We start from the raw sequence: 107,598 nt of genomic DNA, 5'->3' as shown, positions 1-107,598 counted from the left end.
ACCTCGGTTACCGGCTTCTTTCCGTACGCCGTGTCTTTGTAGGCTCGCAGAGCGACCGCCCGCATCGGGGGCGTCTCGACGACCGTGACGGGAACCGACTCCTCCATCCCCTCGCGTGCGGAGTTGGATTCGTCGTTCACCATCACGACGTGGGTCATACCGGCCTTGTAACCGGCGAAGCCCTGCAACGCAGGCGAGCCCTCGTCGTCCGGCCAAGACCGGATGCGAGGGACTTCACTCGCCGCGCGCTTGCGCGGGCCGAAGCCCATCGAGCCTTTTCGTGGTCTGCTTGGTTGTGGCATTGTTTCACTCCGTGAGTGTCAGGCAGGCGAGTGAGGCGAACATCGCTTCCTCCGTCCGCACCACCTCGCTGCCCTGTCGCGGAATCGTATTCAGCCAGAGGTCGAACCCGCTGTCGGGTCCGACGCTCGCCCCGCCGGTACTGGCGGGGAGTTCCTCGACGTCGACGTCGACGTCGAGGATGTCTGGAAGCCCTCGTCCGGGGGATCCGAAGACGACGGTCGTTCCGTCGTCGAGACGGCCGACGAGCGACGACAGCCGCGAGACGGAGAGTTCCTCTCCGTGCCGCGACGTCGCGATGCGGACGCCGGCGTCATCCCGGGCGAGCGCTTCCTCGAGGTCCATGCGTTCGACGACGTAGCCCGGTGGGGCGGCGTCGACGATCCGCGCACGGACCGGCTCTCGCGAAGAGATCCTGACGGTGACGCGCTCTCCCTCGCCCACCGACATTCCGTCGGGGGTGATGAGGGAGATCGGGTGTTGCATTCCGCAATTGACCCGGACGCGGCCTTCAGGTCCGACCTCGGTCACGATTCCCTGTGTTAACGACCCCGAATCGTTCGATCCGGAGCCGGTCTGTGGGGAGACGCGCAGGGGCGGGAGCACACCGACGTACTCGAGTTCGTCGCGGACGTCCCAGACCTCCTGACGGAGGTAGGGGGGCGTCACGGCGTATTCGAGCACGGTGGTGACGAACTCACCACCCCAGCGTTCTTCGCCTTCCCGGTCGGGGAAGACGACGAGTCTGTCCGCCCGGAACACCGTCGCCGCACGGGCGACGTAGCCGAGCTTGCGAGTTGCCTCGCGTTTGTCCTCGGCCTCCCGGACGAGCGAGGACGGCACGCAGACGGTCTGTGTCATGGCCGTCCTTTGGCGTCTCGCCACTAGACTGTAGCGATTGTACCGGAGCCTCCCCTAAAAGGGTAGCGAATGTAATTCGGAGTTGCGAGGCCGTCACATACGCTTTCGTGGGGGTTTCGTGTGGGAGTGTCTCGTGCGAAAAACACTCACGGCAACTGGCCGTTCTAGGGGATTCCGGAACCCTTAATAAGTAATCTCGAGTTAGATGTAACTGTAGCACGACGCGGTACGGACGTGCACTGATAGTGTAGTGGTATCACGTGACCTTGCCATGGTCACAACCTGGGTTCAAATCCCAGTCAGTGCACTCCAACACCGCCTGCCTGCACTGATAGTGTAGTGGTATCACGTGACCTTGCCATGGTCACAACCTGGGTTCAAATCCCAGTCAGTGCACTTCTCTCGTTTACTACGTTCCGAGCGCCGAGTCTCGGCGCGACGAACCGTAATGCGGTAAATGCGGAACGCTAGGTTGTGAATCAGGGAGGTCGCAGTCTCGCGAACGGCAGTGAACGAGGAGGCGTCCGACCGTGGTTCACATCTCGGTCAGTGCGGTGTTCTCGGCCCCGGATCGCCGGAACGGGGTCCCTCTCTCGTTTTCTTACTTGTTTCCCACGCGCGCAACGCACGCGGACGGGTGAGAACCGAGTCAAGTTGGCAAACGGATCGAGAGAACGCCGGACGACGACCCCCGTCGCCCACGGTTCACTCGTCGCCGTCGACGGCCGTCGCGTCGGGGTCGACACCGAACGAGATAGTGTCGGCCGTCTCGATGCGTTCGATCCCGTCGAGATCACAGAGCTCGTCGACCGCTGTCTCGGGGAGCGTCACGAGGTACGCGGAGAAGTCAAGGTCGCGGTCGACCGACCCGTCGAGTTCCTCGACCGTCGAGTCGAGCCCGTCGTCGCGGTCGTCGTCTCGGAGTTCGACCACGAGCGACACCGATTCGTCCGCCACGGGGTCCTCGCGAATGCGACGGACGGGGTGTGAGAGGTACATAGCGGAGAGAGACGGGCGGGCGAGAAAAAGCCGCGGTCTCGGCGTTGTGAACGACTCACTCGACCGGATCGCTGGCGGCGGCCCGGTCGACGTCGGCGGTGTCGCGCGTCGACCAGCGGAGTTCGAGCCTCACCGTCCCGTCGACCAGCCCCAGTCGCGACGACTCGGTGTCCGTCTCGTAGCGCTGCGGCGGTGGGAGCGTCACCGACTGGTCGCCGACGCTGACGACGACGTCTTCGTCGGTGTCGAACAGGCGTTTCAGTTCGGTGAGCGAGTCGGCGACCTCGTGTCGCGTCGGTCGCTCGCGGTCGTGTGCCGGTCTGACGCCGCCGACGACCGGCTCGATGCTGACGTCGGCGCTCCGGTTCGAGAGGACGGCGTTGACGACCGCGCCGAGGAGGACGACGAGGCCGCTGAAGTAGAGCCAGGTGAGGAGGACGAGGATACCGCCGACGACGCTCTTGTCGCCGCTCTGTGCGTAGAGGGTGAACAGCGTCTCGAAGGTGACGAGTCCGACCGCCGCGAACAGCGTGCCGGGGAACACTTCGACGACGCCGACGTTGGTGTCCGGAAAGATGTAGTACATCGGAAAGAACGTGACGGCGAGTCCAGCGACGAGGACGGCCCGCGACAGCGTCCACGCGAGGAGTCCGTCGTCGCCGAGGGGGACGACCGACCGGACGACGACGGCGGTGACGATGGCGACGGCGAACGTGACGAGGACGATGAGGCCGTCCGAGAGCTGGTCGCCGAACGTATTGGCCGTCTCCGTCTCGTAGATGTCCGAGAAGGCCGTATCGAGCCCGCGGAAGATGCGCAGCGTCCCCCAGACGAGCACGAGTCCGCCGACGATGGTCACTCCCGTCGACCCGCCTGCCGTCTGCAGTTCTGTGACGAGCAACTGCTGTGCGCCCGGCGTGAGCACGGCTTCGATGAGCGTGATGAACCCCTCCTCCAGCGAGCGGCTGCCCGTCGCGGAGATGGCCGCCAACAGCAGGAACAAGAGCGGCAACAGCGAGACGAACGCGTGGTAGGCGATGCTCCCGGCGAGGAACGTTATCTTCTCGGCGCGAATCTCCGTGACGATGGCTCTCCCCACCGTCAGGCCGCGTTCGATACGTGGGTTCATCGACCCGCGTCTAACACGGCTGACGAGAAAAGTGCGTGGGGGAGCGGCGTCGTCGCTGGGAACCGGCCGTGGTCCGTCGCTCGTGGACGGCCCCGACAGTTAGGCGGTCGGGGGTCGTACGGGAACGTATGACAGTCATCGCACTCCTGAGTGTCGCTCCCGTCGTCGAAGGCAGCATGTCCGAAGAGGTGGCCAAGGCGGTCGCCGCCCTCGACGAGTTCGACGTCGCCTACGAGACGAACCCGATGGGGACGGTCGTCGAAGCCGACGACGTCGACACCTTGCTGGCGGCCGTCGGAGCCGCACACAAGGCCGTCGACGGCGACCGCGTGAGCACGTTCCTGAAGATCGACGACAAGCGAACCAGCGACGGGACCGCCCGCGAGAAGGTTGACGCCGTCGAGTCGCATCTGGGCCGGACGGCGAAGCGCGAGCGCGAGTAGACGGAAGAGTCGATCCGAGCGTCGAACTCGACCCCTCGAGTACGGCCGGCTGTGGGTGGCATTCGACGGGCCGACCTCGGTCGCGTCGTCGAGCGGGCGGGGTACGAGATCAACTAGGCACGCCTCCCCGACGCTTCGCCGACTGACAAACCCTAAGGGCGAAACCGCCGAATCCGTCCGTATGGACAGTATCAACCGGATGGCCATCGAACTCGTCGACGAGGCGCTGGACTTCGCCGACGAACTCAACATCGCGGCCTACGAGCTCGACTCGGGGGCGACGGTGCTCGACTTCGGCGTCGAGACCGACGGCGGGATGGAGGCGGGACTGTTGCTCGCGGAGATCCAGACCGCCGGACTGGCGACCGTCCAGACGCGGATGGACGAACTCGACGGCGCACCGCTGCCGTACGTCGAACTGTCGAGCGACCACCCCGGCATCGCGCTGCTCGGGTCACAGAAGGCCGGCTGGGAGTTGGAGTTCGACGACTTCGACGGGCTCGGCAGCGGTCCGGCCCGCGCGCTCGTCGGTCAGGAGACCGACTTCGAGCGGCTCGGCTACTACGATGAGTTCGACCTGACGGTCCTCGCCGTCGAGAGCGTCGAACTGCCCGGCGACGAGGTCGCGGAGCACGTCGCCGACCTCGCCGGGATCAACCCCGAGGCGGTGTTCCTCCCGACGTTCCCGGCCGGGAGTCTGGTCGGGAGCGTCACCACGGCCGCCCGCGCGGCGGAACTCGCCGTCTTCCGCCTGATGGAGCTCGGCTACGACCCGCTGGACGTCATCTCCGCCTCCGGCACGGCACCCGTCGCCCCCGTCAGCTACGATGAGGGCGTCGCCATGGGCCGGACGAACGACGCGCTCGCCTACGGCGGGCAGGTCTACCTGCACGTCCGCGAGGACTTCGACCGCTTCGACGAGATCGTCTCGACCGCCGCCGACGACTACGGGACGTCGTTCTACGAGATCTTCGAGGACGCCGACTGGGACTTCTACGAGGTGCCGGAGACGGTGTTCGCCCCCGCACAGGTCACCGTCGACGTCGCGAACGGGCCGACCTACGTCCACGGCGAGACCGACGAGACGCTCGTCGCGGACTCGTTCGGTCTGTGAAGTTCAAACTGGTCCCGCCCGCCCCTGACGACCTCGATGTCGTCGCCGACGCCCAGCGCGCCGTCCCACTGGTGCCGGGGTCGGAGGACGACTGCTGTGCCCGCCTCATGCGTCGGCTCGACCTCCCGAGTCGGGACGTCGCCCGGACGTGGCTCACGTTCCTCCGGGCGCTCGAGCTCGCCGAGGAGACGTCGTCCGGGTTCAGACGCATCCGGGTCGACCCCACCGAGACGCAGCTCCGCGAGACGTTCCGGCGACGAGTGTTCGGTGCCGAGGAGGTGGTAACGACGCTCGAGACGGCCGAGAACCCGCTGACGGTGGACGACGTCTTCGAGACGTTCGCGGAACACGTGCCGGTCTGGGAACACTACAAGAACCCCAACGAGTGGGAGGTCGTCTGGCGCGACCGCGTCGGCGAGATTCTCGAGTGGCTCGTCCTCCTGGGGTCCGCAGAGCGGACGGACGCCGGCTACGTCCCAGCGGCCGAGTGACGCGCGGCGTCTCGGCGACCACACACATCAGAAACCGCTCAAATCGGCACACTTAGGTGCGGCAACTGGCGTACTCGTGGTACGAACCCGAAGACGTGTGTATCCGAGTCGAGGAGTGTGGCTACTTCCCAACGACGACGCGGTTCCGCTCGCGACCGACGCGGGGAAACCGGTGGTCGTCGACGCACCCGAGAGCGAGGCAGCAGCGGCGTTCCGCGACGTCGCCGGCGCGTTCGTGGCGACCGCTCGACGGAACTGAGAGACACACGGAACGGAGAGTGTGAATCGACGGCGAGACGGCTCGACTGTCCGCTCAGTCGCGGTCGACCTTCGTCACCGTCCCGACGCCCTTACTCTGCCCCTCGCGGAAGACGAACCGCTGACCCTCCTCGACGCAGTAGGGACGGAACTTGAACTCGACGCGAGCGTGGCCGGTGTCGCCCGGCAGGAGCTGCCCGTCCTCGGGGTAGAAGACGGCCGCCTCGCTGATGGTCTCGAGGTGGATGACCGGTTCGTAGCCCGCCCCGATGCGCGTCGGGTGGTTGAGCACCATCACGTCGGCCTCGAACGACCGGGTCGCGACGGGGTCGGCCTCGGGGTCGACCAGCACCATCCCGCGGTCGATCTCTCGCTCCTTGACGCCTTTGAGCGCGATACCGACGATTCGACCCGCCTTCGCACGGTCGACGCGGTGGTAGTGCATCTCGATGGAGCGGACCTCCACCTCGCGGAACTCGCCGTCCTGCATCGGACCCAGGAGGAGCGTGTCGCCGGCCTCGACGCTCCCGGAGGTGACCGTCCCGGAGGCGACGGCGCCGACGCCCGTCACGCTGTAGGTCCGGTCGATGTACAGTCGGAACTGCCCGCCCTCGTCGCTGGTCTTCGGCAGTTGCTCGAACAGTTGGTCGAGCGTGTCGAGCCCCTGCATCGTGACGGCGCTGGTCTGAACGATGGGGACCACAGCGGAGCTGATCTCGTCGACCGCCGCGTCGACGCCGTGGCGTTCGACGAGCAGCGGCGTCTTCCCCACGTCGCGCAGGAGGCGTTCGACCTCGCGTTCGACCTCCGACACTCGCTCCTCGCTGACGGCGTCGACCTTCGTCAGCGCGACGACCGTGGGCAGTTCGGTCGCCAGGAGGATACCGAGATGTTCGCGGGTCGTCCGGGTCGGTCCGTCGTCGGCGGCGACGACGAGCAGGCCGTAGTCGAGCTTCTGTCCGACGAGGCCGCGGATCGTCGTCCGAAGCCACGGTTCGTGGCCGACGGTGTCGACGAAGGAGACCAGCCGGTCGGCCGTCTCGACGACCTGCGCCCGGTCGGTCCGGCGGTGCGGGTTGTCCATGTGAACCGGTCCGTCGCCGTCGAAGCCGTAGACGGCGTAGGAGAGATCCGCCGAGAGGCCGCGTTCGATCTCGTGCGGTTGGACGTCGAGGAACCCCCGAGTGCCGCCGTTACCGTCGTCGGACTGGCCCGTGACGAGCGATCCGACGAGCGTGCTCTTGCCGTGGTCGACGTGGCCGGCGGTGCCGACGATGATGTGGTTGTCGTCGGATTCGAGGTAAGCACCCTCCCGGATGGTGGCGATGCCGACGATGCCACGTTCGGCGTCGTCGCCGACGCCCCACGTCTCGACGTCGTCGATGTGCGCACCGGCCTCCTCGGCCAGCAGCGACAGGACGTCCATCGTCTCGGAGAAGGCGTCGGGCGAGATGCCGGCGATGCCGCCGTCGTCGGTGACGCCGACCACGTACGTGGCTTCGCCGTCGCCGGACAGGACACGGTGTCGCAGTTGGGCGGCGAGACTCTCCATTCTGCCGTCGGCGAGGTGGAGGTCGCGAGAGAGGCGTTCTTTGAACTCGATGTTTCCGCCTTCCTCTTCGCCGCGCTCGAGGGCCTCGTGTAGGGCGGCCCGGTCCGCGCTCATGAACGGGGTTAGGTAACCGCTTCATATAGCCCTTTTCGTGTTGTGAATACTCATACCACAACAGGGCTCGGGTGTGTACGCGTCGCTCCGGAGTTGCGGACGTCGAGTGCCACGAGAAGGAGTGGCGTCTCGGTCGGTCAGTCGGTCAGCGTCTCGTACGCTCGGTTGACTCGCTTGAACGCCTCCTCGCTCCCGTCTTCGGTGTCCGGATGGACCTCCTTCACCTTCGAGCGGTAGGCGCGTTTGATCTCTTCGGCGGTGGCGCTGGCGTCGAGTCCGAGCGCCCGATACGCCTCCGCTCGGGAGGGGCCGGCGGTCGTTCTCGGCGCGCGACCCGTCTGCCGCCGCTCGCGTGCACCGTCGGCGGTCGCCCGCCGGTAGTTCTCCCGGACGTTCTCGCGACGTGCACCCGCCCCGAAGCCGGCGAAGCGCTCGCGCTCGTTCGACTGCCCCTGTCGAACCCGGCGGCGGGTGCGGTCGTCGAGCCGACCGCTGGCCTGAACCCACATGAAGTAGGCGGTCGCTCCGAACGCGAGGGCCAACACGAGGAGGAACGGCTGGTAGACGAGCCCGAGCACCGCCACGAGGACGGCGAGCCCTGCGAACACCGAGGCGAGCGCCATCACGAGCTGGTCGCGGTCCACGTCTCTGGATATGGAGTCCACCGTTGTAAGACTCTCGTCGTCGGCCCCCCGGCCTCAGCGCTCAAGGGGCTGTGTCGCGAACGCCTGTGTATGAGTCTCAGTGGTCTCTGTCAGGTGTGTGAGTCGACGACCGCCGAGCACGCGTGCGACCAGTGCGGGACACAGGTGTGTGAGGAGCATTTCGACCGGACGCAGGGCGTCTGCGTCCGGTGTGCGTCCGTCCGCGACGAGGGCGGCGTCGGCGAGCGCGAGAAACCCTCGGGGACGGGTCACGACGACACCGGGCCCGGGACGGGGATGCGCTGACGAGCGGCCACGGCCGACGTCGGCGTCACGACCGACACGTAACGCTATGCCTCCGGCACGCGTCTCTAGACACATGAACACCGTCCCGGAGACGACGAGCGACCTGCGAGACGACGGCTACCGGTGTGACGCCTGTGGGAGAGAGTTCCGAACGGAGGAGGCACTCGTCGACCACATCAACTCGGTCGGGTTGGTCTACTGACGTCGACGCCGACGACCCGCCTCACCGGAACTGGTTCAGCCGTCGCTTCAGCCGACGGGCCGCTTGACCCGCCGCTCTGTCGAACGTCTCGCCCTCGCCCGCGAAGATGATCCCCCGCGAGGAGTTGACGAGCCCGACACCCTCGGCGAGGCCGAACTCGACGGCCGCCTCGGCGTCGCCACCCTGTGCACCGACGCCGGGGACGAGAAACGGCAGCTCCGGCACCTGCTCGCGGATCGCCTCCAGTTCCTCGGGTGCAGTCGCACCGACGACCAGACCGACGTTGCCGTGCTGGTTCCAGAGCTCCGCGAGCGCGGCGACCCGCTCGTAGACCGCCTCGCCGGAGGCGAGTTCGAGGTCCTGCAGGTCGGCACCGCCGGGGTTGGAAGTCCGACAGAGAACGAACACCCCCTTGTCTTCGCGGTCGAGGAACGGCTGCAGCGAGTCGCGACCCATGTATGGGTTGACGGTGACGGCGTCGACGTGGTCGAGCAGTTTGGCGTACTGCCGCGTCGTGTTGCCGATGTCGGCGCGCTTGGCGTCGAGGAGGACGGGGACGTCCTTGCCGTGGGCGTAGGCGATCGTCTCCCGGAGCGACCGCCAGCCGTCGGCGTGCTCGTAGAACGCCGCGTTCGGTTTGTAGCAGGCGGCGTGCTCGTGAGTGGCGTCGATGATGCGACGGTTGAACGCCCACTGCGGCAGCTCCTCCTCCTGGAGATGCTCGGGAATGCGACTCGGGTCGGCGTCCAGACCGACCGAGACGACGCTGTCGACGCGCTCGATGCGGTCGCCGAGGCGGTCGAAGAAGTTCGAAGTCATTTACCGGGTCTCTCGGTCGGGGGGACTAAACGTTCTCCCTTCGGCCGAGTCGCGGCGTCACGCGAACCGGAGTCGGTGCTCCGGTCGATGGAACCGACCGTCGCGCCGCCGCGACGGGGTCGGGAGACGCTCGTTGCGAAATATTAATCAATATAGTCTGTCTTTTTATTCAGATACTGTGACGATCGAATCGACGGACGGAGTTGTGCTCGTAGTCGAGCAACCGAGCGACGAGGTCGCCTCGGCGCTGGGTCGCTCGCTCGACGGTCTCCGTATCGAGTCGGTGACGGACTACTCGACACTCGGGAGTCGGACCGGGACGGTCGACTGTGTCGTCGTCGGACCCGGCGAAACGTCCGTCTCTACCGTCGTCGAAGCGGTCCGACCCCTCGACGAGGTTCCGGTGGTCGTCTTCCGGCCGTCGACCGCCGAACGTCCGACCGCTGCACTCGACGCCGGCGCGAGCGACGTTGTTCCGGCGGACGGCGCCGACGCGGTACGGTTGCTCGCTCACCGCGTCGAGGCGACCGTCGACCGTCGTCACTGTGAGCGGGAACGCGCGGAGGCGACGAACCTGCTCGATGCTCTCTTCGAGCGAGTTCCGCTCCACCTGTACGTCAAAGACGGAGAGGGTCGACATCTCCGGGTCAGCCACGCGTACACCAGCGACCCCAGTAAGTACATCGGGAAGACCGACTTCGACCTCCACGAGAGCGAGGAGAGCGCACGGACGTACGCCGACGACAGATACGTCGTCCAGGAGAACGAACCGATCCTCTACAAGCGCGAACCCGTCGTACAGAACGACAGAGCACGCTTCTCGGTCGACGACCTCCAGCGTCACTACGCCAACGCGATGTCAGACGACGCACCGACGGTCGACCGCGACCTGTTCGAGGACGGGTACGACGGGTGGGTGCTCACGTCGAAGGTGCCGTGGTACGACAGCGACGGCGAAGTCGCCGGTCTCATCGGCGTCACCGTCGACGTGAGCCGGCAGGAGGCGTATCGAAGCCGCCTCGAGCGACAGAACCGACGGCTCGAGGAGTTCGCGAGCGTCGTCTCACACGACCTCCGGAACCCGCTGAACGTCGCGACGGGTTATCTCGAACTGGTACGGGAGACGGGGAGCCTCGACTACCTCGATCGCGTCGCCGACGCACACGAACGGATCGACGAGCTCATCGACGACATCCTCTCGCTCGCTCGCGGAGGAAACGATATCGACGACCCCGCCGACGTCCCGCTCGACGCACTGGTGCGAGATGCCTGGAAGACCGTCCGGACCCGGTCGGCGACACTCAAGGTCGTCGGACCGTTAGGGTCGGTTCGCGCCGACGAAACCCGTCTCCGAGAACTGCTGGAGAACCTGTTTCGGAACAGCGTGGAGCATGGCTCCACGAACAACCGGACGGAGTCCGGTGACTCGGTCGAGCACGGGGCTCGACCCGCCGACGGTCACTCTGCTCCCGACGACGCACAGGACGGTCCCGAGAGCGATCGACCGTCGACCGAAGACGGAGAGCACGTCGTCGTCCGCGTGGGGCGACTCGACGACAGGGAGGGGTTCTACGTCGCCGACGACGGCCCCGGAATCCCCGAGGCGGAGCGCGAACGCGTCTTCGAGCAGGGGGTGACGACCAGCCCGTACGGGACGGGGTTCGGGCTCGCCATCGTCCGTCGCATCGCCGAGGCGCACGGGTGGAGCGTCCGCATCGTCGACGCCGACACCGACGCCGGGGGCGCCCGATTCGAGTTCTGCGGTGTGCGAGACGTCTCCGCGTCGACCGACCGAACGACTTAGTAGTTCGATAGGAAACTACACGGGTATGAGTCAACCGGCCGAGAGCGACATACAGGAGGCAGCCACCGAGCAGTCGAGCATCGCTCCGGCGGAGGCGTTCGCCCTCCTCGGCAACGACACCCGTATCGAGATCCTCCAGGCGCTGCTCGACGCCGGCGGCGACGACGCGCCCGTCGCCTTCTCGGATCTCTACGCCCGCGTCGACATCGACGACAGCGCCCACTTCAACTACCACCTGAAGAAGCTCACCGACCACTTCGTCCGGAAGACGGAGGAGGGGTATCGCTTCCAGTACCCCGGTCGGAAAGTCGTCCGGGCAGTGTTCGCCGGCACGTTCACCGACCACGCCGAGCTCGATCCGTTCCCCGCACCGGGATCGTGTTACGACTGCGAGGGCGACCTCCAGGCGTGGTACGCCGCCGAACATCTCACCATCGAGTGCGTCGACTGCGGCCGGAGCCACCTCAGCTACTCGTTCCCGCCGGGCGGCCTCGAAGACCGGACGCCGGAGGAACTGCTCGACGCCTTCCACCACCACGTCCGACACCACTACTGTCTCGCCGCCGACGGCGTCTGTCCGGAGTGCATGGGGAAGATGGAGACGACGCTCGGACGCGACTGCGAACTGCCCGGGCTGGAACTCCGCGTCGATCACGTCTGCACCCGGTGTCGGAACCACCTCTACTCCGCGGTCGGGGTGAACCTGCTGGACAACGCCGACGTGTTGACGTTCCACGCCAACCGCGGCGTCGACCTCAGCACACGCCCGTTCTGGACGTTCGACTGGTGTGTCAGCGACGAGCGGACGACGGTGCTCGCCGAGGACCCGATCCGGGTCCGACTCGACATCCCCTGTGCGGGCGACACCCTGTCGGTGACGCTCGACGAGACGCTGACCGTCCTCGACGTCGAACGACCCTGACGGCGAAAACACCTACCTTTCTGGCTCGAGAATTCGGTCGTATGGAACGTCGGTTCGCGACGATATCGGCGCGACACGTATCGAACGTCAGGAGGTGGGCGTGTGGCCACTGAGACCGAAGAGAACCCCGCTACACAGTCGCAGGCTCACTCACACGACATCCTCGACACGCAGATCAAGGAGGGGATGAACGAACTCGACCGCGAGTCGATCGGGCTCTTTCTCTCCTCGCTCTCGGCGGGACTGGACATCGGGTTCGGGCCGCTGCTCATCGCGGTCGTGGTGACGGTCTCGACGGGCCAACTCTCACCGCCGCTGATCGAGATACTGATGGCGAGCGCGTACTCACTGGGGTTCTTGTTCGTCATCCTGGGACAGACCGAACTGTTCACCGAACACACGACGCTGGCGGTGTTACCGGTGCTCGACCGACAGGCGTCGATCCTCGACCTCGGACGACTGTGGGGACTGGTTTACGGTGGCAACATCGTCGGCGGCACCCTCTTTGCGATCTTCGTGGTCCCCATCGGCATCTCGCTCGGCGTCGCAGAGCCGAGTGCGTTCGCGGAGGTCGCCACGAAGTTGACGGACCACAGTGCGTTCACCCTGTTCGGGGCGGGAATCCTCGCCGGCTGGCTGATGGGGCTGCTCTCGTGGCTCGTCACCGCGTCGAGCGACACCATCGGCACCGTGGCGGTCATCTTCATCGTCACCGGCGCCATCGGCTTCATGCATCTCCCTCACAGCATCGCCGGCAACGTCGAGGTGCTCGCCGGCCTCGTCGCCACGAACGAGGTAACGTTCGCCGACTACGGACGGTTCCTGGTCACCTCGACGGCCGGGAACGCCGTCGGCGGGACGGTGTTCGTCGCCCTCCTGAAGTACGGTCACGTCGTCCGCGGCGGGAGCTGATCCGTTCGGTTCCCCGCTCCGGTCGCTATCCGGTCCGAAACGAGTAGTCGACCGACGGAGCACTGTGCGTCAACGCGCCCATCGAGACGACGTCGACGCCCGTCTCGGCGTACGCGGGGACGTCGGCGAGCGTGATGCTGCCGCTGGCCTCCGCGAGCACGTCGGCCGGGAGCGCGTCGACGCCGTCGGCGACCTGTTCCGGGGCCATGTTGTCGAAGAGGACGATATCCGCGCCGGCCTCGGCGGCCCGGACGCCGTCTTCGGGACGCTCGACCTCCACCTCGAGCTTCGTGACGAACGACTTGCGCGCACGGAGCTGTGCGACCGCCTCCTCCAGTCCCAGCTCCGCGACGTGGTTGTCCTTCACCATCACGAGACCCGAGAGATCGAGTCGGTGGGTGTCGCCCCCGCCCGCGGCGACGGCCCGTTTCTCGACGCCGCGCAGTCCGGGCGTCGTCTTCCGCGTCGCCGCGATCCGCACCCCGTCTGTCACCTCGGCGGCGGCGTCGACGGCGCGACGCGTCGCCGTCGCGACGCCGGAGGCGTGCCCGACGAGGTTCACCGCGACGCGCTCGCCACGGAGGACGTCCCGTGCGGGGCCGGCCACCCGGAGGACGACGTCGCCGGGGGCGACTCGACTGCCGACGTCGACCGTCCGTTCCGCGTCGATATCGAGGTAGTCGAAGACGGCGAGCGCCTCCTCCAGCCCCGCGACTACGCCGTATCCCTTCGCGACGAGTCGCCCGTCGGTGTCGCCGGGGACGTGGTTCGTCACGTCTCGGTGACCGAGATCCTCCCGGAGCCACCGCTCGACGGTCGAGTCAGCGACGAACACGGGCCTCCTCGGCGTCGTCTCGACCGCCCGACGGCGGTCCCTCGCCCTCGTCATCGGCGACGACACGGTGACAGCCCGCCGAGGGGTGCTCCGCGGCCGCCCGTGCGACGAGGAGTCCGGTGACGCAGGCGTTCCGGAGCTCGTACAGCTCCCGCGACGTCCGCGTCCGGGTGTAGGCGTCGACCTCGCCTTTGAGTCGCCGGAGTGCGGCGGTCGCCCGTCGGAGACCGTCCGGTGTCCGTTCGAGACCGACGTGTTCGTCCATCAGCGTCTGTAACCGTCGGAGCTTCGTCTCGGCGAACGACGGCGGGAGCGACGGGTCGCCGTCACGGGGGCGCGGGGCTTCGACCGTCTCGACCTCGTTGCCGGCAGCCGCCTCGCCCGCGCGCAGTCCCCAGACGAGGCCTTCGAGGAGGCTGGTCGAGGCGAGGCGGTTGGCGCCGTGGACGCCGGTCCGGGCACACTCGCCGACGGCGAACAGGCGGTCGAGCGTCGTCCGTCCCCGGTCGTCGACGGCGACCCCCCCGCAGAGGAAATGTTCGCTCGGCGCGACGGGGATCCCGTCGGCCGGGTCGACGCCGCGCGCTTCACACAGCGCCGCCAAGTCCGGAAACTCGTCGGCGAAGTCCAACGCGGAGACGTCGAGACGAACCTCGCCGGTCCGCGCGCGTTCGCAGGCGACGGCGCGAGCGACCACGTCGCGCGGGGCGAGTTCGGCGTCGGGGTGGACGTCGAGCATGAACCGCTCGCCCGTCGCGTTCCGGAGGACGCCACCCTCGCCGCGGACCGCCTCGCTGACGAGGAACGGGCCGTCCTCGTCGCCGTCGTCCCGGCTACCGCCGTCCCTGTCGTCCTCGCCGACGTACGCGGTCGGATGGAACTGCACGTACTGCACGTCCTCGATCGCGGCACCGGCGAGCGCGGCCATCGCGACGCCGTCGCCCGTCGCCCCGTCGGGGTTCGTCGATCGGCCGTAGCAGGCCCCGACGCCGCCCGTCGCGAGCACCGTGGCCCCGGCGAACACGGGTTCGGCCGACCGCTCGGTGTCGCTTGACTCGAGGTGCGCGCCGTAGACCCTGCCCTCGTGGGTGAGGAGGTCCAACACGGCCGTGTCGTCGCGTACCGTCACGCGGTCGTGTGCCTGCAGGTGACGGAGGAACGGTCGGAGGACGTGTCGGCCGGTGCTGGCGTCGACGTGGAGGATGCGGCGAGAGGAGTGGGCGGCCTCGCGCCCGAAGTCGTAGCCGTCGCCGTCGGTGTCGAACGCGACGTCGAGGGTGTCCAGGAGGACGTCGTCGACGACGTTCCGAGCGTTCGAGACGAGCACGTCGACCGCTTCCGGGTCGGCCTCACCGTCGCTAGCGGTGAGGACGTCGTCGCGGAACGACTCGGGGTCGTCTCGGGTGACGGCGATGCCGCCCTGCGCCCAGTCGGAGGCGGCGTCCTCTGGCTCACTGGCCTTCGTGACGACGAGCACCTCCGCGCCGGCACGCGCCGCGCCGAGTGCGGCGGCGCAACCGGCGATCCCGCTGCCGACGACGAGAACGTCCGCATTCTCGACCGTCATAACTCCAACATCCGCTCCATCGCCACGGCGGCGAGTTCCTTCTCCCGCGGTGCGACCTCGACGACGTTCCGGGGGCGGCCGGCGGCGAGTTCCTCCAGGATCCACGTCAGATAGTTCGGGTCGATCTGCCGCATCGCGTTGCAGTCCATGCAGGCGTCGCCGCAGAGCGGGACGACGTCCACCTCGGGATGCCACCGCTGGAGGTGGTTCACGAGGTGGATCTCGGTGCCGACGGCCCACGTCTCGCCAGGGTCGGCGTCCGCGATAGTGGCACAGATCTCGCTGGTCGACCCCGACCGGTCGGCCGCCTCGACGACCTCACGGCGACACTCGGGGTGGACGACGACCCGGGCGTCGTGTTCCCGTCGGGCCTGCTCGACGTGGTCGACGCGGAACCGCTCGTGGACCTGACAGTAGCCGTCCCAGAGGATCACGTCGGCGTCGGCGACGTCCGTGGCCGTCCGCTCGTCGGCGTCCCACGGGTCCCACTCGACCACGCCGTCTTCGAGGCCGAGTCGGTGGGCGGTGTTCTCGCCGAGATGTTTGTCGGGCAGAAAGAGCACGGCGTCGCCGCGCTCGAACGCCCACTCGAAGGCGCGGTGGGCGTTCGAGGAGGTGCAGACCAATCCTCCTTGCTCGGCGCAGAACGCCTTCAGGTCGGCGTAGGAGTTCATGTACGTCACCGGAACGACGTCGCGGTCGCCCGCCGCCTCCGTGAGTTCGGCCCACGCGGCGTCGACCTGGAGGGCTTCGGCCATCCCCGCCATCGGGCAGGAAGCCTCCATCGACGGCAGCAGCACCGTCTGGTCGTCGTCGGTGATGATGTCGGCGCTCTCGGCCATGAACGTCACCCCGGCGAAGATGACGTACTCCGCGCTCGACTCGGCGGCGCGTTTCGAGAGTTCGTAGGAGTCGCCGACGAAGTCGGCACACTCGACGAGTTCCCGTCGCTGGTAGTTGTGCGCGAGGACGACCACGTCGTCGCCGAGTTCGGCGCGGGCGGCGCTCACGCGCTCCGTTCGTTCTCGCTCGGTCAGTTCACGATACGGATCCGGCAGCTGCGCGAGGTTCCCGTACTTGAATAGGCTGAGGTCGGTGTCGAGGTCGACTGTCTCTAACTTTGGCACTGTTTCTCACCTGTGTAGCTAGATAACCCGTATGATTCACCCATTGAAAAAATTTTGTCTTCAATAGGTCCATTGTCTCCAACTACTACTGAGTAGTAACCGGCGAAAGTCAGTACGTGCTAACGAAAGGCCGAATCGGAGAAAACGAGTACCGCGGTCGTCGCCGTCCGTCTCGGCGACGCTACCGTCCGTCGTAGACGACGTCGCCGTCGACGACGGTCAGTGCGACGTCGATGTCTGCGATCGACTCCGCGTGTTCCCACGGTGACCGATCGAGCGCGACGAGGTCGCCTCGCTTTCCGACCTCGACGGTTCCGAGTCTGTCCTCGTCGAACCCGGCGTAGGCGGCGCCGAGCGTGTAGGCCCGGAGCGCCTCGGTCACGCCGAGCCGCTGGCTCTCGGCGGGGGCGTCGACGGCGTGGTGAACGCCCAACAGCGGGTCCAGCGGCATGCAGTCGCTCCCGAACGCGAGCGGAGCGTCCGCGTCGAGCAGTGCGGGGTAGCGGTTCGTCTCTGTCCGCCGGTCGCCGAGTCGGGAGGCGTAGAGTCCGCTCTCGCCGGCCCACTTCAGGAAGTTCGGCTGGACGGAGGCGACGACGCCCAGTTCACCGAACCGGTCGATCGCCTCGTCGCTGGCGAGTTCGACGTGTTCGACCCGGTGGCGCGACTCGCCGGGATGCTCGCAGTCCGCGTAGGCGTCGAGGACGGCGTCGATGGCCTCGTCGCCGATGGCGTGAGCGGTCACCTGAAAGCCCGCCTCGTCGGCGCGGGTGACGAGGTCGGCCAACTCGTCGGGGTCGACGACCCACTGACCCGTCGCCTCGGCGTCGTCGGCGTAGGGTTCCGAGAGTTTCGCCGTCCGGCCGCCGAAGCTGCCGTCGGTGTAGGTCTTGATCGCACCGGTCCGCACGAACTCGCTGCCGTGGTTCGTCCGTTCGCCCGTCTCGACGAGCGCGTCGAGGTGGTCCGCCCAGTAGTTGATGCGGACGCGAAGCGAGAGCTCGTCGGCGAGATCGAGCGTCCGGTAGACCTCCGGCGCGCGGGACTTCCGCACCATGTCGTGGACCCCGGTGACGCCGCGTTCGTTGGCGTACTCCTGGGCTGCGCGGATCAGTCGCTCGGTCCCCTCGGCGTCGGGTTCGATCGTCTCGTAGACCGGGTCGACGGCCTCCTCGACGACGACGCCGGTGGGGTCACCGCCCTCGCGGTGGACGTCCGCGGCGGGCATCTCGTCGACGAGACGCTCCAGAGCGACGCCGTTGAGCGACGCGACGTGCATATCCTCGCGGAAGGCGGCGACGGGGCGAGTGTCGCTGACTGCGTCGAGGTCCTCACGGGTGAGATAGCGCGACTCGGCCCACGTGCTCTCGTCGTAGCCGAACCCGAGCACCCACTCGTCCGTCTCCGACTCCCCTCCCGACCCGTCCGCCGTCTCGTCCGCTCGCGCCCGCAGTCGGTCGACGGCCTCCTCGGGGCCGGACGCCCCCGAGAGGTCGGCGTGGACGAGGGAGCGCCCCGTCGCGGTCAGGTGGGTGTGAGCGTCGACGAACCCCGGGAGGAGCACTCTGCCGTCCAGATCGACGACCTCGGTGTCGACGCCTTCGAGGAAGCGAACGTCGTACTCGGGGCCGACGCGGACAATGCGCCCGTCGCGGACGGCGACGGCTTCGTGGGTCTCGTCGGGGTCGGTCAGCGTGTGAACCTCCGCGTTCGTGAGGAGGAGATCGGCTGCCTGCGTCATACGGTCGCAGGGTGCGGAGAGGCCAAAGAGGTTCGGGAATGGGCCACACGCCGAACCGACAGTCCTTAGCGACCGCCGCGACGACCAAGCGGTATGAGCGACCCGGCAGACCTCGCAGCGAAGGTCGAGAGCGGCGACCTCCGCTTCCACGAACTCGAAGAGCACGCCGACGCCGACACGGCGGCGGCGGCCCGACGCCTCCTCGTCGAGGAGCAGTCCGGCGCCAGCCTCGACACCGTCGGCGACTACAGCTTTCCCGCCGAAGACGCCGACCACGCCATCGAGAACATGGTCGGCGCGGCGCAGATTCCGATGGGCGTCGTCGGCCCGGTCACCGTCGACGGCGCGGCGACGTCGGGCGAGACGTACCTCCCGCTGGCGACGACCGAGGGTGCGCTGCTGGCGAGCGTCAACCGCGGCTGTTCGGTCATCGACGCCGCAGGTGGGGCGACCGCCCGCGTCACCAAGTCCGGGATGACCCGTGCACCGGTGTTCCGCGTCGCCGACGTCGCCGAGGCCGAGGCGCTGGTCTCGTGGGTTCGTGACAACGAAGCGCAGTTGAGAGAGGCGGCCGAGGAGACGACCAACCACGGCGAACTGCTCGACGTGACGCCGTACGTCGTCGGCGACAACGTCTACCTGCGGTTCCGCTACGACACGAAGGACGCGATGGGGATGAACATGGCGACCATCGCCACCCGCGCGGCCGCCGACGTCGTCGAGGCGGAGACGGCCGCCTCGCTCGTCGCACTCTCGGGGAACCTCTGTTCGGACAAGAAACCCGCCGCGGTCAACGCCGTCGAGGGCCGCGGCCGCAGCGTGACCGCCGACGTGCTGATCCCGCGCGAGGTCGTCGAGGACCGACTCCACACGACGCCCGAGGCGATCGCCGAGATCAACACCCGAAAGAACCTCGTCGGTAGCGCGAAGGCAGGAAGTTTAGGGTTCAACGCCCACGTCGCCAACGTGGTCGCCGCGATGTTCCTCGCGACCGGACAGGACGCCGCACAGGTCGTCGAGGGGTCGAACGCCATCACCACCGGTGACGTGAAGGACGGCGATCTCTACGTCTCCGTCTCGCTTGCCAGCCTCGAAGTCGGCACCGTCGGCGGCGGAACGAAACTGCCGACGCAGGCCGAAGGGCTGGATATCGTCGGCGTCCGCGGCGGCGGCGACCCCGCCGGGGCGAACGCAGACGCACTCGCCGAGTGCGTCGCCGTCGGCGCGCTCGCCGGCGAACTGTCGCTGCTCGCCGCCCTCGGGTCGCGGCATCTCTCCAGCGCCCACGAGAGTCTAGGTCGGTAGCGACGCTCGAATCGGGTTCACTTTCACCCCCGGCCGGAGACGGCTCTGTGGGAGATACTCCCAGTATCGACATTTTCGACGGATCTACCGCACGATTCCCGCTCGTGTGCTACAGTTTCACTTTCACCGAACACGCGAGGCTCGATTTTAATTCCCGACACGCAGAACCGTAAAATGCGCTCGTCGGCGAGTACCGGCGGGCGTACCCACACCCATGTCCTGTGACTGCCCAGAGGCGTCCGACGACCCGGCCGACTCGCTCGCCTACCGGTGGCTGCGGGTGCTGAAGGTCGCACTCGGGACGCTCGTGTCGCTGCTGACGGCGTTGAGACTGCTCGGCGTGCTCTGAACCGACCCGCTCAGAGCAGTCGGTAGCGGCCGCGACTCTCGCTGACCTCCCCCCGTCGCCGCAGTTTTTCGAGGAGTTCCCGACTCGCCTCGGCCGGGACGCCGTGTTCGGCCGCGTACTCGACGACGTCCTCCTCGGTCGGTCGGTCCCGTTCGCGAACTGCGTCCGTGACGACGTCGCGTCGACTCCGCGAGGCGGACCCCGAGACGTCGCCGGCGGCCGAAATCTCGTCTATCTCGTCGGCGTCGAACCCCGAGCGTTCGAGATACTCCCGGTCGTCGATACCGGCGTCCTCCAACTGTCGTTCCATCTCGGCGACGGAGTCGATCTTCTGAAACGCCTCGTTGTCGCCCCGTTTCCCGGCCAGAATGGCGGCGCGCGCCTGCCGCGCTTCGGCGTGGTTCTCGGACTCGAAGAACCGCCGCAGTTTGCGCGTCTGGTGGGTCTTCCCGCAGCGAGAGCAGTTCGCCGTCTCCGCCGCGTCCGCGTCGGAGAGGAGCCAGAGGTTGCTACAGTCGTTGCAACCGACGACCGCGTACATGGGTCGAGGTTCGTCCCCGTCGTGCTTGAATCCCCGGAGGGGAACGACGGAGAATCCTCGGATTCTCGGCAACAACGCTCTTCCCGGTGATGGACGAACGCCTACGGAGTGAGACAGTGTGAGTGCGACTGAGACTGTTCGGTCGGTGGTTCGAGTCGTACGAGAACGCGACGTGACGTTCATGGCCGCGGGCGTGGCGCACTACGCGTTGGCGTCGTTCGTCCCGCTTCTCATCCTCACGCTCGCCCTGAGCACCTTCTTCGGTGGCGAGGCCGTCGTCGACGCCCTGCTCCAGCGAATCCAGTCGGTGCTCTCACAGAGCGGTCAAGAGGTTCTTCGACGGGCGCTCTCCAGCAGCACGGGCCGAGCGGGGGCGAGTGCCGCCAGTCTGCTCGTCACGCTCTGGAGCGGCCTCAAGGTGTTCCGGGGGCTCTCGATCGCCTTCTCGGAGATCTACAGCGAGCACACCTCGCCGTCGCTGCTCGAACAGATCCGCGACGGACTGGTCGTCATGGGACTGGTCGTCCTCGCGGTCGCGCTGATCGTCGCGATGGGCGTCGCGATGACATACGTCCAACTGCCGTTCGGCTACCAGCGACTCGTCGGGACGCTGGTGCTCCTCGCGACGCTCGCTCTGGTGTTTCTTCCCTTCTACTACGTGTTACCGCCGGTTCCGGTGTCGGTTCGGGAGGTGCTTCCCGGAACCGTCTTCACCGCCGTCGGCTTGATTGTGCTACAGGTGACGTTCCTCTTCTACACCCAACAGGCAGGGAAGTACCAGGCTTACGGCCTCCTCGGTGCGATCCTCTTGTTCATCACCTGGCTCTACTTCGGTGCCATCGTCATGCTCCTCGGTGGCGTCCTCAACGCGGTGCTCGGCCGTCGACCCGTCGTCTGAACGGACGGACGTCGACGGTGAGCCCGGGTCAGCCGTCGAGTTCGGCAGCCGTCGTCTCCACGCCGTCGTGAACGAGCACGAGGTCGTCTGCGCTCCCGTCGGTGACCTCGAAGGAGTTGATCCGCCCGGTGTACTCGTAGACGTCGTCCAGCGTCGAGACCTGTCCGGAGACCGAGTGGAGACGGACGGTGTCGGTGTCTTCGAGGTCGGACCCCCAGACGGAGCCGCTGACCGCGAGGTCGAAGCGCGTCACCGGACCGGTGCCGCAGACTTCCAGCACGTGCGTCTCTAACTCCTCGATGACGACTTCGTCGTCCGCGACGGTCGCTCCGTCACCCGCCGTCGGGAGTTCCGCGCCGTCGAGCGTCACCCGCACGTCGTCGGCACTCCCCATCGTGATGGTGAACGATTCGAGGTCGCCGGTGAACCGGTAGACGTCGTTCAGCGTCGAGACCTGTCCCTCGACCGCGTAACCGTAGATAGTGTCGGTCGACTCGAGGTCGCTCCCGTACACCTCGCTCGTCGCCTCGAACTCGAAGCGAACGACCGAGCCAGACCCCTCGACGACGAGTTCGTGTTCGTCACCGTCGTCGGAGGCCGCACCGACGACGCCGGCGGAGCCGCCGACCGCGGCGGCCGCCGAGAGCGTCTTCAGCATCGTTCGTCGCGAGACTTGCTGCGTCGAAGACCGTTCGTGCATACTCCTACCACGACCGGGGGACTTGTTTTATTATGCAGAAGATAAAGACGATGAAACAGTCGTTTTGTACAACATAAGATAGCCCGGATCGGAGAGGGAAGCGACGGGGGGTACGCTGATTACCCCGTGGGACGGAACAGCGTGGTATGGAACGAGTTCCACTCGACTCGGTCGAACCGACGGAGGCCGTCCCGGGCGTCCACCTCGCCCAACTCGCCGTCGGCGACGAGATGAGCGTCCAGCACTTCGAGATCGACCCCGACGAGGAGGTTCCGGTACACAACCACCACCACGAGCAGACGGGGTACATCGTCGAGGGGGAACTCACCTTCCTCGTCGGTGACGACGGCGAGGAGGTCGTCGTCGCCCCCGGCGACTCCTACGTCATCCCGAGCGACGAACCCCACGGCGCCGAGAACCGTGGCGACGTCCCGGTGAGAGGTATCGACGTCTTCAGCCCTCCGCGGACGAACCCCGACTGGCAGGAGTAGCTACGAGTCGACGCCCACGCGACTCGAGACATTACCCCACGACCGGCGATCGGTTTTGCCGCAGCGTGTCATAGAATCGATCTCAGATCACGAAAGCCACTCGGTTACTGAATGGTCTGCAGACGCGATACCCACGGTCAGGACAAACATTCCTGCTAACATGAGATACACCGTTGCAATATATTGCGTGGAGTGTTCGCCGATCTGCGTAGCGAAGCCGATTCCAGTGAGTGGAATCACTAAGAGAGCGATCGCGTATCGTGCTTTTCGAAACCAATGCATCAGTCTGTTGTCAGAGGGTCTGTAATATCATACTTCGGCCTCCGGCTGTTCATAAAAGCATGACCGTCTTTCTACGACACGCTCTTTGCCGAGTTCTGAACGGGAGCGGGCGTCGTCTGCGAGACGAAAGAGAGAAGCAACAGAGACGTTCTATCCGCGCGGCTACGCCGTGCGAGGAGGAGAAGCTCTCTACGAGAGTTTCTCGATGCGCTCGGAAATCGAAGATTTCCGGTGCTCGAAAAGCTCGCCTAAGCGAGCTTTTCGATGTCTTCGCTGCTGCGCCGCGAAGGGAGAAAAACTGGCTTACGCCAGTTTCTCGATGTTCGCGCGGTTACACCGCGCGAGTTAGAGAAGCTCTCTACGAGAGCTTCTCAATGTTCTCGACGACCTTGTCGGCGAACTCGCTGGTGGCGAGTTTGTTACCGCCCTCGATCTGACGGTGGAGGTCGTAGGTGACGTCACCCGAGGAGATCGTCTCCTCGACGGCGTCTTTCACGAGTTGACCGGCGTCCTTCCAGCCCATGTACTCGAGCATCAGACGGCCGGAGAGGATCATCGCGGTCGGGTTGACCTTGTCCTGACCGGCGTACTTCGGCGCGCTGCCGTGGACCGGCTCTGCGAGACAGCGTGCGGTCCCGAAGTTGGCACCGGGGGCGATGCCGAGCCCACCGATCTGTGCGCCGGCGGCGTCGGACATGTAGTCGCCGTTGAGGTTCATCGTCGCGATGACGTCGTACTCGTCGGTCCGCGTCAGGAGCTGCTGGAGCATGTTGTCCGCGATGCGGTCCTGGACGACGATCTTGTCCTCGGGACGCTCGCCGTCGTACTCCTCCCAGAGTTCGTCCTCGGTGATCGTGACGTCGTACTCCTCCTCTGCGACCTCGTAGCCCCAGTCACGGAAGGCAGCCTCGGTGAACTTCATGATGTTGCCCTTGTGGACGAGCGTGACGGAGGGGCGGTCGTTCTCGATGGCGTAGTCGATTGCCTCGCGGACGAGACGCTTCGAGCCGAACTCGGTGATAGGCTTGATGCCGATGCCGATGGGGCCGTCGTGCATGATGTCGTCCTGACCCATCTCGTCTTCGACGAACTCCTTGACCTGCTGGACCTCGTCGGTGCCGGCTTCCCACTCGATGCCGGCGTAGACGTCTTCGGTGTTCTCACGGAACGTGACCATGTCCATCTTCTCGGGGTTCTTGACGGGCGAAGGGACGCCGTCCATGTGGTAGGTCGGGCGGACGTTCGCGTACAGGTCGAGTTTCTGACGGAGCGCGACGTTCAGCGAGCGGAAGCCGGCGCCGACCGGCGTCGTCAGCGGCCCTTTGATCGCGACGTTGAACTCCTTGATCGCCTCGACCGTGTCGTCCGGGAGGTTCTCGTCGTACTTGTCGCGGGCGGACTCGCCGGCGTAGACGCGCATCCAGGAGATGGAGCGACCGGTCGCGTCGGCGGCGGCTTCGAGGACCTTCTGAGCGGCGGGACCGACGTCGGTTCCGATCCCGTCGCCGTGGATGATCGGGATGATCGGGTTCTCGGGGACGTGGAGTTCGTTCGTCTCCTCGTCGACGGTGATCTGCTGGCCCTCTTCGGGGACCTCGACCTTGTCGTAGCTCATGAACGTTGAATGATTTTCGACGCGGTGTAAAAGGCCTGCCGTTCTCCCCCGCGACGGGCAATAATTGTCCGAAACGGCGTGTATTCACACGACCCTCGCCGGTCGACGACCGAGACGGTGCTCAACAGCCGTCGTCGACGTCTGAGCCGTCCGACTCGTCCGATTCACCGGTTTCGTCACCATCGTCGTTCCCGTCCTCGCTCTCTCCGTCGTCACCGTCGCTCCCGTCCTCACTCGACCCGCGGAGCGCGAGCAATCGGTCGTCCCGCGTCGTGACGTACAACGCGTCCGCCGTCGGGATCACCTCGCCGCTGACGCCTTCGACGCCGTGTTCGGCGACGACGTCGCCGTCGAGCGAACGGACGACGAGCGTCTCCGTCTCGTCGACGCCGTTGTAGGCCGTGGAGTACATGACGTCGCCAGCGACGGTCGGCCCCGACGTACTCGGCGACGACTCGACGGTCCACTGCGCTTCGCCCGTCTCGGCGTCGTACGCGCCGAACTCCTCGTCGACGGTCGCGTAGACGACGCCTGCGCCGACCGCATGGAGCGCGACGTTCTCGACCTCGCCGTAGTCGAGGGTTCCCCCCTCTTTCGTCCACAGCGTCTCCCCGGTGTCGGCGTCGAGTGTGTAGAACTCGTTGGCCCGCCAGTAGTACACCTGGTCGTCGGTCGCGGCGACGAACCCGTGGTCGGACTCGAACGAACCGCTCCAGAGCTCCGACCCGTCGTCGACTCGGAGGGCGACGACCAGCGACTCGTCGGAACCGTCGGTCGAGACGTAGACCACCCCGTCGACGACCGCAAACTGGAGCGTGACGTCGAGGTCGCGACGCCACCGGACGTTCGCGTCCTCGCGAGACAGGACGGTGAGTTCGCCGTTAGTGTTGCCGACGACGACCGAGTCGGCAGTCACCCCGACCGACATCCCACCGGTGTCGGCCGACCAGAGCTCGGAGCCGTCCTCGGCGTCGAGCGCGACTGTCCGACCGTAGGTACAGAAGAACACCCTCCCGTCGACGACCGCGCCGGCGTGGCGGCCGAGCGCCCGCGACCCCGCGTACGCTTCGCTCCCGACCTCGGTCGTCCACAGGTCGGACCCGTCCGCCGCGTCGACGGCGTGGACCGTCGTTGCCTCGTCGCCGTCGACGCTGTAGTAGAGGCGGCCGCCGGCGACGAGGAACGGCCGGTCAGAGTCGTCTCGCTCCCACGCGACCGAGAGCTCCGTCGTCGGTGCCGACGCCCCGCTGTACGCGGTACGTCCGTTGTCGTAACCCGGCTGTGGCCATCCGGTTTCGTCCCGCGTCAGCCCGCCGTCGTCGACGGATGCGGTGGATCCAGCGTCCACCGAGGACTGCAACCGTGCGACGGCAGTCGAACTACCGAGAGCACTCAGAGCGGTGGCGGCGAGTACCGAACGTCGAGTCAGCTTCGCATTCGTCTCGGGCATATACCAGGTTTTGATTTTCTGTTTGTCGAGAAATTATTTCTGTCCGATTGCTTTCGCCGGTATCGACACACGTGGGCCCAGACCGCCAGGTGAGTACAGGAACCGACACGTGAATCACCACAGGAACATACGAACCGATACGTCCATGTCGTGGACCCGCCACGCCGGAGACATGCACGTTATCGTCCACGGCGGCGCGGGCGGCGTCCCCGACGACCCCGCCCCCCGACAGGCAGTGCTTGACGAAGCGGCCGAGACAGGAGCGGCCGAGTCGACACCGCTCGACGCGGTCGAAGCCGCGGTACAGATGCTCGAATCGGACGTCCGGTTCAACGCCGGTGTCGGCGGTGCAGTCCAGTCCGACGGTATCGTCCGCACCGACGCGGGCGTGATGACTTCCGACCGCGAGGCCGGGGCCGTCGCCGGGATGGCCGGCGTCGAACACGCCGTCTCCGTTGCCCGCGTCGTCGCCGAGGAGACCCCGCACGTCTTCGTCGCCGGCGAGCACGCCGTCGACCTCGCCGCCGACTTCGGCGTCGACACCGACGTCGATCTCTTCACCGACGATACCCGGAATCGGTGGAGCGACGCCAACCCGCCGCAGGGCAGTCCCCGAGAACACCTCCAGTGGCTCGACTCACGGTTCGGCGGGTCGACGAGCGACCCGACGGCAGATGTAAGCGGGGACGATTCCGGAACGATCACCGACTCTGCCGACTTCTCAGACCACGATACGGTCGGCGCAGTCGCCTTCGACAGAGAACAGTTCGCTGCGGCCACCTCCACCGGCGGCCGCTGGTTCGCACTGGCCGGGCGCGTCGGCGACGTCCCCCAGATCGGCTCCGGCTTCTACGCCGCACCCGCCGGGGCCGCGTCGGCGACGGGCGCGGGCGAGGATATCGCGAAGGTGACGCTCTCGCGGCGGGCGGTTCGCCACCTCGAAGACGGGATGAGCGCACAGAAGGCAGCCGAGACCGCCATCGACGAGTTCGGCGAGTTGACGGGGTCGTCGGCCGGCGTCATCGTCCTCGACGGCGAAGGCGGTGCGGGGAGCGCGTTTAACAGCGACGAGATGCAGACGAGCGTCGCGCGGCGGTGAAAGTCACAGCCGTCGCTCGACCGCTCGCGACACGATCTCCGCCTCCGCCTTCCTGAGATGCTCCGCTGCCGTCGCCGTCGAGCAGTCGAGCGCCTCGGCGACGTCCGCCACGGAACCGTCTCGCGTCGCCCCGTAGTAGCCGACGTCGACGGCGGCCGTGACCGCCTCTCGTTGCCGCGGCGTGATCTGGAGCATTGGATCGACGGCCCCGGCGTCGTAGTCGGCGACCCGGAGGACGTCGACCCCGACCTCGTCGGGCGTCTCTCCGACCGCCGACTGCACCGCCTCCGTCGTCCCCACGAGACTGAACACCATCGAGCGGTCGCTCCGATACTCGACGGGTGGGACGACGACGAGGTTGCCACCGCTGAACACGCTCATCAACCGCGCGTCCGCCGCCGCCTGTTCCTCGCGGACGTAGACGTAGAACGAGCCACCGTCCCGAACTGAGAGCCGGTACTCCTCGACCGCCGCGACGTCGTCGAGTGCGGCGTCGTATGCCTCCGAGTCGTCGCCCTCGACGTGGAAGATCATCGACGTCGTCCGCTCGACGTCGGGGTTCCAGTGGAGCAGTCGGGTCCGGGTGAAGTCGTCGCGTCGACAGACGAACTCGTGCATCGGGTGGGTCGTGGCCGCGCCGAGTTCGAGACGGAGGCGCAGAGATTTCATTGGTCCGACGTATCGCCCGGAGCTTAAAAATAGTCTCACTCGTGCGGCAGAACGCCCACCGGGGTCTGCTGCGAATCGCCACGTGGCGCGACACCGAGCGCCCGAAGTATTATGGCTCGTTCACAGCATCCAGTCGAGACAGACGCAGCCTCCGCAGACGACCTCTCGGCCCTCCTCGAGGACCGTGCGCTCGCCCGCGACGACCATCTGCACGCTCCCGGATACGTGGTTCGACCGGACGAGGTGCAGGACGTGCTTTTCGCGCTCCGCGACGAGGCGGGGTTCGACCACCTCTCCTGTGTGACGGCCCAGGAGTACGAGGACCGATACGAGACCGTCTACCATCTGAAGAAGTACGACGACCCCACACAGGAGGTGAGCGTCGTCGTCCCGACGAGCACGGACGACCCCGTGAGTCAGTCCGCAGTGCCGGTGTTCCGGACGGCAGACTGGCACGAGCGGGAGGCGTACGACCTCGTCGGCATCGAGTACGCCGACCATCCGGACCTCCGGCGCATCCTCCTTCCGGAGACGTGGCAGGGCCACCCGCTCTCGATGGACTACGAACAGGATCGCCCGCAGATCGTCCCGTACCGAGAGAACGCCAACCCCATCGAACCGGATCAGGAGGGCGACGGCGGCGAGACGATGTTTCTCAACATCGGTCCCCACCATCCGGCGACGCACGGTGTGCTCCACGTCGAGGTGACGCTCGACGGCGAGCAGGTCGTCGACCTCGACCCGGACATCGGCTACATCCACCGCTGCGAGGAGCAGATGTGCCAGCAGGGGACCTACCGCCACCAGATCATGCCGTACCCCGACCGGTGGGACTGGAGCGGTGCGGGCCTGCTCAACGAGTGGGCCTACGCACGGACGGCAGAGACTCTCGCGGACGTCGACGTGCCCGAGTACGCACAGATCATCCGGACGATGAGCGCCGAGTTGAGCCGTATCCTCGCACACTTCCTCGCGGTCGGTGCCTACGCGCTCGACATCGTCGGCGACTTCACCGCGACGTTCATGTACGCCATCACCGACCGCGAGCGAGTGCAGGACATTCTCGAGGACCTCACCGGCCAGCGGCTGATGTTCAACTACTTCCGCCTCGGCGGCGTCGTCTGGGACCTCCCCGAACCCCGCGGGGAGTTCCTCGACAAGGTTCGGACGTTCACCGACGAACTCCCTCGCCGGCTCGAGGAGTATCACGACCTGCTGTCGAACAACGAGATACTGCAGGTCCGCACGGTCGACACGGGCGTCTTACCGCCGGAGGTCGCAAAGAGCTACGGCTGTACCGGCCCCGTGGCCCGTGGTTCCGGCATCGACTACGACCTCCGCCGCGACGACCCCTACGGCTACTACGACCAACTCGACTGGGACGTCGCCGTCGAAGACGGCTATGACAACTACAGTCGCCTGCTCGTCCGACTCCGAGAGATCGAGGAGTCCGCGAAGATCGTCGAGCAGTGCGTCGACCTGCTGGAAGACTGGCCCGAGGCGGACCGGACGATCCAGGCGAACGTTCCCCGGACGCTCAAACCCGACGACGACACGGAGGTCTACCGCGCCGTCGAGGCCGCCAAGGGGGAACTCGGTATCTACATCCGTGCCGACGGCACCGACACGCCCGCCCGGTTCAAGATCCGCGGCCCGTCGTTCTCGAACCTCCAGGCGCTTCCCGAGATGGCCGAAGGCGGGTACGTCCCCGACCTCATCGCCTCGCTCGGTAGTCTCGACACCATCATGGGCGAAGTCGACCGCTGAGAAGGATTGTCGTCGCCAGCCGGAGCACGGCGAGTCCCGGTTGGTTCTCTCCGAGAGCGCCCTCACAGCGATCGTCTCCGGGACGGCGTCGCCGGAAACGTATCGGGAGCGTGGCGGACAGAAACCCCGGGACTCGACGGCTTCGATGCCGGAACCTCTTTGCCGGCTTCGACGGTAACAGGAGCCATGAGCATCGGACCCCTCGACGACGAGACGGTCGAAAAGCATCGCCAGGCGGGCGACGTCCTTCGAACGGTGATGGACGAGGCCGCCGAGATGGTCGAACCCGGCGTCACGCACCTCGAAGTGGCCGAACACGCCGAGTCGCGTATCGAGGAGCTCGCCGACGGCTGTGCGTTCCCCGCCAACATCAGCATCGACGAGGAGGCCTCCCACGCGACCCCCGGACGCGACGACGACCTCGCGTTCGGCGAGGACGACATGGTCTGTCTCGACCTCGGCGTCCACGTCGACGGCTACATCGCCGACGCGGCGACGACTATCGACTTCTCGGGCAACGACGAACTCGTCGAGGCCGCAGAGCAGGCGCTGGAGGCCGCACTCGACGTCGTCGCCGCCGGCGTCGACACCGGCACCGTCGGCGCCGAGATCGAGGACGTCATCCGCGGCTACGGCTACACGCCCGTGCTCAACCTCTCGGGACACGGCGTCCAGCAGTACGACGCCCACACCGGCCCGAGCATCCCGAACCGCGGCGTCGACCGCGGCACCGAACTGGAGGTCGGCGACGTCGTCGCAATCGAGCCGTTCGCGACCGACGGCCGCGGGAAGGTGACCGAGGGGTCGAAGGAGGAGATCTTCGAGCTTCAGCAGGAGCGGTCGGTTCGTAACCGCGGGGCGCGACAGGTGCTCGATCAGATCACCAGCGAGTTCGACGGTCTCCCGTTCGCCTCGCGATGGGTCGACTCACCGCGCGCAGAGATGGCACTCCGACGACTCAAGCAGGCGGGCGTCGTCCGCGGCTATCCGGTACTCAAAGAAGAGGCTGGTCGACTCATCAGTCAGGCGGAACACACCGTCATCGTCACTGAGGACGGGTGTGAGATCACGACGGAGTGAGTCTTCGTCACGGCTGACGCGTCGACCGCGTTACTGCGGTCGTCGCTGAAGAAGTACGATGCGGTGAACGCTCAGGCGTTGTTCATCCGCTGAATCGTTTCGGTCTGACATTCCATACAGGTCGCCACTCGATACGGCTCCCGAGAGAACTCCGCGTTCTCCGGCTTTGAGCTCTCTGTTCGGAGCTCCACCCTGACCTCGTGGAGCGTCTCACGTGCGCATTCCGAGCATGATTCTGTAACTCCGTCAAGGTCGGATGGTTGCGTTGCCATAGCATTCTGTGGGACTCGCGGAGACCGAATAAAGGGAAACCTCCGTCCCGGATTATTTCAACTGTTCATCGCAAGACGGCGACGATGTGGGACACAGAAACGGACTCAGAGACGACGAGAGTCTTTACGAACGTCCCTGAGTGACTCTGTCCACGGAATCGGTGGCTTAGCAGGGGCATAAGCCGGATATTCCGCCGTTTTGGACAGGTTGAAACGGCCGCTGTGAGTGGTGACCCCATGGATCAGATCTTCGCCCCGTGGCGGATCGAGTGGGTCGAACGCGACGACGACGACGCCCCCGACGGCTGTCCGTTCTGTGTGCTCCCCGACCGCACCGACGACCGTGAGTCGCGCATCGTCGCCCGCAGCGAGCACAGTTTCGTCCTCCTGAACAACTACCCCTACAACCCGGGTCACGCGATGGTGATCCCGCGGCGACACACCGGGGAGTTCGGCGACCTCACCGACGAGGAACTGCTCGACCACGCCCGCCTGAAGGAGCGAACCCTCGACGCGCTGAGCGAGGCGATGGACCCAGCGGGGTTCAACGCGGGCGAGAACCTCGGCGGTGACGCGGCCGGCGGCTCAATCGACGACCACCTCCACACGCACGTCGTCCCCCGGTTCGACGGCGACACCAACTTCATGCCCGTCGTCGGCGACACGAAGGTCATCGTCGAGGCGCTGGAGGACAGCTACGACCGACTCCACGACGCCTTCGCCGACCTGCCGGGAGCGACGGTGGTCGACGGGACGGACGCCGTCCGCTTCGACTGACCGGGGCGATTCGACTCCCTGACGGCGAGTCACCCAGCGACGGCGAGTCGACCCCGAAGCGTCTTTTGCTCCCCCCGTCCAACGCAAGACCAGATGGACCGGAAGACGGCGGTGAGACGCGTCGGATTAGTCGTCCTCGTGGTCAACGCGCTGCTCGTCGCGGTGAAAGGCGCGACGTGGCTCGCGACCGGGAGTCTCGCCGTCCAGTCGGAGGCGATCAACAGCCTCACCGACACGGTCTACAGTCTCGTCGTCCTCGCCGGACTCTACATCACCACCCAGCCGCCGGACTTCGAGCACCCCCACGGCCACGAACGCATCGAACCGTTCGTGTCGCTGTTCATCGCGGTCGGCGTGTTCGTGGTGGGTGGTGCGGTGCTCTGGCAGTCGGTGACGACGGTGCTCGCCGGGAGCTACACCGGCGGCGGAAGTCTCCTCGCGGTCGGGGTGCTCGTCTTCGGCGCTCTCGCGAAGTACCTGCTGTATCGGTACTGTCTCGCGGTCGGCCAGGAGCGACACTCGCCGGCCGTCGTCGCAACCGCACTCGACAACCGCAACGACATCCTGACCGCGGCCGCCGCGCTGGTGGGTGTCGTCGGCGCTGGACTGGGCTACCCGGTCCTCGACCCGCTTGCGGCCGGCGTCGTCTCTTTCGGCATCCTCTACACCGGCGTCGAGATCGTCCGCGACAACGTCAGCTACCTCGTTGGGGCCGCCCCGCCGGAGGAGCTCCGCGCCGAGATCGTCCAGCGGGCGCTGTCGCATCCGGACGTCAGAGGCGCACACGACGTCATCGCTCACTACGTCGGCCCGGAGATCGACGTCAGCCTCCACATCGAGGTCGAGGGCGAACTGACGCTGCTGGAGGCCCACCGCATCGAGACGGACGTCATCGAGTCGATTCGAGAACTGGACGCCGTCGACGACGTGTTCGTCCACGTCGACCCGAAGGAGCTGGGCGAGTGGAAGGAGGACGAAGAGACCGACCGACTCGCGAACTTCGGCGTCGACGAGTCACCCGTCGAGCGACCGACCGGCGAGAACCGCTGACCGGTCGCTCTCGACCGGACGACGAGTGCCGCCTCCGGTCGAAGAAATTGACAATTTTCGGAGATCGTTCGGACAACGGGACCGTTACGGCCCTGTCGACGGGTGCTCGTAGGGGTTGTCGTCGCCGGCCGGAAGACCAGAGATCCCCGACGAGCCACAGGGTTCGATTCTCACGGAGAAACCCGATGAGTTTCTACGACGACCCCTACTGGACGTCGTTGTCGAGGTTCGTCTCCGAGAGGTAGGCCGTGAAGTCGGTCGTAGTGATGATGCCGACGACGCCCTCCGTCTCGTCGACGACCGGGACGTGGTGGAAACCGCGGTCGAGCATCGTCTCCGCGACGTCAGTGATGAGGTCGTTCGCCGTGGCCGTGATCACGTCGGTCGACATGTACTCGTGGACCTCCGTCTCCTCGGCCGGTTGGCCGTCCGCGGCGAGGGTGACGAAGTCCGTCGCCGTCAGGATGCCGTCAAGGTGGCCGACGTTGTCGACGACGACGACCGAACCGATACCGTTGTCGAGCATCAGCGTCGCGGCCTCCTGGATCGGGGTGGTTCGCGTGACGGTCCGAACGGGAGACGACATCAATCGGCCGACGAAAACGTCCATACGGGTCGCACTCGTGTGAGGGGGATAAGAGTTGTCACCGGGGGAAAGTGTCACGACGCGCTCGACGGCGACAGGCGTTCCGACCGCCACTCGGCGTGTCGCCGACGTGGTCGCCACCGGATCGTGGCCCTCGACGACGCCACACCGACCACGCCGGTGTCTACGGACACCACACCGACGACACCACTGTTTATGCGAACGTCGCCTTCCCGCTCAGAAACAGGCGGACCCAGCCGAGTTCGGGAACTCTGATGCCCCCTTTCGACCGGATCCACTGAGTGCGGACGGGGGCGACCCGGTCGTGCGCCTGGTCGTAGTGCGGGTTGGCGTCGCCCTTCGTGATGTAGCCGGCGTGCGGGGCCGGACAGTGCAGGAGTTCGGTGCAGTCGTCGACGTCCGCGGGGAGATACGATCGGTCTGCGCGCCCGTACCAGTTCTCGCCCGCCTCGACGTGGAACTGCGCCCGGTGGATGATGGGCGACCCCTCCCACTCGGGGGTGTCGAAGACGATCACGTCGCCGGGGCCGCCGAACCGCCGGTAGCCGTCCGCTCGACGAGCAGTGACGACGCCGGAGTCGCTCGTCGCCGTCGCGGTCCAGCGACTGGGTTCGGTGACGACGACGAGGTCACCTTTCTCGATGTGCGGTCCCATGCTCCCGCTCTCGACGGCGACCATCGGCGGCCACACCCCGGTCACACCGACGAGAACCACGCCCAGCACGACCACGACGACGAACGGACGGAGGAGTTCTCGAACCAGCGACGGACGACCGTCTCTCGACATAGATATCGATACGTTGACGAATAATTAGTAGTTTGTGACCGTTCTCGGCGCTGAGATTCAGACGACGACGGCGGTGAGGAGGCGAACCCACCCGAGCAACGGCACGCGGAACCGACCCTTCGAGACGACCCACTCCTCTTTGACGGGCGGGGCGATGCCGTTCGCCTGGTCGTAGTGGGCGTTGGCGTCCCCCTTCGTCACGTAGCCGCTGTGGGGAGCGGGGCAGTTCAGGAGTTCGGTGCAGTCGTCGACGCCAGCGGGAAGCGCCTCGGGGTCGGCCCGGACGTACCAGTCTTCGCCCGCTCGGACGTAGAAGTGGGCCCGATGGATGATCGGAGAGCCCCGACGGTCGGGGACGACGTAGACGACGACGTCGCCGGGAGCGCCGAACCGCTCGTAGCCGCCCGCTCGGTCGGCCGTGACGACGCCGCTGTCGCGGGGGGTCGCCGTCGCCGTCCACCGGTCCGGTGCCGTGACGACGACGAGGTCGCCGCGTTCCATGTGCGGTTCCATGCTCCCGCTCTCGACTGCGACCATCGGCGGCCAGACGCCGCTCGCCGCGAACAGGAGTCCCGCGAGGAGCGCGACGAGCAGGACGGTCTGGAGTGTGTCCCGGAGGAACTGCTTCGGGGACGCGTTCATCACAGTCCATACCCTCGGCGTCGGCAAAACGTTGCCGCTGAGACAGCTGTCGCCGATGGACGTCGGCGTCCGAAAACGGCACTCTCAAGGCCTGCAACTGTTGTTGCGGCGGTGAAACAGTGTGAACTGAACCTTACGTCGATCATTACTATCCCCGAAGTAGCCGTTGGTCCTGGTATGGCAATCGACCCCGAGAGTGGGCCACCGCTGTCCACCCTGACGACGGACGCCGAGCGTGAAGACGTCCGCGAAGTCGCAGACATACTCGCACGCAAGTGGTCTCTCGAGGTCCTCACGCAGTTGCAGCAGGACGGTCCCTACCGGTTCAACGAGTTGAAGCGGCAGTTGGGTGTGACGCCGAAGGTGCTCACGGACTGTCTGCGCGAGCTCACCGAGACGGGGCTCGTCGAGCGAACGGTCCACAGCGAGTCGCCGCCGCACGTCGAGTACGACCTCGCAGAGCGAGGGTACGAACTGCAACAGATCGCGGCGGAGATGGCGGCGTGGACGGGTGCGGCCGACGCCGCTCCGACAGTGCTCGTCGTCGACGCCGCCGTCCCGACGAACGTCCGCTTCTCCGGGTGGCTCTCGGAGGGGTACACGGTCGAGCGTGTCTCCGAGATCGCCCACCTCTCCGGAGAGCAGCTCGAGCGGGCCGACGTCGTCCTCTGTCATCACCACCAGCTCCTCGACGACCGGACCGACCTCCTCGACCGACTGGAAGACGGGTCGACGGCAGCCGGCGTCGTCCACGTCACCGATCACCGACAGTCGCTCGCGACGCACGACCGGGCGGTCGAGCTCGTCGAACCGGTGTTGAAAGACGAACTCCTGCAGGCGGTCCGAACCCTCCTGCCGGACGGTGCCGGACCCGAGCGCGCGGAGTCGAGTAGCGCGACGGACCGAAGAGAAGAGCGATCGCGGTAGGGTTAAACAGGGGTCCCGAAGGCGTAGACGGTCTGGTGGCTCGTTACCTCGACCTCGAGGAAGTCGCCGGGCTCGACGCCGTGTTCCGAAGCGTTCTGGACGATTATCTGCCGGTAGGCGCCGTCGCGACACTTCACAGAGTCGCCAGTCCCCTCCTCGACGACGAGTACTTCCTGTGTCGTGCCGACCATCCCCTCGTAGGCGTCTGCGACGATCTCCATCTTGGCCTCGCTCATCTCCTTCGAGCGCTCCTTCTTGATCGTCCCCCCGAGCCCCTTCATGTCGGCGGCGTCGGTGCCGGGGCGCTTCGAGAACCGTGTGACGTTGATCTTCTCGGGGCGAACCTCCTTCAGCAGTGCCATCGACATCGCGTGGTCCTCGTCGGTCTCGGTGGGGAAGCCGACGATGAAATCAGTGGACAGGGTCCAGTAGTCGAGTCGCTTGTCGAAGACCTCGACGATGTCGAGGAACTTGTCGACGCGGTGCTGCCGACGCATCTCTTCGAGGACGTCGTCGCTGCCGGACTGCACAGGTAAGTGGATGAAGTTGTAGAGCTTCTCGTTTCGATCGAAGACGTCGACGAGCTCCTCCTGAATCCCGTGGATGCCGCCGGGGTTGGCCATCCCGACGCGGACTCGGAAGTCGCCGTCGATGTCACAGATGCGGTCCAGCAGTTCCGGAAGCTTCCGGTCACCCTCGTCCCAGCCGTAGACGCCGGTGTCCTGTCCCGTGATACGCAGCTCCTTCGCCCCGGCGTGGACGAGTGCGCGGGCCTTCCGGACGTTCTCCTCCACCGAGGGCGAGTCGATGCGACCGGTGGCAAACTTGGTGATGCAGTACGAGCAGTTCGACATACAGCCGCGGGCGATGGGGAGAATCCCGACAGTGCCGTCGAGGACGGGTTCGGTGTCGGGGGTGACGGTCGGACACTCGCCGTTCATCGCCGCCTGCGGGACGTCGTCCCAGTGGAGGACGTCGGCGTCGACGCCGGCCTCGCGGAACTCCTCACCCTGCGCCAGCGCCATACAGCCGGTGATGATGAGGTCGGCCGTCTCCTCCTCCAGCTCCTTCGCCCGGGTGAGCATGTTGCGCTCCGTCTTCTCGACGACCGTGCAGGTGTTGAGGATGGCCACGTCGGCGTCCCTCGGCCCGTCTGCGGGGTGGTGTCCACCGTCCCGCAGGGCCTGCTCGATGTGGCGGCTCTCACCCCGGTTCGACGTACAGCCGTAGGTCTCGATGTGGTATCGGGCCATTCAGTTACCGAGAGTTCCGGACGCGTGGCCAAAAGCACGACGGTCTGCGTCGTCTCGTGCAGTGGTTTCGTACGTGGGAGTGTGACAAGATACTTAATCGCGCCGTCGGAACGTCGGGGAGATGCCCTCCAGACGACAGGTTCTCACGACGGTCGGCGCGCTCTCGGCCGGGAGCGCGGCGGGCTGTCTCGGTGAGCGCGAGACCGCCGGGGCCGCCGTCGACGGTGACGGCACGACCGACTGGCCGATGGCGCACTTCGACACGGTAGCCAGCGGATACAACCCAAAATCCGTCGGTCCGACGGAGAAGCCGACCGAACGGTGGAACGTCGAAGTCGGTTGGTCGATTGGTCGACCCGCCGTCGCCGACGGGACGGTCTACCTCTCCACGCAGACACACCTCCACGCTATCGACGTCGAGAGCGGCGAGGAACGGTGGAGCCGTGGACCCACCGACCGCACCGACGCACCGGGGTACACCGCTCCGGCAGTCGACGACGGCACCGTCTACGTCGGTGTGAGTCGCGGCGGCGGTCTCCTCGCGCTCGACGCCGCAGACGGAAGCGAACGCTGGCGCTACGAAACCGGTGACGAGCGGACCGGCGTCGACGTGCCACCGATACCCGACTCCGTGGGCGACGGTGGGTGGTCGTCGCTCGTCGTCGCGAGCGACGACGGCGTCGTCCACCACCTCGACCTCGAGACGCAGGAGGCGAACTGGACGTTCGAGGTGTACGGGCACGTCTCGCGTCTCGTCTCCCGTGGCAACGTCGTCCACGCCGGGACCGAGGGCGGCGAGGTCTACGCGCTCTACGACGGCGAAGGGCTGTGGCGACGGAAGCTCCCTGGCAAGATCACGGCACTCGGCGCCCAACACGACGGCGGCGACGTGTTGGCCAGCACGTTCGGCGGCGGCGTGTTCCGACTCCGAGACGGCGCACACGCCGGTCGAACGAGGTGGCATACCGAGGACGGCCCAGTCGCACACGAAGCGTTCGTCGTCGCCGACGGTCGTGTCTGCGGAACCGACCTCGCCGACGCGACGGTACTCGACGAACGCTCCGGCGACGTCCAGTGGGAGGTCGACGGGGACTTCGGCGTTCCGCCTGCCGGTGCTGGTGACACGCTCTATCTCGGCGGCGAGGACGGCATCGTCGCCTACAGACTCGACGGGGGGTTCGGCGTCGACGACGTCCGGTTCGGCGGGAAGCGGTGGCACTACCCGTTCGAGGGGTCGGTCGGTAGCGGCGTCACCGTCGCCGACGGCGCGGTGTTCGCCGTCGATACGGGTGGCGAAGACGCTCCGAGTCGACTGGTCGTACTGGAGTAGGCGGACCTGAAGACTGATTACACGCCCGGGGGAAGCGACTGCAAATGCCCTCCAGACGACAGTTGCTCGTGGGACTCGGGAGCGCCGCGAGCGTCGCACTCGCCGGCTGTACGACCGGCGAGGCCAGCGGAGCAGGTGAAGACGACCTGACGGAGAAGTGGCGGACGAACGTCGGCCCGGCGTCGGCGCAGGCCGTCGTCTCCGGCGCGACCGTCTTCGTCCCGGCGTCGTCGGACGTCCTCGCGCTGGACCGCGAGACCGGCGAGCGACGGTGGTCGGTGAACGGCGTCGTCGACGCCGCCGACCGACCGAGCGACGCCGTCACCCCCGCAGTGGACGAGTACACGCTCTACGTCACCGGCGGCGACGAAATCGTCCGGGCGATAACGACCAGTCGGTGTGGTGGGAGTTCGAGATGGAGAGCGAGGGATACGCGGCATCGGTGCTCGATGGGAGTCGTCTCTACGTCGCCGGCGGCGAGTACGTCTACTGCCTCGACGCCGACACGGGTGAGGAGGAGTGGTCGCGTCGGCTGTTCGGCGCCGTCACCGGACTCGCACGCGAGGGGGAACTGCTGGTCGCCACGACGGCCGCCGGCGAGGTGTACGCGCTCGACACGTCCGGCGGGCGCGGCGAGTGGCGAGCGTCGGTGCCCGCGGGCATCGAGACGGCGCCCGACGTGAGCGGTCAGCGCGTCGCCGTCGGCTGTCGTGATTTCGCCGTCTACGGCTTCGACACGGCGGGTCGACGCGCGTGGTCCACCGAGCTCGGCAACGTAGGCGGACTCGCCGCGACGCACGAGACGGTCTACGCGAGCGAGAAGACCGAGACGACGGCGCTCAACCGGGAGACGGGCGAGCGGCGGTGGTCGGTCGATCACGGCGGCGTCTACCGACACGGCAGCTCGCCGCCGGCGCTCGAAGGCGACACCGTCTACGTCGGCGGCGACGGGGTGCACGCCGTCGACCCCGGCAGTGGCCCGCTCGGCCTCCAGTTCGATCGAGTGCGCTCCGAGCGGTCACTCGGCGGGACGGTCGGACACGTCTCGAGCGATCCCGACGGGACGACGCTCTACGGCGGTGTGCAACGGAATCGCGGACCGTACGAGTACGTCGCACTGGAGGTCCGATGAGTCTGAACCGCCGTCGGTTCCTCGCGGCGGTCGGCACGTCCGCGACCACGGGCCTCGCTGGCTGTTTCGGCGACGACGCCGACTGGCCGACGTTCGGCCACGACGGACACAACACGAACTACAACCCCGCGGGGTCGGCACCGACCGACTCGCCGACCGAGCGCTGGCGCGTCGAGAGCTACTCGACGAGCGCCCAACCGGTCGTCGCCGACGGAACCGTCTACGCGCCGGTCGGTGCGGACGTCCTCGCTATCGACGCCGCGTCGGGCGAGGTGAAGTGGTCTGCGGACCCGGAGAACCGCGGTGCGATCTACTGGGCACCGCCGACGGTCCGCGACGGCGTGGCCTATCTCGGCGATGGCGACGAGCGGCTCCGCGCGTTCGACGCCGAGTCGGGTGAGGTACTGTGGGAGCGGACGTTCGGCGACGAGACGTTCGAGGCGGTCTACGGCGCGCCGACGTTCGGACACAACACCGACCAGTTGTACGTCGGGACGAGCGGCGGGTACGTCTACGAACTCGACCCCGAGACGGGCGAGACCGTCTGGCGGCGGTCGGTGTTCGGTTCGATCGAGACGACGCTCGCGGTCCACCAGACCCAACTGTTCGCCGCGACGACGGGCGGCGACGTCTACGCCCTCGGGACGTCCGGCGGCGGCCACTGGCAGACCCCGCTGCCCGACCTCTCGCGGTCGGCGCCCGCCGTCGCCGACGGTCGCCTCTACGTGGGGTGTTTCGACGGGAAGGTGTACGCCATCGACGTCGGACGCGGCACCGTCGAGTGGTCGACCGGGGTCGGCGGGTTCGCGAAGGGTGGCATCGCCGTCGCAGACGGCCGCGTCTTCGTCGACGGCGGCCGGGAGGTGAAAGTCCTCGACGCCGAGAGCGGGCAAAGACTGTGGTCCGTGGGCGTCGGTTCGTCGGGCGACCACACGCCGATAGTGGTCGGCGACACACTCTACACCGGTGGCGACACACTCTACGCCTTCGACGTGAGCGGTGGTGTCGGTATCGGCGACCTTCGGGTCGGCGCGACGCGGTTCGCGAAACGCTTCCAGCGGGGTGTCAGCCAAGTAGCCGCCGGCGACGGCCTCCTCGTCGCGGGCGTCGGCGAGAGCGAGGACGACCACTACGTCGTCGCCTTCGAGTGAGAGAGTTAGCTACTCCTCAGGGAAGCCAGAGACGATGTCGACACCGCTGGACGCACCGATGCGAACCGCACCGACGTCGAACATCGCCATCGCCTCCTCGTAGCTACCGACGCCGCCGCTGGCCTTCACGGGCAGGTACTCCGCCATCAGTTCGACGTCGTCGACCGTCGCGCCGCCGTCGGCGAAGCCGGTCGACGTCTTGACCATGTCGGCGTCGGCGTCTTCGGCGGCTTGGCAGGCCCGGTGCTTCTCCTCGTCGGTCAGCAGCGCCGTCTCGATGATCACCTTCACCGGGACGGGGACGGCGGCGACGATCTCCGACAGTTCGGCGGCGACGACGTCGTCGTCGCCGGCCTTCAGTCGGCCGACGTTGACGACGACGTCGAGTTCGTCGGCACCCGCTTCCCAGGCGTCGACCGACTCCAGTCGCTTCGTCTCGTGCGTGTTCTGCCCGTGCGGGAAGCCGACGACGGTGGCGAGCGTGACGTCGGGGGCGTACTCGCTCGCCTCGGCGACGTAGCACGGCGGGATGCAGGCGTTCATCCCGTACTCGTCGGCCTCGTCGAGCACCGCCTTCACGTCGGCGAACGTCGTCTCCGGTCCGAGGACGGTGTGGTCGATGCTGGCGGCGAACTCCGCTCTGTTCATGTTCGTGCGGATGGGGCGGGTCGTCAAAGAGTCCCCGGTCCGTCGCGTCTCGCCCACTATCCGCGCGCCGTCCCGTAAGGCTTTCACCCCGACGCGACGCGCGTTCACCCATGCAGATCCTCCCGGAGGGGTTCGCGCTGCCGCCGATTCCCTACCTGTTCGTGATCCTCGTCGCCGCCGTCGGGGTCGGGGTCGGGGTCCGGGCACGGCGACCGACGGTGACCGCGGCCCACGTCGTCGCCCTCGCTCCGTGGATGGCCGTCGGGTCGGTGCTCCACGTCCTGCACGTCGTCGGCGCGTTGCCGCCGCTCGTCGACCCGCTGGCCGGGACACCGAGCGTCTACGTCTCCGTCGCGATCGTCGTCGGTGCGGTGTGGGTCGGCGCGGACGCCGCCGTCGACGGCGCGCGAGTTCCGACCGTCCTCGCCGCCAGCGGCGTGCTCGCTCTCGCCCCGGCGCTCGGCGCGGCCGTTCTCGCCGGTCAGGCCCGTGACTCGCTGGCGGTGACGTGGCCCACCGTCGCCCTGGTCGTCGCCGTCGCGCTCACCGCCGTCGTGTGGGTCGTCCTCAGTCGACTCCGACCCGAGGCCGCCGTCACCGGGAGCGTGGGCGTCCTCGCACTGTTCGGCCACACCCTCGACGGCGTCTCGACGGCCGTCGGCCTCGAACTCCTCGGATTCGGCGAACGGACGCCGCTGTCGCGACTCATCATCGAACTCGGGCAGGCGCTGCCGACCGCCCAGTACGTCGGCGGGACGTGGCTGTTCGTCCTCGTCAAACTGCTCGTCGCCGGCGGCGTAGTCGTGCTGATGGCCGACTACGTCCGCGAGGAACCGACGGAGGGTTATCTCCTGCTCGGTCTCGTCGCCGCCGTCGGCCTCGGCCCCGGCGTCCACAATCTCGTGCTGTTCTCTATCGCCTGAGCGACGCGGACACGGACGACCGACACGGGCACGAACGACCGACACGAGCACGAACACGGGGACCGTCGCAACGCTGGCAGGTTTCGACCGCGTTCGGAGATGGATTTACCACCACCCCGTCCGTGAGAGGGAGGTATGCCCCGCGTCATCTGTGCCGGTCACGTCAACTGGGACATCACGCTCCGCGTCGACCGCCTCCCGGAGGTGGACGGCGAGGCGGCGATCCAACACCAGACCGGCGCGGGCGGGGGGAGTGCCGCGAACGTCGCCGTCGCGCTCGCCGGCCTTCGGGTGCCGGTGTCGTTGCTCGGGAGCGTCGGCGACGACGAACACGGACGGGCCGCCCGCCGCGAACTGACCGGGACCGGCGTCGACTGCGACCCCCTCCAGACGGTCTCCGACGGCAAGACGGCGGTCAAGTATCTCGTCGTCGACGGCGCGGGCGAGGTGATGGTGCTCGGCCAGACGGGCGTCAACGAGGCGTTCCAGTCGGGACATCTCCCCGGCGCGACTCTCTCGGAGGCGGACGTGCTCCACCTGACGAGCCAACGCCCGGAGACGGCCGCTCGACTCGCCGAACGAGCGAGCGAGGCGGGCGTGACGGTCAGTTTTGACCCCGGTCGTCGACTCGGACAGCGCGACTACTCGTCGACGCTCGCACTCGCCGACGTCGTCTTCCTCAACGACCGCGAGGCAGCGACGGCGCTCGACGAGTGTACCGACCACGGGGCGGAGACCATCGTGCTGAAACACGGTCCGCGCGGAGCCGAGGTGCGGGCGAGCGAGGAGACGTTCACCCATCCGGGGTTCGCCGTCGAGACGGTCGACACGACCGGCGCGGGCGACGCCTTCGCCGCCGGCTTTCTCGCCAGTCGGGTGCGGGGCGACGGCTACGACGAGGCGCTCGCGGTCGCCAACGCCTGCGGGGCGCTCGCCGCCCGCTCGGCCGGTGCCCGCATCGACGTCTCGTGGACGGCGGTCTCCGAACTGGTCGGTCACTGAGCGTCTCGAAGCGGTCTATCCGTGTCACACTGTCACATTTAACGCCGACCGAGAGTCCCGTACGCTTATACGCTCTCGCCGACTGTTCCGGTGTAATGGCTCCGGGCGGCCTCCTGCAGGTGGCGCTGTCACAGCTCTCGTTTCTGTCGCAGGTAGCTGCGGGTGCGGTGGCGGGGCTCGCCGCCGCCATCGCCATGGTCGTCCCGATGAGTCGTCAGCCGGAGGGGTTCACCCCGGCCTACATCGCCGCGTCGGTACTCCGCCGCACCACGCCGGACGAAGTGCGCTTCGTGGAGGCCAACGTCGTCCACCACGGGACGGGGATGGTGGCGGGTGGTCTCTACGCCGCTGTGCTCATGTTCCTGAGCGGGGTCGTCCCGGATCTGGTGCGGATGGAACAGGTCGAACTGTTCCCGCATCTGCTCTCCGTCTCGCTCGTCGTCCTGTTCGTCTACGTGTTCTTCGCACATCTGGTCTTACCCCGTGCCGGTGGACGGATCTACGAGGAGCAGGCGACGGCGGTCAGAGGACAGTGGCTGCGCTCGTCGCTCGTGTTCGGAGCGGTGCTCGTCGTCGTCGGACCGACGTTGCTCTCGTCGACGATGTGAGTCACTACTTCCGGGACCGACCCATTTTTCAGCGATTGGCGTCTCAGTAGGGGTCATGACCGACCCGTCCGTGACCGACCTCGACCTCGACTTCGAGCACGTGCCGGAGTCGGACCAGTCGTTCGAGAACGCACTCGGGAAGGCCCGCGCAGGCGAGCGACTGACGGTCGCCGACGGGGTCGAACTCATTACCACCGGTACCGATCGGGAGGGGATCGACCAGCGCCGGAAGGAGCTAGTGCTGGAGGCCGCTGACCGCCGCCGCGCCGAGGTCGTCGGCGACGAGGTGACGTTCGTCGCCAACCTGAACAACAACGTCACCACCGCCTGCGACACGGGCTGTCTCTTCTGTAACTTCAAGGACACCGCCCACCAGTTCGAAGAAGAGTATCAGGCGGAACACGCGGGGTTCACAAAGACGCCCGCGGAGTCCCGCGAGATCGTCGAAGATGCGCTCGACCTCGGCATCTACGAGGTGTGTTCGGTGTCGGGGCTCCACCCCGCCTTCGCGCTGAACGAGGAGCACCACGAGATACTCCGCGCGAAGTCGGCGGCGGGCGGGAAGGATCTGAACTACAAGCCGCCGGAGACGTACACGACCGACCCCGGCACCTACGTCGAACAGATGGAGGCGATGAGCGTCGGCGACGTCCACCTCCACTCGATGACGCCCGAGGAGGCTTATCACGCCAAGCGCGGCACCGACTGGTCCTACGAGTCGGTCTACCGCGAGCTGAAGCAGGCTGGCCTCGACAGCGCGCCCGGCACGGCTGCGGAGATCCTCGTCGACGAGGTCCGAGACGTCATCTGTCCCGGGAAGATCGACACGCAAGACTGGGTCGACGCGATGGAGGGGGCGATGGCCGCCGGCCTCGACACGACGGCGACGATCATGTACGGCCACGTCGAGAACGAGATGCACCGCGTCCAGCATCTGAAGGTCGTCCGCGACCTGCAGGACCGGACGGACGGTATCACCGAGTTCGTCCCGCTCTCGTTTATTCACCAGACGACGCCGCTGTACGAACACGGCGTCGTCGACGGCGGGGCCACAGACGACGAAGACGAGTTGATGATCGCCGTCTCCCGACTCTTCCTCGACAACGTCGATCACGTCCAGTCGTCGTGGGTGAAGTTCGGCGACGCTAAGGGGCTGAAACTACTCAACTGCGGGGCCGACGACTTCATGGGCACCATCCTCTCGGAGGAGATCACGAAGCGCGCCGGCGGGCAGTACGGCGAATACCGCACGTTCGACGAGTACGTCGACATGCTGTCGGCCATCGGCCGCCCGGCGGTCGAACGGTCGACCGACTACCGAAAGCGTCGCCGTATCGACCCCGAAGACGGCCCGCACGGCCCGACGCTCGGTCCGAGGGCGGACGGGACGCCGATGCTCGAGACGGGTCACCGCGAGGGCGGTCCCGAGTCGGCCCACGCCGACGACTAAGCTCTCCTCGACTCGCCGTCTCCAACAGAGCCAAACGCATCCGTCACCGAGTGACGGACGATGATGAGTCCGACCCACACGGCGACGGGAGTCGTCCTCGCCGCTCCCCTCCTCGCCGTCGCACCGGAGTTCGCCGTGGCCGGCGCGCTGGCGGGTATCGTCGGCGGCGTCTTCCCGGACCTCGACCTGTTCGTCGGCGAACACCGCCGGACGTTGCACTTCCCGGTGTACTACTGGTTCCTGGTCCTGCCCGCCGCAGTCGTCGCCGCGGCGAGTCCCTCCACGGTGACGGTGGCGGTCGCGCTCTTCGCGCTCTCGGCGGCGGTCCACTCCGTCGTCGACTGGTTCGGTGCCGGTCCCGAACCGCGGCCGTGGGCCGACCCCTCCGAGCAGGCGGTCTACCTCCACTTCGGGAACCGGTGGCTCACGCCGAAACGGTGGGTCCGCTACGACGGTGCACCCGAGGACCTGCTGTTGACCGGGGCACTCTCGGTGCCCGGGCTCCTCCTGTTCGACGGGTCGGTCCGCACGCTCACGGTCGTCGGCCTCGTCGTCGGCGCGGGCTACACGCTCGTCCGGAAACGTGTCCCCGACTACGTCGAAATCTGACCGCGAAACCCGAGAGTCCGAAGCGGAGCCGAGAGTCAGTCGTCCGACGTCGCCGTCGCGGTCTCCGACTGCAGTCCCTCGACCTCGATGTCGCCCGTGAGTTGGGTGTGCGGGTAGGGCATGTCGATCGCCTCGGCGTCACAGCGCTCCTTGACGGCCTGGACGAGCTCCGAGCGCGTCTTCACGAAGTCAGAGCGGTTCGGTTCGTCGATCCAGAACCGCGTCTGGAGACCGACGTAGGAGTCGGCGAGTTCGGAGACGCGGATGGAGGTACTCGGATCGTCGAGGATGTCGGGGTTCTTCGCCGCCTCGTCGAGGATGACCTCCTTCGCGTGGTCGATGTCGTCGTCGTAGCCGATCCCGAAGACGAACTTCTGGCGCAGTTTGTCGTAGGCGACGGGGTTCTTCAGCGCGTTGTTGGCGAGTTCGCCGTTCGGGACGGTGATGAGCTCGTTGTCGAACGTACGGAGGCGTGAGACGCGCAGGTCGATGTCCTCGACGCGACCCGTGATGTCGTTGACCTCGATCCAGTCGCCGACCTCGAACGGTCTGTCCTTCAGGATGAAGATCCCTGCGACGAAGTTACCGAGGATGTCCTGCGCGGCGAAGCCGACCGCCAGCGCGATCGCACCGGCGAAGACTCCGAACGCCGCGATGACGCTGCCGAACCCGGCGACGGTGAACGCCACCGCGAACGCCAGAATCACGTTCACGACGCCGGTGAGGCTCTCTGCGAGGCTCTTCACGCTCGGGTCGTGGCCTTGTTCGTCAAGCACCCGCTTGATGAGCGGGACGAGAACGGCTCTCCCGAGCAACCAGACGACGACGAACGCGACGACGAACAGTACCGCCGGCACGACGTACTCGGTGACGAGCTGTTGTGTCTCCGGGAACAGTTGGTCGATCTGTAACTGAAGAAGGAGTGTGGCCAACACTGCGATGTCGAACGACATGAACGACGGTCCAGTTGCGACGGCAGCCGCATAAACAATTGGGCCACGGACAGGTCTGCGTACGGTCAGCGCGGCGAATTTTGTCCGGGTTGAGCACCGACGCCGTATCCTGGTGCGGTTCGTATCACGCGACGCACATCCCTCATCAAATAACTGACCTCTATATCCTCAGAGGTAGTTCATGAGTACGACACTGAAAGGGCTTCAATATGTGAAGGGATACATTAATATGGAGAACGTCTGGTGAATCCTTCAAACTGACCTCCACAATCTCTAGAACGAATTTTTTGGATATCTTTCTCTATTTTGTGTCTTTTCTGGATGATGTTGCACACTTTTAAATATATACGACACATTATTTCACCTGCCCATGACCGCCATGGGTGAACGAGCCGGAATGCCATCTCTGGTGCAGGCAGAACTGCCTATTCAGAGGTCGTAGGTCGGTTCTCAACCTCGACCTCCTCTCCGAAGGGGAGGTCGAGTTCTACTGAAAATTCTAATGCGAGAGATATCTTCATTCAGTTCATTAGCTCTGACAACTCTCGAAGAGTAGACTGATCGACCGCCTGATTCCTTCTGTTTGTCCCTATCAGTGTCCGGACTCGTGTGGGTTCGTCGGCGTCTCGTACTGCTCGGCGTGTTCGGTGTACTCGATGAACCGGGGCGCGTCGGGGTCGAACGGTCGTTCCAGCGACTCGAACGCCTGCTTCTTGTCCCACGACTGCAGCCCGCCGATAGCGCTGCGGTCTTCGAGGTCGTGGTAGTCGAGGTCCGCCTTCGTGTGGTTCCACGCCTTCAGCCCCTGTTCGGTGCGGACGACGACGCTCGAGTAGTCGTCGGCGCTCCCGACGGATCCGACCGCCAGGTCCGCACAGTAGCCGCTGAAGTCCGCACACTCGCTACAACCCTTGAGCGCGGCGTCGTGGAAGTTCTCGACGTCCTCTTCCAGGATCTGGTCGCCGTCGTGGTCGTACGCCATCAGTTTCCCGTGCAGCACGTCGAGTTTGCCGATCTCCTCGGGCGAGAGGTCGCGCTTCTCTTCCAGTTGCTCGCCGACGAGTCGGTAGTAGTTGAAGTTCTTGGTACACATCAGCGCGATAGTGTAGTCGATGGCGCGCACGCCGGCCTCCTGACTGCCGTACTCCCACTCGAAGTCCTGGAGCGCGCGGATGCCTTCGATCTCACACGGCGTGCCGACGAGCGCGAGACTCGCCTCCTCCCACGAGACGTCGAGTTTCCCCTCCCAGCGACGGGGATCGAGGTTGCCGAGCGCCATCGTCTGGTTGTAGATGCTCCCCGCGTTGGCGACGAGTTCCTCGTGGGTCGTCGCGAGGAAACTCTCGGCCTTCCACGGCTCCTCGTCGGATTCGGTGGCGACGAGCGCGCCGTCGATCTCGCCCGCTTCCAAGAGATGGCTGAGTACGCTGGTGACCACGCCGCCGTCCTGCGCTCCTTCGGACCAGTCGTCGTCCACCTTCGCCGAGAACTCGGTGATGGGGTCGCCCGCACCGGTCACGTTGTCGTCGCCGCCGGTGATCTTCCACTGACGCTCGTATCGGAGCCCACCCCGGGGACAGAAGTCCCAGCAGAGCGAACAGCCGGTGCACATCTTCACGAGTTCCGGAAGTCCGTCGTCGCCGATGCCGATGGAGTCGGAGGGGCAGGCGGCGACGCAGGTGCCGCACTGGATACACCGCTCGGTGTCGATCACCGCCGCGTCGAGTTCCATGAACCAGGTCTTCTCGTCCGGCGTCTCGATGTCGTTCATCTCCCGGCGGATGCTGTAGTCGGGTGTGTCGAGGTCGACGCGGTCCGCGGAATCGCCGTCGGCGACGTCCCAACCGGTCCCCGTTGCGGGCGCAGTGAACTCGACATCGCCGAGACTCCCCTCGGCGTCGACGTTCACCGGGTACGCGCCGCCGTCGGCGGCGACGTCACTGTCGGTGGCTCCCTCGCCGTCGATGGTTCCGTCGCTGTCTGCCGTCGTCCCACTGTCGGCGGCCCGTCGACGGAACCGAATCGGCTTTCCGCCGTGGTCGTCGGGTCGACGAGGCGGGACGTGGTCGACCGCCGGCACTGCCGCGTGGTCGCCGTCGTCGGCTGTCTCCGGGACGTGCGGGAGCGGGTCCTCCCGGGCCGACTCGACGAGTTCGGGGGCGGCGTCGGCCGGCGCGTTCAGCGGAGCGTCGTCGGAGGCCGACCGCTCGGGGTCAGTCATCGGCGGGCACACCTCCCGAGACGTCCGCCTCGACGCTGCGCATCACGTCGCGCAGACGACCGTTGTCGACGCGTCGACACCACTCGTAGAACCGTTCGTCGTCGGTTCGTTCCTCGGTGTAGGCCGCGAGCAACGCCTCCAGTGCCGGAATCACGGCGTCGGCCGGGACCGCCGTCTCGACCCAGTCGACGAACGCGTTGTCGCTGCCGAGACTACCGCCGAGGCCGACGTCCATCCCCTCGACGATAGTGTCACCCTCGTCGTTCGTACTCTCGACGTCGCCGTCGAGCTTGACCGTCTCGCCGCGGAAGCCGACGTCGGCGATCTGCGGCTGGGCGCAGGAGGCCGAACAACCGCTCATATGCATCCGCACGACGTCGAGGTCGTCGGGCGTGTCGAGACGCTCGTCGAGTTCTCGCGCCCACCGGCGGACGCGCCGCTTGGTCTCGATGATGCCGTAGTTGCAGAACTCGCTGCCCGTACAGCCGACGGCACCGCGCGAGAACGGTCCCGGGTTCGGCTGGTAGTCCGCGGCGAACGGTTCGGCGAGCAGGTCGTGGACGTGCTCCTCGGGGACGTGGCTGACGAGGAAGTTCTGGTCCGTCGCGAGTCTGACCGTCGCGTCCTCGGTTCCGTACCGCTCTGCGGCCCGGGCGGCCTCGACGAACTCGGCACCGCCGATGCGCCCGGCGACGACGTTGAAGCCGACGTACCGGAGACCGTCCTGTTTCTGCTCGTGGACGCCGACGTGGTCGCCGGTGTAGCCGGTGGTCAGGTCCTCGCCGCGCGTGTCGAGGTCGACGCTGCAGCGGTCTCTGACCGCCTGCTCGAACGCCTCGGGACCCATCTGCTGGACGAGATAGCGCATCCGGCAGACGCCGCGGTTGTTCCGGTCGCCGAGTTCCTCGAACGTCTGGGCGACCGCACGACAGAACTCGACGGCGTCCTCGGGGGTGACGAACACGTCGAGGTCGGAGGCCATCCGCGGCCCGTCCGAGAGACCGCCGCCGACGCGGACGTGGAAGCCGTAGTACCAGCCGTCGTCGAGACGTCTCCGTGCGGGGACGAGACCGACGTCGTTGATCTGCGACTGCGCGCAGTCCTCGCGGCAGCCGGTGACTGTGAGCTTGAACTTCCGCGGGAGGTTCGCGTACTCGCGGTTGCCGGTGAAGAACTCCGAGACGGCGTCGACGACCGGCTGGGCGTCGAAACACTCGTGGTCGGTGAGACCGGCGGCCGGGCAGCCGAGGACGTTGCGCGCGGAGTCGCCACAGCCCTGGATCGTCGTGAGACCCACGTCGTCGTACCGCTCCCAGATGGCGGGGACGTCCTCGATCCGGATCCAGTGCATCTGGACGTCCTGTCGGGTGGTGATGTCGAGGAAAGCGTCACCCCAGACGGGGTTCTGCGTCTCGCCGCCGTACTCCTCGGGGGCGGTCGCGTACTCCTCGGCCACCTCGCCGACGACCCGTGCCTGTTCGGGCGTGAGTCGGCCGCCGGGGACCTTCGTCCGCAGCATGAAGTAGCCGCGGTGGGTGCCGTGGGCGTACATCCCGGCCCACTTCAGTCGCTCCCACTCCCCGTCGCCCGCCCGCTCCTCGATCTCGTCGAACGTCAACCCCTCCTCGGCGTACTCGTAGACGTCGTCGACGACGTCCAGCGGGTGCTTCTCCCGTTTCCACCGCTCGACCGCGTTCATCGCCCGCTCCCGTCTCGCCCTGTTCGAGATGCGTTGTCAGTGCTCATGGTTGGCGAGCACGTTTTCCACCGACGACCATGTACGTCTCCGTCGGTGCCACTTCTGCCTGTGCTCCGGGACGGGAGCAGTGGGGGCCGGTGTCTATGACTGCCGGACTGCGCGCCGGCCGCGACGGGGATGGCCGACTCGTCGGCGGGTTAGCGAACCGGGTCGCGACCGACGTCCGTGCGTAGTATCGGCAGCCGTCGCCGGTAACTGTGACGTGTTACCACTTGCCGACCAGCGAGCGGTAGCGACGACCCGCGTCGTCGTCGGCAGCGAGGGCCGTACGAATCCGCTCTGTGACCCAGTCGCTGTCGCCGTTCGGTGACTCCGGCAGGAACCGGTCGTAGACGGGGAGTCGTTCGCCGAGCGGGACGCCGCCCTCGTCGGCGATGTCGTGGAGCTCCCGCAGCGCGGGCCACTCGTAGTCGGGGTTGATGTAGTCGTCCGTCACCGGCGAGACGCCGCCGAGGTCGTCGATACCGCAGTCCAGAAGATTACGAGCGGGCGCGAGGTTCGGCGGCACCTGCACCGAGATCTCCTCCGGGAGGCAGACGCGCGCCATCGCGACGACGCGGCGCATCGTCTCCAGTGACGGCCCCTCGTAGTCGGAGCGCTCGTTCGGGACGACGTTCTGGACGATGAGCTCCTGAACGTGACCGTGTCGCTCGTGGAGGTCGCGGACGGCGAGCAGGCTCTCGGCGCGGTCACGCCAGTCTTCGCCGATGCCGACGAGGATCCCAGTCGTGAACGGGACGCGCTCGCGACCGGCCGCACGGACGGTGTTGAGTCGCTGGCCGGGCGTCTTCCGGCGGTTCCCCGCGTGGGCGTCGACGTCGGCCGTCGTCTCCAGCATCACGCCCATGCTGGCGTTCACCTCGCGGAGTCGCTCGAACTCGGGTTCGGTGAGGTCGCCGGGGTTGCTGTGGGGGAGCAGCCCCTCCTCGAGCGCCAGTTCGCACATCGCATAGAGGTAGTCGACGATGGAGTCGTAGCCCCAGTCGGCGAGTTGGTCGTGAATTTCGGTGTAGCGGTCGTCGGGCTTGTCGCCGAACGTGAACAGCGCCTCCGTACAGCCGGCGTCCGCGCCCAGCCGTAGCTGCTCGCGGACCTGCTCGGGCGACATGAGCGACGCCTGTCCGGGGACGTCGTAGTACGTGCAGTACGTGCACGTGTAGCGGCACGCCGTCGTCAGCGGGAGGAAGACGTTTCGCGAGAAGGTGAGCGACGGGGCCGCCTCGACGTCGGCCGGCGTGACCGACAGCAGGCGCTCGACGTCCGACTCGTCGATCTCGATCTCGATGCCGTACTCGTCGGCCGCCGGGAACATAGCAGTCGCTCCACGCCGGAGTGAGAAAAGCCCTCCCTTCGAGCGGTCGGTTCGAACTCACCACGAGCCGCTCGGCCGTCGGCGACACCACCCCGCGGTACGGTTATGCCGTCGGCACCCGAAGCGGGACCGAGTCATGATCAAACTCGTCATCACGCTCGCCCGGAAGGAGGGCACGAGCTTCGAGGAGTTCAAGCAGTACTACCTCGACGAACACGTCCCCATCGCGGAGGAGATTCCGAACCTGCAGAAGTACACCGTCGCGTTCGCGCTGAGTCCCGACCGCAGCGAGTACGACGCCGTCGCCGAACTCTACTTCGAGGACGCCGCGGCGATGAAGGAGGGGATGGAGTCGGAGGCCGCCGGGGCGGCGCTCGACGACGTGCCCAACTTCGCCGACCACGACGCCGGGTTCAACATGGCGACCGAGGAACTCGTCCAGGTCGACGAGACGTAGTCGGTCGGTGCGGCCGTCTCTCCAACGACGAGGAAGCGCGACCAGCGACTCGCAGGTCACTCGCGTCGGACGCCGACGCGCCCGTCGTTCACGCGGAGGTCGAACCCGGCGTCGACGAGCCAGTCGCGAGCGACGCCGTCGCCGTGGAGCAACACCTCGACGAGGTCGTCGGCCTCGTCGACGTCGGTCGAGAGTCGGAACGAATCGACGACTTCGACCGGCGCGCCGACCGCCTCGGCCGCCCGGAGATGGTCGCGAAACGAGACGCCGTGGTAGTCGACGCGGAAATCGAGATGTCTGACCACCAGTGCGTTCGTCCCGCCGCCACGGCCGGGTGCGACGGCGACGCCCTCGCTGCTGTCGCCGGCGGTCGTCAGCCGTCGGATCGACTCGGGCGTCGCCAGCGGGAGGTCGCTCATCACGACGGCGACGGGGTCGACGGCGGCCGCGAGTGTCGCGTTGACCGCCGTCGAGAGGGGGCTGTCGTCGACGCGGACCGACGCGTCGATCTGGACGAGCGACGTCGCGTCGCTCGCGTCGGCGTCGAGGCGTCCAGTCGTCGGTTCGTCGAGCGGGGCCGTCGCCACCACGAGAGGGTCGTGTCCGGCGGCGCGGACCGCCGTGAGCACGTCCGAGAGCATCGCTCGGGCGAACGCTCTCCGCTCGTCGGGAGAGAGCACGTCCGAGAGCCGAGTCTTCGGCTGCTCGGTCGCGAAGGGGACGACGACGCGCATACCGGCGCTACGCAGCGTGGAAAATAAGGAGTTGGTATCGCGTTCGACTGTGCTCAGCCGAGTTTGTCGTAGGAGTCCTGCTGGGAGCGATACCAGACGACTCCGCCGACGAGGAGACCGACCACGAGCAGTCCGCCCGCCGCGTAGAGAGCGAGTTGCATCGTCTGATCGGACTGCTTGGCCGACTCGGCCTGCGACTGCGCCTCGTTCGCGAGTTCGGTCGCGAGGTCGAACCCCTCTGCGCCGTTCGCGTTGTCGTAGGCGCTGATCGCGTTCGCGAGCGTCTTCTCGGCCTGCTGGCTGTTCGCCCCGTCGACCGCCGTCGACGCCGAGTCGAGCGCCTCGCGTGCGGTGTCACTCTCCTCGGTGTAGTGGTGGGTCTGCCACGAGTCGATGGCGTTCTCGACCCGCCGTCGCGAGCCTGCGTCAGCGACACGAGAGGAACTGTTGGGCGGGGTCGTAGCTGTAGTTCTCCACCTCGGGGACCGTCCCCGTCACCTTCACCCGTACCTCGCTAACGTCGTCGGCGGCGGCGACGTCGACCGAAGCGTTCTGCCCGTCGGCGGACTGCTGGTCGAGTTTCGAGCCGGTCTGGTCGTAGCTCGTCACTGTCCACGTGACGTCGGTGAGTTCGGTCTCACCCTGGAGCGTCCACGCCTCCAGTTGGGGGTCCTTGTACAGTTCGTCCAGCGTCACCGTCGCGCTCACCTGGCTGCCGACCTCGGCCTCGTCGGGAACGTCGCTCTCGGCGACGGAGACGGCGGCGGCTGGCGCCGCCACCGTCGTCAGGAGGACGAGGCAGGCGACCAGGAGGCTAAAACAGCGACTCGAGTTCGTCTTCGTCATCGTGAACTAAGTTGTCGAGGTTCGTCTCGCTCTCTTGGTTGATCTCGTCGATGTTCTCCTGTGCCTCGATGGCGACCTGCTGGAGCTCTTTGATGCGCGGGACGTTCGTCACGCCCGACAGGAGGATGACGCTCGCGACGAAGCCGCTGCCGGTGACGGGGTAGTCGCCACCGCGGACCTCCATGCTCCCGGTCTGCTCCTCGAGCCACTTCCGGCTGCGCTCTATCCCTTTCCGGTTGAGGTACGCCGGCGGCCCCGCCATCACCAGCAGCGCGCGCTCGGTCCCGTCGATCTCGCAGGGGAGCGTGAGACGGCCCAGCGCCGCCTTCCGGACGAGGCTCGTGATGCGGTTGGTCGTCCGTGCCGTGTCGAGTCCGTCGTCCTCGTTCTTGCTCCCGGTGAGTCGCGAGAGCAGGCCGCCGGAGTTCTGGACCTCTTCGACCTCTTCGCGGGCGTAGCCGACGGTCGAGACGCCGCCGCCGGCGAGTGTGTTGATGATCTCGCTGGAGTCGACGAAGCTCTCTGCGACCTCGCCGCCAGTCACCTCGCCCGCACCGAAGAGGATGCCGAACCGCTTGACGATCTCCTCGTTGATCTCGTCGTAGCCGCCCTGCACCGACTCGCCGGTCTTGCGCCAGGCGTCGTTGTCGAAGACGAGCAGGTTGTCCACCTCGCGGACGAACGTCTGGAACGACCGCGCGGCGTTGAGCGTGTAGATGCCACCCTCGTCGCTACCCGGCAGCACGCCCAGTCCGTAGACAGGTTCGGTGTAGATACGCTTGAGATGCTTCGCGAGGACGGGTGCGCTGCCGGAGCCGGTGCCACCACCGAGCCCGGAGACGATGAGGAACGCGTCGACTTCGTGGACGGGTACCGAGTCGATCGCGCCCTGAACCTCGTCGACGTCCTCCTCCGCGATCTCGGCACCGAGCTCATTGTCGGCCCCGACGCCGTGGCCCTTCACCCGCGACTGCCCGATGAGCACCCGTTTCTCCTCCGGGATGTGGGTGAGTCCCATCAGGTCGGCCTTCGCGGTGTTGACTGCGACGGCCGCCTTGACGATTCCGGCGTCGTGGCGCTTGTCGTACTCGACGAACTTGTCGACGATCTTCCCGCCGGCCTGCCCGAATCCGATCATCGCCAGCTTCATAGTTGTATTCCCCTCGTTATTGCGCGAATCCCAAGTGGAAGGGGAAGATAAATTTTGTGATGGCAGAAGGTACGATCTACTTTCCTTTCGGGGGTAGAATCGCAGTACTGAAGCCGCTTTTCGTATCATCAGAAGTTCGTCAATCGTACTTCCGTCTATCAGGAAATTCTAGGTTTCATATGAGTTGGCGTCGGTGGTAACCGTCGGGTTAGGAGGGGGGTTGCTGGCGACGGTCCGAAAAACCGTGAGACGTCGAGATTCGGCAGCGAAAAGCGCTCTAACGGACGGCGGCGGGGTCGAAGACGGGGTGCCGGCTCAGGCGTTGAGATACGACGAGAGCGTCTTCAGGTCGTCTTCCGCGCGGTCGAACGCGCCGACGTCGTTGTGGCTCGTCGTGTTGTCGAACTTCAGCGAACGGTACTGATCGGAACCCATCGGGAACCCCGGAATCTTCCCGCCGATCGAGAGGCCGACGCCGGCGAGACCCATCGGGACGGGGACGACAGTCACCGACCGCCCTTCGGCACCGTGTGCCAGCTTCGCCACCTCGGCGAGCGTCAGTTTCTCGGGACCGCCGATCTCGTAGCTCTTCCCGACGTGGACGTCGTCGTCGAGTGCGTCCACAAGCATCGGCACGAGGTCGCCGACCCAGATGGGTTGGAACCCCGTCTTGCCGCCGCCGGGCAGCGGTGTGACGTACGGCGGGGCGAGTTTCTTGGTGAACGAGACGAACTCCCCACCCTCGCCGAAGACGACGGAGGGACGAAAGATGGTCCACTCGAGGTCCGAGGCTCGGACGACCTCCTCGGCACGTCCCTTCGCGCGGATGTACGCCGTCGGCCCGTCCGGGTCGGCACCGAGCGCACTCATCTGGACGAACCGCTCTACACCGTGTTCTTCCGCCGCCTTGACCGCGTTCTCCGTCCCGCCGAGGTGGATCTCCAGATGCTTCTCGTCGCCACCTTTCGGTTTGAACAGGGGTGAGAGCGCGACGAGGAAGAAGACGGCGTCCTGGCCCTCGAAGGCACCCTCCATACTGTCGTAGTCGGTGACGTCACCGGTCGCGGTTTTCACGCCGTCGGGGAGTTCCTCGTCGTCCGGGCTGCGCGAGAGAACCGTCACCTCGTGGCCGCGTTCGAGGAGCTCTCGGCTCAGGTTCGTCCCGATGAAACCGCTGCCGCCGATGACCAGAGCTTTCATAGTCGAGATATCTCACGGAACGAACGTAAAGCTACCGCGGCGATGCGGCGGTGTCTGCCGGTTTCGACCGATACGGCCCACGAGACGGCAGACGAGTAGCTATCAAGGTTTAAGCCACGCCACCCGGGTTCTCCTCGTATGCTCGTTACGCTCGAAGGCCTCGACGGCAGCGGTAAGTCGACTGTCTGGGAGGCGCTCCACGACAGCTACCCCGACGCAGTGTTCACGCACGAACCCACGGAATCGTGGTACGGGGAGGCGGTCAACCGCGCCATCGAGGACGACGAGGCCGACCCGTTGGCGACGCTGTTTCTCTTCACGGCCGACCACGCCGACCATCTCTCGCGAGTGGTCCGTCCGGCGCTCGCCGACGACGAGCTCGTCATCTCCGACCGCTACTCGGACTCGCGGTTCGCCTACCAGGCGGCGAGCCTGTCCGACTCGGAGCTCACCCGTCCGCTGGAGTACATCCGCGGTATCCACACGGCGTTCTCGCGACCGCCGGACGCGACGATCTACCTCGACGTCGACCCCGAGACCGCCGCCGCACGGAGCGGAGCGACCAACAAGTTCGAACAGGCGAGCTACCTCGCGGAGGTCCGGGCGAACTACGAGCGGCTGATCGACGCCGAACCCGAACGGTTCGTCCGCGTCGACGCCACGCAGTCACCCGAGGCGGTCATCGACGCCGTCGAGACCGCTCTCGAACGACTGGTCGAGTAAGCGGTCGAAGGCAGGTAGAGTGCGAGCGCGGGTTTCCGCTGTAAGCGTCACCAGCGACCCGTCGGTCCGAGAGTGCGAGTGCGGGTTTCCGCTGTAAGTGCGGAAGACGAAGTCGGTCGAGCGAGCGAGGGCGACGACTGTCGGTAGCCAGCGCGACGGAGAGTCGCCGTCGAGTCGCTCGCGAGGGCGACGAAAACACGCTCGAAACCGTAATCGCCCCAATTCGTCGTCTCTCTTTCTCCTCCTCCTCCGGTCCGAGAGTGCGAGTGCGTGTTTCCGCTGTAACTGACGAAGCGGCGGAGCGTCGAAGCTGATCGCGAATCGTGGTCATTTAAACATCGATCATCAGAGCGTGTTTCCGCTGTAAATCTACGGGTAGAAACGTTTTAAAATCGTTTCTCTAATCAACCACAATAATAAATAGAAAGATTTATAATCTATTTATATATAGAATTTAAGACGACGTGGTCCGAGTCTCGATTCGTCCGACGAAGCGTCGAGATCGGAGGCGTGAGCGGCGACAGACGTGGATGCGTTCCGTTCGAGGGCGAAACTTCCGGGGCCGAGGGACGACCACACTCTCGTCCGTTTACAGCGGAAACACGCGCGTCCACACTTGCCGACTGGGCAGCGATCCGTAGAGACGGTTCGGAACTGACGTGCTCTACGGCTGCCCCACCCCGAGGCGTTTACAGCGGAAACTCGCCCTCACGCACCGACTCGGGGGAGGGCGGCGTCGACCGTCGGGAGACGCCGACGAGCGAGAAGCGACCGCCTCCACCCTCTACGGTTTACAGCGGAAACACGCGCGTCCACTCTCCGACGTCGTGTTCGTCTTCCCGCTTCGATCGTCATCTCTCCCGTCGACGGCGGGCTCTCCCCTCGATCGTCGTTTCACTCTCGTCGACGTTCCGTCTCTCTTCGACAGCGACTGACCACGGAAGACAGTGGAAACGTCCACCGGTGCCCCCTTAGAGCGGAAACGCCGCCGCCAGCGGTGCGCGTCTTTCCGTTCTAACGTGCAGTACTTGCCGTTACTGTTCGATGGAACCGCCGAGTTACAGCGGAAGCGCGCATATAAACACTCAAGAGTGTTGCCGGAGCTTGAGAGAGACGATGGGCGACATCTCCAACTACTTCGAGGGGGTCACCACCGTCTTTCGGAACAAGGACCTCCTGCAGATCGACCACGTCCCCGACAACGAACGCCTCATCATCGGTCGCGAGAGCCAGTTGAACGCGCTCGCGACCGGCCTCCAGCCGGCCGTCGAGGGGCAGAAGCCGAACAACGTGCTCATCTACGGGAAGACCGGGACGGGGAAGTCGCTCTGCTCGAAGTTCATGGCCCGGCAGCTGGTCTCTGCGGCCTCGGAGAACGACGTCTCGGTGGGTGTCGCCTACGTCGACTGCTTCCAGGACTCGACGGAGTCGCAGGTGATCCGCTCGCTGGGGTCGACCATCAACGACCAGGAGGTGACCGACGAGACGTTCCCCGCCAGCGGGGTTTCGACCTCCGAGTGTTACAAGCGGGCGTGGCGCGTCATGGACGAGCTGTACGACGTCGTCGTCGTCGTCCTCGACGAACTCGACAAGATGGACGACCCGAACTCGGCGCTGATGAACCTCTCGCGGGCGGCCGAAGCCGAGAAGATCCAGTCGTGCAAACTCGGCATCATCGGCATCAGCAACAAACCGCGGTTCAAAGACCGACTCAACGAGCGCGCTCGATCGAGTCTCTGTCAGCGCGACTTCGTCTTCCCGCCGTACGACGCCGACCAGATCGAACAGATCCTGGAGGCGCGCGACGGCGCTTTCAAAGACGACGTGCTCGAACCGGGTGTCATCCCGCGCGCCGCCGCGCTCGCGGCGCGTGAACACGGCGACGCGCGGAAGGCGATCGACATCCTCCGGACGGCCGGTGAGATGGCCCAAGAGGAACAGGCCGAGACGGTCCGCGAGGGGCACGTCGACGCCGCACAAGTGCAGACCGAACGCGACCACCTCATCGAGGTACTGGCCGAACAGCCGCCGCACTCCCGCTACGTCCTCAAGTCGGTCGCGCTCCTCGATCAGCGGATGTCAGACGACCGGGCGGTCAAGTCGAGCGACGTGAACCAGCTCTACCGACAGATCTGCACCGAACAGTACAGCTCCGACCCGCTCTCGTGGCGTCGCGTGCGCGATCTCCTGCACGAACTGGAGTTCCTCGAGATCATCGAACGTAAGCGGAAGGGAGCGGGACGGGGCGAGGGTGGCTACATGGAGACCCACCTGCTCGACGCCCCCGAGATCGTCATCGACGCCTGCGACGCCATCGAGTCCGACGCCCACTGACCAGTCGCCGATTCGGGCCGCCGATCGGACGTCGATCCGTCGCAGACGCACTGCCGATCCGTCGCAGACGCACTGCCGATCCGACGTCGACCCTTCTCTGCTCGTCCGAACTCCACGGGCATTTATCCACCCCCGTCCTTGAGTCGGTTGTGAACCCAGACGAGAACCACCACGGGTGGGCGAACCGCTCCGGGGACTTCTCGCCCGCCTACTACGCGGAGATCGGTCCCAACGAGGTGAGCGAGACGCTGACGACGGTGTTCGAACACTTCGCGCGCGACGACCCCGCCGTCCTCGAAGTCGGCTGTAGCTCCGGTCGCCACCTCGCACACCTGCTCGACCACGGGTACGAGAACCTCACTGGGATCGACCTCAACGACGAGTCGTTCGAGGTGATGGCCGACTACTACCCCCAGCTAGCCGAGACGGGGACGTTCCTCGCCGGTGCGATCGAGGAGCTCCTACCGGAGTTCCCCGACGACAAGTTCGACGTCGTCTACTCGGTCGAGACGCTCCAGCACGTCCACCCCGACGACGAGTGGGTGTTCGAAGAGCTGGCTCGCGTCTCCACTGATCTCGTCGTCACCGCCGAGAACGAAGGGAACAGTCCTCAGCGCGGCCGCGACGGGGACGAAGTGAGCTACGTCAACGACGACTTCCCGCTCTATCACCGCGACTGGAAGGACGTCTTCACCGACCTCGGCCTCGCACAACTCCTCCGCGAACCGAGCAAGCGCGACACGGTCCGCGTGTTCCGGGTTCTCTGAGCACGGCGCTTCGTCTCTCGTTGTCTCATCTGATCGCCGCTGCCTCCGACTCACCGACCCGACAGTATTTGTGGCGGACGTGTGAACTGCCCGCACATGACGTGGCACGTCTCCGTTCCGACCGACTCCTACGACGTCGCCCGCGAGGAGTTCTCGTGGGAGTTCCCCGACGGCTACAACGCGGCACACGACCTCCTACGGAAACACGACGACCCCGACGACCGGGTCGCTCTCTCACAGCCCGCCGCCGACGGAACTCGTGAGGACTACACGTTCGCCGACCTCGACCGACGGTCGAACCGGGTCGCGAACGCGCTCCGCGCTCGCGGCGTCGACCGGGGCGACCGGGTCGCGGTGTTCGTCCCGCAGAAGCCCGCGAACCTGCTGACTCATCTCGCCTGTTGGAAACTAGGTGCGGTCTCGCTCCCGCTGTCGACGCTCTTCGGCGAGGACGCCCTTCGATACCGCCTGCGTGACAGCGAGTCGGTGGTGGTCGTCGCCGACGAGAGCGTCCTCGACGTCGCCGCCGCCGCCGTACCCGACTGTCCCGATCTGACGCACGTGTTGACGGTCGACGCGGACGCGGAACACCCCTCTCTCACTCCCGACACCGACGACGCGACGGCCGCCGAGCGGTTCGCGGCCGTCGTCGACGACGCGGACCCGACGTTCGACCTCGTCGACACCGACCACGAGACGCCGGCCATCGTGATGTACACGAGCGGGAGCACCGGTCCGCCGAAGGGCGTACTCCACAGCCACGGCGTCTGGGCCGGCCACTGCCCGGCGTTCTCGATGTACTTCGAGCACGACGTCGACGCCGACGACGCCGTGTTCTGGACGCCGGCGGACTGGGCGTGGATCGGCGCGCTCGGCGACCTCGTCTTTCCGGCGTGGCACTACGGACGACCGGTCGTCGGCACGCCGACGGGGTCGTTCGACCCCGAGCGAGCGTTCGAGACGCTCGAGACGTTCGACGTCACGCACACGTTCCTCCCACCGACGGCGATCCGGATGATGATGCACGTCGACGACCCGGCCGGCCGGTTCGACCTCTCGGTTCGGGCTATCTGTTCGGGCGGAGAACCGCTGACGCCCGAGATCCTCGAGTGGGCCGACGAGGAGCTTGGCGGCGTCGCCGTCAACGAGCTCTACGGGCAGACGGAGGCGAACCTCCTCGTGACTAACTGCCGACAGTGGTTCGAGGCTCGCCCCGGAAGTATGGGAAAGCCCGTCCCCGGCCACGACGTCGCCGTCGTCGACCCCGAGACGGGCGACCGACGAGAGACGGGAACCGTGGGCGAGATCGCCGTCCGCCGCGACGGCGACCCGGTAGTGTTCACGGAGTATCTCGACGACCCGGAGAAGACGGCCGCCACGACGGTCGGCGACTGGCATCTGACGGGCGACCTGGGCGTCGCAGACGAAGAGGGCTACTTCTGGTTCAAAGCCCGCGACGACGACCTCATCGTCACCAGCGGCTACCGGGTCGGACCGGGCGAGGTCGAAGGGGTGTTGCTCGACCACGAGGCAGTCGAACAGGTCGGCGTGGTCGGTGTCCCCGACGAGATGCGCGGCGAGGTCGTCAAGGCGTTCGTCCAACCCGCCGCCGGCGTCGGTGACTTCGAGACGGTGCGCGAGGAGCTCCGGGACCTCGTCCGAGACCGACTCGCGAAGTACGAGTACCCGCGGGAGATCGAGTTCGTGGACGAACTGCCGCAGACGACGACCGGGAAGATCCAGCGCCGAAAACTCCGGGAGCGGGAGACGTGAGTCCGATCGTCTGCGGACAGCCTCCTCAGCGGGTGTCCGGGAGTTCGTACTCGTCGGGCGAGGGGATGTACAGCACGTCGATAGTGAAGCCGAGTGCGAGCGGCATCCCGATCATCACGCCGACGGCCGCGGCGGAACTGCCGAGGTCGACGCCGATACCGAACACGCCCGAGAAGACGAGCGTCGTCGTCAACAGGACGACCGGGATGAGCAGCAGGGCGTAGAGCACCGAACCCCACTGAGTGTTCAGGCGGATGCGGAAGAACCGGGTCATCACGGCGGCGATGAGCGTGTGAACTACGAGGACAACCCCGAGGAGGACGAGGTTGATGACCGAGACCATACTGTCGTTACGGGGTCGGTCGACTTTGCCCTGTCGGAAGCGGGGTCGGCACGCGACTTCCATCCTCGTCGTCACGCCGTCGTTCCGTTCCCGCCTGATTTATCACCGTCGACCGTGACGCACCGGCCATGCATCGATGCATCGGCGAGCGGTCTCTCGACGAGACGGCGGCGTCCGTCGACGAGGCACGCGCGCTCTATCGGGATATGGTTCGGGCCCGTCGCTTCGACGAGCGGTCGGTGGCGCTCCAGCGTCGGGGCTGGATGAGCGGCTACCCACCGTTCGAGGGACAGGAGGCCTCGCAGGTCGGGGCCGCCCACGCGATGGCCGACGACGACTGGCTGTTTCCGACCTACCGTTCGAACGCCCTCCAGCTCGCCCGCGGCGTCCCGCTCTCGGACATCTTCCTCTTCCGTCGCGGCCGCGCGGAGTTCCACTCCGACCACGACGTCCCGGTGTTCCCGCAGGCGGTCCCCATCGCGACGCAGATCCCCCACGCGACCGGGGCCGGGATGGCTCGGAACTACCGCGGCGACGACGAGGCGATGCTCGTCTGTTTCGGCGACGGCGCGACGAGCGAGGGCGACTTCCACGAGGGGCTGAACTTCGCCGGCGTCTTCGACGCGCCGGTCGTCTTCTTCTGTGAGAACAACGGCTGGGCCATCTCGCTGCCGCGGGAGCGGCAGACGGCCAGCGACTCCATCGCAGTCAAGGCCGACGCCTACGGCATCGAGGGCGTGCAGGTCGACGGCAACGATCCGCTCGCCGTCTACGAGATGGTTTCGGACTGTCTCCGGAGCGCCCGCGAGGGGAACCCGGTGCTCGTCGAGAGTCTCACCTACCGACAGGGGGCGCACACGACGGCCGACGATCCGAGTCGCTACCGCGATGCGGAGCCGGACGTCCCCGAGTGGCGGCGACGCGACCCGCTCGAACGCTACGAGGAGTATCTCCGCGAGCAGGGCGTCGTCGACGACGAGTTCGTCGAGTCGGTGTACGACGACGCCGACGAGGAACTCGCCGCCGCGATAGAGGAGGCCGAGGCGGTCGACTCTCCCGACCCCGACGAACTGTTCGACGCCGTCTTCGCCGACCTCCCGCCGTCGCTCCGCGAGCAGCGGGCCGAACTCCACGACTTCCTCGAGCGACACGATCCCCAGGAGTTGGATCTGAGTTAGTCGACGCGAACCCGGCTTCGTCGTCGACCCGTCCCGAGCAGGTCAGGAGTGCTGTCCGGTCGCGACCTGCAGCAGTCGAACCGTCGCCATCGACCCCAGAAAGCCGACGATGGCACTCATCGCCGCCACCGGGACGAGTGCGGTCAGGCCTTGACCGACCACGCTCACGACGAACAACCACGCGAACCGTCGTCCCGACGGCGACGAGTACCCTCTCACCCGCGCGACGTCGTCGACCCACGTACCGGCGACGCCGACGACCGATCCGACTGCGAGAAACGCCAGTCCCTCCACCGTCAGGACGGCGTCCCACCGGGTGAGAACCGGGAGAAGCGCGCCGATGGCGAGCAGGCCGCCGACGTAGAACAGCAGTTCGACGGTGACGGACGGCGTCTCGGCTGACCGTGTGGAGGGCATCTGACGTCTCGAAACGGTGGCTGTCGGATAAGTGACGTGGTCGCCGCCGCCGACGATCGGTTCAGTCGTCCAACGAGATGTACGTCTTCGCGTCGTCGACGCCCTTCAGTCCCTGAATGTCGCTGGAGGAAGTCTTCAACACGTCGTACACCTCTTCGGTGTCGAGTTCGGCGATGATGTCCCAGTTGCCGGCGACGATGTGGGCTTCCGCGATCTGGCCGAGGTCGCGGATGGCGTCGACCAGTCGTTCGGACTCGCCAGCGGCCGTCTTCACCATGATGAACGAGTGAACCATGGTGGTGTGGTACTCACCAACACGGGAAAAACCTTGCTCCGGCGCCGAGATGGCGTCGGTCGCCGTCGGGGTAAAGTTATTCACCTCCCCTGTCGTACGGTGTGCCATGCGGTTCGTTATCATAGGGGCGGGACGGGTTGGTCTTCGCACGGCACGTGTCTTGCGTGAGGAAGGCCACGAGGTAACGCTCATCGAGTCGGACACGGATATCGCAGAACGCGCCCGGACCGCCGACTTCGAAGTCATCGAAGGTGACGGCGCACACGAGGACGTCTTGGAGGAGGCGGGCGTCGACGAGGCGGACGCCGTCGGCGCGCTCACGGCGGATCTCAACGTCAACTTCGCCGCCTGCATGATCGCCAAACACCACGGCTGCCGAACCGTGATGCGCATCGACGAGGACTACCGCGAGGAGATCTACCAGAAGTACGCCGACGAGGTCGACGAGATCGTCTACCCCGAGCGACTCGGAGCTATCGGTGCGAAGAACGCCCTGCTCGGCGGATCGATCCGCGCCATCGCCGACATCGCTCAGCATCTGCAGGTCGTCCTCTTCACCGTCACCGACGAGTCGCCGATGAACGGCTACACGATAAGCGAGGTCGCACTCCCCGCGCAGGCGCGCATCCTCGCGTTCGGGAAAGACGACGAGTCGATGGGGATCCCGCTCCCCGACGACTCGCTGGAGACCGGCGACCGACTCGCCGTGCTCGCGGACTTCTCGGTGCTCGACGAGGTCCGCCAGCTGCTCATCGGACAGGAGAGTGCCGCGATGGCCCTGGGAGGTGAGTAACAATGGTCACAGCCTACATCATGGTCAAAGCGAACACGGGCGAGGCAGACCGTCTGAAGGGAGAGATGGAAGCGCTCGAGGGCGTCGCGTCCGCGCACATCGTCGCCGGCGACGTCGACTTCATCGTCAAAGTCAACGTCGAGACGCCCGCAGAGGTGAAGAACATCGTCGCCGATCACGTCCAGGCGATCGACGGCGTCGAAGACACCCAAACCTACATCTCGATGGATTGAGCCGGTCGTCGCGGACTCTCGGTCGGGTCTCTCCGCCGTCTTCACTGCGGAGCGTCGCTGCTGCCACCCGCCTGGCGAGCGCTGTCGACGAGCGACGTCACGGGGTCGGTGTACTGGTAGCCGGGGATGATCCCCTGCACGAACGTCCCCTCGACGTAGTCGATGACGGCGCCGGCGTCGTCGACGCCGCGGCGCTCGTTGATGTCGGCGAAGGAGACGCGGACGACCGCCTGTCGACGCTCCCGTTCGACCGTCGGGTCGAGGTTGTGGTCCGCGGCGGTGACACCGCCGATATCCTCGATGCGGAGTGCGAACGTCTCGTACCAGCCCTCTTCGACGACATCGGCGACGTGGTCTTCGGTCACTTTGTCGAGCATCGGGACGCGGACGGTGACGTGGAACTGCAGTCGACCGTCGTCGACGGCGTCGACGGTGACGACACCGTCGAACGGGGTCACGGTCGACTCGTAGCGTCCCGCTTCCATCTCTTCGAACGCGTTGTGGTCGCGGAAGGCGCGACCGACGCGACCGGGGAGTTCGGCCATATCCCGACTCAGGGCGTCGGCGAACAAAAGCACGCCGTGTTCGGCCGAGCGGAGCCCGGCGGACGCTCCGGTCGGTGACCGGGACACGGAACGCATTTACCTCACTCTGTACTTCTCGGGTGTATGGTACAGTCCGAACAGAGCAGTGTCAGCCGCCTCGTCGAACTCCTCGATGACCGCCTGAAGCAGTCTGAGTGGGAGATTCTCACGGCGCTGGCCGCTGCAGACGGTTCACTCACGATCGACGAACTGGCCGAAGAGACCGGATACACCGAACGAACAGTGAAGAAGCGCGTCGGGACACTCGAAGACCAACTCCACGGGGGGACGCTCCTCCGGCGGGACGACGACGGCAACCCGATGCTTCACCCGCAGTTCGCCCAGGCAGTCCGTAGCTACTCGTCCTGAGGACGACCGTCTCAGTCTCCGCAGACGCCGAAATCCGTACTGCGCCCGTTGTCACCGCCGGTGAGGGAACGACCTCTCGACTGCCGTTTGCGGCATGTTTAAGTGGTCATGGCTACTGGGTGTAAGTGACGCTTCGCTTTGGAGGGCCGAAGCGTCAGCGGGGACCAATCCAGGGCGGCATCGGCCACGCGACTCTCTTTCCCGCGTGGCCTGCCCAACCCTTTCGTACACTCGATAACTGATCGGAGAGAGCGTTCGCTGTCGCGAAAACGCCGACTCGTTCCGCTCCGTTCCGTTCAGTTACCGGCGACGTCACCGACCGGCGGTCGGTTCACTCGGTCGGCGGGTTCCGAACCATCCCGTCGAACAGCGCGACGCTCGCGACCAGCGAACTGACGGCGCTGGCGGCGTAGAGCGGGATCGTCGAGAGGACGCCCGCGAGACCACCGGTCAGCAGCGTTGCTCCGACGACGAACAGAATCAGATCGAACCGAGTGGGCGCTGCCGGTGGAACCAGACTCATCGTTGGTAATGAGATATAATTACGCGAGACACGTGTATCTTACGGCGGTGTCATCTGCTGGCGGGTCGAGCGTAGTACTCTCTCCGACGACCGTGACGTCGGCGGTGTAGCGGTCAGGCTCAGCGTTCCGCTCTCGGGCGGATCTCAGTCGGCGTCGACGGGTCGCATCTGGATCCGACAGCGGAGACAGGTCGGCAGCCTCTCGGTGTCTCCCGTCCGGGAGACGCTCACCAGACAGTCCGCACACTCGTATGTCCTGTAGTGCATCGGTGGTCCTCTCTCGACCACTACGCGAGTGTGGTCGCTACCGGAACTGTCGCTCGGAGAGATGTAAGTTATGACCCCAATAATCGGTCGTCGCCGCGCCGACCGTTCGGATTCCCGCAACGACTGTCGACGCTTCGCAACGTTTTTGCAACGATAGACTCCTTTTGGAGGTGCCTACCGTCCGGTGGGCGGAGGGAGGGATGGATGAGCTCCTGTACGGACCCTCCTTCGACGACGTCGTGAGTGTCGATCTCTCGACACTCACGTCTGTCCAGTGTGCTGGCTCCACTTCGAGCCGAGCGGCCGCTCTCCGGTACGGTCGAGTTGGAGACGTGCAAGGGAAGGGATTTGAACCACGGTCGCTCGCTGGCGCTCACTCCCTGGTTCGAATCCCTCCTGTCTGCACTTTCGACTCCTCGCGTTGCTCGTCGGCAGAAAGTGCGAGGGAAGGGATTTGAACCACGGTCGCTCCGTTCAGTCGCTCCCTGATTCAAACCCTTCGCCGATTTGCACGGCTCTCCCGTTCGGTCGAGTCGGAAAATGCGAGGGAAGGGATTTGAACCCTCGAATCCCTACGGAAGCGGGTCTTAAGCCCGCCGCTTTTGGCCTAGCTCAGCCACCCTCGCGCAGACGACAGTTCCCACCACCGGTGGAAGTGGTTTTCGATAGCCAGCTACCAGTCGACGCTCAGCGTGCCGTCGCCGTGGGGGTTCGGCGCGATCTCCTCGTCCGTCCGCCGGTCGATGACGTGGATGACGCCTCGCTCCTTCTTCGCGGGACAGACCTCCGCGGCGCGGACGTTCTCCTCCAGTTCGTCTTCGCCGAAGAAGTAGCTCTTTGGCTTTGCGAGGCCGCTCGCGAGGTCCATCTCCCAGTTGTCGGCCACCTCGGCACATTTGCCAGCGCCGAAGCACTTGTTGGCCTCGAAGATGATCTTGTACGGTTTCTCCTCGACCGGAGGCGCGTCGGCCGACCCGAAGTCGCTCGGCTTTGTGACGCCGTCGTCGCTCATTGTCGGATGTGAAGTGGTGGGTCGACTTTCCTCTGTCGGTCCGGCGCTCCTCGTCACTCGTCGCCGGCGACGAGTTCCTCGTACTGCGCGCCGGTCTGCTTCAACGTCTCTGTCGAGTAGAGGCGCTCGTGTGCGAAGGGCAGATGTTCCGTTGCCAGTTCGTCGATCTTCTCGTCGACCGCCTCCGCCTCGCGGCCGTGGATCATCGTGAAGAGGCTGTACGACCAGTCCTGCTCGGGCCGGCGCGGCCGGTGATAACAGAGCGTCACGTACGGCAGTTGACCGACGGCGACGCCGTGCTCGTCCAGTTCGTCGTCTGGGACGTCCCAGACGACCATACAGTTGTTGTGGAAGCCGGTGACGACGTGGTTGACGATACAGCCGATACGCTTGATACAGCCGTCGTCCAGCAGGCGACGCACCGCGTCGAGTACCTCGTCGACGTCCGCGTCGATAGCGTCGGCGACGTCGCGGTACGGCGTTTCCGACAGCGGGAACCCGTCTTGGATCTCCACGAGGAGGTTCGCCTCGAGCGCCGAGAGATTCCCTTTCGCGTCTTCGCTGATGCGTGTCGCACTGACGTCGGTGTGGGTGAGACTCTCCCGGGCGAACCGGTCGCTGTTGACGACCGGAAACTCCAGGTCGATGTAGTAGTCCGTCAGCATCGGGAGGTTCAGCACTTCACAGCCCGTCCGCGTTTCGATTTCGTCGAGGATGCGGTCGCGCGTCTCTCGCGACCCGGCGGTGACGACGAACCACATGTTCCATTCGTGGTCGCGTCGGTAGTTGTGGTTGACCTGCCGGTAGTCGTTGATCACCGACGCGACTTCGTCGAATCGGTCTTCGGGCGCCCGGACCGCTGCGAGCGTCGAACTCCCGATGACCGGCGGGTTCAACACTGCGCCGAACCGGCGGAAGACGCCCCGCTCTCGGAGGCGACGGACCCGGTTCAGTGCCTCCCGTTCGTCGATACCTAACTCCGCGGCGACGACACGAAACGGACGCTCGACGACCGGAAACCCGCTCTGGTAGTCGTCGATGAGTGTGGCGTCGACGTCGTCCAGCCCCGTTCGCCAGTCGTCCTCCAGCGCACTCATTGGCCGTACTATGGAGCGGCCGAACCTACCCTTTTCGGGTTCTGCCGGCACCGTGTTCGCTTCGACTCCCGGCGACACCCCCTCGAGTTCCGTCGGCACAAACGGGACGCTTTTGGGCCGTCCTTCCCAACTGACAGCCATGTCCAAGACGAGCGACGAGTTCGGTGAGTGGCCCCTGAAACGGCTGATGACGGAGGTCTGCGGGTCCGGACCGAAGTCGGCAGAGGATCTCTCGCGCGCACAGGCGACCGAGGCGATGCGTCGCATCCTCGCGGGCGACCCCGACCACACGACGCTCGGTGCGTTCTGGCTGGCCAACCGCTGGAAGCACAACGACGCCGAGGAGCTCGCAGCCTACACCGACGTGATGTGCGAACACGTCGAGTACGCCGAACCCGACTGCGACCCCGTCGACTGCGGTGCCAACTACGACGGGAAGGGCGAGACGGCCATCCTCGGTGCCGCCGCGGGCATCGTCGCCGCCGCCGCCGGCACGCCGGTCGTCGTCCACTCCGGCGACCGCGTCCCGACGCAGAAACAGGACTCGTACAAACACGTCCTCGACGAACTCGGCGTCGCGACCGAGCTGACGCCGTCGGATTCCGCCGACATGGTCGACGAGACCGGATTCGGCTTCTATTACCAACCGGCCTTCAACCCGGCTATCGACGACCTCTGGGAGCGCCGCGACAACATGGGCGTCCGGACGTTCGTCAACACCATCGAAACGCTCGCCAACCCCGCGAACGCCGACGTCCACCTCGGGTCGTTCTACCACCTCGCGTTCGCGAAGAAGGTGATCGACACGTTCACCGCCTCCGAACACCACGACATCCGCCGCGTCATCATGTTCCAGGGGATGGAGGGGTACGACGACATCCGGCCGGGGTACACGAAGGTCGCCGAGTGGACCCGCGAGTCCGAAGCCGACGGAGACGGAGCCGGCGAGTTCACCGACTACGAGATCGAGACGCCGAACTACGGGATGGACTTCGAGACTGAAGACCTCGAGGTGAACCCCGACGACGTCGCCGGCGACTCCGCAACGATCACGCGCGAGGTGCTCGCGGGCGAGCGTGACGACCAGTTCGCCGACGCCGTCGCGCTCAACGCGGCGTTCCGCATCTACGCCCGCGAAGACGTCGACGACCTCGACGCCGGCCTCGAGAAGGCGCGCGAGGTCATCGCCGACGGCAGCGCCGAGGCCGTCCTCGAAGAGCTCCAGTCGTTCTGACCGCCTCGTTCCGGTTCCCGGAACCAACACTCAGGGTTCCAACACGACCCTGAACCGCGCGTCCCCATCTATCATCCTGTCGTAGGCCTCCTGTACATCCTCGAGCGGGTACGTCTCTATCTCGGGGGTGACGTCGCGAAGCGCGCTGAACGCCAGCGTGTCCTGCGAGTCGCGAGCGTGGCCGGAGGGCCACCCACTCACACCTTTCCGTCCCATCACGAGACTCTGTATCGAGACGTCGATTGGTTCGCTCGGGATGCCGACGGCGACGAGTTCGCCGTCGGTTCCCAGTCCGCCGACGACAGACGAGACCGCGTCGGCGTTCGGCGCGGTGCCGAGAATCACCTTCGCACCGCCCAGTCGCTGCAGTTCCTCGGCGGGGTCGGTCGCCTCCGAGTCGACGTAGTGGTCCGCGCCGAGCTCGAGTGCGAGGTCCTTCTTCTCGGTGCCCCGGGAGACGGCGACCGTCTCGAAGCCGGCGGCGTGGGCGTACTGGATGCCGAGATGACCGAGCCCGCCGACGCCCTGTACGGCGACGAGGTCACCGGGTCGAGCGTCGCTGTTCCGCAGCGCGTTGAACGTCGTGATCCCCGCACAGAGCAGCGGTGCGGCGTCGACGGCGTCGAGGTCGTCGGGAATCGCCGCCAACGCCTCGTGCGGCGCGGTCATGTACTCCGCGTAGCCGCCGTCGTACGAGATACCCGTCACCGACGCGTTCTCGCAGTTGATGAAGTCACCGCGTCGACACGGCTCGCAGGTGAAACAGTGGCCGCCGTGCCAGCCGACGCCGACCCGGTCGCCCTCCGTCCACTCGTCGACGTCCTCGCCGACGGCGTCGACGCGTCCGGCCACCTCGTGGCCCGGCACTTGCGGATACTCCAGTCCGGGCCACTCCCCCTCGACGACGTAGGCGTCGCTGTGGCAGATGCCACACGCCTCGACCTCGACCCGAACCTCGTCGGCCGCCGGTTCGGGGACGTCGACGTCGACGACTTCGAACTCTCCACCCGCCTCCGTGATGTGCGCTGCTCTCATGGTTCGGTAGAGAGACGACTGCGAGACCAATCAGCGTTGTCGTCGCGGGCGACCTGTCCCCTTCTCGGCGACGGCCGTCTCCGGTCTCACCTCCGAGTCGGTCCCACCCCTGCCTCCGTCTCTCCCCGACTTTCTTGCCGTCTCACGGCGAACTCCAGGAGATGCCAGTACCGAACGTCAGAGAGAAGCACGGTCGACCTTCGGTGACGTCACCTGAGGCGTCTCTCGACTACCGAGGGAAGAGAGACCTCGACGACGCACCCGAGACGGTCGTGCTCTCGTATCAGCGTGCGATCGCAGAGCACGCCAGAGAGACGCTCGACACGACGCCGCAACCGCACGCGGGGTCGCTCTGGAACCTCCACGCTGTCGACGACACCGACGGACGCGTCGCCGTCGCCGAGGGGTTCGGTGTCGGCGCACCGATGACGGCGCTCGTGATGGAGGAACTCGTCGCACACGGGACAGAGCGGTTCGTCGTCGTCGGTCACGTCGGGAGCCTCCAACCGGACGTCCGCCTCGGCAGCACTATCGTCGCCGACAGTGCGGTCCGCGACGAGGGGACCTCGTACCACTATCTCGCCGACGACGAGGCGGCGCGAGCGACACCCCTCGTCCGCGACCGGTTGGCCGAGACGACCGACCGGGCCGACGAGACGACACACGTCGGATCGACGTGGACGACCGACGCGCTGTACCGCGAGACGGCCGTCGAGATCGAACACTACCGTGAGGAGGGAGTGCTCGCCGTCGACATGGAGACGGCGGCCGTCTTCGCCGTCGCCCAGTTCCGCGGCGTCGAGGCCGGTGCCCTGTTCACCGTCAGCGACCACCTCACACCCGACGGCTGGGAGACGCACTTCGCGGACACCGGCGACCATCTCCGTCGACTACTCGACGTCGTGATCGAGACGTTCGGCTGACCGCGGCGGTCGGCGCGCCTCACCGCTCGTCGGTCGGCAGTGCGACGCCGACGAGCGACTGCCCGGCGGTCACCGTCGCCTCGCGCGTCACCGAGTAGAGTACTCCCGTCTCGTCGGCCTCGACCTCCTGGAGTACCTCGTAGGTCGTCGGGTCGTAGACGACGCCGAGACGCGTCCCCGGCTCCACCTGCCGACCGAGTTCCGCCTCCGGTGCGGGGTGGAACATCCCCGACTGGGCCGCCTTCACGCGGCCGAGATGGTTCCGAGCGGTCCGCTGGTCGGTCGGAGTCGTCGGCTCGCCGGAGAGCACGCCGAGTTGTCGGAGCACGTTGAACAGGCCGCGGACTCCGGTCTCGATGGCCGGTTCGACCAACTGCTTGTTGTGAGCGAGTTCGGGCGTTATCGAGGGGATCCCCTCGCGCGTCGCCGCGACGCGGAGCTTCCCGCCGAAGTTGCGGTCCTCCCACTCCACGTCGGCGTCGTCGCCGGCGCGTTCGGCCAAGAGGAGCTCCGTCCCGAACGCTCGTGCCAACGTCCGGCAGCTCTCGTCGCCCGCGAGGTAGACCGTGTGCGTGAGCATCTCCGGACTGCCGGTGTGGAGGTCGACGATGGCGTCCGATCCGCCGGCGTACTCCCACAGCCGGGCGGCCATCCGCTCGTGGAGCGTCCCCTCGGGGTCGCCCGGCCAGACGCGGTTCATGTTCGAGTTGGCCGCGTCGAGCGACTCCGGCGTAGTGTAAGAGACGCGGTCGAACGTCAGCGGGTCGGCGACGGGGACGGCGACGACGCAACCCGCGAGTCCGTCGTGGTCGACGCGGTCGTGGAACCGGCGGAGCACCTCGGTGCCGTTGATCTCTCGTCCGTGCTGTGCCGCCTGCACGTAGAGGGTCGGACCCGTCTCGCGGCCCTCGTAGCGGTGGACCGTCGTCTCGACGGGGACGCCGGAGGGGAGACGAGCGAGCGTGATGCGCTCGGCGGTGTGCATAGATGGGTCGTCGGGCGGATTCGTCTTGTACGTGTCCCCCCGAGCGGGTCGAGCGACCGCCGGTCAGTCGTCGGCGGGGGTCGTCGTCGCCGCCGCCGACGCCTCCTGACGGGAGAAGTAGCTCGCCAGCGCCGGACCGGTGACGTTGTGCCAGACGCTGAACAGTGCCGGCGGGAGCGCGGCGGCGGGTCCGAAGAACGACGTCGCGAGCGCGACCGCGAGGCCGCTGTTCTGGAGTCCGACCTCGAACGCGCAGGTACGGACGCGGTCGTCGGGCATCCCCGCGAGTCGCCCGACGCCGTAGCCCGCGCCGAGGCCGACGGCGTTGTGCGCGACGACGGCGACGAGCACCGCCCCCGCGGCGGTCAGGATATTATCGACGTTCAGCCCGACGACGGCGGCGACGATGAGGACGATGGTGGCGACGCTGACCGCCGGGAAGACGTCGAGACCGACCTCCGCGAGTGCCGGCGCGTAGCGGTCGAGGACGTACCGGAGGGCAAAGCCGACGACGACGGGGACGAACACGATCTGGACGATGCTGGCGAACAGGCTCCCGAACGTCACCTCGAGCGTCTCGCCCGCGAGGAGGACGACCCACGCCGGCATCACCAGCGGTGCGGTGAGCGTCGTCACCGTCGTGATGGCGACCGAGAGCGCGACGTCGCCCTTCCCGAGGTAGGCCATCACGTTCGAGGCCGTCCCGCCGGGCGCGGCGCCGACGAGCACGACGCCGACGGCGAGCTCCGGCGGGAGCGAGAGGACGAGCGTCAGCCCGTAGGCTGCGAGCGGCATCACGACCCACTGCGTCGCCGCGCCGATGGCGACGTCGCGGGGGTTCGCCGCCAGTCGACGGAAGTCGACCGGCCGAAGCGTCAGTCCCATGCCGAGCATGATGACGCCGAGTCCCGGCGAGATGTACGGTTCGAACCAGGTGAACGACCCCGGACTGACGAGCGCGAGTCCGGCGAAGAGCAACACCCAGACGACGAAGTACCGACTCGCGTACTGGCTCACCCGCCCGAGGGTGTCGAGTCCACTCATCGCGTCTCACGGCGGACGACTCCGCCCGTGGTAACTAGTAGCATCTGCTTGCACTCTCTCGGTAACGTCCCGTTAGCGTTACCGGTTCGGGAGACAGTTGCGACCGTCCGCCCGACGGCACGACCCGAGGACGACCGTCGGTGACGCGGCGGTCGGTCGACGCCGCGACGACGACCGGCCGGCGGCGGCACGTCAGCAGGGTTTTCACCCCTCACTACGAGAGATGGCACATGGCAGACAAAGAGAATCCGGAGAACCCGACGGCGATCATCCACACCAACAAGGGCGACATCACGCTCGAACTGTTCGAGCAGCGCGCCCCCCGGACGGTCGAGAACTTCGTCGGTCTCGCGACCGGCGAGAAGTCCTGGACCGACCCCGAGACGAACGAGAAGGTCGAGGGCGAACCGCTCTACGAGGACGTCATCTTCCACCGAATCATCAGCGACTTCATGATCCAGGGTGGAGACCCGACCGGCACCGGCCGCGGCGGCCCCGGCTACGAGTTCGACGACGAGTTCCACGACGAGCTTAACCACGACAGCGCGGGAACCCTCTCGATGGCCAACGCCGGCCCGAACACCAACGGGTCGCAGTTCTTCATCACGCTCGACGCCACGCCGCACCTCGACGGCCGCCACTCGGTGTTCGGCCGCGTCATCGACGGGATGGACGTCGTCGAGGAGATCGGCTCAGTGCCGACCGACCGCGACGACAAGCCGATGAAGGACGTCGTCATCGAGTCCATCGACATCGAGCGGTAAGCGACTTCCCGTCCGGCTTCGCTTCTTTCGACGCGAACGCATCGCGTCGGTCGAATTGCGGTTCGATATAAACGACCGCGACAACGTTTATCTCTCTCCGTGGCAGATAGTCACACGCATAGATGTTCGAACAGTTCTCAAGCGGCTACTATCTCGGTGAGATGTTCGTCGAACCGCACGACGGGGAGCGTGCAGTGATGCACCGTGCGGACCACGAACAGGTGAACAAGCAGTTGTACGCGACCGGCGACGGGCTCGAACGGCTCGACACGCCGCTCGTGATGAAACTCGGCGGGACACACTTCCCCGTACTGGGCGACGAGGGCGTCCCCGCCGGGACGCTCGTCGTCCCCCGCGCCGTCGCCCCCGACGACAGCCTCCCGACCCGCCGAGAGGTGTTCCTCGCGAAGGCCGAACGCGCCTCCGAACTTCTCCGATATGCAGGCTACGCGTTCGACGACGCCACCTGACCCGAGAACGTGACCGGACACTAAAGGTCCCCGGCGGCGAGCGTTCGACCATGCTCGACGAGCTGTTCGGCCGCGCGGAACTGAAAGCCCGCATCGAGGAGTTAGAGGAGGAGAAACACCACCTCGAACGTCGCGTCGAAGCCGAAGAGGAGCGCCGTGCCGACGCCGTCGCCGCCAGACAGGACGCCGAGGAGCGCGTCAACCGGCTGGAGGACCGCATCGAGGAGCTACAGCACCGCGTCGACCGCCTCGGCGACGAGGAGGAGCAGATCGACTTCCGCGGCGTCGAGACCGTCCGCGGTGCGCGTCTCGACGAGGTGCTCTCCCGTCTCGGGAGCGTCGAGACCGACCCCGAAGGCGCGTTGACCGCGATGGTCGACGACGACGTCCCCGATGTCGTCCGCGAGACGCTCGGCGATCACTCGGCGCTCGTCTCGCGGGCCGCTCCGTGTCTCGTCTGCACCGACGACGCCGGCCTCGTGAGCGTCGCACTCACGCCGCCGCTCGCGCCCGACCCGTTCTGCGAGTGGGGCGACGGGTTCGAGGTCGACGAGTCGTGGTTCCGGCCGACCGGGTCGTTCGGGTTCGCGCTCGTCCGCTCGGACCTCTTCGCGTTCGGGGCCTACGACGGGAGCGACCTGCAGAGCGCCGAGACGTTCGAGACCGACGTGATGAACAACCACTCGAAAGGCGGGTTCTCACAGGCGCGCTTCGAGCGTCGCCGCGACCAGCAGGTCGACGACCATCTCGACAAAGCCGAAGAAGTCATCGCCGACCACGACGCCGACACGCTCATTGTCGTCGGCGAGCGCACAGTCCTCTCGCGGTTCCGGAAGACCGCCGACCACACGGCCACCGTCGACGCCAGCGGCGACCCCGAAGCGGCGCTGGAAGACGCCTTCCGGGCGTTCTGGACGACGCGGCTGTACCGGATCTGAGCGGAGCGCTACAGTTCGTCGACGGCGACCCGCATCCGCCGACGGAGCGTCTCGAACCCCATCTTCTCGTAGAAGGCGAGCGCGCGCTCGTTGTCGACGTCAACGTCGAGCACGAACTCACCACAGTCTGTCTCCGCCGCCCGTCGCTTCGCGCGGGCCATCAGGTCGCGAGCGAGGCCGCTGCCGCGGGACGACTCGCGGACGTAGATGTCGCCGACCACGAGGCGGTCCGGCCGGTCGAAGACGGACGGAGCCTCGTCGACGCTGGTCGCGACGAACCCGACGAGTTCGCCGTCGCCGGCGGCGAGGTCGACCTCCTCGGCCGCGTCGTCGACGGCGACCCACAGTCGGTAGCTCTCTTCTTCGAGTCGCCCGAGTCGGAACTCGACTTCCTCGTCGATAATTGCCTCGTCCGGGGCGTCGACGAGCGCGTGGTCGGCGACGACTGCCTCGAGGTCACGGTTGTAGGGGAGCCACAACTCTTCGGAGAACCGTCGGGCCGCATCCTCCTCGGCAGGGAGGCGACGTAGCTTCATGTCTGTCAGCCACTTTGAACAATCGCCACTTAAACGCCCGTGGTCACTGGGTACCCCCCGGGCACCACACCGTCGAGAGGCACCACACGTTGCCACATCGGTCCGGTTTTTATCCCCGCTTTGCGTCCCTTCGAGCATGAGCGAATCCAACCGACGAATCGCGATTCTCGCCCACGAGAAGTTCCCCGAGCGCGCAAAGACCGCGACGGGCATCATCCGCTACAGCGACGACGAGGTCGTGGCGGTCCTCGACCGCGACCGTGCTGGCGACCGCATCTCCGACCACCTCTCCGGTATGCAGGACGCGCCCATCGTCGAGTCGTTCGAAGACGTCGAGGGTGAGGTCGACGAACTCGTCATCGGCATCGCCCCCATCGGTGGCGGGTTCGACGACTCCTGGCGGCCGGACGTCCGCGCGGCCTTGGAGCGCGGCATCGACGTCGTCGCCGGACTCCACTATTTCCTGAACGACGACGAGGAGTTCGTCGAGCTGGCAGAGAAGCACGGCGCGGAGCTCGTCGACGTCCGCAAGCCCAGCGACGACCTCACGGTGAGTCAGGGTGTCGCCGACGAAGTCGACGCCGACGTGGTGCTCACCGTCGGAACGGACTGCTCGGTCGGCAAGATGACCGTCTCGCTGGAACTGATGCAAGCGGCCAGGGAGCGCGGCATCGACGCCGAGTTCATCCCGACGGGCCAGACCGGCATCATGATCGCCGGCTGGGGCAACCCCATCGACCGCGTCGTCAGCGACTTTACCGCCGGTGCCGTCGAGGAGATGATCCTGGAGAAGGGCGACGACCACGACGTGCTGTTCGTCGAGGGACAGGGGAGCATCGTCCACCCGGCGTACTCGGCCGTGACCTGTGGTATCCTCCACGGCGCGATGCCGGACAAACTCGTCCTCTGTCACGTCGCCGGACGCGAGGCCATCCACGGCTACGAGGACACCCCTATCCCACCGCTGTCGGACTACATCGACCTCTACGAGCGACTCGCCGCGCCGGTCCACGAGACGGGCGTCTTCGCGGGTGCGATCAACACTTCCGACGTCGGCGGCGACGACGAGGCACGGGCCATCGTCGACGACTACAGCGACGCTATCGGCGTCCCGGCGACCGACCCGATCCGGTTCGGTGCCGACGAGATCCTCGACGGGTTGGGGTACTGATGACGCTGACGACCGAGTTCGAACGCGTCGAACTGCCGCTTGCCGACGCGTTCACTATCTCCCGCGGGACGCAAGAGACCGCCGAGAACGTCGTCGTCCGTATCTCCGACGAGGCGGGGATGACCGGCGTCGGCGCGGCCGCTCCCTCCGAACACTACGGCGAGACGGCCGCCACCGTCGAGGCCGTCCTCCCCGACCTGCTCGACGTCGTCGAGGACGTCGACGACCCCCACGCGCTGGCGCGTACCGAGCGTCGACTGCGCGAGACGGTCGAGCGAAACCCGGCCGCCCGCGCGGCCGTCAGCATCGCACTACACGACCTCGCGGCGAAGCGACTCGGCGTGCCGCTCTACCGGATGTGGGGGCTCGACCCCGAGCAGTCGCCGGCGACCTCCTTCACCATCGGGCTCGACACGACCGAGCGCGTCCGCGAGAAGACCGCCGAGGCCGTCGAGGCGGGCTACCCCGTCCTCAAGATCAAACTCGGCACCGACCGTGACGAGGAGCTGCTGGAGGCCGTCCGCGAGGCCGCACCCGACGCGACGCTCCGGGTCGACGCCAACGAGGCGTGGACGCCGCGCGAGGCCGTCCGGAAGTGCGAGCTGCTCGTCGACTATGACGTGGAGTTCGTCGAACAGCCCGTCCCCGCCGAGAACCCGGAGGGGCTGAAGTTCGTCTACGAACGGTCGCCTCTGCCTATCGCTGCCGACGAGTCCTGCGTGACGCTCGAAGACATCCCCGCCATCGCCGACCGCGTCGACATCGCGAACCTGAAACTGATGAAGTGCGGGAGTCTCCGCGAGGCGACGCGGATGGCACACACGGCCAAGGCTCACGGACTGGAGGTGATGCTCGGCTGTATGATCGAGACGAACGCCGCCATCGCGGGCGCGTGCCACCTCGCGCCGCTGCTCGACTACGCCGACCTCGACGGGGCGCTCCTGCTCGACGACGACGAGTACGACGGCGTCGACCTGACCGACGGCGAGATCCGCCTCGCCGACCTCGACCGGAGCGGGACCGGCGCACGCGAACGATAGAAGGAGCCCGATACGGGGCGACCGAGTCGTTACTCCGCGCTCTTCTCCTCTTCTTCCTCGCGGAGCTCTTCGAGTTCGGCCTCGACCTCCTCGTCGTCGACGTCGGTCTCGACGTCTTCGAGGTCCGCGTCCGCGCTGGCCTCGTCGGACTCGGCGTCGGCCGTCTCGGGCTCCGACTCCGGCGCGGAACTCTTCCCCATCTCGGCTTTCAGTGTCTCCAGCTCGGAGTCGACCTCGCTGGCGCTGCGTCCGGCCTCGAGTTCGCGGTCGATGGAGTCCTTGTCGGACATCGCGTCGTCGAACGCGCCGGTGTCCTGCAGTTCGTCCATCGCGGCCGACCGTGCCTCCATCTCGTCGGTGCGCTCCTCGGCGCGCTCGATGGCGCGGGAGACGTCGCCCATCTCGTCGCCGACGCCGCTCATCGCCTCGGAGACGCGCGAGGAGGCCTCGGCGGCCTCGTAGCGGGCCTTCATCGTCTCCTTCTTCGTGCGGAACTCCTCGATGCGGCCCTGCAGCTCGTTCTTTTTCTCGACGAGATCGTCCTGCGTCGACTGGAGTTGAGTGATCTGCGACTCCAACTCCTCGATCTGGGTCATCTTCGAGTTCTTCTTCTCCAGCGCCTGCCGGGCGAGATCTTCGCGGTCCTGTTGGACTGCCTCTCGGGCCTGTTCGTTGTGCTTCTCGACGTTCTCCTCCAGCCGACGCTTCTGGATCTCCAGTCGCTTCTTCTGGGTGGTGAGATCCGCGATCCCCTGCTTCACCTGCTGGAGTTCGTCGCGCATCTTCTCGTACGAGTAGTCCAGCGTCTCAGTCGGATCCTCCGACCGATTGAGGATGGCGTTTATCTTCGAGCGGATGACGTAGGACGTACGCGAGAGGATTCCCATATGCCTCAGTTGTGCACGCCGACCTTAAAACCTCACGCGGGAAAGAGATCGGTATGACAGACCCGATCTACCTCCCCGGCACTCGCAAGGCGAAGGCGACGCTCGACACGGCGAGCGCGAGCGACGACTCCGAGGCGGACGCCGTCGTCGTCGCCTGCCCCCCGCACCCCCAGCATCGCGGTCACCGTGGCGACGAACGCCTCGTCGCCGTTGCCGACGCGCTCTCCGAACGCGGCGTCGACTGCCTCCGCTTCGACTACGGTCCGTGGGACGAGGGCCGCGGCGAACGAACCGATGCGACGAACGCGGTCCGGTGGGCCCGCGAACGCTACGACCGCGTCGGCCTCTTCGGGTTCAGTTTCGGCGGGGCGATCGCGCTGCTCACCGCCGTCGACGTCGGCGACGACGTCTCGGCGGTGAGCGCACTCGCGCCCGCCGGTCAACTCGCCGTCGACGATCACGACGCGGTGTGGGCGCTCGACCGCCTCGACTGTCCGGTCCAGGTGGTCTACGGGACGCGCGACGACACCGCAGAGTGGCGGGCGGTCGTCGACCGGGCGCGCGAACGCGGCCACGAGACGGTCGAACTGAGCGCCGACCACTTCTTCGTCGGGCAGGCGCCGAAGGTGGCGCGTCACGTCTCGGAGTTTCTGGCGCGTCACCTCGCCTGACCGCCGGCCGGTCGGGAGGCGAGCGCCGTCGCTTATGAATAGTAGCGTTCAGATGCCGATACCGTTAGAAAAACGCTGAAACGCCGAGTTTTAAAGTCGGGTCAGGTTCGTCGCGCGCGGGCCCTTGTCGGCCTGCTCGATGTCGAACTCGACTTCCTGTCCCTCTTCGAGGTCCGGGCCGCCGACGTCCTCCATGTGGAAGAACACGTCGTCGTCTGCGTCGTCCGTCGAGATGAAACCGTAGCCGCCAGTGTCGTTGAAGAAATCAACTTCGCCTTTTGCCATTGCTCTTGAACACAACCGCTCGCCCCGGATAACCCTTGCGAAGAGTGCACCGCTGGGAGAACAGTTGTCACACGGCGACCGGCCGGCTCGCGGTCGCCGACGACGACGTCGAACACTCCGAGTTGACGGTGTCAGTTGTACTCGCGCCACCGGTAGCCGCACTCCTGGCACTTGAAGAAGCGTGTCGGCGGTTCGTCGGCCGAGGCGGTCTGTTTGATCGTGTACCACGCCTCGCCGTGGCCACACTGGTCGCAGACCACGTCGGTCGCGGTAGGTTTCCCCTCGAAGTCCGCGCCCTCCTCGGTCTCGATCAGTTCGTCGCCGGATTGCTCTTCCGTGGAGACGAACTGCGCGGCGAGGTCGTCGTCGCGGTCGCTCGTGCCGCCGCAGTCGTCGTTCGTACATACCATCTCGCCGCCCTGTGAGACCATCATGGTGCCACAGTCGTCGCAGAACTGCATTTTCACGCCAGTTGGCGTTCCACCCACAAAGGTCACTCGGCGTCGCGTCGAGCGACGTGCCGTCCAGTGTGGTGCGTCGACGCTCAGTTGTCGACCTTCGGGCAGTTCCGCACCCGAAACTGGTCGAACGTGACGACTTCGACGATGTCGGTCCCCTCGTGGCCACAGACGGCTTCGGGTGGCGCACCGAAGTGTGGGCATCGCTCGCAGTACTCGCGTTTCGGGACGACGTCCTCCCGTCCGTCGCTCGTGGCTTCCGTCGACTGCGGCGTCGTCACGCTGTCGGTCGTGTCCTCGCTACGAGCGACACCGGCGCTCTCGGCGGAGTCAGCGTCGCCGTCGCGTTCGACGTCGTCCACGTCGTCGCTGCCGACGCCGTCGACCCCCTCGGTCTCCTCCGAGAGTTCCTCCCAGAGTCGGTCCCGGTCGACGTCGACGACGTCGACCTCCTCGAACGGATCTTCGGACGCGGTCGCGTCGGACCGTTCGCGCCGCTCGGCGCGTCGTTCGCGGACGTCGCGGGCGAGGTCTGCCAGCGGCGCTGGCCGCTCGGCGCGGTCGTCGGACGTCTGGTCGTCAGTCATCGTCTCCCGCCTGTCTGGGCTCCGCCGTCGACGACGAGTCGGTAGTCTCCCCGGCGAGCGCCGGTCGGTCGCCCACGGAGAGCGTCGCCGATCCGAAGAACCCCCGCGCCGGTTCGAGGCCGGTGAACCCGCGGTCGCAGTGCGGACAGCGCGGTGCGGAGAGCAACCCGAGGTGGACCGTCGACCCGCAGTCGCCACAGCTCGCCTGGGTGACGCCGTGACGGTTGGCCTCGCGCTGGAGGTCCGCCGCGGCCGTCCGCCTGGCGAGCGTCGCCTCGAGCGTCGCCGTCCGCTCCCGCAGGTCGACGAGCGTCCGAACGAGGCGGTCGACGTCGTCGTCGAGGTCGTCGGTCGTCTCGCGGAGGTACGTCAGAATCTCCTCGTAGTTCTCGAAGCCGCGGTCGACCCGTTCGTCGAGGCGGTCGAGTTCCGCGAGCGCCTCGGTCGCCGTCGACCCCGCGGCGTCGACGCGCTCGTCGAGCGCGGGGTGGTCGTGGTCCGCCGGTGCCTTCGCGTCGGCCTCGCGTTTCACCTGGACGACCCGCGAGCGCACGTCGTCGATCTTCGCGTCGAGGTCGTCTTCAACAGCTCCGACGCGGGACTCGAGTCGGTCGACCGCCTCGGTCAGCCGCTCCTGGCTCCGGTCGACCGTCGCGAGCGTCTCGCCCTCTTCCTCGACGAGCCGGTAGGCCAGCACGGCGCGGGCCATCGACTAATGTTTCTGAACTCACACTCGGGTGATCGCAAATGGTTGAAGAGAAATATGGGATTACTCCGCAAAATCAGAATTCAGCGTCGACCTATTTAATTGAGTACGAATATGCGTATGTGTGATTGTCGCTCTACTGACTATGTGCGCTGAGTTCAGCACGCATCTCTGACACCCTTCGAAGAGTACCGACGCTGCGTGTCTGAACGACTCTGTCGAGTTCTATTCCACCCGCGCACCGACGTTCCGACCGCGGGCGACGAAGGCGTCCCCGCCGCCGACGGCGTCGAGCGCCTCCTCGCCAACGGCGAGTGCGGCGTCGGCGTGGGCTTCGTCGGTCACGCCGTACACCGCCGGTCCCCACGACGACTGGCCCGCCCCGAACACCGAGGGCGACGCCGAGAGCCGTTCGACGAGGTCGCCGACGGGTGGTCGGTAGACGCCGCCCTGCTCGTCGGCGTACCACGCGCCGTTCAGGCGGCCGATTTCGGCGACGGCCGCGCCGAACCGCTCGGCCGACCCGGTGGCGACGGCAGGGAGGAGTCGCCGCGTGAGGATGCCCGCGATGCGGTCCGCGATGGCGGGGTCGGCGCGTTCGACGGCCGAGCGCATGCTGTCGTCCTCGTCTTCGCCGCTCCGTCCGGGGTCCGCGTCGGGGACACAGACGACGAACCGCCAGTCGTCGGGGACGTCGTGTCGCGCGGCGACCGGCGGGACGGTCCACTCGCCGTCCATCGGTCTGTCGGTGGTGAAGCGCGTGGTGGGGTGACCCGCGTCGAGGACGAACCCGCCGGACTCGAAGGTGGCGACGCCGACGCCGGACCGACCGCCGCGACCCAGTTGGGGAGCGAGTTCGCGGACGTCGACGGGTTCGTCGTACGCGCGGGCGACCGCCGTGAGCGTCGCCAAGGCGACCTGCGTCCCGCTCCCGAGCCCGGCGTGCCGGGGCAGTCGCTCGTGGACCGTCACGTCGGCCCCGGCGACGTCGAGCAGGTCGGTGACGCGGGCGGCGTACTCGCGGACGGCCTGGTCGTCGCAGGCCACCGTCTCGGCCGGGTGGGCTTCGACGACCACCTCCGGTGTGTCGAGGCCGACGCCGAGCGCACCGTACAGCCGCTCGTGTGAGAGACTGAGGTTGCCAAACCCGAAGTGGAGGCGCCCCCCGGCGGCGACTCGAACCATATCTTCGCTACTAGCCCGCCGAGTAAGGTGGTTTCGACGGTGGCAACGACCTCCTGTGTCGAAGCCGCCGGAGGGACGCTTTTACCCCTCGGCCGTCTCCGCACCGACATGACTGCCCTCGACGACGCCCGCGGCGCACTGCTCGGACTCGCCTGCGGCGACGCGCTCGGCCGCCCGGTGGAGTTCTCGTCGGCCGACCAGATCCGCGATACGCACGGCCGCGTCACCGAGATGCTGGCGAACGGAACGCACGGCCAACCGGCAGGCACCGTCACCGACGACACGGAGCTGGCGCTCTGTATCGCCCGTAGTCTCACCGAGCGCGAGGCGTTCGCTCCCACCGACGTCGCTGCCCGCTTCGTCGAGTGGTACGAGTCCGGTCCGTTCGACATCGGCCTGATGACCGCCGACGCCATCCGTAACCTGCAGGACGGGTTCCCGTGGGACGAGGCCGGTCACCGCGTCTGGCAGGCCCGACCGGAGGGGTCCAACGCCGGCAACGGGAGCGTGATGCGCTGTGTCCCCTACGCGCTGGCGTTCGTCGACGACGCGGAGAGCCTCGACGCGGCGAGTCGGCAGTCCTCGGCCATCACTCACGCCGACCCGCGCTGCACCGCCGGCTGTGCCGTCCTGAACCGGACCGTCGCGGGGTTGATTCGCGGCGACGACGACCCGCTGGCGACGGCGCTCGACGCGACCGACCTCCCCGACGAACTGGAGACCGCGCTTCGGCCCGTCGCCCGCGGCCAGCGACCGAGACCGCTTCGATCGACGAGCTACGTCGTCCACACGCTTCAGACGGCGCTGTGGCTCGGACTTACCGCCGAGTCGGCCGAGGAGACGGTCGTCGACGCCGTCGCGCTCGGCGAGGACACCGACACCGTCGCCGCGGTGACGGGAGCCGTCGCCGGCGCACGCTTCGGCGCCGAGTCGCTGCCGGAGCGGTGGCTGACCACGATTCCCGAGCGCGATGAACTGACGTCGCTGGCGACGACGCTGTTCGAGACAGAGTTTCCGACGGTCGGATAAGGTAGCGGGGGAGCGGTGCTCAGGACGGGAGCGGACAGAGACTCGCGGTGAAGACGACGACCTCGTCGGTCTCGTTGCGCGCGCCGTGGACGACGCCGCGCTCGTGGAGGACGACGCCGGGTGCTTCGACCGCCTCCTCCGTGTCGTCTTGGATCACGGTCACCGTCCCCTGCAGCACGTGGAAGACGTTCGTGCTGTCGCCGTGTTCGTGCGGCGAGAGCTCCGCGCCGGGGCCGAGCGCGAACGTCTTCACGAGCACGTCGTCGGTCACTGCCAGTTCGTCGGTCTCGACCTCGCCCGGGTCGGGCGAGAGGTCCGTGAGTCGGTCGAGTGTCACGGGAGGGTCGTCGCTCGCCGGGAGGTTAAGCGTACGGTCGAAGCGGATCGTGAGTACGCCGACGGGAGAGACGTGGTGAGTCGACTACCCGACGAGTTCCTCGGCGACGACCTCCGGCCCGAGCAGCTCGGGGTCAACTGCGAGGTCGGCCTGCCCCTTCGCGAACTCCGGGAGCGTGTCGTGCGCGTAGACGACGACCCGGACGTCGGGGTTCAGCTCCTTCGCGAGCGGGATCGCCGTCGCGTCGTTCAGGTCGGTGAGGACGAACAGGTCGGCGTCGGTCAGACCCGCCGCGTCCATGCTGTCTGCCGTCGCTGGCGTGTCGATCCGCGTCGTCTCGACGCCCTCGGCTGCGAGAGCGTCGCCGAGTCCGTCGACGTCGGCGCCTGCGATGACTGCCTTCGTCATTCGTACTCGATAGTCGCCGGCGGTTTGTGCGTCACGTCGTAGACGACGCGCGCGACGTTGTCGTTCTGTCCGGTGATGCGCGACTGAATTCGCTGGAGCGTCTCCCACGGCAGCTCCTGTGCGCGGGCGGTCATCCCGTCACGCGACTCGACGGAGCGCACGGAGACGATCCAGCCGTGAACGCGGTTGTCGCCTTTTACACCAGTGCCCTTGCCGATGACGGCGGCGAACGCCTGCCAGGGGTCGTGCTCCGCGGTCTCCTCCTCGACGACGTGGCAGGCGTCGCGGGCTACCTCGACCTTCTCCGGCGTCACTTCGCCGATGACGCGCACGGCGAGACCCGGACCCGGGAACGGCATCCGCTCGGCGACGACCTCTTCGAGGTCGAGCGCGCGCGCGACCTGCCGAACCTCGTCCTTGTAGAGGTCGCGGACGGGTTCGACGATGCCATCGAAGTCGACGACTTCGGGGAGGCCGCCGACGTTGTGGTGGGACTTGATGTTGCCCTCCGACTCGATGCGGTCGGGGTAGATGGTCCCCTGCACGAGGTAGTCGGCGTCGGTGTCCCGCGCCTCGCGCTCGAACTCGCGGATGAACTGCTCGCCGATCACCTTGCGCTTCTCCTCGGGGTCGACGACGCCGGAGAGCGCGTCGAAGAAGCGCTCTTGGGCCTCGACGACACGGAGGCTCTCCATGAAGGAGAACGTCTCTCTGATCCCGTCGGTCTCGCCCTTGCGCATCAGCCCCGTGTCCACGTAGACCGGGGTGAGTTGGTCGCCGATGGCCTCGTAGGCCAGCGCGGCGGCGACGGAGGAGTCCACCCCGCCCGAGAGGGCGATGATGGCGTGTCTGTCGCCGACCTGTTCGCGGATCTCTGCTGTCGCCTCGTCGATGAAACTGTCTACGTCTACCATCGTTATGCTTGGATCTCCTTCTGCTGTTCGGCCTGTTCGAGCACGGCGTCGACGAGTCCGACGAACGGCGGACTCGCCCGATCGGGTCGCGATCGGAACTCGGGGTGGAACTGCGTCCCGAGGAAGAACGGGTGGTCGGTCCGTTCGACGATCTCCATCCGGTTTCCGGCTTTGCCGGAGAACATCATCTCGCCGGCTTCGAGTTCGTCGATGTACTCGGGGTTCACCTCGTAGCGGTGGCGGTGCCGTTCGGTGCAGGACTCCGCACCGTACACCGTCGACGCGAGTGACCCCGGTTCGATCTGCGTCTCGTGTGCGCCGAGTCGCATCGTCCCGCCGAGGTCCTGCAGGTCGTACTGCTCGGGGAGGAGGTCGATGACGGGGTACGGCGTGGCTTCGTCGATCTCCGCGGAGTGGGCACCTTCCCAGCCGAGGACGTTGCGGGCGTGTTCGACGACGGCCATCTGGAAGCCGAGACAGAGCCCGAGGAAGGGGACGTCGTGTTCGCGGGCGTACCGGATCGCCTCGATCTTGCCGGCCGTCCCCCGGGAGCCGAACCCACCGGGGACGACGATGCCGTCGGCCTCGCGGAGGCGTTCGGTGTGGTGGTCGCGCATCTCGTCGGAGTCGACCCACAGCACGTTGACCTCGACGCCACGCTCGATGCCGGCGTGCTTCAACGCCTCGTAGATGGACATGTAGGCGTCCTCCAGCGCGTACTTGCCGACGAGCGCGATGTCGACGGAACCGTCGCGCTCCCGGGTGACGAGTTCACGCCAGCTGTTGTCGCGCTCGCTCTTGGGAAGCGCCTCGCCGATGAGGCCGAGCCGCGCCATCACGAACTCGTCGAGTCCCTCGTCTTCGACCATCAGCGGGACGTGGTAGATGTCCTCGACGTCGGGGTTTGAGAAGACGGCCTCGGTGGGAACGTCACAGAACTGCGCGATCTTCGCCTTCGTCGACTGCTCCAGATGCTCCGCGTTGCGGCCGACGAGGATGTCCGGTTGGAGACCGATAGAGCGCAGTTCCTTCACGCTGTGCTGGGTGGGCTTCGTCTTCTGCTCGCCGTTCTTCGAGTTCGGGACGAGCGTGACGTGGGTGAGCAGGAAGTCGTCGTCCTCCTCCTCGTGGGCGAACTGCCGCAGCGCCTCGAGGAACGGCATCGACTCGATGTCGCCGACGGTGCCGCCGATCTCGACGATACAGACGTCCGACCCATCGGCGGCCTCGCGGATGCGCCGCTTGATGTCGTCGGTGACGTGCGGGATGATCTGGACCGTCTTGCCCAGATAGTCGCCGGCGCGCTCCTTCTCGATGACGTGTTGGTAGGTCTTCCCCGTCGTGATGTTGTGGTCGGAGGTCATGTCGACCCCGAGGAACCGCTCGTAGTTCCCCAGGTCGAGGTCGACCTCGCCGCCGTCCTTCAGCACGTACACCTCCCCGTGCTCGTAGGGGTTCATGGTGCCCGCGTCGACGTTCAGATACGGGTCGACCTTGACGGCCGTGACGTCGAACCCGGCGTTGGCCAGCAGTCGCCCGGTACTGGCGGCCGTGATGCCTTTTCCGAGCCCGGACATCACACCCCCCGTGACGAAAATGAACTTCCTCCCCAAGTCGGGGTCGTAACCGGTGTCAGGTTCCGTCGGCATACCGAGTGTGTGCGAGGGGCGCTGAAAACGGTTTCGGAGCGGTCAACGCCGTGGCACAGCGGCGCAAATTCATGGACGATAAGGTGGTTTCCACGGACAGTCGCACTCGCTCTGTCGTCCCTCCGAAGCGAGGGAGTGTCGCCGCGAGACACACTGCGGTACGACCGAGATACGGCAAAACCAGCCGATTGATACGTTTATCGTGACAGAGGTTGACATACGTCTGGTGTTCGATCGTGACACAACGCTGGACTCTCGAGGGGGATTTCGTGGAGGCGTGTAACTGCGACGTAGCCTGTCAGTGTCTCTGGATGGAGCCACCCGACGACGACGTCTGTACGGCCTCGCTCGCCTGGCACATCGAGGACGGACAGTACGGCGACGTCGACCTCTCGGGGCTTCACGCGGCGATGCTCGTCCGCACCGAGGAGGGAGTGATGTTCGCGCCGGACACCGCCTGGAACGTCGTCGTCGTCGTCGACGACGCGGCCGACGACGACCAGCGGGCCGCACTCGAAGATATCTATCTCGGACGGGCCGGCGGCATCTTCGGTGCCGTCGCCGACGTCCACGTCGAACGGTCGGAGGTCGTGACCGCCCCCTTCGAGTTCGAGCGGGACGGGACGGAGTTCTCGGTCGTAGTCGGCGACGTCGTCTCTGTGGCGGGCGTGGGGAAACACGGCTTCAACGAGGAGCTCGGTACGGTCTCTCCGCACCCGCTCACGGCCGACCACGAGATGAACACGGGCAAGTCGACCACCGCCACCGTCGCCTACGACGACGAGTACGCGTGGGACGTCTCCGAGAACAACGCGTTCTTCGGCGACTTCGCGCTCGCCAACGGCTGAGCGGTCCGGGAGAGCGTCCGACATGTCGACTCCAGACTCGTTCGGTGACCGGTGGCCCGTCGCCGACGTCCCGGTCGTCGCACTCGCGACCTATCTGATCGCACTCTCGGCGTGGGTCGCCCTCGTCAGCCGCTGGCTTCCGATGCCGGGTGGCGACGCGGGGGCGTCGATGCAGATGTCGGACCCCGGCATCCCGGAGGCGATGGCGCTCTCGAACGGTCTCGTCGGCGTCGTCCTCTATCTCCTCATGTGGGGCGTGATGATGGTCGCGATGATGTACCCCTCGTCGGTCCCGCTCTTTCGGCTCTACTACCGGACGCTCGACGGCACCTCGAGACGGGAGAAAGCCACGCGAGTCGGTGCGTTCGTCGGGACGTACACGCTCGTGTGGACGCTGACGGGCGTGGTGCCGCTTCTGGTCAACGCGGTCGCCCCGATCGCGTCCCTCTCGACCGACCACACCGGACTTCTCTGGGGTGGGACGCTACTGCTCCTCTCGGGCTATCAGCTCTCGCCGTACAAACGTCGGTGTCTTCGGTACTGTCGCTCCCCGCTGGGCTTCCTCGTGAGCCACCACCGACCGGGAGTTCGCGGGGCCGTGCGGACCAGTTGGGCGTTCAGCACGTTCTGCGTCGGATGCTGCTGGGCGCTGTTCGCGTTGATGGTCGTCGTCGGGTCGATGAACCTCCTGTGGATGGCGCTCGTCACGGTGCTGCTCTCGCTCGAACGGGTGGTCAGTTGGGGCGAGCGACTCGCCCGCGGTATCGGCGTCGCCGCGGGCGTCGCCGGCGTCGCACTCGTCGCGCTCGCGCTCTGAACCCGACCGCCGAGCAGTTGTCTCTCTCGAGACAGAAACCACTATCTTCCAGCGTGGCAGAGAATCAGTCGTGTCCCACGCCTACGACTACCACGTCCACTCGAACTACTCCGACGGGCGCTTCCTCTTTCGGATGGCCCGCGCGGCCGAGGAGGCGGGGTTGGACGGCGTCGGCTTCGCCGACCACTGCAACGTCTCCGCGCGCGAGTCGATGCAACGGGCGAAACGCCACCTCGGGTTCAACCTCGACGAGACCTACGAGCGGCGGCGCGAGGCGATCGACTCCCTGCAGGAGAACTTCGACGTCACCATCTTCGACGCCGTCGAGATGGACTACGACCCGCGCGACGAGGCCGCCATCGCCGACTTCCTCGACGCGGCCGACTTCGACTACGCCGTCGGCAGCGTCCACCACCTCGAAGACGTGAACGTCCACGTCGAGAGCTACTTCGCGGAGAAAGACGAGTCCGAACGGGAGGCGCTCGTCGACGCCTACTACGACACCCTCGTCTCGCTCGTCGACTCGGAGCTGTTCGAGATCGCCGCCCACGTCGACCTACTGGAGCGCAACCCCGTCCTCCGGGGGTACGCGACCGAGGACCACTACGAGCGTGTCGCCGCAGCGTTCGCCGACTCGCGGACGGTCCCCGAGATCAACGGCGGGCGCGTCCTGCGAGAGTACGGGGAGTTCCACCCCGCGCCGTCGTTCCGCGAAGTGCTCGACGCACACGACGTCGCGTTCACCGTCGGATCGGACTCACACGACCCCGAGGCGCTCCGGGAGTGTACGCCGGTGCTGACCGAGTTCTTCGAGGAGTCCGGTCGCGACCCGGTTCGGGTCGTCGAGTAGGAGAGTCGTCGGACAGCGAGTCGGCAGTGCGCCGTCAGTCGTCGACGCGTCTGACGCCTTCGACGTCGAGGACGAAGTCGGCACCGAACGCGCCGCCCGGCGTCTGGTAGCCGACCGGGGCGTCGCCGTCGAGGACGCGCTCGCTCGCCAAGAGCGCCGTCTCGACGGTCAGCTTGTAGGTGTGCGGCGTCCGGAGTCGGCTGACCGCCGAGTCGTAGCCGTCGACGGCCTCGCCCCAGACCCAGACGAACCCCTCCTCGAGTTCCTCGTCGTCCGGTCCCTCGACGGTGCGGTCGACCAGCCACTTCAGCGTCGACTGCACGCGGTCGCCCTCGAGTATTCCGCCGACGCTCCGCTCGGCTTTCAGGAGCGTCCGGGCGACGCGCGGGAGTGCGGCGTACACCTCGACGTTCGGAATCTCGGTCGTGTAGTAGGCGGTGGCGACGTCCCCCCACGGGACGGTGGTCGCCTTCTTCGTCCCGCGGCCGAAGTCGACGCTTCGGGTCTTCCAGGCGGCGGGCACCTGTTTGAGGTGGCCCTCGCGTCGGACGACACAGCCCTGGCCGAGTCCCTCGACGGCCGTCTTCAGCGTCCCCGGCGAGAACGACCCGACGGCGTCGAAGCCGAGCGAGAGCGTCGTCGCCGACGGGAGTCGCTCGTGGAGATGCGCCGCGAGACAGTCCGTCGGGACGACGTCGAAGCCGACGCCGGGCATGAGCGTCACGTCCGCGTCGGCGGCGGCCTCGTCCATCCCGTTCAGCCGGGTGAACACGCCGATCTCGCCGGTGATGTCGAGGTAGTGCGTCTCCGTCTCCAGACACGCCTGCGCGAGCGGCGCGGCCGTCTGGGAGAACGGCCCGGCACAGTTGAGCACGAGGTCGACGTCGCGGAGGCGGTCGGCGGCGTCGTCGACGTCGAAGATGCGGGCCCGACAGCCGAGTTCGTCGGTCTGAGCGGTCACTTTCTCGGCGGTTCGCCCCGCGAGGATCGGGTTCCAGCCGCGGTCGACCGCCTCGCGAGCGATCCGGTCGCCGGTGTAGCCGTACGAACCGTAGATGAGAACCTCCGACATGGTGGAGGTGTCCGGGGGGACTCGGTAAACCCTGCCGGTCTCAGTCGTCACTACCGCAGATTCCTGCCGCGGCCACAGCACTTCAAAGCCTGCCCCGAGAAGGGAGCGGCATGGACGAGATGCCACGACTCGGACTGGGGACGTACAAGAACACCGACCGAGAGCAGTGTATCGAGAGCGTGAAGACGGCCATCGAGATGGGGTATCGCCACGTCGACACGGCGCAGATGTACGACAACGAGGAGTACGTCGGCGAGGGAATCGCCCAGGCGATCGACGAGACGGACGCCGAACGCCAAGACCTCTTCGTCGCGACGAAGCTCGACACCGACAACACCGGCCGCGACGACGTCGTCGAGACGACGAAGGAGAGCCTCGACCGCCTCGGCCTCGACTACGTGGACCTCATGTACGTCCACTGGCCGACCGACGACTACGTGCCGGAGGAGACGCTGCCCGCCCTCGACGAACTCGTCGACGAGGGGCTGATCGACCACGTCGGCCTCTCGAACTTCCGGCCGGACCAGTTGGACGAGGCCCGCGAGGTTCTCGACGCCCCCCTCTTTGCCCACCAGGTCGAGATGCATCCGCTGCTGCCGCAGCGCGAACTCGTCTCCTACGCACAGGAACACGATCACACCCTCGTCGCCTACTCGCCGGTCGCCCGCGGGAAGGTCGCCGACGACGAGACGATCCAAGAGATCGCCGAGCGACACGACGCCTCGCCGTACCAGGTGTCGCTGGCGTGGCTCCTCGCGAAGGACAACGTCGCGGCCATCCCGAAGGCGACGGGCGAAGAACACATCCGCGACAACTTCGGCGCGCTCGATATCACCCTCTCCGAGGACGACCTCGCCGCAATCGACGACATCGGCGAGCGAGAGCGCATCGTCGACTTCGAGGAAGCGCCCTGGAACCAGGTCTGAGCCAGAACACGACACCGTTTTCGGCCGTGAGAGGCTAGATCGACTCGACGTGTCCCTTCTCAGCCCACCACCGTCGACTGCGTCGCCGCTCGAACGCCTAACCGAGAGGTGGCGATGACGCTCCTCGAAGCGCTCTTCGTCTTCGTCGTCGGCTACGTGAGCGGTACCGTCACCCGCTGGTTCGCCGGCTTCGCGGCGTTCGCCGCGCTCGCGTTGGCGTTCTTCGGACTCGCGGCACCACCCGCCTTCTTCGACCTCGTCGACCCCGTCGTCGACGTCTACACCGGCAACGAACTGCTGTTCCTCTCGGGGCTCCTCTTCGCCATCAGCGAAGTCCGACAGACTGGACGGGCGCGGGCACGTCGATGGCGACGACGACGCCGTGACTGAGGACTGCCGACATCACTCCACCGGTCGGCCGGACGAGAGCGTGTTTCCGCTCTAACGCGGCTTATCCGGTGTTTTTCATCCCCGCGGCGATCCCTTTCACCGTCAGACGGAGTGTCTTCTCCTCCGACGGCGTCCGGTGCGTCTGTGCGAGCAGATGCGTCTGCAGCAGGTTCAGCGGATCGACGTAGGGGTTCCGCCGCCGCAGGCTGTCGCCCAGCCAGTCGCGCTTCAGTAGGCGGTTGCGGTCCGAGACGTCGAGCACCAGCTCGACGCCGTCCTCGTACTCCTCGGAGACGCGAGTGAAGAACCGTTCGCGGAGGTCCTCGTCGGCGAGGTTCGCGTACTCCGCGGCGATCTCGAGGTCGGTCCGCGCCAGCGACAGCGCGGCGTTGTCGAGCGTCGTCCGGAAGAACGGCCACGACTCGTACATCTCCTTCAGCGTCTCGCGGTCGCCGCCGTCGTCGAGGTACGCCTGCATCCCCGAGGCCAGCGAGTACCAGCCGGGGAGGATGCAGCGCGACTGCGTCCACGAGAACACCCACGGGATCGCCCGGAGGTCCTCGACGGTGCGCTCGCCGCTCCGCGAGGCGGGTCGCGACCCGAGGTTGAGTTCCTCGATGACCGTGATGGGCGTCGCCTGCTCGAAGTAGGAGACGAATCCCTCTGTCTCGAGGAGGTCGCGGTACTCCTCGCGTGCGGCCTGTGCCATCGTGTCCATCGCGTCGACCCAGGCGTCGGGGACGTCCTCGGTCGGTTCGAGCATGGCGTTGTGTCGGGCGCGGATCTGCGCGTCCAACATCTGTTCGAGGTTGCGCTCGGCGATGCGGCGGTTTGCGTACTTCTCGGCGATGGCCTCGCCCTGCTCGGTGAACTTGATCTGTCCCGTCACCGTCTCGTTCGGTAGTGCGAGCATCGCCTGGTTCATCGGTCCGCCGCCGCGGGAGATCGAGCCGCCGCGACCGTGGAACAGTCGCATCGTCACGTCGTGGTCGTCGGTGATGTCGGCGAGGCGGCGCTGGTTCTTGTAGAGGTCCCAGTTGGCGGCGAGCACGCCGTTCTCCTTGTTGGAGTCGGAGTAGCCCAGCATGATCTCCTGAACGCCGTTTCGGGCCTCGAGCACCTGTGCGTAGGCCTCGTTCTCGAACAACGTCCCCATGATGCGTCGGGCACCGTTGAGCGCCGACTCGGTCTCCAGGAGGGGGACGATGTCGAGCCCGCAGTGGTCCGGCAGCGAGACGACGCCCGCCTGGTCGGCGAGGAACAGCACCTCGAGGACGTGGCTCGGCTCCTCGGTCATCGAGATGGCGTAGGTGTCGATCGCCTCTGCACCGTACTCGCGCTGCCAGTCGGCGAGCTTCGCGAACCGCGTGAGGACGCGCTCGGTCTCCTCGGAGACGTCACCCGGCGACTCGAGGTCGAGGACGGGTTCGTCCTGCAGGACAGCGTCGGTCAGCAGCTCGACCCGCTCGTCCTCGTCGAGGTTGCGGTAGTCGAAGCCCTCCTGCTCCAGCGCCTCGTGGATGGCTGCGGTGTGCATCTCGCGGTGGTCCCGCAGGTCGAGACTCGCCAGCGAGAAGGCGAACGTGTCGACCTGCCGGATCAGGGGTTCGACGAACGCGTCGGCGACCTTCGCCGCGCCGTTGCGCTCGAGACTCGCCGCGATCGTCTCGAGGTCGTCGATGAGTTCCTCGTGGCTCTCGTAGCCGCCGGGACGGACATCCTCGACGCGGTCGAGACGATCGCGCATCAGTTTCAGCTTCTGGCGGTACGGTTCGTCGGGGTAACGTTCCTCGGTCTCCTCAGCGACGGCCGGCAGTTGCTCGCGGTCGTCCGCCAGCGACTCGGCGAACGAGTTCCCCGTCTCGATGCGACTGCCGTCCTGACTCAGGACGCCGGAGAGTCGCTTCAGCGCGACCCGGTACTTCCCAAGCACGACCGACCGCTGGCGTTCCAGCGTCTCGGTCGTCACTTCGGGCGTGACGAACGGGTTGCCGTCGCGGTCGCTGCCGGCCCACGACCGGAACTCGAACAGTTTGGGGACGTCGACGTCGGGGTACTCCTCGGAGACGATCTCCTCCAGTTCGCTGTACACCTCGCCGACGACGTCGAACAGCGTGTTCTCGAGGTACCACTGGACGTTCCGCGCCTCGTCTGTCGGTTCGGGTCGACGGTTCCGGACCTGTGGGGTCTGCCAGAGGCTCGTCACCTCGGCGTCGACGCGGGTCCAGATATGTCCCTCCTCGCGGTCGGTCATCCGCCGCTCGTCGAGCGTCTCGAGGTCGTCGGCGATAGAACGGAGTTTCGCCTTCACCGTCTTCCGACGCGCCTCCGTCGGGTGGGCGGTGAACGTCGGTTCGATGAGCACGTCGTCGAGCACCTGCTGGACGGTCTCGCTGTCGGCGTCGCCGTCCGCCAGTTCGGCGATCGTCTCGTCGAGGCTGTCCTCGAGCGTCCCGTCCTGTGAACTCTTGCGGACGGCGCGGACCCGTTCGCGCTCCTCGGCGAGGTTGATGAGCTCGAAGTAGGTGGTGAACGCGCGAGCGACCACGCTCTCGCGTTCCGGTTGAAGCGATTCGACGACGTCACGAAGCGGTTGTCGGCTGGGAGCGGAGCCGTCGCGGTAGGCGATCGCCGCCGTCCGCAGGTCCTCGACAGTCTCGAAATCCGCCGTCGAGGTCTGGGCTTCGAGCACGTTGCCCAGAAGCGCCCCCAGTTCGCGGACGTCCTGTCTGACGTTCCGGTTGTGGAGCTTCATGATGATGACTACCGTTGCCATGTGATAAAAGGGCACGATTCGACTCGAAAAATTGCCTTAGGAGCGAGTAAATCGTTAATCAACGTTCGTTGTGCTTTCGACTTGGGTGGCGACGTCGCGAGGAGGGCGGCCGCGACGAGGGGGGTGGGGAAGCGTCGCGACCGACGGACGCACACGGCGGCACTTCGTGGGCGACAGGCTGCGGTGGCGCGACGGGTAGGTGGCTCTACGGGCTACCGTCTGACGCCACAAGAAAGGTTCGCCGCCGCCGACAAATAGCTCGCTAAGTGCCCTATATACCGCTCCGTCCCACTCCCGAGCGGAGTAGCGGCGCTCCGTGGAGCGGAAAATACCCGGGCGAGCGTTCCGCTGACAGGGAATCTCGTCCCGGTGACGACCGCTCACTTCGTCACTCTTTTTACCAGCCACACTAAGGGTCAGCCATGAGCAACGACGACAAGTACCCGACCGAGTCCGGTCGGCGACGGTTCGTCAAGGGCGTCGTCGGGGGCGCGGCACTCGCTGGCGTCGGGACGACCGGCGCAGTCACTGTCAACAGCGCGACCACGTCCTCGGGGGCTGGCGGTGGGTCGACGCAGGCGATGGCCATTGAGAACACCGCCGGACCCGCGCCGCGGGGGATGCCGCAGATTCCCATCGAGATCGACTCCGAGGGCTACCTCAAGGGCGTCTGGCCCGAGGTCCAGGAGATCACCGAGGGTGGGGTCACGTTCCAGGTCGCCGAGACCGAGAACTTCAACGGTAGCGACGTCACGTACTCCTCGGAGTGGTTCCAGTACTGTGGTGTCGAGTCCTACCAGGGGATTCAGCCGGACTACGAGAGTGACAACTACTTCGTCTCTGGTGCCAACCCGGCGTACACCTGGCAGCAGGACGCCTACAGTGAGGGCGACAGACTCCACGTCGACGACTTCTCCGACTACAAGTCGTGGGGCAACGGCATCGGCGACTCCGGCGTCGGCAAACCGGCGTCCGGCACGTGGCGCTCGCAGGACTCCGAGGACACGATCCCGATCCAGGTCGTCCGCAGCGAGCGCATCCAGCAGGCCGCACAGGACGACCCGTGGCTGAAGGCGTCGACCTCGCAGGGGTTCATCGCCTGGCTGAACAAGTGTACGCACTTCTGCTGTGTCCCCGGCTACAAACAGGCCGCCGACGCCGCGAAGTTCAACGCCGAGAACGACGTCTACTGTCAGTGTCACCAGTCGGTGTACGACCCGTTCACCATCACCGAGACGCTGTTCGTCGCCCGTCCGCGCCCGGAGGAGTAACACCTACACCGCCTCCGTCTTCTCTCTCCCCCCTCGGTCTCCCGCGTCGTCCGGTGTCTTTTCTGTCTCTCGGCCGGTAGCGTCGGCTATGGACGACACGTTCCGGACCGAACTCGACGCCGCACGCGCGATGCTCGACGACGACGCCGTCACCGCCTTCCACGTCGGCGTCGTCCGCGACGGCGAGGAGGTCGACACCACGTTCTCCTACCGAACCGACGGGGCGGACGACGAACAGGAGGGGTTGCAGGCGCTCTCGTTGCTCGCGACGCATCTCCGCATCGTCGCCAGCGAGTCCGGCCTCGACTACGAGACGGTCGCCGCGGACGCGGTGACGCTCGCCTCGCAGGTCGAGGAGACCTCGCAGTTCTCGGCCGAGGCGGGCGACGCCGCGAGAACTGACGCCGAGACGGGCGCCGAGTCCGATGGCGACGTCGGCGTCGACACCGACGGACCGCCGAGAGACGGCACCGACGGCGCGTGAGAGGTTAGCCCCCGCTGACCGGCGGGAACAGCGCGAGTTCGTCGCCCGTCTCGAGCGTCGTTGCCAGCCCGTCCTCGGAGAACACGTTCTCCCCGTTCCGGAGGACGTTGATGTGGTCTCTGAGGTCGCCGTCGTCGTCGAGCACGCGGTCGGCGAGCGCAGGATGTGCCGCCAACAGCGAGTCGAGGGCGTCGCCGACGGTCGCGTCGTCGTCGACGGCGACCGAGACGTGCCGGTCTCCTGCGAGTTCTGCGAGGTCCGCAAACAGCTTCCACTCCATGTCACTCACTCCCCGACGGCGGGTGAAGAGGGTTGCGCCTGTGCCGCCGTCTCCAGTCTCCGCAGCCCCTCGGGTCGGGCGACGACGTAGAGGACGTCACCGACCGCGAACGACCGACTTCCCGGCGGAAGCGCTTCGATCGAGCCCGCTGCTGACCGGACGGCGGTGACGGTCTGGTCGAGGTCGCCGACGGTCCGTTCGGTGAGCGTACTTCCCTCCTGGACGGTCACGACGCCCATCGTCTCGGCGGCCGCCCGGAGCAACGAGGCGAACTCGCGGTCGGTCTGTGGCTCCGACGGGAGCGTCATCAGTCGGTACGACCGGCCGGTGTCGAGTTTCGTCGCGTCCGCGGCGTCGACCGCGAGCGTGGCCACGTCGTCGCTGGTGGCACGTAACTCCGCGGTGACGACCCGCTCCGGCGAGTCGGCGTCGGTCCACACCTGCACGACGTCGCCCGGGCTGGCGCTCGTGGCCGGGTCGGCCTCGACGGCGACGGCGGCCGCTCCGGGCGTGAGCGTCGGGCCGATGCCCGTCATGCGACTGCCGACCGCGAGATACCCCACCGTCCCCTTCTCGGTCACCTCCACGTCGACGTAGCCGACGCCGTAGTCGTCCTTCAGTCGGGACACCAGTCGGTCGCGGAGTTCTTCGACGGTCAACCGCCGCGGGAACAGCAGCGTCTTGCCGGCTATCTCGGTCTTCTTCTCCTCGGAGACCGCGTCGTGTTCGTCCATATCGCCGACCTCCGCGGGCAGCGTGACGGCCGTGACGCGGCCGACGGAGCGGACGACCCTGCTCACCTCGCCTTCGAGTCCCTTGACGCCCGTGACGGCGAAGACGTTCGTCGCAGCGGCGTCCCCGACCCGCCATCCGGCGACGGAGGCTGCGACGGCGACGGCGATGGCCGCGACGTTCGTGAGCACCTCGTCGAGGTCGAACAGCACCGCCGCGGTGGTGGGGTCGATGACGCCGGTGAGTTTCTCGGCGTTCAGGAGCGCCGCCACGGCGGCGACGCCGACGAGCGCGGCGACGCCCTTCGACGCCTGCTCCTTGAAGTACCACCGGAAGACCAGCGAGACCACGCCCGCGGCGACCGCCGCGGCGAGGGCGTAGCCGAGCAGGTCCGCGACGACGCCGGCAGCACCCGCGAGCAGCTGCCCGACTGGAAGCCCGCTCTGCAGCGGGAGGCTCACGCGGCCACCTCCGCGAAGGCGTCGAGCGCCCCGCGCGTCCCGACGACGAACAGTTCGTCTCCGGCGCTCAGCTCCGTCGACTCCGGAGGGGCGAACTGCCACGTGTCGTGTCTGACCGCCAGGACACCCACGTCGTACGTGTCGCGGACGCTCGCCTCTCCGATGGTGATGCCGTCGAGCAGCCCACCGGCCTTCACCGAGACGCGGCGGAACCGACGTCCCCCGCGCCGAAGCAGCGTCGTGAGTTCGAACTCGCGGCGCGTGCCGCGTGCCTGGACGACGACCTGCGTCGCCGGGGCCGCGAGAACCGTCTTCGCCGCCGGTCGGTCGACGACGACCGTCACTCGTCCCTCGCCACCGGCGGTCGTCGCCAGCGGCTCGGGCGGTTCGGTGGTGGCGTCGTCGGTGCCGCCGTCGGTCGCGACACCCGACTCGCCCGGTTCGTCCTTGGCGTTCTTCGCCTTCTTCTCCGTCGATTTCACACTCAGCACCGTCCCGGTGACGGTCTCCTCGGGGGTGACGAGATCGACGACGTCGCCGCGGGCCACCCCCGTCGGGACGAGCGTGTCGACCGAGACGGCGCGCTTGCCGGCGGGGACGCGCTTCGAGAGTCCGCCGACCGGCGGTGCGGCGGCGATGGTCGCCCGCGCTCGCTCGTCGAGACGGACCGACACCTCTGCGAGGTCGTGGTCGTTCCGCAGACGGTCGGCCAGCCGCGTCTCGAGTTCGGTCAGCGGGACGTCGGCGGGGAACGTCCACTCGCCGTCCTGCAGCTCTGCCCGCAACTCGGTCGGCATCGGCGGGTAGCCCTCGACGTCCGCCACCTCGCCAGCGACGGTGACCCGGACCTGTCCGCGTCCGCCGACGAGCTCGACCACGTCCGTCGAGAGCGTGCGCTCCGTGATCTTCTTCAGCGTGATGCGCTTCGGCAGTTGCTCGCCGAGTTTGTCCCCTTGTGCGTGCGCGTAGAGAGTGAGCATCAGCACGACGATGATGGCGACGACGATGGCGACGTTGTGCTCTGCCTGCGTGATCGCCTTGTCGTTCAGCGCCAAGAGACCGCCGTTGACCCCCGCGATGGCGAGTGCGAGGACGACGACACCGAACCCGGGGATAGAGACGTCCGTGAAGTACTTGAACACAAAGCCGAGCGCCCCCGCGATGAGTGCGGGGATGATGCCTGCGAGGATGCCGAGATAGATTCCGTAGACGATCTCGACCGGAAGTGCGGCCATGCGGGGCATCTCTCGCCGCTAGACTAAACCAGTACCGCTGGACGGGTCGGCGACAGAGCCGTGAGGCTTTATATCCAGACGGCGTCTGAGGACCGATATGGCACTGCGGGGAGTCGAGGTGGACCGCGAGTGGGTCGGTGCGCGCGCGTCGATGGTGCTGACGTTCGCCGTCGCCGTGCTCTCGGTCGCGACGGGCATCGCGAACATCTCGTCGACGCCGAGCGGACCGCTCGTCCAGTACGTGCCCGAACTCGTCCAACAGACGGTCGGCTTCACTGGCGCACTCACGGGGTTTCTCATGCTCGGGAGCGCGCTCGGCCTCCGCAGCGGACTCCGAGCGGCGTGGACGTCGACGGTCGTTCTGCTGCCCGTCACTGCCGCCCAGGGACTGCTGCAGGCCAGCGTCTACTCCTTCCCGCTCGTCGTGCTCTCGACGGTGTCGCTGCCGGTCGTCCTGCTGAACCGCGGACGGTTCACCCGCGATCTCGATCTCACGACCACGCAGCTGGCCGCTGTCGTCTCGCTCGTCGGTGCCCAACTGTACGGCACCGCCGGCACCTACGCGCTCCGCGAGGAGTTCAACAACGTCCAGTCGCTGACCGACGCCTACTGGTACACCATCGTCACCGGCAGCACCGTCGGCTACGGCGACATCACGCCCGCGACCGACAGAGCGGCACTGTTTGCCATCTCAGTGCTGCTGGTCAACGTCGCCGCCTTCGCGGTCGCACTCGGTGTGCTGCTCACGCCCGCGATCGAAGCCCGCCTGTCGAAAGCACTCGGAAAGATGACCGAATCACAGCTCGACCTGCTCGACGACCACATCCTCGTGCTCGGCTACGGGGAGCTGACCGAACCGATCCTCGAAGAACTCGACGAGAGAGCGGAGTTTCTCATCGTCACACTCGAGTCCGAGCGGGCACGCCTCCTCTCGGACCGCGGCTACAGCGTCCTCACGGGCGACCCCAGCGACGAAGACGTGCTGCGGCGTGCGAAGATCTCGCGCGCCCGCGCTGTCGTCGTCGCCACCAACGAGGACGCACAGGACGCACTCGCCATCCTCACCGCCCGCCAACTCAACCCCGAAGTTCGCATCGTCGCAGCCGCGACCCACCGCGAGAACGTGAACAAGATGCGGCGCGCCGGCGCGGACACGGTGATCAGCCCCGCCACCATCGGCGGCCACCTCCTCGTCGACTCGGCGCTCGGAAGCGAGGACTCGGAGGCCATCGCAAACCGCCTCGCGGGCGAGGACCCCGACCGACGCTGAGATCCGAGACGACTCATACGCTCCCGCGGTCGACGACTGCGACGTCGCAGTCGACCTCCCGCAGTCGCTCGAACGTCGGCGGCGCGACGAACCGCGAGGCGGCGCTGCGGTCGCCGCTCGACCCGAGGACGACGAGGTCGTACGCCCCGGCGTTCGACTGGATGAAGTCTCGGACGTCGCTCCGGGCGACTCTGGTCTCGACGGGGCAGTCGATCGTCTCGACGAGGTTCGCCAGCTGCGTCTCGGCGGGCCGTCGTTCGACCTCGTCGCTGATACAGGTACAGACGCTGACGTTGCCGGAGCGCCCCGCCAGTCGCGACGCGAAGTCGAGCATCGCGTGTGCGGAGTCGCCCGGTCGAGAGACGGTGACGAGGATACGCTTCCACCGCTGGGTACCGGTCGTCGACCGGAAGGCGATGGCGTCGTACGGGCCACTGAAGAGGCTCCGGACGAACGGTGACAGCGACCCCCGGACTTCCTCGTACGGCGTAACGACGAGATCGCAGTTCGTCGTCCGGGCGGTCTCGACGGTCGCTCGCTCGGGGTCGCCGCTGGCGACGACCACCTCACACGGGACGCCGACGCGGGTGCGGATGGTCGCCGCGTACGCCTCGAGTCGCGAGGCCGACTCGGCGGCCGCCCGCTGCGCTGCCTCGTCGGCGACGTCGCTCCCGTCCGTCTCGACGTCGTCGACGTCGGTCGGTCCCGACGAGTCGTCCCCCTCGAGGACGGCGCGCTCGGCGGCCGCGATGCGGTCGTCGTCGACGACGTCGAGGAGCACCACCTTCCCGGCCTCGTGGGCGGCCGCGAGGCGGGCTCCGAACAGCGCCGTCGTCTCGGCGGTCTCACCCCGCATCGGGACGAGGACGTGATCGTCGCCGTAGGTGGTCCCGTACAGGTAGTGGGCGCGCTCCTCGTAGAACTCGTCGCGCCAGACGGCGAAGGAGACGGCGACGATGAGACTGCCGAGGACGACCGTCGTGACGTACTGCGAGGGACTCGCCTGCTCGGTGACGAGGACGAGCAGCGCCGTCGAGAACGCCGCGGGTTCCTCGACGTCGAGCGCCCACGTCACCGCTCCGGTCAGGAAGATCGAGAGCGCCGCGCTCTCCGGTCTGAGTCCGAGATCGGTGATGCTCACGCCGTACAGCGTCGCGAACGTCGAGAGCGCGGCCCACCCACAGAGCGCGCCGACCGTGAGGCCGACGACGAACTTCGTCGGCGAGGCGTACCGCCCCTCCGGGTCCGCAAACAGCGTGTACGCGCCGGACGCCAGCGGCGGGAACAGGAGGAAGGAGAGCTCCGTCGTCGCGTTCGAGATCAGCGTCACCAGCGCGAGCACCATCGGGACGAAAAGCAGGATGGTGAGGTGGATGAGGTTGTCCGTGTTCTCGATCCAGCGACCGAACTCGGCGAGTTCGCGGCGCTCTATCCGTCGCACTCGACGACCGACGGCGACGAGGCGCGCGCGAACTCGGTCGCGCATCTACGCGAGCGTCGTCACGGCGTCGAGCGTGAGCGCGATGGCGCGCTCGACGTTGTTCTTCGCCTTCTCCGGCAGTTCCTCGTCGCTGTCGGCACCCTTCTGGGTCCCCTTCACGAGGTTGCCGTCGACGGTGCAGATGGCACCGGCGCGCAGCCCCTTTCGGCGGGCCAGCGAGAAGACGGTAGCCGCCTCCATCTCGACGGCGAGCAGGCCGGCCTCGTTCCAGTCCTCGACGTACGCGTCGTCCTCGTTGTAGAACGCGTCGTCGGAGACGATGGGGCCGACGTGGACGTCCTCGTCGTTGGCTTCAGCAGAGTCGACCAGCGCCGAGAGCACGTCGTAGTCCGGGACGGCCGGGTAGACGGGCGACTCGTAGCGCTTGGAGGTCCCCTCCTCCTTGGCCGCGCCGGTCGCGACGATCATGTCGCCGATCTCGACGTGCTCCTGTAGCGCGCCGATGGTGCCGACGCGGACGAACGTCTCGACGCCGACGCGCGAGAGTTCCTCGACGGCGATGGCGGCCGACGGACAGCCGATGCCGGTCGAGCAGATGGTCAGCGGGACGCCGTCGTACTCGGCGTTGACGACCTTGTACTCGCGGTTGGCGGCGACCTCCTCGACGTTCTCACACTGGTTGGCGATGCGGTCGACGCGACCCGGGTCGCCGGGGACGAGTGCGATGTCTTCGACGTCACCCTCCTCGACGAGCAGATGGGGCTGTTTTGCCATACTGGCGGATGATGCGGTGGTGGCAAAAATGGCGCGATTGTCGAGTGTGGTCCGCCGGGCCCGTTCGAGGCCTACAGCGGAAACCCGCACTCGACGCTCACAGCCGCGACGGCGACAGCTCCTCGACCGTCCGCGTCGCCAGTTCCTCGTCGGCCTGTGCGGGGACGACGACGATGGGTTCGTCGACCGTCTCCAAGGCGGCGACGTCCCGGAACTGCTCGCGGGCCTCCTCGGGCGTGCCGGCGACGCCCAACTCGGCGACCATCTCGTCGGTGACGGCGTCGCGGGCCGCGCCACGGTCCCCCTCGCGCCACGCGTCGGCCACGGTCTCGGCCGCCTCGGGGAACGCCTGCGCGACCGCCTTCCGATAGCCCTCGCCGCTGCCGACGTAGTAGGCGAGGTGGCCGCGCACCGCCGACCGGGCTTTCTCCGAGTCGTCGCCGACGGCCGAGGGGACGTACGGGGCGACCGAGATCTCGTCGGGGTCGCGGCCGGCCTCGCGGGCCGCGTCGGCGACCACCTCGAACGCCTCCGACAGCCGCGAGAAGGGGACGTTGTGCGGGAGCCAGCCGTCGGCGACGTGGCCGGTCGCCCGCCGGTTCGCCGGCCCGAGCGCGGCGACGTAGACGGGGACGTCGGCGTCGAGCGGCGGGAAGTCCGCGACGTCGAACAGTTCGCCGTCGTAGTCGACGCGCTCGTCGTCGCCCGAGGTGTACGCCTTCACGAGCTCGACCGTCTCGTGGATGCGGCGGACCGGGCGGTCGTAGTCGGCCCCGTGGAGGTCCTCGACCGCCTTCGGCGTACTCGCGCCGACGCCGAGGCGCACCTGTCGGTCGGTCGTCGACTGGAGCGTCGCGGCGGCCGACGCGAGCACCGCCGGCGACCGCGAGAAGACGTTGACGATGGCCGTCCCGAGGCCGACGTCGTCGGTGTGGTGACCGACGTGCGAGAGGTTGACGAACGCCTCGGTTCCCCACAGTTCGCCCGTCCAGACGGTGTCGTAGCCGAGCGACTCCACCTGTGCCGCGAAGGCGGGCTCGACGACGTCGGTCACGTTCGGAAGTAGTACGCCGTGTGCCATGTGCTGAATGCTCACAACGTGAGGATAAATACCACGGCCGATGGACGGGCGTCAGCGGGGGTCGCCGGGCGACGACGCCGGTGTCCGCCCGAGTCGGTCGTCGTCGGACCGGTCGTCGTTCGCTCGGCCGTCGCTCAGTTGCTCGTCGAGTCGTCCGTCGAGACTGTGGAGGCGGTCGCCGAGGACGCGGGCGCCGACGTCCTGATCGCTGAGGGCCGTCGTCGCGTGCTGGAGCGCACAGCGGAGGAGACGCCACTCGGACATCGTGAGCTCGACCGACTGCGTCCGGGTCGACGATCGAGCGTCGGTCTCGGCGTCGGGGTCGCCGTCGGCGGTCGTCGACCCGTCTCGGAGGGCGCTGCTCGTCACGTCGACGTCATCCATGCGACCACCCCACCAGGTGGTCGCCGCCGACTGCCGGTACGTCTCGAACGCTATCCCACCAGTTCAGACCAACGTCGTATCGTATCGTATCCATCTCATCTCCCCCTCCCTGTCTGCGAACATCTAGCTCGGGAGTACTGTTTGTTTGGGCGGTCCACCCCAATAATCAGCGGCCTAGATGGCTAGAATCGTTCCGAGCGGGCAGACTGTCTCCCGACGTGATAGTAGCGCTCGTCGGGTCTACAGCGGGCGGAGAGCACAAGTCGGCTCGGCCCGTATTCGAATCGACTCATGCCCTCAGACGGGCGCTCGGGGACGCGCGGACGTGTACACGAGCGTGAGCCGCTGTCCACCGACGCACTCGCGGCCGACGACGGCGACGAGCGACTCCCTTACGCCAGTCTCTTCGTGACGTCGACCGGCGGCGTGCTCACGTGGAACGACGACGCCCGCCGTCTGCTGGGATACCGGTCGGACGAGATCCTCGGGAGACTCGTCTCGGCGTTCTACACGCCGGAGGACGTCGCCGACGGCGTCCCTCGACGACTGCTCGCGAAGGCTGAAATCGAGGGTCACGCCGAGTCGACCCGGTGGCAGGTTCGTGTCGACGGGTCGCGGTTCCGGGCGGAGATCGCGGTGACAGTCGTCGTCGACGACGAGGAGCTGTGTGGGTTCACGATGGTGGTGGCCGAGGCGACCGAGGGGACGCGCCGTCGCGACCCGACGCGTCGTCGGCCGCGAGAGCTCCGAGAGACCACGCACCGTCGCGAACGCGACGAACTGGCGGCGGACCACCTCGACTGTCTCTTACGCGGGCTCGTCCGGCAGGTCGTCGACCTGCCGAGTCGCGACCGTCTCGAGCGGACGCTCTGTCGGCGACTCGTCGACTCGGGACGCTATCGGTTCGCCGCCGTGGGGGAACCGACGGTCGACGACCGGGAGTTCACACTCCGGGCGGTCGCCGGCGACGACGGCGTCCACGAAGCGATGGCCCAGGCAGCGACCGACGCCGGCTTCGTCCACCCGGCCGTCGAGGCGTTCGGGGCCGATCGGTGCATCGCGGTCTCGGACGTTCCGACGAATCCCGACATCCCCGAGGCAGTACGGTCCGTCGCGGTCGCCCACGACGTCCTCGCCGTCGTCGCGGTGCCGCTGTCGTTCGGCGAGACGGCGTACGGCGTGCTGGTCGTCTACGCGACGACGCCCGAAGCGTTCGGCGAGCGGGAACGGGCGACGTTCGACCTCCTGGGCCGAACCGTCGGCCTCGCGTCGAACGCGGTCCGCACCCGTCAACTGCTGTTCGCCGACTCGATCGTCGAACTGGAGCTCCGCTCGACCGACCCGTCGTCGTTCCTCGTCGACCTGTCGAGCCGATGTGACTGCGTCTGCCACCTCGACGGACAGGTGGTCGCCGCCGAAGATCGAGTCGTCCAGTACGTGCGCGTGGTGGGTGTTTCACCCGAGACGGCGCTCGCGTGTGTGGAGTCCCACGACGAGGTCGAGGCCGTGTGCCTCGTGACCGCCGACGAAACGACCGCTCTCCTGGCGGTCACCGTCGCCGTCTCGGGGTCGAAGCGTCTCCTCGAGACCGGCGCGTACGTGCGCTCGGCCGTCGCCGAAGACGGCGTGTCGACCGTCGTCGTCGACGTCGCGAAAGGCGAACACGTCCGGTCGGTCGTCGACGCGTTCCGGTCGGCGTACCCCGAGTCGAGGGTGGTCGGCAAACGCGAACGGGACCGGCCGCCACAGCCGACGATGGAGTTCCGGCATCGCCTCTCGAATCGACTGACGGAGCGCCAACGGGCCGCGCTCGAAGCGGCCTACCTCGCGGGCTACTTCGAGTGGCCCCGCGGCAGCACCGCCGAGGAGATCGCCGCGATCATGGGGATCTCCTCGGCGACGCTGCACTACCACCTCAGACGCGCACAGCACGAACTCGTCGAGGCGTATCTCGACGTCGGCGAACCGTAGGAGTTCACTACTTATACATGACTGTGGATAGTTTTGTCACAGAGACCCTCGAGATAGGCATACGAGTGAAAAGCTCTTAGTCGTTCGCCACGGCACTCGAACCATGACCAGCGTGAAGGAGTTCCGGATCGAGGAGGAACCGACCGCCGACTCGCTCGGCCGCGGCAGTTTCGTCTTCACCGACGACTACTCGGTGTTCGACTGGGGGACGATGCCCGACCAGATACCGGGGAAGGGGGCGTCGCTCTGTACGATGGGGGCGTTCAACTTCGAACTGCTCGACTTCAACCACATCCCGACGCACTACCGCGGCGTGGTGGAAGACGGCGAGGCGAGTACCGCCTCGACCAAGTCGAACGGCGGACCGCCGCGAGACGGCGAGGTG

The 107,598-nt window shown here is 66.9% G+C and carries 114 protein-coding genes, 3 tRNA genes and 3 pseudogenes (2 of these 120 cut by a window edge); 58 read left to right on the top strand and 62 right to left on the bottom strand.

Features of this window, described 5'->3' with window-relative positions; all coding sequences use genetic code 11:
• Positions 1-302 carry the start of a 50S ribosomal protein L3 gene (locus BSG17_RS02170; RefSeq protein WP_089820813.1) on the bottom strand. 715 nt of this gene lie to the left of the window's left edge, so only the first 302 of its 1,017 coding nucleotides appear in the window; it begins with the start codon at positions 300-302; its stop codon lies beyond the left edge, outside the window.
• 4 nt (positions 303-306) lie between these two features.
• Entirely contained in the window at positions 307-1,161 is an 855-nt protein-coding gene (locus BSG17_RS02165; RefSeq protein ID WP_089820812.1) for a putative RNA uridine N3 methyltransferase, read from the bottom strand.
• 236 nt (positions 1,162-1,397) lie between these two features.
• Here BSG17_RS02165 and BSG17_RS02160 point away from each other — a divergent pair.
• A tRNA-Gly gene (locus BSG17_RS02160) sits at positions 1,398-1,468 on the top strand.
• 18 nt (positions 1,469-1,486) lie between these two features.
• Positions 1,487-1,557: transfer RNA gene (locus BSG17_RS02155), tRNA-Gly, on the top strand.
• A gap of 309 nt (positions 1,558-1,866) precedes the next feature.
• On the opposite strand, the gene BSG17_RS02150 is transcribed toward BSG17_RS02155, so the two are convergent.
• Both BSG17_RS02150 and BSG17_RS02145 read right to left on the bottom strand, forming a co-directional pair.
• Positions 1,867-2,160 (bottom strand): hypothetical protein, encoded by a 294-nt coding sequence (locus BSG17_RS02150; protein ID WP_089820811.1) that lies wholly within the window; start codon positions 2,158-2,160, stop codon positions 1,867-1,869.
• Between the two features lie 55 nt (positions 2,161-2,215).
• Positions 2,216-3,289 (bottom strand): YhjD/YihY/BrkB family envelope integrity protein, encoded by a 1,074-nt coding sequence (locus BSG17_RS02145; protein ID WP_089820810.1) that lies wholly within the window; start codon positions 3,287-3,289, stop codon positions 2,216-2,218.
• A gap of 128 nt (positions 3,290-3,417) precedes the next feature.
• Here BSG17_RS02145 and BSG17_RS02140 point away from each other — a divergent pair, with 128 nt between their 5' ends.
• The 4 genes from BSG17_RS02140 (at position 3,418) to BSG17_RS25865 (ending at position 5,596) form a co-directional block, all read left to right on the top strand.
• The gene (locus tag BSG17_RS02140) at positions 3,418-3,732 is read left to right on the top strand and encodes an MTH1187 family thiamine-binding protein (protein ID WP_089820809.1); all 315 of its coding nucleotides are present in this window, start codon (positions 3,418-3,420) and stop codon (positions 3,730-3,732) included.
• Positions 3,733-3,913: 181 nt separating this feature from the next.
• The gene (gene mch, locus BSG17_RS02135; RefSeq protein WP_089820808.1) at positions 3,914-4,846 is read left to right on the top strand and encodes a methenyltetrahydromethanopterin cyclohydrolase; all 933 of its coding nucleotides are present in this window, start codon (positions 3,914-3,916) and stop codon (positions 4,844-4,846) included.
• Positions 4,843-5,337 carry a double winged helix-containing putative transcriptional regulator gene (locus BSG17_RS02130; RefSeq protein WP_089820807.1) on the top strand — a complete coding sequence of 165 codons (495 nt, stop codon included), beginning with the start codon at positions 4,843-4,845 and terminating at the stop codon, positions 5,335-5,337. The genes mch and BSG17_RS02130 overlap by 4 nt, the downstream gene beginning before the upstream one ends.
• Before the next feature lie 115 nt (positions 5,338-5,452).
• Positions 5,453-5,596, top strand: a complete 144-nt coding sequence (locus tag BSG17_RS25865; RefSeq protein ID WP_139246541.1) for an Mrp/NBP35 family ATP-binding protein — start codon at positions 5,453-5,455, stop codon at positions 5,594-5,596.
• Between the two features lie 54 nt (positions 5,597-5,650).
• On the opposite strand, the gene BSG17_RS02125 is transcribed toward BSG17_RS25865, so the two are convergent.
• Both BSG17_RS02125 and BSG17_RS02120 read right to left on the bottom strand, forming a co-directional pair.
• The gene (locus tag BSG17_RS02125; protein ID WP_089820806.1) at positions 5,651-7,261 is read right to left on the bottom strand and encodes a GTPBP1 family GTP-binding protein; all 1,611 of its coding nucleotides are present in this window, start codon (positions 7,259-7,261) and stop codon (positions 5,651-5,653) included.
• 137 nt (positions 7,262-7,398) lie between these two features.
• The gene (locus BSG17_RS02120) at positions 7,399-7,905 is read right to left on the bottom strand and encodes a J domain-containing protein (RefSeq protein ID WP_089820805.1); all 507 of its coding nucleotides are present in this window, start codon (positions 7,903-7,905) and stop codon (positions 7,399-7,401) included.
• Positions 7,906-7,995: 90 nt separating this feature from the next.
• Between BSG17_RS02120 and BSG17_RS02115 the strand changes: the two genes are divergently transcribed.
• Both BSG17_RS02115 and BSG17_RS25860 read left to right on the top strand, forming a co-directional pair.
• On the top strand, positions 7,996-8,211 hold the full coding sequence (locus tag BSG17_RS02115; RefSeq protein WP_089820804.1) for a hypothetical protein: 216 nt from the start codon (positions 7,996-7,998) through the stop codon (positions 8,209-8,211).
• 73 nt (positions 8,212-8,284) lie between these two features.
• A complete protein-coding gene (locus BSG17_RS25860) occupies positions 8,285-8,413 on the top strand; it encodes a C2H2-type zinc finger protein (protein ID WP_170864688.1) in 129 nt (42 codons plus the stop codon).
• 21 nt (positions 8,414-8,434) lie between these two features.
• Here the strand turns inward: BSG17_RS25860 and pyrF are convergent, their stop codons facing one another.
• Entirely contained in the window at positions 8,435-9,232 is a 798-nt protein-coding gene (gene pyrF / locus BSG17_RS02110) for an orotidine-5'-phosphate decarboxylase (protein WP_089820803.1), read from the bottom strand.
• Between the two features lie 178 nt (positions 9,233-9,410).
• On the opposite strand from pyrF, the gene BSG17_RS02105 reads away from it, so the two are divergent.
• From BSG17_RS02105 to BSG17_RS02095, 3 genes are all read left to right on the top strand, one after another.
• On the top strand, positions 9,411-11,036 hold the full coding sequence (locus tag BSG17_RS02105; RefSeq protein WP_170864687.1) for a receiver/sensor box histidine kinase: 1,626 nt from the start codon (positions 9,411-9,413) through the stop codon (positions 11,034-11,036).
• A 25-nt stretch (positions 11,037-11,061) separates the two neighbouring features.
• Complete coding sequence (locus BSG17_RS02100; protein WP_089820801.1) at positions 11,062-11,958, top strand: winged helix-turn-helix domain-containing protein; 897 nt, start codon at positions 11,062-11,064, stop codon at positions 11,956-11,958.
• A 102-nt stretch (positions 11,959-12,060) separates the two neighbouring features.
• On the top strand, positions 12,061-12,870 hold the full coding sequence (locus BSG17_RS02095; RefSeq protein WP_089820800.1) for a formate/nitrite transporter family protein: 810 nt from the start codon (positions 12,061-12,063) through the stop codon (positions 12,868-12,870).
• A gap of 25 nt (positions 12,871-12,895) precedes the next feature.
• Here the strand turns inward: BSG17_RS02095 and nadC are convergent, their stop codons facing one another.
• The 4 genes from nadC to BSG17_RS02075 form a co-directional block, all read right to left on the bottom strand.
• Positions 12,896-13,705 carry a carboxylating nicotinate-nucleotide diphosphorylase gene (gene nadC, locus BSG17_RS02090; protein WP_244531465.1) on the bottom strand — a complete coding sequence of 270 codons (810 nt, stop codon included), beginning with the start codon at positions 13,703-13,705 and terminating at the stop codon, positions 12,896-12,898.
• Positions 13,692-15,272 carry an L-aspartate oxidase gene (locus BSG17_RS02085; protein ID WP_089820798.1) on the bottom strand — a complete coding sequence of 527 codons (1,581 nt, stop codon included), beginning with the start codon at positions 15,270-15,272 and terminating at the stop codon, positions 13,692-13,694. The genes nadC and BSG17_RS02085 overlap by 14 nt, the downstream gene beginning before the upstream one ends.
• Positions 15,269-16,399, bottom strand: a complete 1,131-nt coding sequence (gene nadA, locus BSG17_RS02080; protein ID WP_089820797.1) for a quinolinate synthase NadA — start codon at positions 16,397-16,399, stop codon at positions 15,269-15,271. The genes BSG17_RS02085 and nadA overlap by 4 nt, the downstream gene beginning before the upstream one ends.
• Before the next feature lie 181 nt (positions 16,400-16,580).
• A complete protein-coding gene (locus BSG17_RS02075; RefSeq protein ID WP_089820796.1) occupies positions 16,581-18,140 on the bottom strand; it encodes an amidohydrolase in 1,560 nt (519 codons plus the stop codon).
• 93 nt (positions 18,141-18,233) lie between these two features.
• Between BSG17_RS02075 and hmgA the strand changes: the two genes are divergently transcribed.
• A complete protein-coding gene (gene hmgA, locus BSG17_RS02070) occupies positions 18,234-19,445 on the top strand; it encodes a hydroxymethylglutaryl-CoA reductase (NADPH) (RefSeq protein ID WP_089820795.1) in 1,212 nt (403 codons plus the stop codon).
• Between the two features lie 214 nt (positions 19,446-19,659).
• Positions 19,660-19,794 (top strand): hypothetical protein, encoded by a 135-nt coding sequence (locus BSG17_RS28190; protein WP_280141150.1) that lies wholly within the window; start codon positions 19,660-19,662, stop codon positions 19,792-19,794.
• A gap of 10 nt (positions 19,795-19,804) precedes the next feature.
• Here BSG17_RS28190 and BSG17_RS02065 read toward each other — a convergent pair whose 3' ends face one another.
• Positions 19,805-20,335 (bottom strand): DUF5817 domain-containing protein, encoded by a 531-nt coding sequence (locus BSG17_RS02065; RefSeq protein ID WP_089820794.1) that lies wholly within the window; start codon positions 20,333-20,335, stop codon positions 19,805-19,807.
• 118 nt (positions 20,336-20,453) lie between these two features.
• On the opposite strand from BSG17_RS02065, the gene BSG17_RS02060 reads away from it, so the two are divergent.
• Positions 20,454-21,233, top strand: coding sequence for a YihY/virulence factor BrkB family protein (locus BSG17_RS02060; RefSeq protein WP_089820793.1), 780 nt, complete (start codon positions 20,454-20,456; stop codon positions 21,231-21,233).
• 28 nt (positions 21,234-21,261) lie between these two features.
• Here the strand turns inward: BSG17_RS02060 and BSG17_RS02055 are convergent, their stop codons facing one another.
• Complete coding sequence (locus BSG17_RS02055) at positions 21,262-21,933, bottom strand: hypothetical protein (RefSeq protein WP_089820792.1); 672 nt, start codon at positions 21,931-21,933, stop codon at positions 21,262-21,264.
• A gap of 146 nt (positions 21,934-22,079) precedes the next feature.
• Here BSG17_RS02055 and BSG17_RS02050 point away from each other — a divergent pair, with 146 nt between their 5' ends.
• Positions 22,080-22,424 carry a cupin domain-containing protein gene (locus BSG17_RS02050; RefSeq protein WP_089820791.1) on the top strand — a complete coding sequence of 115 codons (345 nt, stop codon included), beginning with the start codon at positions 22,080-22,082 and terminating at the stop codon, positions 22,422-22,424.
• 640 nt (positions 22,425-23,064) lie between these two features.
• Here the strand turns inward: BSG17_RS02050 and icd are convergent.
• The gene (gene icd / locus BSG17_RS02040; RefSeq protein WP_089820789.1) at positions 23,065-24,321 is read right to left on the bottom strand and encodes an isocitrate dehydrogenase (NADP(+)); all 1,257 of its coding nucleotides are present in this window, start codon (positions 24,319-24,321) and stop codon (positions 23,065-23,067) included.
• A 121-nt stretch (positions 24,322-24,442) separates the two neighbouring features.
• The gene (locus BSG17_RS02035; RefSeq protein ID WP_089820788.1) at positions 24,443-25,771 is read right to left on the bottom strand and encodes an outer membrane protein assembly factor BamB family protein; all 1,329 of its coding nucleotides are present in this window, start codon (positions 25,769-25,771) and stop codon (positions 24,443-24,445) included.
• Positions 25,772-25,943: 172 nt separating this feature from the next.
• On the opposite strand from BSG17_RS02035, the gene BSG17_RS02030 reads away from it, so the two are divergent.
• Positions 25,944-26,870 (top strand): isoaspartyl peptidase/L-asparaginase, encoded by a 927-nt coding sequence (locus BSG17_RS02030; RefSeq protein ID WP_089821018.1) that lies wholly within the window; start codon positions 25,944-25,946, stop codon positions 26,868-26,870.
• A gap of 3 nt (positions 26,871-26,873) precedes the next feature.
• On the opposite strand, the gene BSG17_RS02025 is transcribed toward BSG17_RS02030, so the two are convergent.
• Positions 26,874-27,539, bottom strand: a complete 666-nt coding sequence (locus BSG17_RS02025; RefSeq protein WP_089820787.1) for a helix-turn-helix domain-containing protein — start codon at positions 27,537-27,539, stop codon at positions 26,874-26,876.
• 111 nt (positions 27,540-27,650) lie between these two features.
• On the opposite strand from BSG17_RS02025, the gene BSG17_RS02020 reads away from it, so the two are divergent.
• Both BSG17_RS02020 and map read left to right on the top strand, forming a co-directional pair.
• Positions 27,651-29,306, top strand: a complete 1,656-nt coding sequence (locus BSG17_RS02020) for an NADH-quinone oxidoreductase subunit D (RefSeq protein WP_089820786.1) — start codon at positions 27,651-27,653, stop codon at positions 29,304-29,306.
• A 186-nt stretch (positions 29,307-29,492) separates the two neighbouring features.
• Complete coding sequence (gene map / locus BSG17_RS02015) at positions 29,493-30,386, top strand: type II methionyl aminopeptidase (RefSeq protein ID WP_089820785.1); 894 nt, start codon at positions 29,493-29,495, stop codon at positions 30,384-30,386.
• A 71-nt stretch (positions 30,387-30,457) separates the two neighbouring features.
• Here map and BSG17_RS28555 read toward each other — a convergent pair whose 3' ends face one another.
• Positions 30,458-30,658 (bottom strand): DUF7835 family putative zinc beta-ribbon protein, encoded by a 201-nt coding sequence (locus BSG17_RS28555; protein ID WP_089820784.1) that lies wholly within the window; start codon positions 30,656-30,658, stop codon positions 30,458-30,460.
• A gap of 237 nt (positions 30,659-30,895) precedes the next feature.
• Between BSG17_RS28555 and BSG17_RS02005 the strand changes: the two genes are divergently transcribed.
• Together BSG17_RS02005 and BSG17_RS02000 are read left to right on the top strand one after the other, a co-directional pair.
• Positions 30,896-31,435, top strand: coding sequence for an HIT family protein (locus BSG17_RS02005; RefSeq protein WP_089820783.1), 540 nt, complete (start codon positions 30,896-30,898; stop codon positions 31,433-31,435).
• Positions 31,436-31,528: 93 nt separating this feature from the next.
• On the top strand, positions 31,529-32,485 hold the full coding sequence (locus BSG17_RS02000) for a cation diffusion facilitator family transporter (RefSeq protein ID WP_089820782.1): 957 nt from the start codon (positions 31,529-31,531) through the stop codon (positions 32,483-32,485).
• A 205-nt stretch (positions 32,486-32,690) separates the two neighbouring features.
• Here BSG17_RS02000 and BSG17_RS01995 read toward each other — a convergent pair whose 3' ends face one another.
• From BSG17_RS01995 to BSG17_RS01985, 3 genes are all read right to left on the bottom strand, one after another.
• A complete protein-coding gene (locus BSG17_RS01995; protein ID WP_089820781.1) occupies positions 32,691-33,095 on the bottom strand; it encodes a CBS domain-containing protein in 405 nt (134 codons plus the stop codon).
• 190 nt (positions 33,096-33,285) lie between these two features.
• Entirely contained in the window at positions 33,286-33,879 is a 594-nt protein-coding gene (locus BSG17_RS01990; RefSeq protein ID WP_089820780.1) for a S24/S26 family peptidase, read from the bottom strand.
• 57 nt (positions 33,880-33,936) lie between these two features.
• Positions 33,937-34,521 carry a S26 family signal peptidase gene (locus BSG17_RS01985; RefSeq protein ID WP_089820779.1) on the bottom strand — a complete coding sequence of 195 codons (585 nt, stop codon included), beginning with the start codon at positions 34,519-34,521 and terminating at the stop codon, positions 33,937-33,939.
• Positions 34,522-34,698: 177 nt separating this feature from the next.
• Here BSG17_RS01985 and BSG17_RS01980 point away from each other — a divergent pair, with 177 nt between their 5' ends.
• Positions 34,699-35,448, top strand: a complete 750-nt coding sequence (locus BSG17_RS01980) for a winged helix-turn-helix transcriptional regulator (RefSeq protein WP_089820778.1) — start codon at positions 34,699-34,701, stop codon at positions 35,446-35,448.
• Between the two features lie 2 nt (positions 35,449-35,450).
• Here the strand turns inward: BSG17_RS01980 and BSG17_RS01975 are convergent, their stop codons facing one another.
• A complete protein-coding gene (locus BSG17_RS01975; RefSeq protein WP_089820777.1) occupies positions 35,451-36,701 on the bottom strand; it encodes a tRNA (N(6)-L-threonylcarbamoyladenosine(37)-C(2))-methylthiotransferase in 1,251 nt (416 codons plus the stop codon).
• A 121-nt stretch (positions 36,702-36,822) separates the two neighbouring features.
• Here BSG17_RS01975 and BSG17_RS01970 point away from each other — a divergent pair, with 121 nt between their 5' ends.
• From BSG17_RS01970 to BSG17_RS01955, 4 genes and pseudogenes are all read left to right on the top strand, one after another.
• Positions 36,823-38,031 carry an outer membrane protein assembly factor BamB family protein gene (locus BSG17_RS01970; RefSeq protein WP_089820776.1) on the top strand — a complete coding sequence of 403 codons (1,209 nt, stop codon included), beginning with the start codon at positions 36,823-36,825 and terminating at the stop codon, positions 38,029-38,031.
• Between the two features lie 44 nt (positions 38,032-38,075).
• Positions 38,076-38,474 (top strand): annotated as a pseudogene (locus tag BSG17_RS28550) (hypothetical protein); the annotation flags it as partial.
• Positions 38,447-39,163: an outer membrane protein assembly factor BamB family protein gene (locus BSG17_RS01960; protein WP_089820774.1), complete on the top strand. Its 717-nt coding sequence runs from the start codon at positions 38,447-38,449 to the stop codon at positions 39,161-39,163. The pseudogene BSG17_RS28550 and the gene BSG17_RS01960, both read left to right, overlap by 28 nt.
• Entirely contained in the window at positions 39,160-40,314 is a 1,155-nt protein-coding gene (locus BSG17_RS01955; protein WP_089820773.1) for an outer membrane protein assembly factor BamB family protein, read from the top strand. Before BSG17_RS01960 ends, BSG17_RS01955 begins: the two co-directional genes overlap by 4 nt.
• Before the next feature lie 9 nt (positions 40,315-40,323).
• On the opposite strand, the gene deoC is transcribed toward BSG17_RS01955, so the two are convergent.
• Positions 40,324-40,962: a deoxyribose-phosphate aldolase gene (deoC, locus tag BSG17_RS01950; protein WP_089821017.1), complete on the bottom strand. Its 639-nt coding sequence runs from the start codon at positions 40,960-40,962 to the stop codon at positions 40,324-40,326.
• Between the two features lie 110 nt (positions 40,963-41,072).
• On the opposite strand from deoC, the gene BSG17_RS01945 reads away from it, so the two are divergent.
• From BSG17_RS01945 to BSG17_RS01925, 5 genes are all read left to right on the top strand, one after another.
• Positions 41,073-41,885 (top strand): DUF63 family protein, encoded by an 813-nt coding sequence (locus BSG17_RS01945; protein ID WP_089820772.1) that lies wholly within the window; start codon positions 41,073-41,075, stop codon positions 41,883-41,885.
• 135 nt (positions 41,886-42,020) lie between these two features.
• A complete protein-coding gene (locus BSG17_RS01940) occupies positions 42,021-42,887 on the top strand; it encodes an ATP-dependent ribose-1-phosphate kinase (protein ID WP_089820771.1) in 867 nt (288 codons plus the stop codon).
• Positions 42,888-42,982: 95 nt separating this feature from the next.
• On the top strand, positions 42,983-43,495 hold the full coding sequence (locus BSG17_RS01935; RefSeq protein ID WP_089820770.1) for a hypothetical protein: 513 nt from the start codon (positions 42,983-42,985) through the stop codon (positions 43,493-43,495).
• Positions 43,496-43,550: 55 nt separating this feature from the next.
• On the top strand, positions 43,551-44,945 hold the full coding sequence (cofH, locus tag BSG17_RS01930; RefSeq protein ID WP_089820769.1) for a 7,8-didemethyl-8-hydroxy-5-deazariboflavin synthase subunit CofH: 1,395 nt from the start codon (positions 43,551-43,553) through the stop codon (positions 44,943-44,945).
• A 60-nt stretch (positions 44,946-45,005) separates the two neighbouring features.
• Positions 45,006-45,554, top strand: coding sequence for a hypothetical protein (locus tag BSG17_RS01925; protein WP_089820768.1), 549 nt, complete (start codon positions 45,006-45,008; stop codon positions 45,552-45,554).
• A gap of 35 nt (positions 45,555-45,589) precedes the next feature.
• On the opposite strand, the gene BSG17_RS01920 is transcribed toward BSG17_RS01925, so the two are convergent.
• The 4 genes from BSG17_RS01920 to cofG all read right to left on the bottom strand — a co-directional run bounded on the left by BSG17_RS01920 (position 45,590) and on the right by cofG (position 51,799).
• The gene (locus BSG17_RS01920; protein WP_089820767.1) at positions 45,590-46,507 is read right to left on the bottom strand and encodes a mechanosensitive ion channel family protein; all 918 of its coding nucleotides are present in this window, start codon (positions 46,505-46,507) and stop codon (positions 45,590-45,592) included.
• Positions 46,508-47,099: 592 nt separating this feature from the next.
• Positions 47,100-48,728 (bottom strand): Coenzyme F420 hydrogenase/dehydrogenase, beta subunit C-terminal domain, encoded by a 1,629-nt coding sequence (locus BSG17_RS01915; RefSeq protein ID WP_089820766.1) that lies wholly within the window; start codon positions 48,726-48,728, stop codon positions 47,100-47,102.
• The gene (locus BSG17_RS01910; protein WP_089820765.1) at positions 48,721-50,427 is read right to left on the bottom strand and encodes a nitrite/sulfite reductase; all 1,707 of its coding nucleotides are present in this window, start codon (positions 50,425-50,427) and stop codon (positions 48,721-48,723) included. Before BSG17_RS01910 ends, BSG17_RS01915 begins: the two co-directional genes overlap by 8 nt.
• A gap of 265 nt (positions 50,428-50,692) precedes the next feature.
• Positions 50,693-51,799, bottom strand: coding sequence for a 7,8-didemethyl-8-hydroxy-5-deazariboflavin synthase subunit CofG (cofG, locus tag BSG17_RS01905; RefSeq protein ID WP_089820764.1), 1,107 nt, complete (start codon positions 51,797-51,799; stop codon positions 50,693-50,695).
• 136 nt (positions 51,800-51,935) lie between these two features.
• On the opposite strand from cofG, the gene BSG17_RS01900 reads away from it, so the two are divergent.
• Entirely contained in the window at positions 51,936-52,256 is a 321-nt protein-coding gene (locus BSG17_RS01900; RefSeq protein WP_170864686.1) for an EthD family reductase, read from the top strand.
• Between the two features lie 56 nt (positions 52,257-52,312).
• Here the strand turns inward: BSG17_RS01900 and cofC are convergent, their stop codons facing one another.
• The 4 genes and pseudogenes from cofC to BSG17_RS01880 form a co-directional block, all read right to left on the bottom strand.
• Positions 52,313-52,990, bottom strand: coding sequence for a 2-phospho-L-lactate guanylyltransferase (gene cofC / locus BSG17_RS01895; RefSeq protein ID WP_089820762.1), 678 nt, complete (start codon positions 52,988-52,990; stop codon positions 52,313-52,315).
• A gap of 53 nt (positions 52,991-53,043) precedes the next feature.
• A pseudogene (locus BSG17_RS01890) lies at positions 53,044-53,836 on the bottom strand (hypothetical protein).
• On the bottom strand, positions 53,805-54,986 hold the full coding sequence (locus BSG17_RS01885; RefSeq protein WP_170864685.1) for a tubulin/FtsZ family protein: 1,182 nt from the start codon (positions 54,984-54,986) through the stop codon (positions 53,805-53,807). Before BSG17_RS01885 ends, BSG17_RS01890 begins: the two are co-directional and overlap by 32 nt.
• 315 nt (positions 54,987-55,301) lie before the next feature.
• On the bottom strand, positions 55,302-56,186 hold the full coding sequence (locus BSG17_RS01880; protein WP_089820761.1) for a complex I NDUFA9 subunit family protein: 885 nt from the start codon (positions 56,184-56,186) through the stop codon (positions 55,302-55,304).
• Between the two features lie 138 nt (positions 56,187-56,324).
• Here BSG17_RS01880 and tmk point away from each other — a divergent pair, with 138 nt between their 5' ends.
• The 4 genes from tmk to BSG17_RS01855 all read left to right on the top strand — a co-directional run bounded on the left by tmk (position 56,325) and on the right by BSG17_RS01855 (position 61,783).
• Entirely contained in the window at positions 56,325-56,909 is a 585-nt protein-coding gene (gene tmk / locus BSG17_RS01875) for a dTMP kinase (RefSeq protein ID WP_089820760.1), read from the top strand.
• A gap of 1,116 nt (positions 56,910-58,025) precedes the next feature.
• The gene (locus BSG17_RS01865) at positions 58,026-59,243 is read left to right on the top strand and encodes a Cdc6/Cdc18 family protein (RefSeq protein WP_089820758.1); all 1,218 of its coding nucleotides are present in this window, start codon (positions 58,026-58,028) and stop codon (positions 59,241-59,243) included.
• A 149-nt stretch (positions 59,244-59,392) separates the two neighbouring features.
• Positions 59,393-60,010 (top strand): class I SAM-dependent methyltransferase, encoded by a 618-nt coding sequence (locus BSG17_RS01860; RefSeq protein ID WP_089820757.1) that lies wholly within the window; start codon positions 59,393-59,395, stop codon positions 60,008-60,010.
• A gap of 96 nt (positions 60,011-60,106) precedes the next feature.
• Positions 60,107-61,783: an acetate--CoA ligase gene (locus tag BSG17_RS01855; RefSeq protein ID WP_089820756.1), complete on the top strand. Its 1,677-nt coding sequence runs from the start codon at positions 60,107-60,109 to the stop codon at positions 61,781-61,783.
• A 25-nt stretch (positions 61,784-61,808) separates the two neighbouring features.
• On the opposite strand, the gene BSG17_RS01850 is transcribed toward BSG17_RS01855, so the two are convergent.
• Entirely contained in the window at positions 61,809-62,126 is a 318-nt protein-coding gene (locus BSG17_RS01850) for a DUF7991 family protein (protein WP_089821015.1), read from the bottom strand.
• A gap of 128 nt (positions 62,127-62,254) precedes the next feature.
• Here BSG17_RS01850 and pdhA point away from each other — a divergent pair, with 128 nt between their 5' ends.
• Positions 62,255-63,304, top strand: coding sequence for a pyruvate dehydrogenase (acetyl-transferring) E1 component subunit alpha (gene pdhA, locus BSG17_RS01845; RefSeq protein ID WP_089820755.1), 1,050 nt, complete (start codon positions 62,255-62,257; stop codon positions 63,302-63,304).
• Positions 63,305-63,346: 42 nt separating this feature from the next.
• On the opposite strand, the gene BSG17_RS01840 is transcribed toward pdhA, so the two are convergent.
• A complete protein-coding gene (locus BSG17_RS01840) occupies positions 63,347-63,721 on the bottom strand; it encodes a hypothetical protein (protein ID WP_089820754.1) in 375 nt (124 codons plus the stop codon).
• 61 nt (positions 63,722-63,782) lie between these two features.
• Positions 63,783-64,016 carry an Lrp/AsnC ligand binding domain-containing protein gene (locus tag BSG17_RS01835; protein WP_089820753.1) on the bottom strand — a complete coding sequence of 78 codons (234 nt, stop codon included), beginning with the start codon at positions 64,014-64,016 and terminating at the stop codon, positions 63,783-63,785.
• 106 nt (positions 64,017-64,122) lie between these two features.
• Here BSG17_RS01835 and BSG17_RS01830 point away from each other — a divergent pair, with 106 nt between their 5' ends.
• Together BSG17_RS01830 and BSG17_RS01825 are read left to right on the top strand one after the other, a co-directional pair.
• Complete coding sequence (locus tag BSG17_RS01830; protein WP_089820752.1) at positions 64,123-64,809, top strand: potassium channel family protein; 687 nt, start codon at positions 64,123-64,125, stop codon at positions 64,807-64,809.
• A gap of 2 nt (positions 64,810-64,811) precedes the next feature.
• Positions 64,812-65,042 carry an Lrp/AsnC family transcriptional regulator gene (locus BSG17_RS01825; protein WP_089820751.1) on the top strand — a complete coding sequence of 77 codons (231 nt, stop codon included), beginning with the start codon at positions 64,812-64,814 and terminating at the stop codon, positions 65,040-65,042.
• A 41-nt stretch (positions 65,043-65,083) separates the two neighbouring features.
• Here the strand turns inward: BSG17_RS01825 and BSG17_RS01820 are convergent, their stop codons facing one another.
• On the bottom strand, positions 65,084-65,587 hold the full coding sequence (locus BSG17_RS01820) for a DUF5813 family protein (protein WP_089820750.1): 504 nt from the start codon (positions 65,585-65,587) through the stop codon (positions 65,084-65,086).
• Between the two features lie 123 nt (positions 65,588-65,710).
• Here BSG17_RS01820 and BSG17_RS01815 point away from each other — a divergent pair, with 123 nt between their 5' ends.
• Positions 65,711-65,995 carry a winged helix-turn-helix transcriptional regulator gene (locus BSG17_RS01815; protein ID WP_089820749.1) on the top strand — a complete coding sequence of 95 codons (285 nt, stop codon included), beginning with the start codon at positions 65,711-65,713 and terminating at the stop codon, positions 65,993-65,995.
• A gap of 331 nt (positions 65,996-66,326) precedes the next feature.
• On the opposite strand, the gene BSG17_RS01810 is transcribed toward BSG17_RS01815, so the two are convergent.
• The 5 genes from BSG17_RS01810 to ahbB form a co-directional block, all read right to left on the bottom strand.
• A complete protein-coding gene (locus BSG17_RS01810; RefSeq protein ID WP_089820748.1) occupies positions 66,327-66,518 on the bottom strand; it encodes a DUF8015 family protein in 192 nt (63 codons plus the stop codon).
• Between the two features lie 144 nt (positions 66,519-66,662).
• Positions 66,663-66,785 carry a hypothetical protein gene (locus BSG17_RS28185; RefSeq protein ID WP_280141149.1) on the bottom strand — a complete coding sequence of 41 codons (123 nt, stop codon included), beginning with the start codon at positions 66,783-66,785 and terminating at the stop codon, positions 66,663-66,665.
• Between the two features lie 541 nt (positions 66,786-67,326).
• A tRNA-Leu gene (locus BSG17_RS01805) sits at positions 67,327-67,411 on the bottom strand.
• A gap of 47 nt (positions 67,412-67,458) precedes the next feature.
• Positions 67,459-67,797, bottom strand: coding sequence for a ferredoxin (locus tag BSG17_RS01800; protein ID WP_089820747.1), 339 nt, complete (start codon positions 67,795-67,797; stop codon positions 67,459-67,461).
• 53 nt (positions 67,798-67,850) lie between these two features.
• Positions 67,851-68,894, bottom strand: coding sequence for a siroheme decarboxylase subunit beta (gene ahbB / locus BSG17_RS01795; protein WP_089820746.1), 1,044 nt, complete (start codon positions 68,892-68,894; stop codon positions 67,851-67,853).
• Between the two features lie 139 nt (positions 68,895-69,033).
• Here ahbB and BSG17_RS01790 point away from each other — a divergent pair, with 139 nt between their 5' ends.
• The gene (locus BSG17_RS01790) at positions 69,034-70,128 is read left to right on the top strand and encodes an anthranilate phosphoribosyltransferase (RefSeq protein ID WP_089820745.1); all 1,095 of its coding nucleotides are present in this window, start codon (positions 69,034-69,036) and stop codon (positions 70,126-70,128) included.
• A gap of 30 nt (positions 70,129-70,158) precedes the next feature.
• Here the strand turns inward: BSG17_RS01790 and BSG17_RS01785 are convergent, their stop codons facing one another.
• Entirely contained in the window at positions 70,159-71,163 is a 1,005-nt protein-coding gene (locus BSG17_RS01785; protein WP_089821014.1) for an alcohol dehydrogenase, read from the bottom strand.
• 161 nt (positions 71,164-71,324) lie between these two features.
• On the opposite strand from BSG17_RS01785, the gene BSG17_RS01780 reads away from it, so the two are divergent.
• On the top strand, positions 71,325-72,086 hold the full coding sequence (locus BSG17_RS01780; protein ID WP_089821013.1) for a nucleoside phosphorylase: 762 nt from the start codon (positions 71,325-71,327) through the stop codon (positions 72,084-72,086).
• A 19-nt stretch (positions 72,087-72,105) separates the two neighbouring features.
• Here BSG17_RS01780 and BSG17_RS01775 read toward each other — a convergent pair whose 3' ends face one another.
• Positions 72,106-73,071: a succinylglutamate desuccinylase/aspartoacylase family protein gene (locus BSG17_RS01775; RefSeq protein WP_089820744.1), complete on the bottom strand. Its 966-nt coding sequence runs from the start codon at positions 73,069-73,071 to the stop codon at positions 72,106-72,108.
• Between the two features lie 63 nt (positions 73,072-73,134).
• Entirely contained in the window at positions 73,135-74,115 is a 981-nt protein-coding gene (locus BSG17_RS01770) for a bile acid:sodium symporter family protein (RefSeq protein WP_089820743.1), read from the bottom strand.
• Between the two features lie 230 nt (positions 74,116-74,345).
• Between BSG17_RS01770 and BSG17_RS01765 the strand changes: the two genes are divergently transcribed.
• The 3 genes from BSG17_RS01765 to BSG17_RS01755 all read left to right on the top strand — a co-directional run bounded on the left by BSG17_RS01765 (position 74,346) and on the right by BSG17_RS01755 (position 76,287).
• Positions 74,346-74,879, top strand: coding sequence for a peptidylprolyl isomerase (locus BSG17_RS01765; protein ID WP_089820742.1), 534 nt, complete (start codon positions 74,346-74,348; stop codon positions 74,877-74,879).
• Between the two features lie 122 nt (positions 74,880-75,001).
• On the top strand, positions 75,002-75,349 hold the full coding sequence (locus BSG17_RS01760) for a DUF5802 family protein (protein ID WP_089820741.1): 348 nt from the start codon (positions 75,002-75,004) through the stop codon (positions 75,347-75,349).
• 50 nt (positions 75,350-75,399) lie between these two features.
• Complete coding sequence (locus BSG17_RS01755) at positions 75,400-76,287, top strand: Vms1/Ankzf1 family peptidyl-tRNA hydrolase (protein WP_089820740.1); 888 nt, start codon at positions 75,400-75,402, stop codon at positions 76,285-76,287.
• An 8-nt stretch (positions 76,288-76,295) separates the two neighbouring features.
• Here BSG17_RS01755 and BSG17_RS01750 read toward each other — a convergent pair whose 3' ends face one another.
• Complete coding sequence (locus BSG17_RS01750) at positions 76,296-76,823, bottom strand: GNAT family N-acetyltransferase (RefSeq protein ID WP_089820739.1); 528 nt, start codon at positions 76,821-76,823, stop codon at positions 76,296-76,298.
• A gap of 136 nt (positions 76,824-76,959) precedes the next feature.
• Between BSG17_RS01750 and BSG17_RS01745 the strand changes: the two genes are divergently transcribed.
• Complete coding sequence (locus BSG17_RS01745) at positions 76,960-77,994, top strand: N-acetyltransferase DgcN family protein (protein WP_089820738.1); 1,035 nt, start codon at positions 76,960-76,962, stop codon at positions 77,992-77,994.
• Entirely contained in the window at positions 77,994-79,034 is a 1,041-nt protein-coding gene (locus BSG17_RS01740; protein ID WP_089820737.1) for a dipeptide epimerase, read from the top strand. The genes BSG17_RS01745 and BSG17_RS01740 overlap by 1 nt, the downstream gene beginning before the upstream one ends.
• A gap of 29 nt (positions 79,035-79,063) precedes the next feature.
• On the opposite strand, the gene BSG17_RS01735 is transcribed toward BSG17_RS01740, so the two are convergent.
• A complete protein-coding gene (locus tag BSG17_RS01735) occupies positions 79,064-79,921 on the bottom strand; it encodes a PspA/IM30 family protein (protein ID WP_089820736.1) in 858 nt (285 codons plus the stop codon).
• Between the two features lie 53 nt (positions 79,922-79,974).
• Between BSG17_RS01735 and BSG17_RS01730 the strand changes: the two genes are divergently transcribed.
• Positions 79,975-80,592 carry an alpha/beta hydrolase gene (locus tag BSG17_RS01730; protein WP_089820735.1) on the top strand — a complete coding sequence of 206 codons (618 nt, stop codon included), beginning with the start codon at positions 79,975-79,977 and terminating at the stop codon, positions 80,590-80,592.
• A 90-nt stretch (positions 80,593-80,682) separates the two neighbouring features.
• On the opposite strand, the gene BSG17_RS01725 is transcribed toward BSG17_RS01730, so the two are convergent.
• The 5 genes from BSG17_RS01725 to BSG17_RS01705 all read right to left on the bottom strand — a co-directional run bounded on the left by BSG17_RS01725 (position 80,683) and on the right by BSG17_RS01705 (position 83,813).
• A complete protein-coding gene (locus tag BSG17_RS01725; RefSeq protein WP_089820734.1) occupies positions 80,683-80,877 on the bottom strand; it encodes a cold-shock protein in 195 nt (64 codons plus the stop codon).
• A gap of 131 nt (positions 80,878-81,008) precedes the next feature.
• Positions 81,009-81,338 (bottom strand): transcription factor S, encoded by a 330-nt coding sequence (locus BSG17_RS01720; RefSeq protein ID WP_089820733.1) that lies wholly within the window; start codon positions 81,336-81,338, stop codon positions 81,009-81,011.
• An 83-nt stretch (positions 81,339-81,421) separates the two neighbouring features.
• Positions 81,422-81,922 carry a DUF8135 domain-containing protein gene (locus tag BSG17_RS01715; RefSeq protein WP_089820732.1) on the bottom strand — a complete coding sequence of 167 codons (501 nt, stop codon included), beginning with the start codon at positions 81,920-81,922 and terminating at the stop codon, positions 81,422-81,424.
• Positions 81,915-82,631, bottom strand: coding sequence for a hypothetical protein (locus tag BSG17_RS01710; RefSeq protein ID WP_089820731.1), 717 nt, complete (start codon positions 82,629-82,631; stop codon positions 81,915-81,917). Before BSG17_RS01710 ends, BSG17_RS01715 begins: the two co-directional genes overlap by 8 nt.
• Before the next feature lie 222 nt (positions 82,632-82,853).
• A complete protein-coding gene (locus tag BSG17_RS01705) occupies positions 82,854-83,813 on the bottom strand; it encodes a beta-ribofuranosylaminobenzene 5'-phosphate synthase family protein (protein WP_089820730.1) in 960 nt (319 codons plus the stop codon).
• Between the two features lie 108 nt (positions 83,814-83,921).
• Here BSG17_RS01705 and BSG17_RS01700 point away from each other — a divergent pair, with 108 nt between their 5' ends.
• Positions 83,922-84,842, top strand: coding sequence for an ADP-ribosylglycohydrolase family protein (locus BSG17_RS01700; RefSeq protein WP_089820729.1), 921 nt, complete (start codon positions 83,922-83,924; stop codon positions 84,840-84,842).
• 19 nt (positions 84,843-84,861) lie between these two features.
• Here BSG17_RS01700 and BSG17_RS01695 read toward each other — a convergent pair whose 3' ends face one another.
• The 4 genes from BSG17_RS01695 to BSG17_RS01680 form a co-directional block, all read right to left on the bottom strand.
• Positions 84,862-85,179 carry a cupin domain-containing protein gene (locus tag BSG17_RS01695; RefSeq protein ID WP_089820728.1) on the bottom strand — a complete coding sequence of 106 codons (318 nt, stop codon included), beginning with the start codon at positions 85,177-85,179 and terminating at the stop codon, positions 84,862-84,864.
• 84 nt (positions 85,180-85,263) lie between these two features.
• On the bottom strand, positions 85,264-85,587 hold the full coding sequence (locus BSG17_RS01690; RefSeq protein WP_089820727.1) for a DUF7126 family protein: 324 nt from the start codon (positions 85,585-85,587) through the stop codon (positions 85,264-85,266).
• Positions 85,584-86,501, bottom strand: coding sequence for a glutamine-hydrolyzing GMP synthase (gene guaA, locus BSG17_RS01685; RefSeq protein ID WP_089820726.1), 918 nt, complete (start codon positions 86,499-86,501; stop codon positions 85,584-85,586). Before guaA ends, BSG17_RS01690 begins: the two co-directional genes overlap by 4 nt.
• 2 nt (positions 86,502-86,503) lie before the next feature.
• Complete coding sequence (locus BSG17_RS01680) at positions 86,504-88,150, bottom strand: CTP synthase (protein ID WP_089820725.1); 1,647 nt, start codon at positions 88,148-88,150, stop codon at positions 86,504-86,506.
• Between the two features lie 236 nt (positions 88,151-88,386).
• On the opposite strand from BSG17_RS01680, the gene BSG17_RS01675 reads away from it, so the two are divergent.
• The 3 genes from BSG17_RS01675 to BSG17_RS01665 all read left to right on the top strand — a co-directional run bounded on the left by BSG17_RS01675 (position 88,387) and on the right by BSG17_RS01665 (position 90,665).
• Positions 88,387-88,998, top strand: coding sequence for a DUF1326 domain-containing protein (locus tag BSG17_RS01675; RefSeq protein ID WP_089820724.1), 612 nt, complete (start codon positions 88,387-88,389; stop codon positions 88,996-88,998).
• A gap of 22 nt (positions 88,999-89,020) precedes the next feature.
• Positions 89,021-89,815, top strand: a complete 795-nt coding sequence (locus BSG17_RS01670; protein ID WP_089820723.1) for a DUF2182 domain-containing protein — start codon at positions 89,021-89,023, stop codon at positions 89,813-89,815.
• Between the two features lie 70 nt (positions 89,816-89,885).
• Positions 89,886-90,665 (top strand): PHP domain-containing protein, encoded by a 780-nt coding sequence (locus BSG17_RS01665; RefSeq protein WP_170864684.1) that lies wholly within the window; start codon positions 89,886-89,888, stop codon positions 90,663-90,665.
• Between the two features lie 34 nt (positions 90,666-90,699).
• Here the strand turns inward: BSG17_RS01665 and BSG17_RS01660 are convergent, their stop codons facing one another.
• Positions 90,700-91,737 (bottom strand): saccharopine dehydrogenase family protein, encoded by a 1,038-nt coding sequence (locus BSG17_RS01660; protein ID WP_089820722.1) that lies wholly within the window; start codon positions 91,735-91,737, stop codon positions 90,700-90,702.
• Between the two features lie 110 nt (positions 91,738-91,847).
• Between BSG17_RS01660 and BSG17_RS01655 the strand changes: the two genes are divergently transcribed.
• A complete protein-coding gene (locus BSG17_RS01655) occupies positions 91,848-92,663 on the top strand; it encodes an aldo/keto reductase (protein WP_089820721.1) in 816 nt (271 codons plus the stop codon).
• 114 nt (positions 92,664-92,777) lie between these two features.
• Positions 92,778-93,053 carry a hypothetical protein gene (locus tag BSG17_RS01650; RefSeq protein ID WP_089821011.1) on the top strand — a complete coding sequence of 92 codons (276 nt, stop codon included), beginning with the start codon at positions 92,778-92,780 and terminating at the stop codon, positions 93,051-93,053.
• Between the two features lie 61 nt (positions 93,054-93,114).
• Here the strand turns inward: BSG17_RS01650 and ppc are convergent, their stop codons facing one another.
• Complete coding sequence (gene ppc / locus BSG17_RS01645; RefSeq protein ID WP_089821010.1) at positions 93,115-95,808, bottom strand: phosphoenolpyruvate carboxylase; 2,694 nt, start codon at positions 95,806-95,808, stop codon at positions 93,115-93,117.
• Between the two features lie 443 nt (positions 95,809-96,251).
• Between ppc and BSG17_RS01640 the strand changes: the two genes are divergently transcribed.
• Complete coding sequence (locus BSG17_RS01640; RefSeq protein WP_089820720.1) at positions 96,252-97,100, top strand: cytochrome B; 849 nt, start codon at positions 96,252-96,254, stop codon at positions 97,098-97,100.
• An 88-nt stretch (positions 97,101-97,188) separates the two neighbouring features.
• Positions 97,189-97,458: pseudogene (locus tag BSG17_RS01635) on the top strand (hypothetical protein); the annotation flags it as partial.
• Between the two features lie 130 nt (positions 97,459-97,588).
• Here the strand turns inward: BSG17_RS01635 and BSG17_RS01630 are convergent.
• Genes BSG17_RS01630 through BSG17_RS01620 form a run of 3 tightly spaced genes read right to left on the bottom strand, consistent with a single transcriptional unit; the run spans position 97,589 to position 100,292 of the window.
• Positions 97,589-97,864 carry a ubiquitin-like small modifier protein 1 gene (locus BSG17_RS01630; RefSeq protein ID WP_089820719.1) on the bottom strand — a complete coding sequence of 92 codons (276 nt, stop codon included), beginning with the start codon at positions 97,862-97,864 and terminating at the stop codon, positions 97,589-97,591.
• A gap of 5 nt (positions 97,865-97,869) precedes the next feature.
• A complete protein-coding gene (locus BSG17_RS01625; RefSeq protein ID WP_089820718.1) occupies positions 97,870-99,057 on the bottom strand; it encodes a DUF8167 domain-containing protein in 1,188 nt (395 codons plus the stop codon).
• Complete coding sequence (locus tag BSG17_RS01620; RefSeq protein ID WP_089820717.1) at positions 99,054-100,292, bottom strand: potassium channel family protein; 1,239 nt, start codon at positions 100,290-100,292, stop codon at positions 99,054-99,056. The genes BSG17_RS01625 and BSG17_RS01620 overlap by 4 nt, the downstream gene beginning before the upstream one ends.
• Before the next feature lie 97 nt (positions 100,293-100,389).
• Here BSG17_RS01620 and BSG17_RS01615 point away from each other — a divergent pair, with 97 nt between their 5' ends.
• Positions 100,390-101,562 (top strand): NAD-binding protein, encoded by a 1,173-nt coding sequence (locus tag BSG17_RS01615; RefSeq protein ID WP_089820716.1) that lies wholly within the window; start codon positions 100,390-100,392, stop codon positions 101,560-101,562.
• A 13-nt stretch (positions 101,563-101,575) separates the two neighbouring features.
• On the opposite strand, the gene BSG17_RS01610 is transcribed toward BSG17_RS01615, so the two are convergent.
• From BSG17_RS01610 to BSG17_RS01595, 4 genes are all read right to left on the bottom strand, one after another.
• Entirely contained in the window at positions 101,576-103,048 is a 1,473-nt protein-coding gene (locus BSG17_RS01610) for an HPP family protein (protein WP_089820715.1), read from the bottom strand.
• Complete coding sequence (locus BSG17_RS01605; protein ID WP_089820714.1) at positions 103,049-103,777, bottom strand: nucleoside phosphorylase; 729 nt, start codon at positions 103,775-103,777, stop codon at positions 103,049-103,051.
• Positions 103,778-103,874: 97 nt separating this feature from the next.
• Positions 103,875-104,858: an LLM class flavin-dependent oxidoreductase gene (locus BSG17_RS01600; protein WP_089820713.1), complete on the bottom strand. Its 984-nt coding sequence runs from the start codon at positions 104,856-104,858 to the stop codon at positions 103,875-103,877.
• 51 nt (positions 104,859-104,909) lie between these two features.
• Positions 104,910-105,242: a hypothetical protein gene (locus BSG17_RS01595; protein WP_089820712.1), complete on the bottom strand. Its 333-nt coding sequence runs from the start codon at positions 105,240-105,242 to the stop codon at positions 104,910-104,912.
• A gap of 291 nt (positions 105,243-105,533) precedes the next feature.
• Between BSG17_RS01595 and BSG17_RS01590 the strand changes: the two genes are divergently transcribed.
• Positions 105,534-107,213: a bacterio-opsin activator domain-containing protein gene (locus BSG17_RS01590; RefSeq protein ID WP_089820711.1), complete on the top strand. Its 1,680-nt coding sequence runs from the start codon at positions 105,534-105,536 to the stop codon at positions 107,211-107,213.
• Between the two features lie 103 nt (positions 107,214-107,316).
• Positions 107,317-107,598, top strand: the 5' portion of a protein-coding gene (locus BSG17_RS01585) for a phosphoribosylaminoimidazolesuccinocarboxamide synthase (protein ID WP_089820710.1). 792 nt of this gene lie beyond the right edge of the window; only the first 282 of its 1,074 coding nucleotides appear in the window; the start codon lies at positions 107,317-107,319; the stop codon falls past the right edge of the window.

The organism is Halogranum amylolyticum, from assembly GCF_900110465.1.
GTDB lineage: Archaea > Halobacteriota > Halobacteria > Halobacteriales > Haloferacaceae > Halogranum > Halogranum amylolyticum.
This window is presented reverse-complemented; position numbering and strand designations above follow the sequence as displayed.

Excerpts from the sequence above, each read along its gene's own strand:
- BSG17_RS02165 (WP_089820812.1), bottom strand. The coding sequence starts at position 1,161 with ATGACACAGACCGTCTGCGTGCCGTCCTCGCTCGTCCGGGAGGCCGAG.
- BSG17_RS02150 (WP_089820811.1), bottom strand. The coding sequence starts at position 2,160 with ATGTACCTCTCACACCCCGTCCGTCGCATTCGCGAGGACCCCGTGGCG.
- BSG17_RS02145 (WP_089820810.1), bottom strand. The coding sequence starts at position 3,289 with ATGAACCCACGTATCGAACGCGGCCTGACGGTGGGGAGAGCCATCGTC.
- BSG17_RS02140 (WP_089820809.1), top strand. The coding sequence starts at position 3,418 with ATGACAGTCATCGCACTCCTGAGTGTCGCTCCCGTCGTCGAAGGCAGC.
- mch (WP_089820808.1), top strand. The coding sequence starts at position 3,914 with ATGGACAGTATCAACCGGATGGCCATCGAACTCGTCGACGAGGCGCTG.
- BSG17_RS02125 (WP_089820806.1), bottom strand. The coding sequence starts at position 7,261 with ATGAGCGCGGACCGGGCCGCCCTACACGAGGCCCTCGAGCGCGGCGAA.
- BSG17_RS02115 (WP_089820804.1), top strand. The coding sequence starts at position 7,996 with ATGAGTCTCAGTGGTCTCTGTCAGGTGTGTGAGTCGACGACCGCCGAG.
- BSG17_RS25860 (WP_170864688.1), top strand. The coding sequence starts at position 8,285 with ATGAACACCGTCCCGGAGACGACGAGCGACCTGCGAGACGACGGCTAC.
- pyrF (WP_089820803.1), bottom strand. The coding sequence starts at position 9,232 with ATGACTTCGAACTTCTTCGACCGCCTCGGCGACCGCATCGAGCGCGTC.
- BSG17_RS02100 (WP_089820801.1), top strand. The coding sequence starts at position 11,062 with ATGAGTCAACCGGCCGAGAGCGACATACAGGAGGCAGCCACCGAGCAG.
- BSG17_RS02085 (WP_089820798.1), bottom strand. The coding sequence starts at position 15,272 with ATGACGGTCGAGAATGCGGACGTTCTCGTCGTCGGCAGCGGGATCGCC.
- BSG17_RS02075 (WP_089820796.1), bottom strand. The coding sequence starts at position 18,140 with ATGACGCAGGCAGCCGATCTCCTCCTCACGAACGCGGAGGTTCACACG.
- hmgA (WP_089820795.1), top strand. The coding sequence starts at position 18,234 with ATGAGCGACCCGGCAGACCTCGCAGCGAAGGTCGAGAGCGGCGACCTC.
- BSG17_RS28190 (WP_280141150.1), top strand. The coding sequence starts at position 19,660 with ATGTCCTGTGACTGCCCAGAGGCGTCCGACGACCCGGCCGACTCGCTC.
- BSG17_RS02065 (WP_089820794.1), bottom strand. The coding sequence starts at position 20,335 with ATGTACGCGGTCGTCGGTTGCAACGACTGTAGCAACCTCTGGCTCCTC.
- BSG17_RS02055 (WP_089820792.1), bottom strand. The coding sequence starts at position 21,933 with ATGCACGAACGGTCTTCGACGCAGCAAGTCTCGCGACGAACGATGCTG.
- BSG17_RS02050 (WP_089820791.1), top strand. The coding sequence starts at position 22,080 with ATGGAACGAGTTCCACTCGACTCGGTCGAACCGACGGAGGCCGTCCCG.
- icd (WP_089820789.1), bottom strand. The coding sequence starts at position 24,321 with ATGAGCTACGACAAGGTCGAGGTCCCCGAAGAGGGCCAGCAGATCACC.
- BSG17_RS02035 (WP_089820788.1), bottom strand. The coding sequence starts at position 25,771 with ATGCCCGAGACGAATGCGAAGCTGACTCGACGTTCGGTACTCGCCGCC.
- BSG17_RS02030 (WP_089821018.1), top strand. The coding sequence starts at position 25,944 with ATGCACGTTATCGTCCACGGCGGCGCGGGCGGCGTCCCCGACGACCCC.
- BSG17_RS02025 (WP_089820787.1), bottom strand. The coding sequence starts at position 27,539 with ATGAAATCTCTGCGCCTCCGTCTCGAACTCGGCGCGGCCACGACCCAC.
- BSG17_RS02020 (WP_089820786.1), top strand. The coding sequence starts at position 27,651 with ATGGCTCGTTCACAGCATCCAGTCGAGACAGACGCAGCCTCCGCAGAC.
- map (WP_089820785.1), top strand. The coding sequence starts at position 29,493 with ATGAGCATCGGACCCCTCGACGACGAGACGGTCGAAAAGCATCGCCAG.
- BSG17_RS28555 (WP_089820784.1), bottom strand. The coding sequence starts at position 30,658 with ATGGCAACGCAACCATCCGACCTTGACGGAGTTACAGAATCATGCTCG.
- BSG17_RS02005 (WP_089820783.1), top strand. The coding sequence starts at position 30,896 with ATGGATCAGATCTTCGCCCCGTGGCGGATCGAGTGGGTCGAACGCGAC.
- BSG17_RS02000 (WP_089820782.1), top strand. The coding sequence starts at position 31,529 with ATGGACCGGAAGACGGCGGTGAGACGCGTCGGATTAGTCGTCCTCGTG.
- BSG17_RS01995 (WP_089820781.1), bottom strand. The coding sequence starts at position 33,095 with ATGGACGTTTTCGTCGGCCGATTGATGTCGTCTCCCGTTCGGACCGTC.
- BSG17_RS01990 (WP_089820780.1), bottom strand. The coding sequence starts at position 33,879 with ATGTCGAGAGACGGTCGTCCGTCGCTGGTTCGAGAACTCCTCCGTCCG.
- BSG17_RS01985 (WP_089820779.1), bottom strand. The coding sequence starts at position 34,521 with ATGAACGCGTCCCCGAAGCAGTTCCTCCGGGACACACTCCAGACCGTC.
- BSG17_RS01980 (WP_089820778.1), top strand. The coding sequence starts at position 34,699 with ATGGCAATCGACCCCGAGAGTGGGCCACCGCTGTCCACCCTGACGACG.
- BSG17_RS01975 (WP_089820777.1), bottom strand. The coding sequence starts at position 36,701 with ATGGCCCGATACCACATCGAGACCTACGGCTGTACGTCGAACCGGGGT.
- BSG17_RS01970 (WP_089820776.1), top strand. The coding sequence starts at position 36,823 with ATGCCCTCCAGACGACAGGTTCTCACGACGGTCGGCGCGCTCTCGGCC.
- BSG17_RS01960 (WP_089820774.1), top strand. The coding sequence starts at position 38,447 with ATGGAGAGCGAGGGATACGCGGCATCGGTGCTCGATGGGAGTCGTCTC.
- BSG17_RS01955 (WP_089820773.1), top strand. The coding sequence starts at position 39,160 with ATGAGTCTGAACCGCCGTCGGTTCCTCGCGGCGGTCGGCACGTCCGCG.
- deoC (WP_089821017.1), bottom strand. The coding sequence starts at position 40,962 with ATGAACAGAGCGGAGTTCGCCGCCAGCATCGACCACACCGTCCTCGGA.
- BSG17_RS01945 (WP_089820772.1), top strand. The coding sequence starts at position 41,073 with ATGCAGATCCTCCCGGAGGGGTTCGCGCTGCCGCCGATTCCCTACCTG.
- BSG17_RS01940 (WP_089820771.1), top strand. The coding sequence starts at position 42,021 with ATGCCCCGCGTCATCTGTGCCGGTCACGTCAACTGGGACATCACGCTC.
- BSG17_RS01935 (WP_089820770.1), top strand. The coding sequence starts at position 42,983 with ATGGCTCCGGGCGGCCTCCTGCAGGTGGCGCTGTCACAGCTCTCGTTT.
- cofH (WP_089820769.1), top strand. The coding sequence starts at position 43,551 with ATGACCGACCCGTCCGTGACCGACCTCGACCTCGACTTCGAGCACGTG.
- BSG17_RS01925 (WP_089820768.1), top strand. The coding sequence starts at position 45,006 with ATGATGAGTCCGACCCACACGGCGACGGGAGTCGTCCTCGCCGCTCCC.
- BSG17_RS01920 (WP_089820767.1), bottom strand. The coding sequence starts at position 46,507 with ATGTCGTTCGACATCGCAGTGTTGGCCACACTCCTTCTTCAGTTACAG.
- BSG17_RS01915 (WP_089820766.1), bottom strand. The coding sequence starts at position 48,728 with ATGACTGACCCCGAGCGGTCGGCCTCCGACGACGCTCCGCTGAACGCG.
- BSG17_RS01910 (WP_089820765.1), bottom strand. The coding sequence starts at position 50,427 with ATGAACGCGGTCGAGCGGTGGAAACGGGAGAAGCACCCGCTGGACGTC.
- cofG (WP_089820764.1), bottom strand. The coding sequence starts at position 51,799 with ATGTTCCCGGCGGCCGACGAGTACGGCATCGAGATCGAGATCGACGAG.
- BSG17_RS01900 (WP_170864686.1), top strand. The coding sequence starts at position 51,936 with ATGATCAAACTCGTCATCACGCTCGCCCGGAAGGAGGGCACGAGCTTC.
- cofC (WP_089820762.1), bottom strand. The coding sequence starts at position 52,990 with ATGCGCGTCGTCGTCCCCTTCGCGACCGAGCAGCCGAAGACTCGGCTC.
- BSG17_RS01885 (WP_170864685.1), bottom strand. The coding sequence starts at position 54,986 with ATGAAGCTGGCGATGATCGGATTCGGGCAGGCCGGCGGGAAGATCGTC.
- BSG17_RS01880 (WP_089820761.1), bottom strand. The coding sequence starts at position 56,186 with ATGAAAGCTCTGGTCATCGGCGGCAGCGGTTTCATCGGGACGAACCTG.
- tmk (WP_089820760.1), top strand. The coding sequence starts at position 56,325 with ATGCTCGTTACGCTCGAAGGCCTCGACGGCAGCGGTAAGTCGACTGTC.
- BSG17_RS01865 (WP_089820758.1), top strand. The coding sequence starts at position 58,026 with ATGGGCGACATCTCCAACTACTTCGAGGGGGTCACCACCGTCTTTCGG.
- BSG17_RS01855 (WP_089820756.1), top strand. The coding sequence starts at position 60,107 with ATGACGTGGCACGTCTCCGTTCCGACCGACTCCTACGACGTCGCCCGC.
- BSG17_RS01850 (WP_089821015.1), bottom strand. The coding sequence starts at position 62,126 with ATGGTCTCGGTCATCAACCTCGTCCTCCTCGGGGTTGTCCTCGTAGTT.
- pdhA (WP_089820755.1), top strand. The coding sequence starts at position 62,255 with ATGCATCGATGCATCGGCGAGCGGTCTCTCGACGAGACGGCGGCGTCC.
- BSG17_RS01840 (WP_089820754.1), bottom strand. The coding sequence starts at position 63,721 with ATGCCCTCCACACGGTCAGCCGAGACGCCGTCCGTCACCGTCGAACTG.
- BSG17_RS01835 (WP_089820753.1), bottom strand. The coding sequence starts at position 64,016 with ATGGTTCACTCGTTCATCATGGTGAAGACGGCCGCTGGCGAGTCCGAA.
- BSG17_RS01830 (WP_089820752.1), top strand. The coding sequence starts at position 64,123 with ATGCGGTTCGTTATCATAGGGGCGGGACGGGTTGGTCTTCGCACGGCA.
- BSG17_RS01825 (WP_089820751.1), top strand. The coding sequence starts at position 64,812 with ATGGTCACAGCCTACATCATGGTCAAAGCGAACACGGGCGAGGCAGAC.
- BSG17_RS01820 (WP_089820750.1), bottom strand. The coding sequence starts at position 65,587 with ATGGCCGAACTCCCCGGTCGCGTCGGTCGCGCCTTCCGCGACCACAAC.
- BSG17_RS01815 (WP_089820749.1), top strand. The coding sequence starts at position 65,711 with ATGGTACAGTCCGAACAGAGCAGTGTCAGCCGCCTCGTCGAACTCCTC.
- BSG17_RS01810 (WP_089820748.1), bottom strand. The coding sequence starts at position 66,518 with ATGAGTCTGGTTCCACCGGCAGCGCCCACTCGGTTCGATCTGATTCTG.
- BSG17_RS28185 (WP_280141149.1), bottom strand. The coding sequence starts at position 66,785 with ATGCACTACAGGACATACGAGTGTGCGGACTGTCTGGTGAGCGTCTCC.
- BSG17_RS01800 (WP_089820747.1), bottom strand. The coding sequence starts at position 67,797 with ATGAGCGACGACGGCGTCACAAAGCCGAGCGACTTCGGGTCGGCCGAC.
- ahbB (WP_089820746.1), bottom strand. The coding sequence starts at position 68,894 with ATGAGTGCGCTGGAGGACGACTGGCGAACGGGGCTGGACGACGTCGAC.
- BSG17_RS01790 (WP_089820745.1), top strand. The coding sequence starts at position 69,034 with ATGTCCAAGACGAGCGACGAGTTCGGTGAGTGGCCCCTGAAACGGCTG.
- BSG17_RS01785 (WP_089821014.1), bottom strand. The coding sequence starts at position 71,163 with ATGAGAGCAGCGCACATCACGGAGGCGGGTGGAGAGTTCGAAGTCGTC.
- BSG17_RS01780 (WP_089821013.1), top strand. The coding sequence starts at position 71,325 with ATGCCAGTACCGAACGTCAGAGAGAAGCACGGTCGACCTTCGGTGACG.
- BSG17_RS01775 (WP_089820744.1), bottom strand. The coding sequence starts at position 73,071 with ATGCACACCGCCGAGCGCATCACGCTCGCTCGTCTCCCCTCCGGCGTC.
- BSG17_RS01770 (WP_089820743.1), bottom strand. The coding sequence starts at position 74,115 with ATGAGTGGACTCGACACCCTCGGGCGGGTGAGCCAGTACGCGAGTCGG.
- BSG17_RS01765 (WP_089820742.1), top strand. The coding sequence starts at position 74,346 with ATGGCAGACAAAGAGAATCCGGAGAACCCGACGGCGATCATCCACACC.
- BSG17_RS01760 (WP_089820741.1), top strand. The coding sequence starts at position 75,002 with ATGTTCGAACAGTTCTCAAGCGGCTACTATCTCGGTGAGATGTTCGTC.
- BSG17_RS01755 (WP_089820740.1), top strand. The coding sequence starts at position 75,400 with ATGCTCGACGAGCTGTTCGGCCGCGCGGAACTGAAAGCCCGCATCGAG.
- BSG17_RS01750 (WP_089820739.1), bottom strand. The coding sequence starts at position 76,823 with ATGAAGCTACGTCGCCTCCCTGCCGAGGAGGATGCGGCCCGACGGTTC.
- BSG17_RS01745 (WP_089820738.1), top strand. The coding sequence starts at position 76,960 with ATGAGCGAATCCAACCGACGAATCGCGATTCTCGCCCACGAGAAGTTC.
- BSG17_RS01740 (WP_089820737.1), top strand. The coding sequence starts at position 77,994 with ATGACGCTGACGACCGAGTTCGAACGCGTCGAACTGCCGCTTGCCGAC.
- BSG17_RS01735 (WP_089820736.1), bottom strand. The coding sequence starts at position 79,921 with ATGGGAATCCTCTCGCGTACGTCCTACGTCATCCGCTCGAAGATAAAC.
- BSG17_RS01730 (WP_089820735.1), top strand. The coding sequence starts at position 79,975 with ATGACAGACCCGATCTACCTCCCCGGCACTCGCAAGGCGAAGGCGACG.
- BSG17_RS01725 (WP_089820734.1), bottom strand. The coding sequence starts at position 80,877 with ATGGCAAAAGGCGAAGTTGATTTCTTCAACGACACTGGCGGCTACGGT.
- BSG17_RS01720 (WP_089820733.1), bottom strand. The coding sequence starts at position 81,338 with ATGCAGTTCTGCGACGACTGTGGCACCATGATGGTCTCACAGGGCGGC.
- BSG17_RS01715 (WP_089820732.1), bottom strand. The coding sequence starts at position 81,922 with ATGACTGACGACCAGACGTCCGACGACCGCGCCGAGCGGCCAGCGCCG.
- BSG17_RS01710 (WP_089820731.1), bottom strand. The coding sequence starts at position 82,631 with ATGGCCCGCGCCGTGCTGGCCTACCGGCTCGTCGAGGAAGAGGGCGAG.
- BSG17_RS01705 (WP_089820730.1), bottom strand. The coding sequence starts at position 83,813 with ATGGTTCGAGTCGCCGCCGGGGGGCGCCTCCACTTCGGGTTTGGCAAC.
- BSG17_RS01700 (WP_089820729.1), top strand. The coding sequence starts at position 83,922 with ATGACTGCCCTCGACGACGCCCGCGGCGCACTGCTCGGACTCGCCTGC.
- BSG17_RS01690 (WP_089820727.1), bottom strand. The coding sequence starts at position 85,587 with ATGACGAAGGCAGTCATCGCAGGCGCCGACGTCGACGGACTCGGCGAC.
- guaA (WP_089820726.1), bottom strand. The coding sequence starts at position 86,501 with ATGGTAGACGTAGACAGTTTCATCGACGAGGCGACAGCAGAGATCCGC.
- BSG17_RS01680 (WP_089820725.1), bottom strand. The coding sequence starts at position 88,150 with ATGCCGACGGAACCTGACACCGGTTACGACCCCGACTTGGGGAGGAAG.
- BSG17_RS01670 (WP_089820723.1), top strand. The coding sequence starts at position 89,021 with ATGTCGACTCCAGACTCGTTCGGTGACCGGTGGCCCGTCGCCGACGTC.
- BSG17_RS01660 (WP_089820722.1), bottom strand. The coding sequence starts at position 91,737 with ATGTCGGAGGTTCTCATCTACGGTTCGTACGGCTACACCGGCGACCGG.
- BSG17_RS01655 (WP_089820721.1), top strand. The coding sequence starts at position 91,848 with ATGGACGAGATGCCACGACTCGGACTGGGGACGTACAAGAACACCGAC.
- BSG17_RS01650 (WP_089821011.1), top strand. The coding sequence starts at position 92,778 with ATGACGCTCCTCGAAGCGCTCTTCGTCTTCGTCGTCGGCTACGTGAGC.
- ppc (WP_089821010.1), bottom strand. The coding sequence starts at position 95,808 with ATGAAGCTCCACAACCGGAACGTCAGACAGGACGTCCGCGAACTGGGG.
- BSG17_RS01640 (WP_089820720.1), top strand. The coding sequence starts at position 96,252 with ATGAGCAACGACGACAAGTACCCGACCGAGTCCGGTCGGCGACGGTTC.
- BSG17_RS01630 (WP_089820719.1), bottom strand. The coding sequence starts at position 97,864 with ATGGAGTGGAAGCTGTTTGCGGACCTCGCAGAACTCGCAGGAGACCGG.
- BSG17_RS01620 (WP_089820717.1), bottom strand. The coding sequence starts at position 100,292 with ATGGCCGCACTTCCGGTCGAGATCGTCTACGGAATCTATCTCGGCATC.
- BSG17_RS01615 (WP_089820716.1), top strand. The coding sequence starts at position 100,390 with ATGGCACTGCGGGGAGTCGAGGTGGACCGCGAGTGGGTCGGTGCGCGC.
- BSG17_RS01610 (WP_089820715.1), bottom strand. The coding sequence starts at position 103,048 with ATGCGCGACCGAGTTCGCGCGCGCCTCGTCGCCGTCGGTCGTCGAGTG.
- BSG17_RS01605 (WP_089820714.1), bottom strand. The coding sequence starts at position 103,777 with ATGGCAAAACAGCCCCATCTGCTCGTCGAGGAGGGTGACGTCGAAGAC.
- BSG17_RS01600 (WP_089820713.1), bottom strand. The coding sequence starts at position 104,858 with ATGGCACACGGCGTACTACTTCCGAACGTGACCGACGTCGTCGAGCCC.
- BSG17_RS01595 (WP_089820712.1), bottom strand. The coding sequence starts at position 105,242 with ATGGATGACGTCGACGTGACGAGCAGCGCCCTCCGAGACGGGTCGACG.
- BSG17_RS01590 (WP_089820711.1), top strand. The coding sequence starts at position 105,534 with ATGCCCTCAGACGGGCGCTCGGGGACGCGCGGACGTGTACACGAGCGT.